Here is a 115,343-nt window from a genome sequence, read left to right on the forward strand (position 1 = left end):
CTCACCGCCTTATTGAGTGTAATTCTTTTGGCTTTGTAATTTACCCTTTTACATAGGCTATTAACAATGAAAAAACAAATAACACTAAGAAAACCAAAAGCAATTTTAAAGGAAAAGAGAAAAAACGATAAAACCCTTTATTTTTGCAATCAATACAACTTATAAGGCTCTCGTTAAGATTTAACCCTAAAACCCTTTAATCTGACTAGCTTTCTTAGAAGCAAAAGTTGATTTTATCGTTGATAAACTTAAGGAATGCTGAAAAGTTTAGGAAGGTTTTTTGCAATGAGGTTTTATTATTGGGGTTGAATATTTACAATATTATTAGGGTTGAATATTATTAGGGTTAAAGCATTGTAGTAGCATTGTAGTAGCTAGGGTGAATTGTAGTAGCTAGGGTGAGTAACTTAGCATTTTGGTTTTTAAGATTTTTATTTTTAAGATTTTTATTTTTTAGTGGTGGGTTGGTGTTAGCTGGTGGTGGATTGTGATCTATATGACTATACGATCTAATGATTGTTTAGTTATCTAGTTACTCTGGTGAGTTTTTGATTTTTGTTAGGTTTTCTTAAAATTCTTTTAACTTGATTAAACTCTCTTAAAACTCTTTTAGCTCTTTAAACTTTCTTAAAGTTCTTAAACCCTTAAAGTCGTTTCAGCTTGGTTAAATTTTCTTAAATCTATCTCTTTTAGCTTGGTTAAGCTTTCTTAAATCTCTTTTAGTTTTGTTGAACTTTATTAAAACTCTTTTAACTTTCTTAAAGTTCTTAGAGTTTCTTTAACTTCTGTTAAACTTTATCAAAATTCTCTTGTTCTAGCTTGTAGTTTGTAGCTTAGTTAATTGGTTAAGCTTTCTTAAATCTCTTTTAGTTTTCTTAAAGTTCTCTTAGCTTGTTTTAGTTTTCTTTAAAGTAAAGTCTCTTAAACCTCTTTTAGTATTTGTTAACTCTCTTAAATCTTTTTTAGCTTTCTTAAATTTAGCTTTCTCAAATTTTATTTAAGGATTATCAATTCTCTAAATCTAAGGATTATCCGTTTTTTAAGAATAACCAACTTTTTAAGGATTATCAATTTTTTTAATTTTTTTAAAGAATTACCCATTCTTTAAAGAACTATCTTGTGGATTTTGGGAATTATCTTGACTTAAAGGATTATCCTGATTTAAATTCTGATTTAAATTTAAAGGGCTATCTTGATTTAGTAGATTATCCAGTGTATCTAAATCATGGCCTATTTCTTTAAGTTCATTTGCAATTTGTGCTAGTTGCTCCTCTACATGGCTTAAATCATCTTTGATTTCTTCAAATTCTTCAAAGAGTTCATCAATGTTTTGGGTGTTATTCTCTGCTTTCATGGAGCATTCTTGTGAAGTGGTGGAAAATATAAAGCCCATCATGGGGACCAGGACTAGCCTCAGGGTGGTGCTGGATAGAAAGAATGGGGGCGTTGTTATAACTCACCCCTTCTATCGTGCCGTCAAATAAATTTTGGTGGGTAAGGGTGGCTATTTTTAAGAGCTGATCGGGTACACAATAATTATGGTTTTGGGCGCTAATTTCAATGCGCCTTGTGGCTAGACTAAGCACAGGGTGGTTACTCCCATGGTGGCCAAATTTAAGTTTGTAGGTGTTATAGCCATGGGCGATGCTAAGAAGTTGGTGTCCTAAACAAATACCCAAAATAGGAATTTTAGCCTCAATTAGATCACTAATTTCATGGATAGCATTTTTTAAGAAAAGTGGATCACCCGGACCATTAGAAATTAAAATCCCTACAATCTCCCCCTTTTTATAAGCCTCTATTAGCGTGCTTGCCTTGCTCTCTGGGGCAAAACACAAAGGTTTTAAACCTACCTGTACAAGACAATTTAAAATATGGCGCTTCACCCCAAAATCTAGCACAGCTACACAGCGCGGGTTATCTTTCTCTTGATACTCTAGGCTTGTAAAGTCAAAATAGCCTTGTGTGTGGGGTTTTGTAGGAAAAAAGGGGGGGATAAGATGTTTTGTGGGGTTTGAAGCCTGCAAAAGTTTTTGTAGCTCTAATTTATCTAAATTATCTGTAGAGACAATAGCCCGCATCGCCCCCTCATCTCTAAGCATTCCTACCAATGCGCGGGTATTAAGCCCACATAGCCCTAAAATCCCTTGTTTTTGTAAAAACGCCCCTAAACTTTGTTTAGCTCTAAAATTAGAATAACAACTAGGATAATTTCGTACCAAAACACCCGCACAAAAGCTATGAGAGGATTGCATGTCCATTCTGTTAATCCCCACAACCCCCACCTCAGGGGCGCTAAACACCACAAACTGCCCGCAATAACTTGGATCGCTAATGATCTCCTCATACCCGCTCATGGCCGTGTTAAACACCACCTCACCCACCACAAGCCCACAAGCCCCAAAACTCTGCGCTTCTAAAAATAACCCGTTTTCAAATAAAAGAGTGGCTATAGAAAACCCTTTTTGCGTAATTCTTCCTCATACATGCGATCAAAGACTAGTTCGTATTCATCGCTACCCACAGGAAGTTTTCGTTTGTAATTTTTGATCTTCTCGCTCACTTCTAATTCTACGCTCTCATAAAGCTTAGCGTAGGTGTCTATGGATTTAAAGATCACATTGCGGATTAAGTTTTCTGAAACAGAAAACATCAGCAAATCCTCTTCTAAAATTTTTTCTAAAATTTTATGTGAAAGAAGATTGCAACGATCTTCCCAGCCTAAAACAAAATCCTCTTTAAGCGCTAATTGTTTTTTAATCATCCAGAAAAGTTGGCGCTCGTCCATGCGCATGAATTCTATTTCATCTAGGTTTTCTTCTAATAAATCCCGCGCTTTATGATCAATGGCAACTTCTTGATCTACATTTTCCTGTACCACAGAAAGCGTAATTTGGGTTAGAGATTCTAAAGTGCCTTTGAGTTCTAAAAGGGTGGATTGGACTAGATCTTGGGCGATTTTATTAACGATGTAGCGGATGTGGTTTGGTTTTAATCTCATCTTTTGCTCCATCTAATCTTTTAAATTGGGCGCTATTTTAACATAATCTAGCAGAAAAATTATTGCTAAAAAATTGCAGAATTGGCGATTAACTTTGACATGTTAGAATTTGCGGATTTTTTTATACCGGAGTTAAATGCAGGCGCGTACCTTTTATTTTCTCTTTTCTCTGGCTATTATCGCTATTATAGCCTTTCCTGTGGGTATTGCAAATTTGATCTTGGGCTTTGTCTACCATGATTCCCCTTGTATTTTATGCTGGGCTGAGCGCCAAAGCATGGTTTATATCGCCCTATCTGGTTTGTTTATTCTGCGCTATGGGCTCAAGCCTAAGTATGTCGCTCTTATGTTACTCATCATTGTAGGGGGGTTGTATCAAAGTTTTTATCATCTAGGTAACCACGCGCTTGAAGATGTAGGACAAGGTTTTGCGCTCACTATTTTTAGGCTACACACCCAGTTTTGGGCTGAATTAGTGTTTTGGCTAGCCGCGCTTGTTTTGGGTTCTTTATTATTCTTTGTACCTAATTTTAACACCCAAGATCACCCCCGCCAACTCACCCGCTCCAATCGCTGGGCTTTTGCTATTTTTAGTGCGCTGGCTGCCTCTAATATGCTCCAAGCCTTTATTTCTACTGGACCTTTTCCCTATCTAGGGCATGGCAATCCGATTCGCTTTTCTTGGAAATTTGCTGAAAATATTTGGAGTACGCAAAGTTGGAATTACATGGGCTTTCCTAGAATGTTTAGCAAACGCATAGTAGACAAACCCATTTTAGCTAACCAAGAATACCCTTTTGATCGCAATTATCACCATGCCCCTATTGTGATCACCAAAGAATTAAGCCTTTTAGAGCAAAGAGTCAGCAAATTATCTTTAAATTCCCCTATTAGCGATCTTAACTTTCTAGCCGCTTCTAAAGACAAACAACAACAAAAACAACCCCCCAATGCACCAACAGATTTACTAGGCGGTTTTGGTATAGAAAAACCCATTTCAGAAGGCTGTGCTCCCGCGCTTAAACCCCCGCCCTATCATTTTTCCCCAGATGTATTTGCAGGTAATAATGCTTTGTTTAAAAATGCCTTTTTAATCACTACCCAAAATGAAGGGTTATACATCGTAGACACAACGCTACAAAAAGTCTTGGCACATCTGATCTTAGATAGACATTACTCTGTAACGGTGGGAAGTCTTGTGGGGGCAAATATGGTGGGTAGCACAATTCGTCTCATGGGTGCTAATAAAAGCAGTGTAGATGTACACTACAATCCCAAAGCCCATAATAACTTCCCTAATTTTCTAGTAGGGGCGCATCATTTTGATGAGATTGGCCGTAGCCGCTTGCGCACTAGCCGCGCCTCTACTCATTATATTTTGAGTGCTAGAAGTGATGGTATCCACACTTATATGCTCACAGTCCCTAATAAGTACTACAAAAAACTAATCTTAGTTAGCATGCTCGATCAAGATTTAGGTTTGAGTTCTGAGAGTGTTGTGCAAACTTCTAAACGCACACCGCTTAAAAATAACCGCACTCTAGGGGAATTTTACATTACAGGGCTTTCTATTTATCAAGGGCGACTCTTTGCGCTAAGCAGGGCCTATAACGCCTTGTTGGTGATTAATCCTTATGATGCCACGATCATAGATGCCTATGGATTGCCCAGTTTAATTAAAAACCCTAGTGCCCTAGCTTTCATGGATAACCAGCTTATTATCACCGGTTACTCCAAACACCACGATATTTTTTACACTTTAGATATTTCTAATCTCTCTTTAGATTTACCCCCCGCAGAAAAACCCACCCTTAAAGCACCCACTTTACAAACGCATGGTTGCTAAGCTTTTCAAAAAGGGCGTAGCGTTGCGCGTCGCTACTCACTACTAAAGAGAGTTTCATGCTGGTGTATTTGCCCTGAGCACTGGTGTTTTTGGTATAAACTTGATACTTAAGATTTTCTAAGAGATGGGGCAATTCCTCTAAAAGGGCTTTTGGCTTATCTGTAATGAGGCTATACTCCCATAGGCAGGGGTAGGTAATAGTTGCTTTATGCGTAGAATCCATGCAATATCTTTAAGAAGGAATCAGGGATAGCCACCGGTCTTTTAGTGGATAAATCAATAAAGCCTAATTTAATTTGCATGCTAAAAAGCAATGTGGGTTCATTTTCTAGCCTTAAAATTTCTTGTTGTAAACTTAGGCGTACCTTTTTAAGCGCGATGGGCTTTGTGATCACTTCTAAAAAATCCCCTAAAAGCGCTGGGGCTATAAAGTCTGCTTGCAAACCTTTAATCACAAACCCATACCGATCACTTTGTGGGGTAGTGTTAGCTTGAAAAAAAACCTCACTTCTAGCCCTCTCGCAGTACTTAAGATAGTTAGCATGGTAGACAAAACCCGTGCTATCTGTATCCTCGTAATAAACTCTTAATTGCATGCGCTCCCCTATAATGTGGGATCAGGCCATGTTTTTTTGACATACTCCCCATAGCTAAAGCTAGGAGATTGACGGGATCATCAAGGCTTGCCCGCTAGGCGGGTCTTACAGTCTCTACTCCAAGAGTTGATGCCCCAACTCTGTCTGCGATTATAGCACAAGACCTTTAGCATGCGCCTTATATCCTCATAGCTGAAGCTTGCGGGCTTTAGCGCGCAGTGGGTAAAGATATGGTAAACCTTAATAATTATCATGCTAAAATGCGTACTTTTTTTATCATTCCACCAAGAAAGGAGATTTAGGTGCATAGCTTTTCGAGATTAGGTTTTGTATTAGCTGCTTTAGGAAGCTCGATAGGCTTAGGGCATATTTGGCGCTTTCCTTACATGGCTGGAACTAGCGGTGGGGGCGGTTTTGTGATCTTATTTTTAATTCTTGCACTCACCGTCGGGCTTACTATGCTTATTGCTGAAATGGTGATTGGGCAAAGTACCCAAAAAGATGTCGCCTCTGCCTTTGATGCACTCGATCCACACCCCACCACAAGGCGCTGGAAATACGCAGGTTTGATGCTCTTTACAGGCCCTATTATCTTAACTTTTTATTCCATTGTTTTAGGTTGGGTGTTTTATTATTTATTTGTCGTGAGTTTTAACTTACCCACAGATGTTAAAACATCAGAACAAATCCTTAATAATCTCTTAGAAGATTCTATTCTTAAACAACTAGCCGGTTTTAGTTTGACTTTATGGCTTACGGCGTGGATTGTTTCTAAGGGAATTAAAGATGGGATTGAAAAACTTAATTTTGTTTTAATGCCCTTGTTGTTCATTATCTTTATTGGTCTATTAATCTATGCTAGCACCCAAAATTCTTTTGGTAAGGCTTTAGATTTCATGTTTGGTATCCGCATGGCAGATATTAACCAAAAAGTTTTTGTCAATGCCTTAGGACAGGTTTTCTTTGCGCTTAGTTTAGGCATTGGGATTAATATCGCCTATGCCTCTTCTACCCACCACAAACAAGACTTACTCCAAAGCGCAATTTGGGTGGTTTTACCCGGTATTTGTATCTCTCTTATTGCCGGTTTAATGATCTTTACCTTTGTCTTTGAATACGGGGCTAACCCCTCACAGGGTCCGGGTCTTATTTTTGTATCCTTACCTGTAGTTTTTTCTAAAATGGGTATGGTAGGGAGTGTGGTTTCTATTCTTTTCTTATCCGCCCTAGCTTTTGCAGGCATCACCTCCACTATTGCTTTATTAGAACCTCCCGTGCGCTATTTAGTGGATAAAAACTATTCGCGCACAAAGGCTACTTGGCTTGTTACACTAGGGATCTTTCTTGTGGGTATCCTTTTGATTTTTTCTCTTAATAAAGCCTACAAACCCCATCTTAGTTTTTTTAATAAAGATCTCTTTGATTTAACAGACTTCTTCTCTACTTCTATTCTCATGCCTTTATGGGGGTTAGTCTCAGTTATCTTTGTAGGCTGGGTGGTGAGTAAAACTAAACTCTATGCGGTGAGTCTGCATTTTTTGAGTAAACGGGTTTTTTTAACATGGGTGTTTCTTTTAAAATATATCGCTCCTTTGGTTATTCTCATTATTTGGGTGGTTAAACTCATCCAAGGTTAGGGGGTAAAGTTTGGGTTTTTCAAGACTCGGATTTATTTTAGCCACTTTGGGTAGCTCAATTGGGCTAGGCCATATTTGGCGTTTTCCTTACATGGCAGGTAGCAATGGTGGGGGGGCTTTTGTTTTGCTCTATCTTGGCTTAACTTTAAGCTTAGGTATTACCATGCTATTAGTGGATATGATCATTGGAAACTTAGGGCGTAAAGATGTTGTATCTTGTTATGAGCACCTTAATACTAAGCATAAGAAAGTCTGGCGCTTTAGCGCTATTTTTCTATGTGCAGGGCCTATTATTCTCTCTTTTTATGCAGTTGTACTAGGCTGGGTATTTTATTATCTTGTTGTAGTTAGTTTTCATTTGCCTAGCTCTTTAAAGGCCTCTAAAGCCTTATTTGTACACCTTAGCACTGTAGATTTATTTTGGCCAATTGTAGGTTTTAGTCTATGGTTGTGGCTCACTGTTTATATCGTATCTAAGGGCATTAAAGAGGGGATTGAACGGTTAAGCTTGTATCTCATGCCTCTTTTATTTTTGGTTTTTATCGGGCTTTTAATTTATGCCATGTCCATGCCAAGTTTCCATCAAGCTCTCCACTATATGTTTATCTTTGATACTAGCAAGATCACCATATCCGTTTTAATTGACGCACTAGGACAAATGTTTTTTTCTTTGAGTTTAGGTGTGGGGACTATTAGCACCTATGCCGCTTTTACTAAATCTGATGAGAATTTATTAGGGAGTTCTTTATGGGTGGTTTTACCCGGTATTGCTATCTCTCTAATTGCTGGTTTGATGATTTTTACCTTTATTTTTAATTTCCACGGTGAACCCTCACAAGGGGTGGGTTTAGTCTTTATTTCTCTACCACTTGTATTTTACCAAATGGGATTAGCCGGCTCTATTATAGCCCTCTTATTCTTTTTAGCCTTAATTTTTGCAGGCATCACCTCTACTGTTTCTATCGTTGAGCCTACTGTTTTATATTTAATGCACCATTTTAAATGGAGTCGCACCCGAGCATGTTGGTTTGTTGGTTTATTAACTTATATTTTAGGTTTATTGGTTATTCTATCTGGTTGTAAAGATTATGCGTCAATGCTTACTTTTGGGGGCAAGAATATTTTTGCTTGGACGGACTTTATCACCTCTAGTGTACTTATGCCTTTGGGTGGGTTATTTTCTGTGATCTTCTTGGGCTATTTCATGGATAAAAAACGCATTTACAAGTCTAGTAAACGCTTTTTGAGTCGCTTAGGTTTTTTAGTGTGGTTTTTTGCGGTGCGCTTTGTCGCACCTGTGGTTGTCTTTTTAATTTTAGTTTTACAATTTAGTAAAAATGCGTAGAATTGTACTAGCATTTGTTTTGCTAGCTACACTCAAAGCAGATTTTCTTAACCCACAAATTAAAAAGGACGATGATCCCATTTCTATCAACTTTTACAAACCTTGGTACTACAATCTTAAAAATAGCTGGGAGGTTGCACCTAAAAAAGCTAAAAAGCGCAATATTCTTATAGAATTTGCTAAAAAATACCTAGATATTATGGAATATAGGGGAACTTATTTTCTACCCCTTTATTATAGCTTTACACCTATTTATCAGTGGTATCACCCGGATATTAATCGCTACCAACCTGTAGATTTTAAATTCCAAATTAGTTTTAAAGTGCCTGTGATTCACCATTTTCTCTACACAAAAGGTACGCTTTATTTAGCCTATACTGAAACTAACTGGTTTCAAATCTATAATAACCCCCAAAGCGCGCCCATGCGCATGGTTAACTACATGCCCGAACTCATTTACATTTACCCGCTTAAAATCCCGCTTTTTAAAAAGAGTTGGGGGAGCTTTAGCGAGTTTTGGATCGGCTGGCAGCATATTTCTAATGGTATTGGGGGTAGGCAGTGTTACCAGCCCTATGCAAATGGCAATGCCTTAGGGGCTTTTCCGGGAAATCCGGTAACAGTGATTAAAGAAGATGGCCAAAGGGTGTATGAGGGGGGCTGTCGCTCTGTAAGTGCGGGGCAGCGCCCGGTATTTCACTTAGTGTGGCAAAAGGGGGGGTTAAAAATCAATGTGGCTTACTGGCCTTATATCCCTTATAACCAATCTAACCCCGATTTGATCGCTTACATGGGTTATGGAAATGCCTTAGTGGATTATCGCAGAGGAAGGCATCATTTTGAACTTAGACTCTATGATATTTTTACAGACTATTGGCGCTATAGGCGTTGGCATGGGGCAATTCGCATAGGCTATACTTTCAGGATTAGCCGCTTTGTAGGGCTTTATTTGCAGTATTTTAACGGCTATGGAGACGGGCTTTATGAGTATAATGTCTTTTCTAATCGCTTTGGGGTGGGTATTCGCCTTAACCCCTAGTTTGTAAATATTGCTTTACATTTTCAATCGTGGCTGTAATGAGTTTTTTAATTGAATCTCCATAACCCCATGCAATATGTGGCGTGAGTAAAAGTTTAGGCTGGATACTTGTATCTAAAAAGGGGTGATTAGCCACCATAGGCTCTTTTTCTAGCACATCTGTAGCGTAGTAGAAGTTTTGCTCTTTAAGCGCCTTAGCCACCTCCTGCTCATTAACAATCCCACCCCGCCCTACATTGATCAAAATAGCCCTTTCTTTAAGAAGTTTAAGCTCTTTGGTGCGGATTAAATTATAGGTTTGGTTATTAAGAGGCGCGTGGATAGAGATCACATCGCTTTCTTGTAATAAAGTTTCTAGGGGTTTTTGCGGGTAAGTATTATCGCTATTGCGCCCACTGGTGGAGGTATAGCTCACATGCGCGCCAAAACTTTGGGCAATGCGCGCTACATTTTTACCAATCGCCCCAAGCCCAATAATTCCCCATTGCCTATTTTCTAAAGAGATTAAATCTTTATTAAAGTGGGTAAAAATCTCGCTTTTGCAATACTCCCCGCTCTTGCAGTAGTGATCGTAATAGGCCATGTTAGAAAGCAGACTCAAAGCTAAAGCAAAGGTGTGCATGGTAACGCTGTGAGTAGAATAGCCGGCGACATTTTTAATTTGTATGCCTAGTTCTTTTGCCACAGCGTGATCGATCATATTTGTACCGGTAGCGGTGATACAGATACATTTAAGTTTGGGAAGGGATTTTAAAGTTTGTCCATCAAGTGGGACTTTATTTAAAATCACAATCTCAGCCTCTTTACAGCGCTCTAGCACTAAATCTTGAGAAGTTCCCGGATAAGAGATAAGCTCTACAAATTCAGCCAAAGCGTCTAACTTATTTTTACGCCCTAGAGAAAGCGCCTCTAGTACAACAGCTACAGGTTTCATTGCTCAAAAATAACCGTGCTAGGATTAATATCATTGCCATAAATAGGTTTAAGCGTGGTGTTATAAGCCTCCTTCATAAAACCACTTTTAGTGAGTTTGTCTATTTCTTGATCAAGCCAATCTAATAAAGCCTTATCGCCCTTTTTCACCGCTGGAGCGATCACATCTTGCTCGCCTAAATTAGGAATGCCTACTTTAAATTCGGGGTTTTGCTTCACCCATGCAAATAAAAGCGTGTTGTCATGGGCTAGGGCTATTCCGCGGTTATTTTTAAGAGCCAAGAAAGTTTCGGTATTTTGATCGTATTTAAGTAGGTGGATAGAAGGGTAATTTCTGGAGAAGTAAAAATCTGCTGTTGTACCTTTGTTGACAATTAAGGGTTGATTTTTACTCTTTAGATCGGCTATGCTTTTAATCACCCCATCTTTAGACACCACGCCTAAGGCCACTTTCATATAAGGTTTAGCAAAATCCACTACCGCCTCTCTTTCTCTAGTCTTAGTAAAATTAGCCATGATCACATCTACTTTATTGGCTTTCAAAAACTCCACCCGAGCGGCTGCCTCAACGGGGATAAATTGGATCTTTTTTGCATCGCCTAATAAGTCTTTAGCTATTTGCTTAGCAATATAGACATCAAAACCTTGATATTGCCCCTTGCTATCTACAAAGCCAAAGGGGGGTTTATCGCTAAAAACCCCCACTTTTAATATTCCCCTCTCTTTGATAGCAGAAAGCCCCTCTTGAGCCTTAGACTTGTGATCAGAACACCCGCTTATAAAAAAGAGCGCTAGCAAAGCGCTTAGACCTCCCAAAACCCTTAAAAACACACGCATACAAAACTCCTTGCTAAAATTGCCCAGTCTAACAGCAAAAAACTAACAAGCGCCTAAAAAATTAAAAATTTCTAAAAATTTTTGTGCCCGCTTGGATTTGGGTGAGGTGAAAAATTCTTGTGGGGGGGCTTGTTCTACTACTTGCCCTTGATCAAAAAATACAATGCGCTCAGCTACTTTTCTAGCAAACTTCATTTCATGGGTTACAATAATCATACTCATTCCCTCACTAGCTAACTCTAAAATCACTTCTAGCACTTCTTTAACCATTTCTGGATCAAGCGAAGCGGTTACTTCATCAAAAAGCATCACCTCTGGCTCCATGCACAACGCGCGCACAATGGCTACTCTTTGCTTTTGTCCCCCGCTAAGCTCTCTTGGATAGGCTTGTTTTTTATGCTCTAATCCTACGCGTTTTAAAAGAGTGATGGCCCTTTCTTCTACTTCCTCTTTAACGCGTTTTTGTACTTTTAAAGGCCCTAGTAAAATATTTTGTAAGACGCTTAAATGGGGAAAAAGTTCATAACTTTGAAAAACCATGCCAATATGTTGGCGGATTTGATTCCAATTTGTCTTAGGCGCGCTGATCTCTTGCCCTTTAAAAAAGATTAAACCTCCCTGTATGGGCTCTAACCCATTTAAACAGCGCAGAAAAGTACTTTTACCACAGCCACTAGGCCCTAAAATCACCACCGCCTCACCCTTCTCTAGTTTAAAATCAATGCCATTAAGCACGACATGATCAACATAGGCTTTTTTGAGTTGTTTGGTTTCTAAGATTGGCATACTAGCCCCTATGGTATTTTTTCTCTAGCCACTTGCTTAAGCAAGAGAGCGGGTAGCAAAGCAAAAAGTACACCCCAAAAATCAAAGCATAGACATAAAAACTCGCATGGGGCATTTTAAAGAGATTAATTTCAATCATTTGTTGGCCTACCTTTAATAAATCTATCGCACCGATTAAAGATACAAGCGAGGTGGTTTTAATCATGCGGGTAAAGAGATTAACACTAGAGGGTAAAAGGGCAAGAAAAGCTTGGGGAAAAAGAATAAAAAAGGTAATTTGCATGGGTTTTAAGCCTAAAGCTTTTGCGCTATAAGTTTGGTGTGGGCTAATAGAGGTAAGCGCGCCTCTGGTTAAATCCATCATTTCAGCTATACCCCACACACTAAAAACCACCACGCTAGCAAGCTCTGCACTAATGTGTAAGTTAAACCATGCAGAAAGCCCAAAATACACCACAAAGAGCCAAACAAGCAGGGGGATAATGCGCACACTCTCTAAATACAAATGGCATAAAAAGCGCACAGATTTAGTACAAAAAGCCATCACAACCCCCATTAAAAGCCCCCCGATAATAGAAATAACAATAGAAAGCAGGGCGATAAATAGCGTGGTTTTAAGCCCCTCTATTAAGCGGGCTAGATTATCCACCCCTAATAAAGACAAGCTCTCTAGCATGTTTGATCTTGATAAGAAGTTTTTACAATTAAGGGCGTGGTTTTCATCTCTTGTATGCTTATAGCATTAAAATCTCTATGGAGGTAAATAAAGCAGTTAATAGAGGCTTTAAGCCTTTGGCTAGTTTCTTGCATGCCTTGTATTTTAGATAAAACACTTTGATAATTAGGGTGTATTTTTATGATGTAGATTTTAAACACAAGTAGGGTTTGATAACCGTTATCTAGCCTAAAATACGCCCCTTTTTTAATCATTTTTTGCAAAACCCCACTTGTCTTTAGCGGGTGGAAAATGCCACCTATTCTCGCTTTTGTGGTACAACGCCCACATAAATTCGTATCTAGCGCAGGGAGTGCTAAAAGTTACACCTTTGGCAAATTGATGCGATTTGACTTGTAGGGAAGCTTTTTGGACGCTCAAACTCTGTAAAATCTCTACTATAAGGGCACAGAGTGAGAACCAAACTATCCTTACGGGCAACATCAGCCAAGCAAGCCTAAATCTTTTTAGCATTTGGGTACTTTACAAGACTTATCTAAGTAGATCACAAAATCCTCTTTAAGCCAAGAGAAATATAACCCTTAAGCCAAAGGATAAACGCGTTCTTATGATTTAAGATATTTAAAAGGGCTATGATCACAGCATAACCCCCTAAAAGACTCTTTGTTAAAGGATTTTGTAACAAGAGAATAAATAACCAACGCAGAATTTTTACAAGTTCAAAGAGCAAGCAAAACCCCTACCATGTTTTTTTCTTATAGAATTGCTCAAGGGCTCTAAAAAGTAGGCTCAAAGGCAATAAAACCACCAAATAAGTTAAAACTAACAAAATAAGCGCTTCTGTGGTTTTATAATAAATGCCAATCAGATCCTTAGCCACAAACATCACATCTGCTAGAGCAATGGCGCTTACAACAGAGGTTTCTTTTAATAGAAAAATAACATTAGCGCCTAAAGAGGGTAAAGAGATAGCTAGACTTTGGGGGAGTAAAACATAATAAAGGCTTTGTAAGCGATTTAATCCCAAACTTAAAGCCGCCTCTATCTGCACTTTAGGCAGGGCTTTTAAACCGAGTAAAAAACTCTCTGCCATGTAAGCCCCCCCTAAAAAAGAAAGCCCGATAATCGCACATTGCATAGCGCTTAAAGAAAAACTCATTTCTTTCAAGCCGTAGTATAAAAAGAAAAGCTGGATAAGAAGGGGGGTGTTTCTAGCAATTTGTACATACACCCGCGCACAGGGCGCAAAAAAGGGTGTTTTAAAAAATAGAAAAAGTGCTATCAAAAAACCTAGCAAAGTTGCGCCTAAAATCCCAAAAAAAGCGATAAAGAGGCTAATTTTTAAACCCTGCGCAAAAGCAGGAATTGCATGCAACATAAAAGGCCAATCAAGCTCCAAGCTATACCCTTTGCCCCTTTAAAATTTCAGGAGCATATAGGGTTGTGCTTAAAATAAGCTTATAAACTAAAAGACTCCATGAGATGAAAATTCATGTAGCGATAAATTTCAGATTTGCGCGCCTCTAGTTTGTCGGCTACTAGCTCCAAATATTCGCTAGAGGTGGGGATTTTACCCAGCAGGGCACAGACTGCACCAAGTTCAGCACTGCCTAAATACACCTGCGCGCCTTTGCCCATGCGGTTATCAAAGTTGCGGGTGGAGGTAGAAAACACCACCGCATTATCACGCACCCGTGCCTGATTGCCCATGCACAAACTACAGCCCGGAACTTCCGTACGCGCCCCTGCTGCCCCAAAGATAGCAAAATAACCCTCTTGTGTGAGCTGTTTTTCATCCATTTTAGTAGGAGGCACAATCCAAAGGCGGATAGGCGAAGCCCCCGCACCCTTTACAATTTCCCCAAAGGCTCTAAAATGCCCAATATTAGTCATGCAACTCCCGATAAAGACTTCATCAATTTTATGGGGTCGTTTGGGATTATTAAGCACTTCGCTAAGCGTGGCTACATCGTCTGGATCATTAGGGCAGGCCAAAATGGGTTCTTTAATCTCATTTAAATCAATTTCAATTATAGCGGCGTACTCAGCATCTGCATCCGGTTCAAGTAAAACGGGGTTATTAATCCAGCTTTGCATTTTTTGCGCCCGCCTTCTTAAGGTTTCTTGGTGCTCATAGCCATTGACAATCATTTGCTCAATGAGTTTGATATTAGAGCTTAGATATTCAATAATAGGCTCTTTATTTAAGCGCACAGTACAAGCTGCCGCACTTCTTTCAGCACTCGCATCGCTAAGCTCAAAGGCCTGTTCAATTTTGATATTGCCAAGCCCCTCAATCTCTAAAATCTTGCCATTAAAAATATTCTTCTTGCCCTTTTTCTCTACGGTGAGTAAGCCTTGTTTGATCGCATAGTAGGGAATGGCATTAACTAGGTCTCTAAGCGTAATACCCGGTTGCATTTGCCCTTTAAAGCGCACGAGCACAGATTCAGGCATGTTTAAGGGCATGGTTCCGGTTACGGCTGCAAAAGCCACAAGCCCGCTACCAGCTGGAAAACTAATCCCAAGAGGGAAACGAGTATGGCTATCGCCCCCAGTGCCTAAAGTATCGGGTAAGCCCATGCGATTTAGCCAAGAGTGGATAATCCCGTCTTTGGGTCTGAGCGCTACCCCGCCCCTGCTAGTAAAAAATTGCGGTAAAGTGGCTTGTAAACGCACATCAGAGGGTTTTGGATAGGCCGCAGTGTGGCAAAAAGATTGGAGTACAAAATCTGCCTCAAAATGCAGGCTAGCTAACTCTTTAACTTCATCGCGCGTCATTGCCCCTGTGGTGTCTTGACTGCCCACAGTGCTAGCAAGCGGTTCACAATATGTCCCGGGGCGCACGCCCTCTACCCCGCATGCTTTCCCCACGATTTTTTGGGCTAGGCTGTAGCCTTTATTGCTTTCTTTAGGTTGTTTAGGTTTAGCAAAAACATCAGAGGGGGGGAGGTTTAGAAATTTACGCGCCTTGTTAGTCAAAGAGCGCCCAATAATTAGAGGAATGCGCCCCCCCGCGCGGTATTCATCGGCTAGAGTGGTGGGTTCTAATTTAAAAGAACTAACCACATTGCCTTGTTTGCAAATTTCACCCCTATAAGGGTAGACCTCAATTATATCGCCCTCTTTTAAGTCTTTTACATCTGCTATTATGGGCAAAGCCCCGCTATCCTCGCAAGTAGCAAAGAAAATAGGCGCAATCACGCCTCCGATAACCACACTCCCCGTTCTTTTATTGGGTACATAAGGAATATCCTTCCCAAAATGCCACATGATAGAGTTAGTCGCGCTTTTGCGTGAACTACCTGTACCCACCACATCGCCTACATACACTACCGGTATACCCTTAGATTTGATATTCATCAAGCGTTCTTGGCAATTTTCTATGCGATTTTTTAGCATGGCATTAGCATGCAGGGGAATATCGCTACGGGTAAAAGCATCGCTAGCTGGGCTTAAATCATCAGTATTAGTTTCCCCATCAATTTTAAGCACGCACAGTTCTAGTTTTTCAGGTAAAGCCGGTTTATTTAAAAACCACTCCGCCTCAGCCCAAGATTTTAAAACCTCTTTTGCAAGGGGGTTAGTTTGGCTAAGTTTAGCGATGATCTCAAAAGAGTTATAAACAAGTAAAGTTGATTTAAGAGCATTACAAGCAGCCTTAGCAATTTCTGTATCGCTACTTTGCAAGGCTTCAATTAAAGGCGCAACATTATAACCCCCAAGCATAGTCCCTAAATACTCTACCGCCTCTAGGGGGCTGAAATGTACGCATTCTACTTTTTTACTCACAAGATTGGCTAAAAATTCTGCTTTAACCTTTGCCCCTTCATCTACGCCCGGGCTCACACGATGAATCAACAAATCCTTAGCCTCGCTACACTCTGTTTTATCATTAGAGTATAAAAGAATATTGACCACTCTTTCTACTTGTTCTGCATTTAAAGGCAAGGGGGGGATATGCTCCCTAGCACGCTCTCGCGTGATTTGTTGGTATTCTTGTAAAAAATTCAACATATCAACTCCTTCTAGGTTTATCTGAGTAGTATATAACAACTCGGTTATTTTTTTGCCATGTCTAAAAGATTATTAAAGGTTATGTATGCGCTTTGGAAAAATTGATTATTTAAATTTACTCCCCTTTGATGTTTTTATTAAGGCCTACCCCACACCCTCTTTTTTCAAACAGTTTTTAAACCACAAAAAAACCTACCCGGCTAAACTTAATCGCGATTTTCTCTTTAAACGAATCGACGCGGGCTTTATTTCCTCTATTGCCGGTTTTAATTCTTGGCGCAAAAGACAAGTTACCCCCTGTGGCATTATTGGAGAAAAGCAAGTACTTAGTGTTTTAGTGGTGCTAACTGAGCCTAAAATGGATAGCCAATCAGACACTTCTAACGCTCTTTGCCAAGTTCTTGGGCTTAAGGGTCAGGTTTTAATCGGGGATAAGGCTTTATGCTTTTACTACCAACAAGGAAATAAACCGGATTTTATAGACATGGCCACCTGCTGGTATCAAAAAAGAAGATTGCCCTTTGTATTTGGCCGTTTTTGTTTCCAATCCCATCATTCTTTTTATCAAAACCTAGCCCGCGCCTTTTATGCTAAAAAAGTCAAGATTCCTTTTTATATCTTAGAGCAAAGAGCCCATGCTAGCCAGCTAAAACGCGTACAGATTGTAGAGTACCTTAAGTATATTAAATATCGTTTGCGTGCTAAAGAGGAATTTTCTTTGCGCTGTTTTTACCGTGAATTGCGTCTTAAAAGAATTAAGCCACCCCGTCGTTTTTAAAGCTAGTGTACATCCACTCTGCATACCACCCTAAAAAGCCTAGTAAATAAAACGACCAACGGGCTTCGTTATAGCGCTCTGTTTGGAATAAAATAGGCGCACTCAATAAAAACACTAAAATTCCGGCTATTAGCACTAATAAATTAGCATATTCATACAGCCCAAAATATTCTTTATGCCTAGCAAGTAAAACCAGCAATAACACTAATCCAAGACAAAATAAAATCCAATCAAACCATGCTTGTAAGCTGTGGGTTAAAAAATAAGTTTGTAAACCGCTAGCAAAGAGAGTAACCAAACAGGTATTAAGAGAGGGGGCAAAAAAAGTTAGGGTTTTACTTTTAAGTTTTTTACTTCTGAAATGAAACCAAATCATTCCTAATAGAAAAAACGCAAGATAGAAAAAGAACGCGAATAAAAAAGCAGGGGTGGGGATAGGGGGGATAAAGCATAAATACATGAAGAGTACCCCCCCGATAAATGCCACGATTTGGGGAATGAGTGCGTGGTTTTTATGCCATGCACAAAGTACGAGGTAAACAAGAGATATAAATACACCACAGATATAAAGAAAAGAAATTAGGGGGCGGTAAAAATGCTTATTAAAGATACTAAAGAGTTGTGTAAAATCATTAGCAAAGGTAGAGAGCAATAAAGAAAGACTAGTGATCACAAAGAGGATAAAAAAAATTGAGGAAAACACCACCTTGTAAAAATTGATTTTTTGCATGAGAATCAATAGTTTTTGCTAATAAAGCTTTGTACGCCATCAGCAATTCCTTTTGCTAAAGCCTGTTGGTAGCGTTTATCCTGAATGCGTTTAGATTCTTTAGGATTAGAATTATAGCCAATTTCAATGAGCACAGAGGGCATGAGTGCCCCGGCTAATACCCAAAAAGGACCTTCTCTAACACCCCCATCCACTACATCCTTATAGATGTGGCGTAATCTGTTTAAAATCCCAAATTGGATATCGATGGCTAATTTATTGGAAATAATCAGGCGTTGGGAATTAAGCGAATTTAAAAAGGAGAGTTTAGAAAAGTAATCCATGACTTTTACATCATCTTGGTTTTCTTGCTCAGCCACTTTACGCGCCCTTTCACTGCGAGCTGTAGAGAGAAAATAGGTTTCTACACCTTGAGGATTGGTATTACTGTGCTTGGGGATAGAATTAGCATGGATAGAGATGAAAAGATCGGCGTTTTTATTGTTGGCAAATTCAGTACGCGTCTTTAAATCCACATAGCTATCTTTGTTGCGAGTCATGTAAACTTGATAAGCGCGGTTTTGGAGTTCTTGTTGCAAATATTTAGCCACCGCTAGTACAATACGCTTTTCACAAACACCATTAACACCCACTGCCCCACAATCATGCCCGCCATGCCCGGGATCAATAACGACTTTAAAGCGCTTAGGTTTCTTTAAAGGGGGGTCTTTTAAGGGAGGTTTAGACTGAGCGATTAAAAATTCTTCTAGGAAAACATAGAGATGATTATGGGTTAGTTTGAGACGGTAGGCCATGTTTTTGTGGATATTAATCCACACCTTAACTAGCTTTCCTGAAGTGATTTTAACAGAAGTCTGGTTAGCAAAGCGGTAGTTTCTAGGAGCGAGCATGAGCTTAGCATGGATTTGTAAAAGGGCTTTAAAGCGATTAAGCGCTATTTCTTTAAAAACACTGCGATTAATATCTTGGTTGAAAGTGATGCGCAAATTACTAACACCAAAGGGGACAACCTCTGTAATTTTAAGTACATGGGCATAAAGCCCTAGTTGTAATAATAAGCAGACTAAAAAATAGCGCACCCATTCAATCCAAAATCAGCTCTTGCACGAGTTCATGCACACTGATAATTTTTTCAATTCTATACCCATTAGCCCCCGTAAAATACAGACCCTCTGCGCGATTGCCTTGATGGGCGCGGCCTAATCCATCGGCAATACAGTAGCCCACTTTTCTAGCCTCCTCACCGCGGTTACAAGGACTCACACAATTACTCACACAAGCAATTCTAGGCGCATTACCCTCTTTAATGCGCTCAAGTACACCGGTGTTAATCGCACGGGCTGGATAACCTACGGGGGATTTGATCAGTACAATATCCTCTTTCTTTAAAGAGGGTAGAATCTGTGCATAGACTTTAGCATCGCATTCTTTAGTGCCTAAAAAGCGCGTGGCCATTTGTACCCCGCTTGCGCCCAAAGAAAGCATTTTATTAATGTCTTTGCGATCCCAAATACCCCCAGCGGCAATGATAGGGATATGGCCCCACTCTTTACTAGCCTCTACAATACCGGGTACTAAATTTTCTAACTGGAATTCCTCTTTAAAACAATCCTCGTATTTAAACCCTTGATGCCCCCCACTTAAAGGGCCCTCTACAATCACCGCATCGGGGATCTTTTTATAGCGCGCACTCCAGCGCTTACAAATAATATGCAAAGCTTTAATAGAGGAAATGATAGGCACAAGGGCTACGCTGGGAAAATCTTTTGTAAATTCAGGCATGTTAGTGGGTAGCCCGGCTCCGGTAATAATCACATTAGCCCCCGCTTCACAGGCATCGCGCACCACCCGCCCATATTCATTAATCGCATGCAAGATATTAGCCCCTAGCGGATTAGACCCACAGATTTTACGGGCGTTTTTAAAGATTTCTATCAAAGCTTGTTTGGAGTAAAAATTAAGGGCTTCAAAAGGCTTTTTGGCCACGATTTTTTCTACAAAACGCATGTTTTTATAATAACCCGTGCCTACGGCTGAAATCACGCCTAAAATCCCCTCTTTAGCGGCATTGCCGGCTAGTTCGTCCCAGCTAATTCCAACCCCCATGCCCCCCTGAAAAATAGGGTATTTAAGAATGTGTTTACCGATTTTAAGCGGTTTGAGTGTGGAGATCATGTACATTCTTTAGGCAATGATAGCCCGTATAAATTTTCTCTTGCCCACTTGCACAATATAACTCCCTTTAGAAAATTGGTACTGTTCATCGGTAATGACTGTTTGATTGATGCGCACCCCACCGGCTTTAATATCTCGCCTTGCCTGCGAGGTAGAAGGGCTGAGTCCTGCACTTTTAAGAAGCGTGGCAATCCAAACCCCTTCGCTAAATTGCATCTGCACAAGTTCACTAGGGATTTGTTTATGGCTGATGCGATCAAATTCTGCTTTGGCATCTTGGGCCTGTTTTAAAGAGTGTAAACGGGTTGTGATCTCTAAGGCTAACTCTTCTTTGATAGCTTTTGGGTGTAATTTTTCCTCTTGTACGCCCTGTTTTAAAAGGGCAATTTGTTGGCTTGTTTGGGCGCTTAAAAGCTCATAATAGCGCCACATCAAATCATCGCTAATACTTAGCAGTTTGGCATACATGTTTTTTGGATCTTCACTCACACCAATATAATTACCCAAACTCTTACTCATCTTATGCACCCCATCAAGCCCTTCAAGTAAGGGCATGGTCAACACGCTTTGTTCCTTAGAAAGCCCATAAGATCGCTGTAAAAAGCGCCCCACCAATAAATTAAACTTCTGATCGTTGCCTCCTAATTCAATATCACACTCTAAAGCCACAGAGTCATAACCTTGTAAAAGCGGATATATAAACTCCACTACGCTAATGGGCTTATTCTCTTTATAGCGTTTCTCAAAATCATCGCGCTCAAGCATTCTAGCTACTGAGAATTTAGAAGTCAAGACAAGTAACCCTTCTGCTCCTAGTGGCTTTAACCATGCACTATTAAAACACACATCGGTTAAATCCGGATCTAAAATTTTAAACACCTGTTCTTTATAAGTTTTAGCATTTTCTAACACTTCCTCAAAGCTTAAAATCTTGCGCGTTTCACTCTTGCCACTAGGATCGCCTATAGTGGCGGTAAAATCTCCAATCACAAACTGCACCAGTGCGCCATGCTTTTGTAAAGTGGCTAGTTTATTAAGCAAAACCACATGCCCTAAATGCAAATCCGGAGCGGTGGGATCAAACCCAGCTTTAGCGCTAAAGCGATCCCCTGTTTTATAAAATCTCTCTACTAAGCTTTGTAAATACTCTAAACCAATGCATTCTCCCATGCCCCTTGTGATGTCTGCCATAGCGTGTTTAATTTCCATTTGTATCCTTCACTCCTGATAAGCGTCTTTAAGGCTAGAAAATTCCCCTAGTCTTTCTTGATACTTGCGCATGACAATATCCTTAAACGCCCTCACTTCTTTAGCATTGTATTCAAATAAAATTTCACAATGGGAGGAAAAATTATCCCGATAACCGCGGTAGTGGACTCCTACAATGTGGCAATCGTTTTTGATTAAGAAAGTTAGAAGATGCAATAACGCTTCTTTTGTGTTGCTAACATGGATAATGATTTTATAAATCTCTTTACTTCTCTTGCTCCACTCAATAAAAACCATAGGCAAACCTAGATCAATATCTAGCCCGCCTTGTTTGCATAGTTTATGGTGTACCACGACTTTATGGTCTTTATAATTTGGCATGATAGCAATAATTTCATCTTGGTATTTAGGGTGGCAACAATCATTAAACACCACTTGTTTAACATGCACATGGGGATTTGTATAGATAATGAAGTTTTCTAGTTCACATCTTTTAAGCCCAACGGAAAGCAAAGGCCTATTTAAAATCCGTGTGAAGCGAAATTGCATTAAATTTTTCATCACAAAACCAAAGAGGCGTTGTTCACTTCGTGAATGCTGGGCTATCTGTGGGACTTTGGCTTGAATCTCTTCAACTAACTTTCTCACCCCATCAATGTTTTTCATCGCCTCACTCAAACTACACTCCACCCCATGCTTGGCTAACTTTTCTTCAAAGAGTAGATACTGCTTAGCGCCTATATCAGCCTCAAAAATGGGGGATTCAAAAATGGAATTAAGGATATTAATCATGCTTTTAGAATCAATTTCTTTAATCTGGTTTTTGCGCTGGAGTTTTAGGTGGCTTTTGGCCCTAGATGTGCGTAGCTGGTTAATCCAAGTGAAGCGCGGAATGCTCTTTTTGCCCTTAATAATTTTAACCACATCACCGCTTCTAAGTTCTTGATTAAGTAAGGCCTTTTTATTATTCACAAAAGCTTCTTTAGCCTTATCGCCTAATTCGCTATGAATCATGTAGGCAAAATCTAAAACAATAGCCCCAGCTGGTAAAGTGTAATTATCCCCACTGGGTGAGAATACCGTGATGTCCTCGCGGTATAAATCATTTTGCACTAAATCGTAAAATTCTCTAGGGTTGTCTTTATTATCCTCGCTTTGGTATTTCAGGTTGTGTAGCCACTTAAGACTCTCTGGCTCTGTACCTCCAGCTTTATACTTCCAGTGTGCTGAATTGCCATACTCTGCGCCCATGTGCATATCAAAGGTGCGGATTTGTACTTCATAAATGGAGGATTCATCAAAAATAGTGGTGTGAATAGTTTGATAGCCATTTTCCTTAGGCAGGGCAATGTGATCCTTAAAGCGCGAAACAATAGGCTTAAAACGCAAATGTACAATGCCTAAGATTTTATAGCATTCTAAAGGTGTGCGCACCAAAACACGGACTGCCATTAAATCTAAAATTTCATCTTTATTCACCGCTCCCTTGCGTTGCATTTTTAAAAAGATAGAATAGGGGCGCTTAATGCGGGTGGTGATTTGAAAATCTGTTTCTAAAAACCCGGCTTCAAAAAACATCTTTTCTAGTTTGCTAGCAAATAGATTAAGTTTAATGGAGAGGGCTTGTTTGCTTTGGTTTAAATAAGACTGGATACTTTGGTATTCTTGGGGGTAAATATAATAAAAACTTTTATCCTCTAATTCGTTTTTAATAGAGGACATGCCCAAACGGCTAGCAATGGGGGCATAAACGGCTAAAGTCTCTTTAGAGATACGGATTTGTTTATCCCGATTCAACGCATCAAGGGTTAACATATTGTGTAACCGGTCGCTAATTTTAACTACTAAAGCTCTAGGGTCTTTAATCGCACTCACTAAAATTTTTCTAAAAGTAAGAGCAGAAGTTACTAATCTAGGGTTCTGCGGATCAAAAGCTAGCTCTTCTTTGCGAATTTCTGTAATTTTAGTCAGGGCATCAACTAAATTAGCGACATCTTTTCCAAAGAATTCTACAATTTGTCCAATTTCACATGGCGTATCCTCCACCACATCGTGTAATAAAGAAGCGCAAATCATCGCCTCATCGCCCCCGCAAAAGGCCACAATACAAGCCACACAAATAGGGTGTGTGATATAAGGGCCTCCTCCTTTTCGCATTTGTCCTTGGTGATAGTGAGTGGCTAGATCAAGCGCTTGGGCGATCTTAGGAGTGATAGAGGTTGTGTTTTTTAACACATCAATAGCCTCATTAGGCCCAGAAACTTCCTTAAGCAGTTCTAAAATTTCAAGTAGACCACCATAAGGATGGGTCTTAGTATCTTTCATCAATACGATCTAGACTAATTTTTCCCTCTGCAATTTCAAGAATGGCAATATCCGTTGGTTTGTGGGTTTTAATATCCATCGCCACTAAAGGCCTTGTACCCGCCCCTAGTTGTCTAACCCGAGAAAAGATGAGGTTAGATAAAATATAGCGATCTCCATTGACTCTTTCTAGTGCCTTAGCTACAATTTCTTCTGTTCTCAAATGTGTCCTTTGTAATTAAATTTTTATTTGACCATAGAAAAAACGCCCTTTTGATCCTTGATCACATGCAAAAGATTACCTTGTTTAAACATGTTGCACACGACAATGGGCAGTTGGTTATCTTTGGCTAGAGAAATGGCAGTATCATCCATCACCTCAATATTGCCAATTAATGCCTCGTTATAACCAATCACATCAATTTTTTTAGCGTCTTCAAATTTATTAGGGTCTTTATCATAAATGCCATCTACTTTAGTGGCCTTGACAATTAAATCCGCGCCAATTTCAATAGCTCTAAGCGTAGCAGCAGTATCTGTTGTGAAAAAAGGATTACCTGTTCCAGCAGCAAAGATAACAAGCCGCCCTTTTTCTAAATGCCTAATGGCCTTGCGATAAATATAAGTTTCACACACTTCTTTAATTTCAACTGCACTTTGTACCCGCACATCTAAACCCATATGTTCAAGGGCTTCTTGCATAGCAACAGCATTAATCACTGTGGCTAACATGCCCATATAATCCCCGCTTGTGCGCCGAATAATGCCCCCCTTAGCTGCACTCACCCCCCTAATGATATTGCCCCCTCCAATCACAATCCCCACTTCAATGCCGTGATCGGCTAGCGTTTTAATTTCTTTGGCAATGTAACTTAAAATTTGAATATCAATCCCAAAATGGCTTTCTCCGGCCAAAGCCTCGCCTGAAAACTTAACCAATACACGCTTTTTAGAATGTGTTTTATTCTGCATAAATTCCGCTTTATTTTGTAAATACTCAGGGGCGCTATTGTACAACAAGGATGCTTAAGTTTGAATCAACTCTAAAACAACCTCTCTTATGGCCTGCATAGCCTCTTGTACTTGTTCTATGGTGATGATATAAGCGGGCATAAAATAGACAGTGTTATTAAGAGGCCGTAATAACAAACCCTTTTGTAAAGCCCTTTGAAAGATCGCTAAACTTAGGCGTAAATCTCTGCTATAACCCTCTAATTCAAAGGCAAAAACCATGCCACAAGCGCGCAGATTAACCACACCCTTAAGCCCTGCTAAATACTCTTGCATGATCGCTTGGATTGCTAAACTTAGTTTTTGAATTTTTACAATTACGCCCCCCTGCTCAAAAAGATCAAGGGTAGCATTAGCACACGCACAGGCTAAAGCGTTGCCTGTGTAGCTATGAGAGTGTAGGAAGTTTTGATTATTAGCATAGGGGGCGTAAAACTGCTTATAAATGCTATCTGTGGTTAAAAGCACTGCTAAGGGTAAATACCCCCCAGAAATGCCCTTAGAGAGGCATAAAAAATCCGGTTTAACCCCGCATTGTTCAAAGGCAAACATGCTCCCTGTGCGCCCAAAACCCACCGCAATTTCATCAAAGATCACATAAATACCCCTTTCTTGGCACATACGCGTGGCTTTTTTAACATACTCTGCGCTATAAAAATGCATGCAGCCAGCACACTGGATTAAGGGCTCTAAAATAAAGGCACTAATTTGTTTGTGGTGTTGATCTAAAATACGCTCTAAAGCTTGCAAGGCTCTAGGAATATCCTCTGTATTTTTAGGCACGGGGGTTTGTAAATGCGTGCAAAAAAGCGGACTATAAGTATCCTTATAAAGCCCCACACCCCCTATACTTAACGCCCCTAGAGTTTCGCCATGGTAGCCATTTTGCAAAGAGAGAAATATTTTTCTAACCTCCCCTTTTAAAAGGTGGCTATGATAACTCATTTTCAAGGCCACTTCCACACAAGAAGAGCCATTATCCGTATAAAAACACTTATCAAAGCCACTTAAAGTACAAAGCCGTTTAGAAAGTGTAATAATTGGAGGGTGGGTAAGACCAGCAAGCAATACATGGGCAAAACTCTCTATTTGTTCTTTGAGTTTAGCATTGATATAGGGGTGATTATGCCCAAAGAGATTAACCCACCAGCTACTAATCCCGTCTAAATAGCATCTGTCTTCAAAATCATAAAGATAAACTCCCTCTGCTCGCTTAATAGGCAAAAGAGGGAGGTTTTTATGATCATACATTTGGCTACAAGGATGCCAGATACAAGATAAATCTAAAGCATTCCAATAAGCGTTGTTATAAATATCCATAAGACTTCTTTAAACCACCATTTTATCTAAAAAATTAACAATACAAAGCAAGATTTTAGCTAGTTTAAAATATAATGAGAGCTTATAGAAAATCGCGTACGCTAGAGGATCTAAACCCCCATGATCTCATGGATGCAAAAGCATAAGAAGTATTTAGTTGTTACGATTTGGGTCAGCACGATCGCTTTTGTGGCTGCTGGAATGATTGGCTGGGGGCAGTATAGTTTTTCTATGGCTAATGGGAATGTGGCTAAAGTGGGGCGGGTGTTAATTAGTGAGGAGGAATTAGATAGAGAGCATAGACGGCTTTTAGATATTTATAGCCAATCTATCCCTAATTTTAAAGATTTAAGTGAAAAAGAAGTTAAGGCATTAGGCCTTGAGCACAGCGCGCTTACCCTTTTAATTAACCAAGCTTTGTTAAAAAATCTAGCCCTAGATTTGGGTTTAGGGGTGAGTGGATCTGAGGTGGTAGCAGAGATTCAAAAGAGTACGGCTTTTCAAAATGAGGGGCATTTTGATGAAGCTTTGTATAAAAAAATACTCCAAGAAAACCACTACCGCCCTAGCGCCTTTGAAGAAGGTATTAAAAATGCCCTGCTTTTACAAAAAATTTCTGCTCTTTTTCCACAAGCGATTACCCCTTTAGAAAAAGATGCTTTCTTATGGCCATTGAGATTACAAGATCAAGTACGCATTGAGGTTTTAGAACCTAAAGAGGTGGCGCTTACACAACAAGCCCTTAAGAATTATTATAACCAGCATAAAAACACCTATAAAAAACCCCCTAGCTATACTTTAGCTGCCCTGCACATCACAGATACAGATATAGAGCCTGCTAAAGAGGCGGATTTACAGGCTTATTATGAAAAAAACAAACAGGTTTACACTTTACAGGGTAAAGTACAAGATTTCATGCATGTTAAAACAAAAGTTAACCATGATTATCTCCAAGAAAAGGCAAGAGATTTAGCTTTGCAAAAATATTTAGCGCTTAAAAACAACACTCTTAAACCGGCTACTGAGGTTATCACCAAATTACCCTACCCAGCAGAAATTGCCACTAAAATAGAGACAATGCGCCCGGGGGAAGTACTCAAACCACAAAAGTATAAAGATGGCTGGTTGGTTGTTAAACTTATGGGCAAACAGGCTGATCAGCTTGAAAGTTTTGAAGAAGCCAAAGAAGAGGTACGCATAGCTGTGGTGCAACAAGAACAAAGAAAATGGCTAGAACAAGAGGCATCTAAACAACTTTCTTACTTTAAAGGAGATGATATTGGTTCTTTATCGCTTGATTTTAAAGGCAATATCCACGACTTAGGAGAGCAATCCTCAAAAGAGCTAGTGGGTTATATCTTTAAACACCCTTATAAAGAAGGTTTTGTGATTTTAAAAGGGCCTAAAGCCGTGCTTTATCGTGTTTACTCCCAAGATTTTAAACACCCCATTGCTAGCTCTAAGGATTTTAAACAAATGGTGAGTAATCTTAAAGCCCAAGCCTTTGATGCGATGTTAGTGGCTATGCTCAAACAACGCTATCCAGTGCATATTTATGCCAAGTAGGGGTGCAGTTTGAATCCTATTATTCTTGGTGTGGATATTGGTTCTAGTAAAATTTGTGCCATCATTGCTGAGATCAAAGAGGGAGTACCCCAAGTAATTGGCGTGAGTGTGCATAAATCTGAGGGGGTTAAAAAGGGCAATATTAGCAATATCAGCCAAGCGGGCGAAATTGTCAAAAGAGCCATTGAAGATGCTAAGCGCATGGCCGGGCTAAACTTTGTTGAAAAGGCCATTGTTTCTATCTCTGGGGCGTGTACTCAAAGTGTGAATAGTTCTGGGCTTATTAATGTGCCTAATAATGAAATCACGCTTAAAGAGATCAACCGCGTCTTAGATACAGCTCTACATAGCGCGCATATCCCTACTGGTTATGAGGTAATTCACATCTTGCCTTATCAATTTAAGCTAGATAACCAAGATAATATTGAAGATCCTATGGGCATGAGTGGATCGCGTCTGGAGGTTTCTACCCATATTGTAACCGTGCAACGCAGTAGCCTAGAAAATTTAAGGCGGACAATCCAAATTGCTGGGGTAAAAATTGAAAATGTGGTTTTAAGCGCCTATGCTGCCTCTATTGCCGTGCTTAATGAAGATGATAAAGCCTTAGGTGTGGCATGTATTGATCTAGGCGGAGGGACTTGTAACATGATGGTTTATGGGGGTAGTTCTATGTGTTTTAATAACTACCTTAATGTAGGATCAGAGCACATTAGAGACGATTTAGCCAGTATTTTAGAAGTGCCTTTGGGTGTTGCAGAGTTTATCAAACGGCAGTATGGAAATTTAATCGCAGAAGAGAGCGATCAAGAAATTGAAGTACCCGATATTTCCTCAGAAAATAAGAAAAACCGCCTTTCATTAAAACTAGTGCATGATATTATCCGCGCGCGCGTGGTAGAAACCTTTGATGTGCTTAATCGCCGTTTAAAACAAAGCAACTTACAAGATAGTATCCGTAGAGGAGTGGTGCTAACTGGGGGCATGACGCATGTAGAGGGGATTAGAAATGTCGCGGCGGTGATTTTTGGAAATATCCCTGTGCGCATTGCTAAACCTGTTGAATTAAATGGCTTATTTGAAGAATTAAAAGATCCAACTAGTTCGGTAGCCATTGGTTTAATTTTATATGGGGCGGGCAAGCACACTAATTATGAAAAAGATTCAGAAAAAGTGATTCGTTATAAAGAGAACAAACATACAGAGTTGCCCTCTGCCTTTACCTACACCCAAGAGCGCAATTACATTGAAACGGATTTAACTAATCTAAAGCACACCAACGAGGTAGAGAGTGTAAAGGAGAGAAAAAAAGATATAATGTACCCCCATAAAGAAGTACCTAAAAGAGGGGGATTTTTAGAGCGGATTAAGGAGTGGGGCTCTAAGTTATTTTAAAGGAATAGTTGTGGCGTTAGAGGAAGATATAGGCGTAGAGGAAATTTTTGAAACCAATGGGGCTAAGATTGTCGTAATTGGCGTAGGGGGCGGGGGATCAAATATGATCGCCCACCTGATTGCTACAGGTACTTATAAAGATATTACCCTAGTAGCGGCTAATACAGACGGGCAGGCGCTTAAAGCCTCCTGTGCTAAGAATAAAATCCGCTTGGGTGAAAAGATTACTGGCGGGAGGGGGGCGGGCATGAAGCCTGAGATTGGCAAACAAGCAGCCCAAGAGTGCACAGAAGCCATTAAAGAAATGGTTACGGGTGCAGATCTAGTTTTTATTTCAGCAGGTTTAGGCGGAGGGACTGGCACGGGGGCCGCACCGGTAATTGCCCAAATTGCTAAGGATTCGGGGGCATTAACCGTTTCTGTAGTTACCAAACCCTTTAACTTTGAGGGTAAAAAGCGCGCTAAAATTGCCGAAGAAGGGCTTAAAGAACTTAAAGCTGTAAGCGATTCGATTGTTGTTATTCCTAATGAAAAGTTAGTGGGTTTTATTGATAAAAATGCAGGCATGCAAGATAGTTTTAAAGAAGTTAATAATGTTTTAGCCAAAGCGGTTAATGGCATCTCTAGCATGATTATTAACTATGGTGAAAACGACATCAATGTAGACTTTGCGGATTTAAAAACCGTGATGAATCACCGCGGGTTAGCTTTAATGGGCATAGGTGAGGCTACCGGAGTGAATGCGGCCACTGTGGCGGTAGAAAATGCCATTGCCTCCCCCCTCTTTGATAATGTATCTATCAATGGCGCAATGGGGGTACTGATTAACTTTGAATGCCACCCAGACTACCCGCTATTAGAGATCACTAATTCTGTTTCTATTGTAGAGTCTATGGCAGATGATGATGCAGATATTATTTTTGGTAAGTGTACCTCAGCTAGCATGCCAACCGATCATGTAAAAGTTACGATCGTGGCTACTGGTTTTGAAAAAGCTACAGAAAATAAAGAGGAAAAAGTAGAATCTGCGCCTAGTTTTTCTAAGGGTACTTTAGAGGGTCTGCGTTTAGCCAGTAATGGGGATTATGGAGATGTGGATTTAGATGTCCCTGCTTATTTACGCCACCAAAAAGATTAAAGCCTCTTAGACCAAAAAGCTTTAAAGCTAGCATAGCGCCCCTTTAAAATCGCCTCCCTAGCGCCACGCATTAGTTGTAAATAAAAAAAGAGGTTATGTAAACTAGCCAAACGAAAATAGAGTAACTCTTTAGCCCTAAAAAGGTGGTTTAAATAGGCTTTAGAGTAGTGTTTACAGGTATAGCACTCGCAGTTAAGATCAATGGGGTCTTGGCTCTGCTTATATTGCGCGGCTTTGATAGAAATTTTGCCCTCTGAGCTAAAAAGTGTCCCATTTCTAGCGTTACGCGTAGGCATCACACAATCAAACATATCTATTCCTAGATCAATAGCCTCTAATAAATCTTGTGGCGTACCCACTCCCATTAAATAACGCGGTTTATCAGGGGGTAAAAAGCTTTCTGTATAGCCAATGGTATCATACATTTCTTGTACACTCTCTCCTACAGCTAACCCGCCAATAGCAAAGCCATCAAAATCTAAATTGCACAGTTCTAAAGCGCTTTGTTTGCGTAGCTCTTGATCAACGCCTCCTTGTACAATGGCAAAGATATGCTGATTAGATTTAGCATGCTCTTTATGGTACTTCAGACTTTCTAACGCCCACGCAGTGGTTTTTTGTACGGCAAGTTTTAAGCGATCTATTGGGGCGGGTAAACCCACTAAATCATCTAAAACCATGCAAATATCGCTATTAAGAGCATATTGGATATCTAACACTTTAGAGGGCGTAAAAAGATGGGTACTACCATCAATATGGGATTTAAATACAATTCCTTGATCGTGGGCTTTGGTGTTACTAGCAAGAGAAAAGGCCTGAAACCCCCCGCTATCGGTTAAAAAATTACCTTGAAATTGTGTAAAACCATGTAGCCCCCCTAACTTAGCCACTAAATTAGCCCCCGGTCTTAAATAAAGGTGGTAGGTGTTAGCTAGAATAATAGAAGCGTTAAGATATTGACTTAAATCTAAAGCGTCTAAACTTTTCACGCTAGCTTGCGTGCCTACTGGCATAAAAACAGGGGTTTGCACCACTCCATGGGATAAAAATAAAGTCATCGCGCGGGCTTTGCCATCTATCCGGTCTAGCCTAAAATCCATTTTCAACCTTAGCTTTTTTACATTATAATAACTAAAAACGGAAATTAGGGTTGAAAAAGGTTGCATTAATTGTTGAGGGCGTGGTGGCTAAAAAGTTTATGGAGTTGGTGGTCTCCAAATTTTTTAGCAATAATTTTTATCTAGTGATCACCAAAGACCCTAGCTGTTTGCCAAGTACGCTACCTAGTACCTTTGAGGTACATATCTTTGATCCCACCTCTGCTTACCGTCTTTCCCCTTTTATTGATGCTAATGTAAGCGATATATTCATTCTGCTAGAAAATACCCAAGAACAACAAGCTATCTATGAAATTATCCGGCAAAAAAATAAAGAAGCACGGTTGATTGTTAATCAAGGCTTAGAGGGGGTTAAAGATGAGCGGCTTGTATTAATTGATCACACCCAAATTATTGCTAATAAATTTATTGCCAAAATCCCCAATGTCCCTAGTGTACCGCAAGGTTTTGGGCTTGAGCAGGGGGAGGTTATGGAAATTGGCGTACCATTTGGAAGTGTCTTTGCCTACCGCCATATTGGTTCGTTACACCAAAAAGACTACCGCATTGTAGGGGTATACCGGAAAAATGAATTTTACTTAAGCCACTCTGCTATGGTGATTCAACCAAGAGATCAACTTTTAGCTGTGGGTAATCCGGAAACACTTAATAATGTCTATTTACAAGTAAGAAGTAATGTAGGGCAATTTCCTGCTCCCTTTGGAAGAGATATTTATTTATATATTGACATGCGTTTGCAATCTATGGAGGCTTTAGAGAGAGACATTAACCAAGCGCTAGTTTTACACGATCAACTCAAAAGCGCCATGCTTTATATCCAAGTTTTGCGCCCTACCTACACAGCCTTTATTGAGAAAATCCGTGCCATTGAATCTAAAGATATCCGCATTGTTTTAGACTTTAAGGGCTCTTGTTTTGCAGAAAAACTCCAAGTAGATAGCCAAAAGAAAATTGGCCTAGTGGTGGTTGGCAAAGAAATTTTTGATAAACAGGATAACCGCAAACTTTTATTTGAAATCCTAACACCTGTTTTTAAGACTAGTGTTAAAGGTTTTGAGGGGATTAGCAAAAGCATGGTTGTTTTAAACAAGGACATGGAACAAAACGAGGATATCTCTTCTGTGATGTTTGATGTGTGTGCCCAAATGAATTTAGACATGTTATTATACGACTTCGATCCAGATAAGCGTTACAAAGTAGAGGTTATTGAAAATTACGAACATCTCTCTCACATTTACAATCGGAAAATCAAGGTGATTCGCACACATGTTAAAAACCCCGTGTTATTTCTAAGAAGTTTAGAAACCCCTGTGGTGCAGTTTTTACCCTTTGAATCTTGCATTACAAAAAACCAGTTTTTTTGGATGTTTTCTACTAAAGTAGAACGAATCGTATTTTTAAGTGATATACACCCGCAAATGTTTATCCCGGTGGTGGAGTGATGCGCCTTGATCTTTTAAAATACCCCATTGAGATTGGCACGCTACCCCAGATCACTTATACCGGTAAGGTTTTGGTGGTGAGTGATACGGTGGTTGCGCCCTTATATTTAGAACAAGTTTTAAAGCATATTCAAGCCTCTGAAGTTTTCAAGGTAGTCATTCCTACCGGCGAAGTGTATAAAAAATGGGAAACTTTAGAGACAATTTTAAATGCAGCCTTTGAGGCTAATTTAAGCCGTAAGGATTGTTTAGTGGCTTTGGGTGGGGGAGTGGTGAGTGATATGGTGGGTTTTGCAAGCGCGATTTATAAACGAGGCATTGTTTTTTATAATATCCCAACCACCCTTTTAGCCCAAGTAGATGCTAGCATTGGAGGCAAGACCGGTATTAATAATGCCTATGGCAAAAATTTAATTGGGGCATTTCATTCGCCCAAAGCCGTTTATATTGATCCGCAGTTTTTGCGTACCTTGCCCAAGCGCGCTTTTTATGCCGGTGTGGCTGAGATGATTAAAAAGGCGGTGTGTTTTGATGCCTCTTATTTTAAATGGTTAGAAGAACACCTTGTAGAACAACACCTAGAACAAGCTATCGCGAAAAGTGTAACCATTAAAGCTAAAGTAGTGCTACAAGATGAAAAAGAGCAATCCTTGCGCATGGGGCTTAATTATGGGCATACTTTTGGGCATGCCATTGAAAAAGCGGGGGCTTATGAGGCATTATTGCATGGGGAGGCTGTGGCTATTGGTATGCAAATGGCCAATGCCTTAGCGTGTAAATTAGGGCTTTTAGAGCAAGAAGTACAAACACGCATTCAAAACTTGCTAACGCTTTATCAATTAGATTTAACCTATAAAATTACAAATTTAGAACAATTCTACAAAGATTTACAAATGGATAAAAAAAATGTCAACGGGATTACATTTATTTTACCCACAGGTCTTGGAAATTTCAAGGCTAAACAAGTACCTAAAGATTGCGTTATAGAGGTTTTAGATGCGTGGTGCTAAGTGTTTGGTAATTTTGTTTTGTGCGGGGTTACTCTTAGCATCTGAAAGCCAAGAGTTACAGATGAAACTTAATAAAATTGAGAAAAATTTAGAAAGCCAAGATGGCATCTGGTTACAGAAATTTAAAAATTTTGAAAATTATGGGAAAATCTCTTTAGAGATTCAGCGCATAAAAGAGCGTTTGAAAAATCTTAAAGCAGATACCCTAGAGGCTAGCGCGCTTAATCACAGCCTAAAAACCTTGCAACACCAAGAAAAATTGCTTGAATCTTATAAAACTAACCCTTTTAAAGAATTGGTTGAAAAACCTACTATCACTAATGTCCCTAATATCACTAGCCCTTTAGCTATTGTTACTGGTTTTTCTTTTATTAAAACCATGCGTACTAAGTTAATCACCATGCAACAACACCAAAAAGTCCTCAAGCAGATCATTATTGCGCTTAATCAAAAAATAGAAATTCTAACAAAATTACAAACCATGCAGCCTAAGCAATGGGATGTAGCCATTTATCAAGAACGGGTTAAAAAAATTGAATTTGAAAGCGCCCAAGATTTACTAAAGGCTAGTTTAGAGGCTTACACTAAGGATATGGAGGAAAACACCCAAAATATCAAATCCCAAATTAGAGATCAGGTTTTTAAACTCTTTTATGTTTTATTAATTGCTTGTGCTAGCATTATTCTAGCTTGGATACTCAAACACCTTAGCCACAAATATTTATACAGCGATGAGCGGGCTTACACCGTGAATAAGGCAATTAATTTTATTAATGCCAATGTGGTGGTTCTTATCTTTTTATTTGCCTATTTAGAAAATGTATCTTATCTAGTTACGATGTTAGGTTTTGTAGGTGCTGGGTTTGCTATTGCCATGCGTGATTTATTCATGAGCATGCTAGGGTGGTTTAGTATTATTTTAAAGGGTAGTTTGCATGTAGGCGACCGAATCAAAGTTGCTAAAGATGGAATGGTGTATATAGGAGATGTACTAGATATTTCCATGCTTTATGTTACTTTGTTTGAAGATGTTACCCTAACCACCTATCTTAAAAATAATGGCCGTGCGGGGCGTATTATCTTTATCCCTAATAATTATGTTTTTACCGGTTTAGTTTCTAATTACAGCCACTTAGGTTTAAAGACGGTGTGGGATAGTGTGGATTTTTTCCTAACCTTTGATTCTAACCACCAAAGGGCGATGGATATTGCTTTAAAAATTGCAACAGCCCACTCACAACCCTATAGCGACATCGCCCAAACCCAGTTTAGCAAAATGCGTACTAAATACGCTTTGCGCACCATTGAAGTTGCGCCTAAAGTTTATACCATGACAGAAAAAGATGGCATGCGTTTGTATGTTTCTTATCTAACTAATGCCTATGCGACTTTGTCCTTGCGCTCTAAAATTTCTACTGATATAGTACAAGCCTTTTTAAAAACCCGCGATGTCTTTTTAAGCACCGCTCTTAAAGAAATCCAAGAAAAACAAGAAAGTAGTCTTTAACATGCACAATAATTTTATTCTAGTGGCTTTAAATGCGGAAATGGGAGGCGCTAAACAAGGCAGTAACACAGGTGTAGAGCGCTTAAAAAAAGCATTACTCCAAAAATACCCCCAAATAGAAACAATTACCATTGGGCAAGAGGAATGTACCCTAAATACTTTTTTCAAGTATGCTGAGCATTTTGAGGATTATTATTGTTTTTGTAAATTCTTATTAATCCCGGGTCTACAGGAGGTGTTTAAAAAGCAATGCTTTTCTTTAATTTTAAGTTCAGAACATGCTAATGCCTTTGGTATTATCCAAGCTTTGCGCAGCACGCATCCGCAGAAAAAACTAGGAATCTTATATTTAGATGCCCACGCAGATATCCATACCGCTTATGATAGCCATTCAAAACATATCCATGGCATGCCCCTTGGCATGGTGCTTAACCGTATCCATAGTGGCCCCAATCCTTTAAACCAACAAGAGCAAGAATACTGGCAAAAGCTCTGTGCTTTAGGCATGCAAGATGGCGTGTTAGCTTTTAATCCTAAACACTTAGTCTATTTTGGTGTGCGCAGTACAGAGGCAAGCGAGAGAAGTGTGATTAAAGAGTGTGCGATTCCTCTTTTTAGTGTAGATGCTATCCGTGCGGATATGAAAGGTGTACTAGAGCAAAGCCAAGCCTTATTAAAAGAGGTAGATATACTTTATTTAAGCCTAGATATTGATATTTTAGATGGGAAACTTTTTAGTTCTACAGGTGTACGCGAAAATAATGGATTGCAACCCTCAGAGCTATTAGCGCTTTTAGAAGGGCTTTTACAGACCTTTAAAACGCGTTTAGTAGCTGTAGAGATTACAGAGTATAACCCTGAATTATACACAGGTGAAGGAGAAGATGAAAAGGTGGTTTTAAAATTAGCCCAAAGTGTTTTAAATCATTTCAATAAGGAATTTGCATGACTCGTAGAAAATTTATCCTCACTAGTTGTGGTGTAAGCTTATGCCTTTTAGCGCCATTAGAGGGGAGTATACAGCCTATTAAGGCAATGGGTATTGTAGAAGTGTTTGCAGACGGGGCGCATTTAAGCGCTGTGGTGGTGGCTTATGACAAGCCTCTTTCTAGTGTGATTGCGACTGCTTTTAAAGTGGAGGGGCGCACGATTCAAAAAGTCTATCTGCGCCAAAGCCCTACTAAAGGGGAGGCAAGCGTTAAAGGGAAGTTTGTGATCTTAGAACTCTCTTTAGACGATGCCCAGATTGATTTAAAAGAGGAAGTAGCACTCAAGCAGAAAAAGAGCGCGCCTAAGCAGGTGGATAAACCCCGCTTTAAAGCTGGGGAACCCTCAGGGCATAATCTCATGTTTAAAACCCCCAAAGCCCATGTTGATATTCTTAATTCCCCCTCTCTTGAAATTTCTTCTATTTACTACCCAATAGTAGAGGATTTTATCGCCCAAGATTTTTACGATGAAACCAACCACCAAAACCTCCATTACAATCTTTTTATCCCTAAAGATATTGGCAAAAAACCCCTCCCTCTTGTACTTTTTATCCACGATGCCGGATCCATTAGTACCTTTGTCAAAGCCACACTTTTACAAGGCTTAGGCGCGGTGATCTTTGCCCACCCTAAAGAACAAATCAAGCGGCCATGTTTTGTTTTAGCCCCCCAGTATGATACGGTAATTGTTGATGATGATTCTAAAGCCTCGCCTCTATTAGACACAACTATCCATCTAATCCAAAGTTTGAGCAAAAAATACCCTATTGATCTTAAACGGCTTTATACCACCGGCCAGTCTATGGGGTGCATGGCCTCTATTGCGATGTTGATTAAGTACCCTAATTTCTTTGCAGGGGCTTTTTTGGTAGCAGGACAATGGAAAGCCTCTTTGTGTGCGCCTTTGCTTAAAGATAATCTTTTTATTATGGTTTCAGCTGATGATCCGGGGGCTTATCCGGGGGAAAATGCCATTGTTGCGTTTTTAGAGCAAAAGGGGGCTAAAATTGCTAAAGGTGTGTGGAATGGGGCATGGCAGGCTAAGCAGTTTAAAGAGGCTTATGAGAAACTTAGCGATCAAAAGGCCACTATCCGGTATGTTGTGTTTTCTAAAGGAAGTGTATTATCCCCTACAGATACCAATAAAGGCAGTGCACACCGCAACACATGGAAGATTGCCTATAGCATTGAGCCTATCCGTGAATGGCTATTTGAACAAGTTTTAGCATAGGGAGAATTTTAATGCAAAGCATTGGTTTAGTCAAAGAAAGCATGGATTTAGAATCTAGGGTGGGTTTAATCCCCCAAGATGTGGCTTTCTTGACTCATTATGTCAGTGTGCTAGTAGAAGAAGGGGCGGGGCTGATGAGCGGGTATAGCAATGAAGATTATGCTAAAGCAGGGGCAACTATCGTCTCTCATAAAAAAGCTTGGGAGCAAAGTATTGTAGTCAAATGCAAAGAACCCTTAGAGCATGAATACTCTCTTTTACAAGAAGGGGCTAGTCTCTTTAGCTTTTTAGATTTAGCTTATAATAAAGCTTTAGCCTCCATGTTAGTAGAGAAAAAAATCCTCTCAATTTGTACAGAAACCATTGCTGGGCCTAAAAATAATTACCCAATGCTTTTACCCATGAGTGTTATAGCAGGCCAACTAGCCGCCCATTTGATTCAACATTATTTACTAGGGCTAGAACATTTACCCGGAGTTTTTGGTAAGGGGATTTTATTAGGGGGGCTTGTAGGGCAGATGCGGGCTAAAGTGGTGGTGGTAGGCGGTGGTGTGGTGGGTTTAGAAGCAGCCAAAGCGCTAAGTTTATTAGGGGCTAGAGTAGTGGTACTTGAATTAGATTATGCTAAATTACAAAACCACCCCTACACTTTTGCCCACCATTTAGAGGTTTTAGGAATCAATGAGGAAAATATTGAGCGCGCATTAGAAGGGGCTGTAGGCTTAGTTGGTGCGGTGCTCATCACAAGTACCCGTACCCCCAAAGTTATTTTAAAACGGCATTTACAGAAAATGCAAAAGGGCGGGGTGGTGGTAGATGTGGCTTGTGATTTAGGCGGGTGTGTGGAGAGTATCCACCAAACTAGCCACTCTAATCCTCTCTATCTAGCTGAAGGGTTATTACACTATGGCGTGCCTAACATGCCCGGGGTGGTGGCTAAGAGTAGTTCAATTGCCTATAGCCATGCAAGTTTGCCTTATTTGGTTTATTTCTTAGAACATGGTTTAAAAAAGTTTTTGGAGGCTAAAACTAAAATTGTTGCTAATACAACAGGGGGATTAAGTGCTTATGGTGGGTATCTCACACAAGAAAACATCGCTAAAAGTTTTGATCTGCCCTATAAAAGCATAACAGAAATTTTGGAGGCACTAACTTAAAATTACATGGGCGTACTAGACACGATCTTACTAGTGTTTTTAGTGTGTGTTTTAATAGGCGGAGTGGGTTATTATATTTACATGGTATTAAAAAAATAACCCCTAAATCCAAAAGCGCTAGGCGTTATTTAGAAGCCACATCTAGCACTCTTTGAACGCTATCTATCTTGCTTAAACTTAAATTTAAAACACTATCTTCTAACCCGCCAAGACTATGGGCTACATTGGCATCTAGGCTAATACAATCCCCGGTTTCTAAAGTGTGCTTTTGCCCCTCTACTTCAAACCAAATCCGCCCTTGTAGTACCCGTACTTTAATCGCTCCGGGCGCTTGGTGTTTGCGCATCTCTTCTGCTCTAGGCATACAAATGCGAATTTCTATCCCGCTATCTGTTTCTAAAAGCTTTTCAATGTGTAAACTATCAAATTTAACATCTTGTAAAAAATGTAAAACTTGCATAACTCCCCTTTAGCTTAAGATTTCATTTGAGCCAAATAAACGGGTGGATTGTAAGAGATTTAGTATAATGCTCTTTAAATGACTATGGATATAAAAATGAGTGATTTAAACACTACAAAGGTTAATACCCCAGCCTCTATGCTTGTACATATTTGTTGTTCTGTAGATAGCCACTATTTTTTACAAGAATTAAGAAAGCTTTACCCTAATATCCCTTTAACAGGCTTTTTTTATAACCCTAATATCCACCCCTTTACAGAGTATCAGCTACGACTCCAAGATGTGAAGCGTTCTTGTAAAATGTTAGATATTTCCCTAATAGAGGGCGATTATACTTTAGACTCATGGTTAAAAGCGATTAAGGGGTTAGAACAAGAGAAAGAAAAGGGGGCACGCTGTAGTATCTGTTTTGATGTGCGTTTAGAAACTAGCGCACAAATGGCGCTTATGCTAGGTAAGCAGCATTTTAGTACAACTCTTCTCTCCTCTCCTATGAAAGAACAAGAAGTTTTAAAAACACAAGGGGAGTTGATTGGGAAAAAATATGGTTTGGAGTTTGTTTATTTAAATGTCCGCGCTAAAGGGGGCGTTACTAAACAAAACGCATTAGCAAAACAAGATAAACTGTATCGCCAAAATTACTGCGGGTGTTATTTTGCTCTTAATGATCAAAGGGAGGCGCAAAACAAGCCATGTGTAGAATTAATCAGCTTTTTAGATCGCCAAATCCACCCGGCTAGTATAGATCGCCGCCTAGAACTTTTCAACCAACGCACTATTTTAGAAGAAAAACAACAAAATTATGAACTTTTACAACAAAGTTTGCAAACCTATTTACTTTGTAGGGGTTTAGTTAAAAGCAATGATAAAACACTTGCTAGCCATATTCTAAAACGCTCTATGGAAAAGAAAGTTACTATAAAAGATCTCCAAATTCAAAAGGTTTCTTTAAAACCCACCTTAAGCGAAAAAATATGTAGCCAACAATACCATTTTGATCTAAAACCTCAAGATATAGAATTAGGTTTTAGTCTGAAAGATGAAACTTTATTTTTAGATACAAGGGGTGTTAGTACTCTACTAAGTACGCCACACAAACCCCTTAAAGAGCTTAAACTAAGCTATGAACAAGAACTTTATATCCGCGAAAAACTAGTTGGCACAGAAAGCATCCAGCCCATCATTATTGTAGAAGACCTAAATCTGCTCCAAGCGCCTATTTATGTAGAAATCACAGCAGAGTTTTTCACGCATAAAAACTTTTATCTACTAAAGACCTCTTAATAAACTCTACAAATACTTAATAGCGCTCCCTTTTTCTTTGCGCGCTTTAGTTGTAATGGGCATGTCAGCTTTACCTAAAGCAACTAAGCAAGCAATATTAGGCGGATTTAAATAGACATTAAGGACTTCATGGATTTTTTCAGCCTCAAATCCCCCCATAATACACGAATCCACACCCATTAAAGTAGCCGCTAAAGTCATCTGGCCTACTGCAATATAACACTGTTCTTTCATGAAAGCTTCAATCAAAGCCTGTTCATTGCGTAGGTGATCTTTGAATAAAGTTTGTAGATACTGAACCACTCTTTGGCGGTATTCTTGGGTGTAAAATTGATCCAGATAATCCGCATTGAGCGCGTTAACATGCATATAACCCACTACCACTAAAGCCGCACAGGTTTGTACCACTTTCGTGTTGAAATAGACAAAGGGTGAGATTTGCTCTTTACTTGTACCTTGAAGTACAATAAATTCCCAAGGCTGGGTGTTACAAGAGCTAGGGGCTAGTCTTGCAGCCTCTAAAATTTGCTCTAACACTTCTTGAGAAAGCGAATAATTTGGATCAAATTTTTTACAGGCAAAACGGCGGTGTAAAACGGCGTTAAGTTCATTAGGGCTAAGTTGAAATTGCATTTAACCATCCTTTAATTTTATTTATCCTTAGAGGCTTTAGCTTGCAATAGGGGGGCAGTATAGCACCAAAAAATTAATAAAGTTTAGTCTAACCTATAGGCTTAAAGGGCAAGCATGCTAAAATGGGCATCTTGTAAATGAGAATAAAAGGTTACAATTTGATTAAGCGGGAGATTTTTAATAACTTTTTTAAAACTCTTAAAACACGCTTGGCATGAAAGTTTTACATCTAAATGCTACACGAATTAGTGGCGTAGCACAGGCAACTCTAATGTTACTTTTTTAGGGGCTATAGAAAATGTACATTTAAATACAATTCTTTGTGCGCATGATGTTTTGATTTTACCAAGCCTTAAAGAACCTTGGGGTTTAGTGATAGAGGAGGCGCTTTCAGCAGGCTTGCCTGTTTTAGTGAGTGTGGCGTGTGGGGCACAAGTTTTAGTACAAGAGGGGATCAATGGGTTTTTATTTTGTCCAAAAGATAGCGCGAGATTGCAAGAGCTTTTAAAGAATTTGGGCGCATATTATCCCACCTTGCTAGAAGGGGCGCAGTTGTGGAGTTTAGAGGATAAAAATAAAGCACAGATAGAGGCGTATTTATGAAAATCAGTTTGGTTACAGCGGTCTTAAATAGAGTCAAAACTTTAGAGCACACGATTCAATCTGTTTTAGAGCAAAGCCAAGCGCCTTATGAACATTTAATTATGGACGGGGGGAGTGTGGATGGAACGCTAGAGCTTTTAAAATCTTATCCTCACCTCTTGGTGTATAGTGAGCCCGATTTAGGGCTTTATGATGCGATGAATAAGGGCATTGATCTAGCTAAAGGGGAGATCATTGGGATTATTAATAGCGATGATGTATACGCCCACTCTAAAGTCTTAGAAAAAATAGCACAAGTCTTTAAAGATAACCCACAAGTACAAATGGTTTATGGGGATTTGGTGTATGTAAAGGGTGCTAAGGTGGTGCGCTATTATAAAAGCGGAGCATTTGATCCCAAACTCTTTTTTTATGGGCGCGTGCCCGCACACCCTACACTTTTTGTACGAAAGGAAGTTTATGCGCGCTTTGGGGGATACAAGATAGATTATAAGATAGCCGCTGATTATGAGTTTTTATTGCGTACCTTGCTTAAGGGAAGGGTTACTTGGGCTTATCTGCCTGAGGTACTTATTAAAATGGGAGTGGGGGGGGTGAGTACGCAAGGGTTTAAAAGTTTATGGCTAGCCAACAAGGAAAATTTGCGCGCCTGCAAAGAAAATGGGATCAAGGCTAACTTATTCACTATGCTTTTAAGATACCCCTATAAAATTAAGGGATTATTGCAGGCTAAATTTAGCGTCTGGAATTAGAATCCTTAGCTGCGCTGTAAGAAAATCTAACAATTGTCTTTAGCCTCATAAAATCTCTTATTATGAAGCCCCATTGTATCCTACCCCTCCCCTATCATCATTGTCTGTCTTCTTGTCAGCCTTATTTTCTATGTCAATCTTGCTTTCTAAAAATTTAAAGACGGCTTCTAAATTTTTTTTGGTTTCATCGCTTAGCTTCTTTTTTAAATTGTGAGTGTTTTTAAAGGCACTAGAAACCATGGTTGCTACTTGATTATTTTTGCAACCTGATAGATCAAATTGCTCGCGATCCTCTTTGCTAAAGAGGGACTCTATGGTCTTAAACTCTTTAGAAATATCCTTGAGACTAAAAACAGATATAGATTCCCCTCTAGCAATAGCCTCCTCCTTAACAGACTTAACAGCCTCATCACCTGCCGGATCTCCATCAAATAATAGAATTGGGGTTTTTTTCAAATCCCTTTCTTCAATTAAGTCAAGAAGCTTAGAACTCTTTGTTTTTCTCTCTTCGGAGTCGCCAACCCCACCGATAGGTAAGAAAGCAAAATCGGATTTCGTATCCCTAATTTTTTGGTAGGCACTCAAGATACTATAGTCCATAATCCCCTCCACAAAAATCCATTGACTTTTTCTAAAATCAACATCCAAAAACCCAAGTGCCTCATCAATCTTTTTTAAAGCATCCACCTCTCTAGAAGCTAGGCTAGAAAAATTATTTCGAATCCATGCCCCCTTACTCTTATCATGTTTAACTACCAAGCGTATTGAATCTAAATGTTTGGTGTCTAGCATAAAAGGGGAATGGGTACTCACAATAAAAGTGATGCCATTTTTTTGCCCAAACTCTCTTAGAAAGTTCCGTAACTCCTTTTGGGCTGGGATAGACAAACTATTTTCTGGTTCATCTATAAGCACCAGATCACCTTTTCCAATTTTGCCTTGGTAGAGAAAACTAAAAAAAAGTTCAAAAAATTTCTTAAACCCCGTGCTTTGCCGGTCTAGAAAGGTCATTTCTCCATCCTTGTAAAAATAAAAATGTAGGTTATCCGTGTGTAATTTCACCTTGAAATTATAGAGACCTTCTTGTGCATACATGTTATTAAACTGCTGGGCTACTTCTTGTAATTTCTTGTTGATATTCTCCTCTTGTCTGTCTAAATAATGTCTTTTGTTGGTATCCTTATACTTGCGATAATCCACAAGAAAAAGGTCTAAATCTTTTCCAATGATATTAAAGAGTGCCTTGAAAAAAGTGGATTCTTCTATTTGTTCATAAGAGACTATGCAATCTTGATCACTAATAGGTTTGGTAGATTGGGGTTCTTTTAAAACAATGTTGGGGGGCTTATGATTTTCTAAGACTTCCATTAAATCCTTAGCATCGCCTGCATTTTCTGCTGTTTCATAGGCAATCTTAATATTTTGTAGGGCATCGATTCTTTTTTTAATGTCATCCTCATCTTTCCGCACACAAAAACATCCCAAGATACTTGGCTGATTTTCCTCTAGTTGTTTGCATTTGCATGAAAACACTATCTCATCGGTTGTCTTTAAAAAAATAGCCTTATCTGTTTCATTTTCTCCATAGATCACCTTCATAGGCTTCTCAAACGCTTTTTGGGTGTCTATTTTCTTCTCTTCTAGGATGTCTTTAAAAACCTTTAAGGCCCTCTTATCGATGAAAGATAGTACAAAGGTTTTCTTTGTGAGTTCCCCACAAATCAATTCTAGGTACACACAAGGTTCCACTTCTCCTATATCCATAAAGTCAGCACGATCAGTCTGCTCAAGCCCTTTATTTATTTTATCAATCCCCTGTAATACATTGCTTTTGCCCGCATTATTGGTTCCAATAAGACAAATCAATCCCCCCTGCTTTAAACAGCCAACATCTAACCAAGTTTCTTCACCCACCCCTAAATTCCTAAAGTTTTTAAATCTAATACGACACATATCCATATCTTAAATTCCTTGTTTTTTTTAGTTGTAATAAACTTTTTATTGTAGTCTAAACTCTATTAAATATGGTCTAAACTCTATTAATTTCCTTAAAGATCGCCTTGAACCACAAAGACTCTTGACAAACAAAATCAAAGGTTTATTGCAGGCTAAATTTAGCGTCTGGAATTAGAATCTTTAGCTGCGCTGTAAGAAAATCTAACATAAATGGCTAAGCTAATAAGCAAAGCCGCTACCCCTCCGGTAAGATACACAGCATAGACGATTTTATCCGGCGAGCTAATACTAAATTTAAAGACTAACATTAAAGCCTCAATGGCTAAGGCAATGATGATTGATCCAAGAAAGCGAATCATGGTACGGTGAATCGCGTGGTGGTTATCCCCGCTGTTTTTGCCTAATACCTCTTCCTCAAAAATGGCCTTGACTAAGTCTACTGTGGCTAAGGCTAGGGTGAGAAGCACAATCGGGTGGAAAACTTCCTTGATGTCAAAGTGGCTAAAGTGGATAAAGGCCATGTATAAACTAGAAAGACTTTTGATAAAAAGCAATAGCGCAACAAGGGCTAGAGTGATAGAAATAGCAAAGTACATTATCACGCTACCCTCAGCAAAGGCGCCATAGTGTCTTGAAGAAGAGCTTAGCGCGATAGCTATTTTAATGGGAATATGCATACACACAACATAAAAGAGCTCTTCTTGATCGTTATAAATAGGATAGGCAGCTGTAACGACTAATCCGCGGTTATTACGGGTTGGGTAGGGATTTGTGATAATACAGCGCCGCTCTGTAACTGCCTCATAAAAATACCCTCTCTCTAAAGAATTGCGTGTAAAACTGCTTTTAATATTACCCTCTCTATCAATTAAATTCCCATTTTTATCTAGGATAAAAATATCCTCCTTAATGCGCACCTCTTGTTTGATGCGCTCCATAGAAAGCTGGATATATGTTAAGGTAGGTTCTTTAAGGTAGTTTTTAATATTTTGGACAAATAGATAAGAGACATAGGCATACAGCTCGCTTTTAACTTTAGCGTATTCTGTAATATCTTTAGACAGCATAAATTCCTCGTCTCATTGGATCATAAAAGTCTTAGGGGGTTTAAAGGCACTTTCCATTGTCTGCATGGTTTTAACATATAATTTATTAAGGGCCTGTGTTAGGGCGTTGTTGTAAGTTTGATTAGCATCGCCTCTTTCATTTGGATCGCTATCTAGCGCATTAAATTGTAAAACAGGTTCTTGGATTTTGGTATAAATTTGAATAACACATGAGGGAGATGTGCCATTACAAATTTGTAGTTTTAGCACACTTGTAGCCACTAACATGTGTAAAACTTGTGTGGGGTCTAAATAATCATTATGTGTTTCTTTCAGTACAGCCTGAATTGCTTTAAGATTCTTAGGCACACTATTAAAGCCTAAGGATATGATGCCACTTAGTTTAGCACCTGTGGCTGTATTTGCTAGACTCACTTGATAACCCTTAGCCTCTAATAAATCACCCACCCCCTTTTGCAAGGCAAGGGTATATTTTCTTTGATCGTATTTGGGTACAAAGTGATGTTTAAATGCCACTGCTGGATAACCCAAGACAAGCGGGCCTAAGTTAGCTTTTGTGGGGATTTGTGAGATGGCGTAGTGGAGTTTTAAAGAGGGTAGGGTAAAAACGACATCTTTACAGCCCACCAGAAATAAGATCGCAATTAAAACCCGCCACATCGCCATGCACTCTCCTTAGAAAGGCGCATTATAACATGGTTTTAGCTTGGAGTTGTCCCTCCTCTAAAGTGTAAATATGGGTGGCAATTTCTAAACTAGCAGGATTATGCGAGATAATGATGATTAAACGATCTTTTCTTAAATTATAAATGGTTTCTTTGATCCCCTCTTGTGTGTGTGTATCTAGCGCTGAGGTGGCCTCATCAAAAATAAGCACGCTAGCATTGCGATACAGCGCGCGGGCAATAGCAATTCTTTGGCGTTGCCCCCCGCTTAAATTTGCCCCAAATTCCTCTAAATTAGCCCCTATTCCGCCCAAACTTTGTAAAAAATCCAAAGCCTGCGCTTGTTTAAGACATTCTAATACCCTTTCCTCATTAATGCTTAGCCCATAAGCCACATTTTCAGCCACGCTACCACTAATGATAAACACCCTTTGATTGACAATGCCAATTTGATCGCGCAAACTCTTTTGTTGTAAAGAACTAATTGACATGTTATTGATGATAATTTCCCCGCTAGTGGGTTCATAGAGTCGTAAAATCAAATTGACTAATGAGCTTTTTCCACTCCCGCTTTTGCCAATAATGGCAATGATTTGATCTTGCTCAAAATCTAAATTAATATTTTGTAAAGCAAATTTATTACCATTTTCATAGGCCAAGCACACTTCTTTAAACACGATGCGCCTAATGGGTTCTTGTAAAATTAATGATCCATCTATAATGCCCGGCTCTCTTTCTAAAATTTCATAAATCCTCTCACCGGCAACTAAAGCTTCTTGAAAATTAGAGGCAATTCTTACTAATCGCTTAATAGGAGTGTAGAGCATGAAAAGAGCGGTGATAAAAGAAAAGAAAGCCCCCACGCTAATATGGCCTTTAATCACCTCTAGCCCGCCTAAATAAATCACTAAAGCAATGGCAATAGAGCCTAAAAACTCCATTAGAGGGCTAGAAATTTCTGCGTATTTAATGCTTTTTAAACTCAGATTAAAAAAGGTTTGGTTTTCTTTTTGGAAAGCCTGCAATTCTAAAGTTTCCCCATTAGAAGTTTTCACCACTTCCACACTATGAAAAATTTCTGATAATCTAGCCGTCATGCGCGCATTGGTTTCTTGATTAGCCTTACTGAGTTTTTTAACTTTTTTAATAATTTTACTAAGTGGAAAAGCCGCTAGGGGCATGATGATAAGACCAATGAGAGCCAGTTTAGGGCTTTGATAAATCACTACAGCGACTAAACCTACAACGGTGAGCATTTCGCGCATGCTTTCAGATAAATAATTAGAGAGACTGGCGCGTACTAAAGCAATATCATTAGTGATGCGGGTAATTAGCTCGCCCTTTTTAGTGCGCTCAAAAAAACAGATTTCCATTCTTAAAAGGGTATAGAGCATGTGATCGCGTAATTTTCTCACGATGTCTAACCCGATGTAATTAGTAAAATAAGTCTGGACATAAATCCCCCCACTCTTGCCTAGATATGCCAAAATCACTAAAAAGGGCAAGATAGCAAGCATGCGGGTGTCTTTCTCAATAAAAATTTCATCTAAAGTTGGCTTAACTAGATAGGTCCCCCAAGCTGTACTAAGCGCGACAATAATAGAGGCAATCACCACAAGTATAAAAGCCCGCATATGCCCCTTAAGATAGGGATAAAAACGCTTGAAAAAAATCTGCAAATTCTAGCCTAGTTCATAACCCGCATCTAAAATAGCTTCTTTGATAGCCTCCAAATTTGCAGGATTCTCAAAAGCAACCACCACTTGTTGTTTTTCTAAACTCACATCAATTTTATTAACCCCCTCTAACTCCCCTACAAACTTTTCAATTTTATCCACACAATGTTGGCATGTCATGCCTGTAACTTTTAAACTAATCTCTTGCATGTGATCCTCTAATTTTAAAATGAATACCCCTAAGCCTTTGGGCGTTAAGTACCACGCTGACATTGCTTAAACTCATGGCCAAACTTGCTAGCATAGGATTAAGCATAATGCCTAGTTTATAACCCACCCCGCAGGCTAAAGGAATAGCTACACTATTATAACAAAATGCCCAAAAGAGGTTTTGTTGGATATTAGTGATTGTGTGCATGCTAAGCTTAATTGCGCCTACGATGGATTGAATATCGTTATTAAAACTCACAACATCAGCCACTTCTAAACTTGCATCGCTACCCTTAGCCATCACCACCCCCACATCGCTACGGGCTAAACTAGGCGCATCATTCATGCCATCGCCTACCATCATCACGATTTGACCCCGTGCTTTTAATTCATCTATGGCTTTTAATTTATCCTCTGGTTTGGCCTGTGCTTTGTAGTTTTCTATGCCTAGTTCTGTAGCAAGAGCCTTGACATTTGATAGGGCATCTCCACTTAAAAGCATGGGGGTGATGTTTAAAGCTTTGAGTTGCAAAATGGCCTCTTTTACCTCTGGTTTTAGACGATCAGCTAGTACAAGCACACCTAAAATCTCTGAATCTGTACCAATAAAAACCGGTATCCCTGCTAGGTTCTCAAAGGGATTTTTTGCATTGAAATATTCTAAATTACCCGCCTTATAAACTTGCCCTTTTATTTTGCCACAAATCCCAAAGCCCGGTTTGGCTTGTACATCTCCTACCTCTTGTAAGATCACGCCTTGAGCTTTAGCATAATTTACAATTCCCTGAGCTAGCACATGTTCGCTATGAGACTCCAAACTTGCGCATAAACTTAAAACTTCTTGTAAATCTATGCCTTCTTTAACCCGTACTTCTTGTACTTCCGGTTTGCCTAGAGTAAGCGTACCTGTCTTATCAAAAACCACGCAATTAACCAAACGCGCCTTTTCTAAAGCCTGTGCGTTTTTAAAAAATAACCCTAGTAAACTCGCTTCTTTTTGGGCGACTAAAATAGACATAGGCGTGGCTAGCCCTAAAGCACAAGGACAAGAGATCACCAAGACAGCTACAAACACTTCTAAAGCCTGTTTAAAATCCCCTAAAATAAGCCACACTAAAAAGGCTAAACTTGCAATAACAATCACAACCGGCACAAAAACCCCGGCTACTTTGTCTGCTAAGCGCGCAATTTGGGCTTTAGAACCTTGAGCATTATTAATAAGTTCTAAAATCTTATGCAAAGTGCTATTTTCTTGGGTGTGCGTGGCGCGCATGAAAAATGTGGTAGTGGTGTTAAGTGTGCCTGCAAAGACCTCCATGCCCTCTGTTTTATACACAGGCATACTCTCACCACTTAGCATGGATTCATCAATTTCAGCCTCTCCCTTAGAAAGCACCCCATCTACTGGGATATAACTTCCGGGTAGAATCTGGAGTACATCTCCTTTTTGTAAACTTTCTATAGAAACTTCTACAATTTGATCCCCGTCTAGTTTAAGCGCGCTCTTGCTTTGGTGGCTAATTAAAGTCTGCATGGCTTTTAAGGCCTTATCTTTAGAGCGCTCCTCTATTTGCTTACCTAGCATGACAAAAAATAAAATCACACACACGCCCTCAAAATAATAACCCTCTATGGGCATGTGTAAATAGGCTTTAAAGAGTAAAAATAAACTATAAAGCCACGCGCTAACAGTGCCAAGAGCCACTAGGCTATCCATGTTGGGTTGGCGTGCAAAAAGGGCTTTAAAACCGCTAAAATAAAAATCCCGTCCCATGTGCATGGCAATTAAAGTAAGGCATAGTTGGATTAGGCCATTGTTAAAGGGATTTTGTAAGGCTATAGGTAAGTGGAAGAATCTAGCAAACATGGAAAGAGCTAGCACCCCTAGGCTTAATAGAAAAGTTATAACAAGTTTATACTTAGGCGTGAGAAAAGCAGGATTTAAAAAAGAGGTTTTAGTACTATCTGTAGCGCTAACCGGCTCGTTTTGTGGGTGATAACCTAGTTTTTCAATTTGTTTAAAAATATCCTCTAGGCTAGCTTGAGTCTCATCATAGTTGACCACCGCCTTTTTACTGATCAAATCCACCGCAATACTTTTAATGTACTTTTTGCGCCCTAAAGAGCGTTCAATTCCACTTGAACACGAGCTACAAGTCATGCCCTCAATGTAAAAGCGTTTTGTGATCATTTCTGTGTATACCTGAATATGATTTTAGCCATTAAAAAGATCCAGCGCACAATTCCATAAAGCAAGTAACAAAGCATAGAAACACTGAGCATCTCTAGCGGACGCACAAAAAGAATAAGCAAGAAAAACACCAATACAACAAAGAGTTTTAAATTCCACTTAACTTTTTTAAAGTTAGGGTAGCGGATATTACTCACCATCATCACGCCTAAAAACACGATATAAACAAGCATTAAATACCCATACTGGGTTTTAAATAGATTATATTTAAAATCAAGCAAAATAGCTAACACCACTAGTACCGCCGCTGAAGGAATGGGGATACCAATAAAAGAATAAGGATCGGTGGTTTGGGTGGTTACATTAAAACGGGCTAGGCGAATAGCCCCAAAGATCACAAACAAAGCACAAGCAGCCATGCCCATGCGCCCATAAGTATAGCCTGTATAAAAATAAGAGATAACACTAGGAGCCGCTCCAAAAGCCACCACATCTGCCAAAGAGTCAAATTCTAAGCCAAATTTGCTAGTGGTGTTGGTTAGCCTTGCTACGCGCCCATCTAGTCCGTCTAATACTAAGCACACCACCACTAACCAACACGCGGTTACAAAGCTCCCCTTAGAGGCATAAAAAACCCCCATCATGCCTAAAAAAATACTGCCCGCCGTAAAAAGGTTAGGGAAGAGATATAAAGGCTTGATGGGCATTTGCCTAACTTGCGTGCTCTTCTAAGGGCACTAAACGGCTCTCAAGACTGTTAGCCACCTCGTATTCGCTAATGATTTCGCGCACCCGCTCACCGGTAATAACCTCTTTTTCAAACAATTCACCCACCATTACCTCAATTGCATCTTTATAATCATTCAAGGTTTGCTTAACATGGGCATAGCGCTCTTCTAAGAGGTTTTTAATAAAGCTATCCATTTCTTCGGCCATCTTTTCGCTAAACTCGCGCCCATTGCCAAAGCCCCCGCCTAAAAAGGAATTGCGCTGTTTTTCTAGCACCATTAACCCGCTCACATCGCTCATGCCATAATAACTCACCATGCCCTTGATGATGTCTGTAGCGCGCTCTAAATCATTGCTAGCCCCAGTGGAGATCTCTTGTAAAAAGACATCTTCAGCCGCCCGTCCGCCTAAGAGTACATCAATTTCAGCGATGAGCTCGTGTTTTTGCATCAAATACTTGTTTTCCTCAGGCGTGTTAAGCGTATAGCCAAGAGCTGCCATGCCCCTTGGAATAATAGAGACCTTATTGACCCGCGCTGAGCCCTTAGTCATCTCTGAAATCACCGCATGCCCGCTCTCATGGTAGGCTACAATTTTCTTCTCCTTAGGTGAGATGCGGCGGCTCTTTTTCTCTAACCCGGCAATGCCTCTTTCTACAGCCTCTTTTAAATGTTGCTGTTTGACCTCTTTTTGATTATTGCGACCAGCTAGCAAAGCAGCTTCATTAATAATATTGGCTAAATCTGCTCCGGCTAATCCGGCTGTAAGCTTGGCAATTTCTTGCAAATCCACATCATTGGCTAACTTAACCGGCTTGATGTGTACCTTTAAAATTTCCACCCGCCCGTTAAAATCTGGTTTATCCACCAAAACTTGGCGATCAAAACGCCCGGGTCTTAATAAAGCTGGATCTAAAATTTCGGGGCGATTAGTAGCAGCTAGTACGATCACGGGCGCATTTTCTGAGCCAAAACCATCCATCTCGGCTAAAAGTTGGTTTAAGGTCTGTTCGCGCTCATCATTCCCGCTAATCACCCCTCCAGCCGCGCGGCTCTTGCCAATGGCATCAATCTCATCAATAAAGATGATGCTAGGCGCTTCCTTTTTAGCAATTTCAAAGAGATCGCGCACGCGACTTGCTCCTAGCCCAACAAACATCTCTATAAAGCTACTCCCCCCCATAGAAAAAAAGGGCACACTGGCCTCACCAGCCACTGCTTTAGCAAGTAGGGTTTTACCCGTTCCCGGGGGGCCTACTAACAAAACTCCCTTAGGGATTTTAGCGCCCAAAGACGCGTAACGATCAGGATATTTTAGAAAGTCTACAATCTCCACCACTTCCTCTTTGGCTTCCTCATTGCCTGCCATGTCATTAAAGCGCACCTTAGGTTTTTCGGCATTGATGAGTTTTTTAGAGCTACCCATGCCAAAAATACCCCCGCCCATGTTCTTTTGCATGCGAGATGCCATAAACATCCACAAGCCTAAAATCACCAAAACCGGCAAAAGCCACCCTAAAATATCTGTAAAAAAATTAGATTCGCTAAAACCAGAGTAGTTGATCTTTTGGCTATCTAGGAGTGGCACTAAAGAGAGATCAGGCACGCGCTTAGCAATATAGATAATCTTGTTATTACCCTCTTTGCTAGTGGCTTTAATGAGTGTCTGACCGATACTTACGCTATCCACCTCTTTTTTTTCAATCAATTCCTTCATTTCGTGGTAGCTGATGTTCTTGGTGCTGGTGGATAAAAAGCGATCACCAAAACTCTCATCTGAATTCATCACGCGTACCGCCACAATAGCGATAACGATAAAAACCACAATCAAAACCAAAGGATTTTGTAAAAGTGGTCTTTTAGGATCGCCTGGTCCCCGGCTATTATTTTCCATATGTTTCCTTAAATCAAGCGCTAAGATTTACATAAATGCAAACACACCCATTCATTTTCTTGGATGCGCTCTAAAAGTACAAAAGCAGAGGTATAAACTTTAATTACACGATCTGCATATTCTTCTAAAATACCAGATAAAAAAAGCTCTGTTTTAGCATGGCTAGCTTTTAACACCTGAGTATAAAGTTCAATAATAACACTAGCAACAATATTAATCACAATATAATCATAATATTCTTGGCTTTCTTGCAAAGAACCTAACCATAACTTTTCTAAATGAGCATGGTTGTTCTCAAAATTCTTTTTTGTTTCTTGTAAGGCAAATGAATCAATATCACACGCATGCACTCTAGCGCCTAGTTTAGACAAAGCCAAAGCTAAAATCCCGCTCCCACAACCCACATCTAAGGCTAATTTACCCATTACGCTAAGCTGACTCAAACTTTTTAAAAGCATGCGCGTACTTTCATGATGACCCGTGCCAAAGGCTAAACTTGGATCCAGAATCAAAGTATATAAACCCGGTGGGTTTAGCGGCGCAATCCAGCTAGGCGTGATGTAAAATTTAGCACAAGTGGTGGGTTTAATGCTTTGTTGGTAAATTTTTATCCAATCTTGGTTTTTGTGTATGCTGGTGTGGTGATAAACCCCCACACATGCACCCTGATCATTTAGAGAATGGCAAAACTCTTCAAGATTTTTAAGCAAGGCGCTAGGTTCTTGGCTAGAGTAAATAATGTAGGCTTGGGTGGGGAGAGAATGGGTTTTATCACCAAAATACTGGTAGGGTAAATCGGATAAATTAGTAGCGGAGCTTTCCTCAATGGCCTCTTGTGTGAAATCTAATAAAAAATTAGCAAATAGCTCAGAGTAGCCAGTGGGCAAGACAAGGGTCTTAAAATATAAATCCATCTGCCTTGCCTAATTGTACTCTAATCATTGGTACCCAAAACAACCTCTAATTTTTCCTTAAGAACTTGAGGGGTAAAGGGCTTGACAATGTAATTATTCACCCCTGCTTTTAAAGCGGTGATAACCTCAGCCTTGCCCCCTTCTGTGGTGATCATAATAATAGGCAAGTCTTTAAAACGCCCATCAGAGCGCACCTTTTTAACCAGATCTAGCCCATTCATCTCTGGCATATTCCAATCGGTGATAAGCACCCCAGTAGTGTCATTACTATCTAATTTCCCCCAAGCTTCCACCCCATGCTCAGCCTCCAAAATATCCTCATAACCTAAACGCTGGAGGGTATTCCTGATGATTCTTCGCATTGTGGAGCTATCATCTACAATTAGTATTTTCAATATCTCTCCTTGATTGGCCCTCATGGCTATCAGAAAATCACGCGCCCATTTTAGCATATTTATATGGCCTCTATCTTAAAAGATCACCAAAATTTGATGGGATAATGCTAGCATTAGCACAGCTAAGGAAAAGCATGCGTGTGATAGAAAATTCAATTACTAATGTGTGCGCCCATGAAAGTGTAGTGGTCTATGCCCCTTGTAATTTGTATGGCTGCACTTTAGAAGAGGGCGTGTTTGTGGGGCCTTTTTGTGAAATCCAAAGTGGCGTAGTGGTGGGTGCGCATACTCGTATCCAAAGCCATTCTTTTATTTGCTCGCTTGTGCGTATTGGCACATTTTGTTTTATCGGGCATGGCGTGGTGTTTATTAACGATCTTTTTTCTAATGGGTATCCTAGTGCTAATTCTAGTTTATGGAAAGAAACCAGTATTGGTAATCATGTTAGCATTGGCTCTAATGCTACGATTTTACCCGTACGCATTTGTGCGCATGTAGTAATTGGGGCGGGTAGTGTGGTGAGTAAAGATATTGATAAAAGCGGGATTTATGCGGGCAATCCAGCCCGTTTTTTACGGGATTTACCATGCAAGTTGGATTAGTTGGCTATGGCTATTGGGGGCAAAGAGTGGCGCATAACTTAGGGAGATTTGTACTTAAAAGCGTGTGTGATTTAATACCCCTGCGCCTAGCACAGGCCCAACAAGACTGGGGCCATATCTTGGTGAGTACAAAAATAGAGGATTTATTAAACGATACAGATATTCAAGCTATTTTTATTATCACCCCGCTATCTACCCACTATACTCTTACTAAACAAGCACTTTTAGCCAATAAACATGTATTTGTAGAAAAACCCATGAGTTCTACTTTACAAGAGGCTAAAGAACTTTATATGCTAGCCAAAGAGCGCCATAAAATTTTACACTGCGATCTGACCTTTTTATACACGCCAAGCATTCTTTGGATTCAAAATAACTTGCAACAATTAGGGCAAGTTTTAAGCATTGCCTCTAGGTGGCTCTTAGGGATTTGCCGTAAAGATACCTGTGCGCTTTACGATCTAGCTTGGCATGCTTTAAGCATTTTATCTTTTCTCTATCCCCATGCTTTAAGTATTAGTTCGCATCTTTCTTTACTCAAAGCCCCCCATCCAAATCACCCCACTTTAAGTACAGCTAATTTACATTTCAACATAGTAGAGATCATGGCATCTTTAAACATCTCTTGGCTCTCCCCTTTTAAAGTACGCGACATGCTCTTTATTGGTACGCAAAACACCCTATATTACAATGATAACGCCTCTAAACCTCTGAGTATCACCCCTACAAGTTTAGAATCTAAACAAGTAAAAACCCACTACCCCACACTCCCAGCTTTTAGTGCGCTTTTTAAATGCGTAGAAAGTTTTCACCAAAGTATTTTAAACGCCACCCCCTGTTCTTATCAAAAACGCGTTGTTTTAGATGTTTTGGGGTTTTTAGAGAGATTAACATTAGCGCCTTGAGTCTAGCTAACTAGAATTAAAAAGCTCACTACAAGTACCAGAGTGAGGGCTACGCTTAAAAAGGGGGAGTTATCAGCCCAAAAACTCTAAATTCCCTATTGGGTTTCTGCGACCCTTTGTGCCTGCAACGCATTTTCACAATTTTTATAAAAAGAGGAGGTGATTGTATTAACCCTAGCTCTTGAGGTGAAAGCTTCATGGCAGTGCATAAGGGTGCGCAAGCGTGCTTTTGGGTTTTTAAGGAAGTGATCAACAGAGTGTACAAAGTCAAAATGAAATTCCATAGGGGCTAAACGCTCACCGGGTCTTCCCATACAATTAGAGCTACAGTAACCACTTTGGGCATGCGCTACAGCAAGCCACATAAACAAGCAAAGATAAATTTTTTTCATATCCGACCTTTTTTTTATTCTAACTCCAATTTATGTACCAATAACCAACGAATCAACCCATAAAGAAAGAGTATTTTAAGCCCTTCCCCTGTAAAAAACCACACTGTTTGGTGGGATTGAAAATAAGAGGAATAAGGAAAAGTCTCCCCTGTGGATTGGAATTTTTCTAGCAAAATGGAGGGGAGTTGTAAAAATGATTCTACCCCTATGAATAAAATAAGCCCGGCGAGTTTTTTAAAGCGTTTAAACTTGCCCATATGTAGGAGGGTGAGTACTAATAAGAGTTTAAGGTAGAGCAAAAGATAAAAAAGGCTAAATAGCCCTGCCTCTTTAAACATAAAGGCCCAACTTTCGGGGGAATCTGTCCACGAAAACCGGCAAAATAGTAAAATAAAAACCGCTAAACTTAGAAGTATCCAGATTAAATTAATCGCAATCTTGGCGCATAAAAGCGCATCTATACCAATGGGCAAACTAAAAGTTAAGTATCCTTCAGGACCAAAGAGTTTTTGCTGGGTGGAGCGCATGGTGGCTATAAACAAAAGAACGATAAGAATTAGCCCTCCCATAGGCAAGAAAAAAATCCCAATAGTCAGCCTTTGCTGCCCTAGTATCCAACCTAAGATCAAAAAAAGCAAAGCCCCTATAATGGATAGATAGTTTTCTAAAAAGTCGTGTTTAAAAACCTTGAGCATTGAGTAAATCCTGATAGGCCTGTTTTAAGCTGCCATGTTTTTCTTGCAAAATTTCTACCTTTTCTAAAGCGATAATATGGCCGCTTTGGATAAACATGGCCATGTCTAAGTGGCCTTGCACATCTAAGAGTAAATGGGTGGAGAGTAGGAGCGTGGCTTGTTTGTTACACTGCTGTACAATGAGATTTAAAATTTCTAAGCGCGCTAATAAATCCACCCCACCCAAAGGTTCATCAAAAACAAACACTTGGGCATTGCGAGATAGCGTTAGGATAAGTTGGAGCTTTTCTTGCGTACCTTTTGATAGAGATTTGAGGGGGTGTTTTAAAGGAATTTTAAAGGCTTGCAATAACTCTAAAGCTTTATTTTTATCAAAGTCTTTAAAAAAATCCTGATAAAACCCTATAAGCTGCATGGCATGGGAATTTGGCGGGTACATGCTGTGATCGGGGTTATAGGCGGTGATCTTTTTAGTTTCTATCCCTAGTGCATGGCCACAAACGCGTACATCTCCGATATAGTTTTTAACCAAACCTGTTAGGATTTTAAGCAAAGTGGTTTTACCCGCCCCATTTTGCCCTAATAAACCCACAACTTGACCGGGGGGTAGAGTAAAACTTAGATCGTCTAAAACCTTTTGCGCACCATAAAACTTACTTAAATGATTAACTTCTATCATTAATAAGAAAACTTTGTAAAAAGCACTAAAGAAGAGTTGCCAATATTGCTTTTAACTTTAGAGGAATAAGAATACACATACCCAATACCCGCATCTAAAGCCATTTGTTTAGATTGCCACACTTTATAATTAGTCATGAGCGAATATTCTTGATAGTCCCCAAAAGCCACCATTGCATCCATTCTTACGCGCTTAGTTTTCAAGCCTCCAAATAAATAACCGGTCATAGTGGCGTTAGCAAAATAAATAGCAGGTACCCCAATGGAGTTAATACCCCGTCCATAAAATTTAGTTTTATCATTAAAAGACCAAAAAAAGCCTTTTTGATTAGGAGCTGGTACGGCATAAAAACCCAAGCCAAAATTTAAAATCTTGTATAAAAAAGTTTGATCGATCATAACAAGCCCTGCTTGATCATTATACCTAGTTGCATCGGTATTGCCATGCTGGTAGATGCCATGCACAATGGTATAGGATTGAAAACCCTTAGGTAATTTAGCATGATACTGGAATTTAAACCCCACTTGAATCAGTGCGGTATTTGTCATGGGTAGTTTAGAATCAGCTAGGAAAAAAGGAGAGATTTTAAAACCCTTGTGTTCATAGTCCATTCCAAGAGCAACTACTTCCCCACCCACATACATTTTCTTAGACACCGGATCATAAGAGGCTAGGGCATTAATGCTAGTGGCAATACGAGGGCCTTGTAAATCATTGCCCTGATAGCCATTATAAAGCATAGAGTCCATAAAAATGCCCCAATATTTAAAATCATTGCGGTGGATAAATAAACTAGCCCCTTGAATATTGCCCTGAATCCAATCAAAGTCTACAAAGTTAGTATTAAAACGCCCTAGAGCAAATTTAAGCCGCTTGGTATCGTATCTAACATAGGCATCTGAAATATCTCCCATGCTTAAATAGGGGCGTGTACTGCTTTGCATGTTGACGCTACCTAAAACATTTCCAATACTTAAAATAGGCTGGAATTTTTTATTGCGACTCCACACATTCCAAGCCCCAATAGCGCCAATCCCAAAAGACCACCCATTATTAAAGGAAAAATCCGTTCCTACCCGTGCATCAAAACCCACATAACTATGCGGGGAGTGCTGCACACCCTGATTATAAATCAAACCTAAATACCCAAAGGGTTTAAGCGTGATTTCTGTAGCTAGCAAGGGGATAATCCAAAAAGAAACGCTCAAAATATAACGGCGCAAACAAACCACCCCAGAATATATAAATATATCCCCCATTATATCTAAAAGAGTGGTGAGAGGAGTTGGTTTTTTGAGTTCACATTGCTATAATTGTGCAAAAAACAAGCGAGAAGATGATGCCCTGGTTAATTTTGTTTTTAGCTTTAGTAACATTGCAAGCAGAACCTATGGATACACTCAAACAATGGGTACGCGCCTTTTTAGAAAAGCCTAAAGTAGCCGGCGCTACCTATACAATTTATCCTAAAAATAATCATGATAAAGCTTATCAACAGAGTATTTCTGTGAACAACACAACCTATACTTTTTTATACGCATATGGAGTACAAAAGATCAAACAAAACGAGAAAAAAGCCATGTGTTTGGGAGTGTTACTAGGATCTACTTTATACAAAGGGTTTTGTTTAAAAGGATTTGGGCAGGCCCATATACAGGTTAATCAAGGGGATTTACACCTTGATTTCTTAAAATCTAGCCCGGCTACCCCTACAGCTCCGGCTAAAGAGAGTGGTATATATTTCACCTTTACAAATATCAAGGGCACATTTTATTTAATGCGTTATGCTAAAAAAGAGGTGGGATCAGAGCAAATTATCCCCTATTACAACCCACCAAAAAATAGTACCACCTATTCAATGGAAACAATTAATAACACTCTCTTAGAACAACTTAGTAAAAAAGAAAGTACGCAACAACCCCTCCCAGCCCCAACAACCCCAGTAACACAGAAAGCCCCAGTAACACAAAAACAAGCAACACAAAAAGTCCAAGAAATGCAAGTAGATGGGCAGACATATCACCTTGTTTATACAAGCGATGCCACTATGCAGTGTTTAAAAATTTTGCAATACCAAAGAGTTTTGGGTAATTTTTGCATGCAAGGGGCGGGGAGTGCCCAATTTAACCCCCATGCCCCTTGGCTCACTTTAGAATTTAAAAAAGAGGGTAGCAATAGCCACCACACGAGTCTAACCTTTAAAATAATAGATGGGACTTTTTATTTAGAAAACTACATCAAAAGATTTTTCCAGCTAGACCCCACAACCCATGCTGAAATTTTTCTGCGCTTAGAGCCTATTTACAAACAAAGTAGAGACGATCCAAACTACACCCACCCTATTACCCTTCTTTCTTTAAACCCTAATTTCCAACAAGAATTACAGATTAGATGCCAAGAAAAAGGTTATTGCCAACAATAGCTACCACTCGCGCCGTAAAGCCCCTAGCTTTAGCTATGGGGGATATAAGGCGTTTTTTATGTTATAATTTCGCCATAGAGTTGGGGCATCAACTCTTGGAGTAGAGGCTGTAAGACCCGTCTAGCGGGCAAGCCTTGATGATCCCGTCAATCCCCTAACTTTAATGGGGAGTATGTCAAATTTTCTCCCAGATCGTACCACTGGGTGTATCCATTAAAGAAATGCCTTGTTTGGCTAAATCCTTACGGATTAAATCAGCAAGGGCAAAATCCTTAGCTTCTTTAGCCTTTTGCCGCCTTAAAATCTGGGTTGTGATTTTATCTTTTAGCGCCCTATCAACCCCTAGCTGAAAATAAAGAGTGGGATCTTTACCCCCTAAGCCTAAGAGTTGATCTATAAAAGTGAGGTTTTCTAAAATCTCTTGCGCATACTTCTTTTTGATCGCTTTATTAGGGGCATTATCTAGGTTTTGGTTACTCTCTTGCAAATACTCCTCTAAAATGCTTAACGCCTTAGAAATATTTAGATCATCTTGCATGGCTTGCAAAAGGGCGTGTTGGAAATTTTGATTAGATTTAGCTTTTTCAGAACTAATCTCTAAAGCCCTCTTTTTGAGGCGATAGAGTTTATCTAGGCGCTTTTTTTGGCTATTTAAATCTTCTTCATTAAAGTGCAAAATAGCGCTATAGTGCACCCCTAAAAGATAATTGCGCAACACCTCGCCATCATAAACTTTTAAAGCGTCCTTGATATAAAAACTATTGCCTAAACTCTTGCTCATTTTCTGACCCGAAATATTGACAAACCCATTATGAATCCAAAACTGCGCTAACTCTTGGTTAAAAGCACAGCGGGTTTGGCAAGCTTCATTTTCATGGTGGGGGAAGAAAAGATCAGAGCCTCCCCCATGAATATCAATTTGATAGGGTTTATCTAAATAGGCTAGGGTATTAGCAATCATTGCCGAGCATTCAATATGCCAGCCGGGTCTACCTTTGCCAAAAGCGCTTAAATAGCCCAAATCCCCCTCTCCCTTATAAGTTTTCCAGAGGGCAAAATCTTGGGGGTGGTGTTTTTCTAAGTTATCTTCTATGCGGCTTACATTTTCTGCCTCTAAAGAATGCGCGCTTAACGATCCATAAGCGCTATCTAGCCTTGTGTCTAAATAGATACTACCCTCTTTTGTTTGGTAGGCATACCCCTTTTCTAATAGCCGTTTAATCATGTCCTCTATAGCCTTTAAATATTGGCTAGCCTTAGGTTCGCTAAGAGGGCGAGATACACCTAGAGCCTGCATTTCCTCTAAATAGCTAGTAATAAAGCGGTGGCTTAAATCTGTAATATCTATGCCCTCTTGCAGGGCTTTAGAAATGATCTTATCATCTATGTCGGTGAAATTTTTAACTAGTTTTACACAATACCCACTTAAAGTTAGCATGCGTGCAAGTAAATCAAAGACAATCGCACTTCTAGCATGCCCTAGATGAGAATAGTCATAAACAGTAGGGCCGCAAACATAAATCCTAACATCGGGGGCTTTAATAGGGATAAATAAACGCTTTTGTTTATGGTGGCTATCAAATAGATAAATGGGTGGGTGCATTTAAACCTCTTATGCTAGATTAATAAGTGCCAGATTTTAAAGCTCTCTTGAGCCCATAAAAATAAGGCTAAAATTAAGGCTTCTAAAGCGAGTAGTAGAACTAAATATAAGACATCTCTAAAAATAATCATGCCTAAAAAACGCTTAAAACCAAAGGCTCTAATTTGGAGACCACAGAGTAAAAACCCGGCTAAAGAGCTAGAAAGAGCTAGGGCGCTGGCTTGTAAATAGGGCATTAAAATTAAAGAACAAGTTGTACCAAAAATAAGAGAATAGATCGCAATTTTAGCCGCCTTGAGCTGTTTTTTATGGGCATAAAGCCAGAGACTAAAAATTTTAGCTAGCCCAAAGGGTAACAGTCCAATCAGATATGCCCTAAAGACTGAAGCGCTATGCATGACATCTACAGAGTTAAAATGCCCCCTTTGAAATAGCAAGGATAAAATGGGCTTGGCTAGCATAATTCCGCCTAAAGTGCAGGCTAAAAGCATGTAAGTTAAAAAGGTAAAAGCCTGTTGCATGTGTTGCATGGCTAGGTTGGTATTATTCTCTTTAATGGCTTTAGCAATAGTGGGGAAAAGAGCGGTAGAAATGGCGATAGCAAAAAGTGCAAGGGGTAGTTGAAAAATGCGGTTAGCATAATAAAGATAGGAAATACTACCTGTGGCTAAAAAAGAAGCCAGAAAGGTATCTATAAAGGCTGAAATTTGGCTAGCTGAATTGCCTAGTACACTAGGGATAAATTGTTTAAAAAAATGCGCTCTTTCCTCTTTGATGATCTTTTGTCTATATGTTTGCTTGGGATTAAGGGGTCGTTTAAAAAGGGTATAAACCCCTACACAAAAGAGTTTAAAAAACCCTAGATGATAAAGCGCATAAAAGTGTAAAACAACTTGGGCTATCCCACCGCATAACACCGCATAACTCAAAGCGCGCACAATTTCTAAGGCATGCTGATCTTTATGAAAATACAAAGCAAGGATCATGGCTAGATTTAATAAAACTGTGTGGTAGGCACTTACCCAAAAATGGTTTTTATACTGTAAGAGAGTGCTTAAAAATGTCGCCCAAAACACTAAAAGAAGGTAGTAAAAATTAATGGCCACAATGTCTTTAGCTAGTTCAATGCTATGTGGGCTAAAGCCATAGGCAAGTAGCTTAGTGCAAAAAAAGCGGAAATGATCCACTAATAACACTAAAAACAATAGCAAGAGACTAAAAAAACCCAAAATACCTACAGCAAATGCGCCTTTATAACGGCTTGAGATGAAGGCGGGTAAAAAACTTTGGCCAAAGGCCCCTTCGGCAAAAATACGCCTAAAAAGATTGGGGAATTTAAAGGCTACAAAGAAAATATCGCTATAAAGCCCACTACCCAGTACAGACGCGCTTAATAAATCGCGCACAAACCCGGCTAAACGAGAACATAAAATACCGGAGCTTACAGTAAAAAAAAATCTCTTGAGCAAAAAACCCCTTTATGGCGAGGTATAGAAGTTATGACAACCAAGCTAAATATTATACCCAAGAATGCTACCCCCTAGGTTTGCAAGTTTGTTACTTTAAGCGCTTTTGTATTAGTATCCCTAGCTAAAATTGTTTTTATTAAGGGCGTTTTGTGGTGCATGTAATTTTAAGTGGGGGGAGTGGCAGAAGGCTATGGCCTTTAAGTCGGGAGCATTTCCCTAAGCAATTTTTAAAACTCTATGCAGATAAGAGTCTTTTTGCCTTAACTCTTGCGCGTTTAAAAAATCAAGAAGCGCGTTTTTTAGTGGTGTGTAATGAAGCGCATTATTTCCATAGTTTAGAGGAAATTACGCAGGCTAATTTAGAAAGTCGTACGCATTTCTTACTAGAAAGTGCTAGCAAAAATACCATGAATTCTTTGATGCTAGCGGCTTTGGCTTGTAATTTAGATGAAATCTTAGTGGTGAGTCCAACCGATCATCTTATGGATATAAAGGCCTTTCATGAGGCTTTAAAATTAGCGCTTAAACAGGCACAAGAAAATCAAATTGTATTTTTTGGTGTGGCTAAAGAGCCTAGTAGCCAATATGGATTTATTGAATGCTCAGAAATTAAAGATGGAGTAGCCAAAGTGCTAGGCTTTATTGAAAAACCTAGCCGTTTGCAAATTAATCAATGCATGGCACGCGCACATGGAGATTTTTATATCAATAGCGGGATATTTGTCTTTAAAGCATCTATCTTTTTAAAAGAATGCGCTAAATATGTGCCTAATATGCTAAAAGCATGTGAGAAAGTTTATAACGAGGCCAAACGCTTACCTTTGATCACGAGATGTACTAACATGCAAGATTTACAAGAGGGTAGTGTGGATACGCTGTTATGGCAGAGGTGTACTAATCTGTATGTAGTACCCTTGAGGGCTAATTGGCAAGATGTTGGGCATTTTACTAGTTTGCAAGCTAGCCTCCCACCCTCTGACCAGGGTAATACTTGCCACAATAGCACGCTTTTAGCTAAAAACTCTAGCTCTAATTACATTTATAGTACACCGGATAAATTAGTCTGTTTGCTAGGGCTTACAAACTGCGTGATAGCTGACACAAAGGATGCTTTATTAGTGGCTTCTAAGGATCATTTAGATTCTCTAAAAGATTTAGTAGAAGAGGTGGGAAAGAAAAATGCGGATTTATTAAAAACCTATCCTTTAGAATACCGTCCTTGGGGTAGCTTTGAGGTGCTTTTAGAGCGCTCTTTTTTTAAGGTTAAACTTTTAGAAATTACCCCGCATAAACGCCTAAGCTTACAACGACACAAATACCGCAGCGAACACTGGGTAGTGGTAGAGGGTATAGCTAGTGTAATTATTGATAGCCGTGCTTTTAAGGTTTTGACTAATGAGAGTGTGTTTATTAAACAAGGGCAAATCCATCGCTTAGGCAATGATACAAATAATCCTTTAAAAATCTTAGAAGTACAATGCGGGACTTGTTTAGATGAATCAGATATTGAGCGGCTTGAAGATGATTATAAACGCATTTAAAGGAAGAAAATGCAAAAAATTGCTTTAATCACCGGTATTACCGGACAAGATGGGAGTTATCTAGCGCGCCATCTTTTAGACTTGGGTTATGAAGTACATGGAATTAAACGGCGTAGCTCTTCTTTTAATACGGCTAGAATTGATCCTATTTATGAAGATGTGCACAGCAGCCACACGCATTTTTTCTTACATTATGGGGATTTAACAGACTCTAGTAATATCACAAGTCTACTTGCTAAAATCAGACCTACAGAAATTTATAATCTAGCCGCCCAAAGCCATGTACAAGTTTCCTTTAAGATGCCAGAATATACGGCTAATGTAGATGCTTTAGGTACATTGCGTATCTTAGAGGCCATGCGTTTTTTAGGGCTTAAAGATACCCGCTTTTATCAGGCTAGCACCTCTGAGCTTTATGGAGAGGTTTTAGAAACCCCGCAAAATGAAAACACACCCTTTAACCCAAGAAGCCCCTATGCGGTGGCTAAACTTTATGCCTATTACATCACTAAAAATTACCGCGAAGCTTATGGCTTTTTTGCGGTCAATGGGATTTTATTTAACCATGAAAGCCCTGTACGCGGTGAAACCTTTGTAACCCGCAAGATCACGATGGCCATTTCTCGCATGCTCTTTGGCTTGCAAGATTGTTTGTATCTGGGTAATTTAGATGCCAAGCGCGATTATGGGCATGCTTTAGATTATGTAAAAGCTATGCATTTGATTTTAGGGCATACACAACCGGTAGATTTTGTGGTGGCTAGTGGGCAAACTTTGAGTATTAGAGATTTTACAAAGCGTTGTTTTGAAAAGGTAGGGGTGTTGTTAGAATTTAGAGGGCAAGGGCTAGAGGAACAGGGGGTAGTGGTGGGTTTACAATCTAGTTCTTTAAATGTCCCCACCATGTCTTTATTAAAGGATCAAGTCGTTGTTAGAGTGGATTCGCGTTACTTTCGCCCTACAGAAGTGGATTTACTCTTAGGAGATCCAAGTAAAATTGAAAAAGAGCTAGGCTGGAGGCGTACTTTTAGTGTAGATGATTTGATTACAGACATGCTAAAGGCTGATTTAGCCTTAGCTAAAAAAGAAGCGCTAGTTAAAAACACTAATTAGCAAAGCGCCCGGGTTTTTTCCAAAATCCTTTGCTATAAGCCCAGTAGAAAAAGAACGCTCGGGCAAAGGTTTCTAAACAAATTACCAGAAAAAAGTAGCGTACAGAAAACCCCAACCTCCAAAGCAAAAACATAGGCAAAATACGCAAAATCCATAAACTACAGGTATTGATATAAAGCGATACTTTAGCCATGCCAGCCCCTCTAAATACCCCGTCTAATACAAATAAACAGATAAGAGGTACTTGTGAAATGCCTACAGTAACTAAATACCAAGAAGCCACCTGTACTACAGCTAAATTACTGGTAAAGATAAGCGCTAAAGATTTGGCAAAGACCATCATCACTATGCCTAAAATCCCTAATAAAAACCCCGCTACTTTTAAAATCATGTAGACATATTCTTCTGCTCGTTTGATCTGATTAGCCCCTAAATGTTGCCCCACTAAAACCATGCAAGCAATGGTAAAACCAAGACCGGGCATGTAAGAAAAAGTTTCAATACGCAAGCCCACTTGCATGCCAGCTAAAACATCATTGCCATAACTAGCCACAAATTTAGACACTAAAGCCATAGAAAAGAGGGTTAAAAGTCTTTCAAAACCAGAAGGCCAGCCCACTTGCCAAGCCCGTTTAAAAAGCTCCCAATTAAAATGCAAGCGGAAGCGTAGCGGGCTTTTTTTTAAAGTAATGATCACAAAAAGAAGCCCTAATTCTAAAAAAGCGCTAGACACGCTAGCTAAAGCCGCCCCTTTTATATCTAAGCGCATAAAGCCATAATCTCCAAAGATCAACGCTTGGTTAAGAAAGAGACAAAAAATACTCATAAGGATTTTTAAAATGAAGGGTGTTAGAGTATCTGATAAACTAGCAAGGGCTGCGACCATAGCATTTTTAATAAAAATAGCCGGCATGGCTAAAATAAGAATTTGTAGATAATGGGTGGCTAAAATATTAGCACTTCCCTTAATGCCCATCCACTTTAAAAAGGGGGTGATGCCTAAAAAGCCTATCCAGCCTGCTAAAAAGCAAAGTAAACATGCCCCAATTAAGATACTAGAATAACCAATAGACACCATTTCCATCTCTTTTGCCCCCACTAAACGGCTTAAGGTGGCATTAGTACCAATATAAAAGATAGAATTAAGGGCATAAAAAAGCATCATGTATTGTAACCCCACACCCATAGCCACAATGTGGTTATCAGAGAGCTTACCCATAAAGACTACAGATACGGCTAAAACAAATATCTCTAAAAAATTATTGATTCCAGAGGGTAGGGCGAGTCTTAAAATACGCCTAAATCTCCACCATCGTGCTGCTTTTACAATAACAACGCTCCTACAACCCCAAAAAGAATAAGGGGGATATTATAGACTAGAAAAGTAGGGATACAGGTATCATAAATATGGTTGTGTTGGCCATCTGCATTTAACCCTGTTGTGGGCCCTATGGTGCTATCAGAGGCAGGCGAACCCGCATCGCCTAAAGCTGCGGCTATGCCGATTAGTAAAATCGTTGCCTTTGTATCAAAACCAAGCGCCACACACAAGGGACAATAAAAGGTAGCAATGATAGGCAAAGTTCCAAAGGAAGTTCCAATCCCTAGCGTGATAAATAAACCAATGGCTAGCATCACAATTGCTCCCTCTAGTTTGCTAGAAATAGCGCTATTTGCCAAATGCACTAAATCACTAATGGCATGGGTTTTTTGGAGTACTTCTCCAAAACCGGCTGCAATGAGCATCACAAAGGCCACAAAAGCCATCATTTTTACACCCGTATCAATTACTTCATCCATCTCTTTCCATTTAACCACCCCCCCAACTAACATGACCATAAGCCCGATAAAAGCCCCTAGTGGCAATGACCCGGTAACAATCTGGACGATAAAAGCTAAAACAAGCCCCAAGAGAGCTAAATAGTCTTTACTGCTTAATTTTAAATCACTCTCCGTTGGTAATTCTATGCGCTCTTGATAAATGCGCGGCCTTTTATAGAGTATAACAACGGCTACTATTAAACCAACAACCATAGCTAAACCCGCAATAGACATCACAGCCACCACTTCGTTTAAATGGGTGTGGATTTTATTTTTCTCCAGATTATCTACAATGAGTTGTTGGAAAATTAATCCAAACCCGGCAGGAATAGTCATATAAGGCGCTTCTAACCCAAAGGTGAGTGCACAGGCTACCGCGCGTCTATCTAATTGTAGATGATTCATTAAATGCAATAAGGGCGGGATTAAAATCGGGATAAAGGCGATGTGAACGGGGATTAAATTTTGAGAAAAACAAGAAATAAAGGCAATTAAAAAGCAAAAGACAGAAGCCTTTAGATTCATAAAGCCTATGATCTTATGCAACAAGATTTTAATGAGATTGCCACTTGAGATCATAACCGCTAATGCCCCCAAGAGGACATAACTTAAAGCCGTTTCTAAATTGCCCTGCATGCCATCAATCATAATTTTAATGGTCTGCACCACCCCAAGCCCTCCCATTAACCCCCCTACCAAACTAGCAGCGATAATGGCTAGCAAAATATTTAAACGCGCTAAACTTAGCCCCACCATCACCAACACAGACACCACAGCCGCATTTGTTAGTAGCATAATATTCCTTGTTATCTTTGTATATTTTTATAAGGTGCTTTTAATGAAGTGTAGCGGTCTCTTTTAGAGACCATGTGTGTGGTGGAAACAAAAAAGTAGGTTAAACATCACCCACTCGCTTAAGAATATCTGCGTAGGCATCTATGCGTCGATCCCTAAAAAAAGGCCACATCTGGCGTATTTTAGCACTCTCTTTTAAATCAATACAGGCATAGACAATCGCCTCCTCCTGCCCTGCACTTGCTAATTCTTGCCCAAAAGCCCCATAAATAAAACTAGAACCAAAAAAATATAGCCCTTCTGTGTAAAGGTCTTTTTCTAAACCCACGCGATTAGAAGTGATTACAGGTATCACATTGCTAATACTGTGCCCTCTTTGCACGCTTTGCCAAGCTTGTTTTTGGAGTTGCTTTTCCTCTATGCTCTCACTTGTATCGTTAAACCACCCAATGGCGCTAGGATAAATTAAAACATCTGCCTTTTTTAATGCCATGATTCGTGCCGCCTCCGGATACCATTGATCCCAGCAAATCAGTACCCCTAAATTGCCTACACTACTCATAATAGGCTCAAACCCTTTAGTAGCGTCCCCGGGCGTGAAATAAAATTTTTCATAAAAACGCGGATCGTCTGGAATATGCATTTTGCGCTGTTTGCCTAAAACCCTGCCATCCTTTTCAAATACAATGGCTGTGTTGTGATAAACCCCCTCCATGCGTTTTTCAAATAAAGAACTCACTAGCACCACCCCATAACGCTTAGCTAGATTGGCAAAAAACGCCACATCTTCTGTAAAAAAATCTGCCCATGTAAAATATTGCGGGTCTTCATGCTGGCAAAAATAAGGGTAGGGGTGCAATTCGGGTAACACCACTAGATTAAGTTTAGGGTATTGTGTTTTAGCTTGTTTGAGTAAGTAATCTGTGCGCTCTAAAGTGGCTGTACGCGTGCCTTGATAGCTGTGTTGTAAAATAGCGGCATGGATTTTCTCTATTGCCATGCTCACTCTTCATATTCGCTATCCGCACTCACATAATCATCATCATCATATCCCCCTCCATATTCTGGTTGGCATTGATCTAACATATCCTCTAAACTCTCATCCCATTCTTCTTGATCAAAATCCTCTTGATTTAGATCTTCCATTTAGTACTCCTTTGATAAAATTAAATTATAACAAAATCTTAAAGTTTTGATTATGCTAAATACTTTTACTTTTGCAAGGCTAGAGTTTTTAAATAGCCATTTTCACTTAGCATAACATATAAGCGCCCGAGTACTTCTTTTTTACTCTCAGAATCTAATAAGGCGCTATCCTCAATCTTTTGTTTTAAAATGCGCTCCATTTCCTTAGTGTCATAGTCTAAATCCTCTAGGGCATCTAGGATTGTCTGGGCTTCTAAGATATTAGTAATAGAAAAGCTCTCTGGTGCATTTTGTGCGTGTATGTGCACACAGCACTCTGTAGGGTGGGTGAAAAGATTATGGTGCATGCCTAAGACCTCTTGATAAGCCCCTACTAGAAAGAAACCTAAAAAATAATCCTCTTGGCGGACATTGACATCGTGCAAAAATAGAGGTTTATCCTTATCAAAACTAATTTCTCCATCGCTATCGCATGTAATATCCCATAAACTCGCGCTTCTTGTAGGCTCTTCATCTAGTTTATGCAAAGGCATAACCGGAAAATTATGCCCTAATCCCCAATAATCCGGTAAACTTTGGAAAAAAGAGCAATTAAGCAAGTACCGTTCTTGTACCTGTTCTTGGATACGGATTATATCGTTATGATCTTTGTGGCGCAAAAACCCAATGGCTTTTTTGATAATCAAATGCCCTAAAACCTCAGCGTTGCTTCGATCTTGTAAATCAATATAGCCTAGATCAAAAAGAGTAAAAAGAGACTCCATATGATCTAAACTGTCATGCAAATATTCAATGGCGTTTTTGGTGTTTATGTTATGGTAGAGATCTTCCATCTCGGCTACTAAAGGCGGGTTACTCTCTTTTAAACGCAAAATGCTTTCATCATAATCTTGAGAGAATAATTCTAAAACAGGGGCAACTAGTACGGCATGGCTTGCGCTAATAAAACGACCCGATTCAATAAAAATATTGGGTTCTAATTCCTTTTTATTTTTCACAATCTCTTTAAGCAAGAACACCACATCTCCGGCAAATTCCTCTAAAGTGTAATTGCGCCCACACCGGTGTTTGTGCTGGGAATATTCAATAGCTAGCCCCCCACCAATATTAATACTATTTAAATTAAACGCCCCCATTTTGCGCAATTCTGCATAGATATTACCCGCTTCTTTGAGCGCCTTTTTTAAGGGGGTAATATCGCTAATTTGGCTACCAATGTGGAAATGAATCATGCTAAGTTGCTCTAAAAGGCCATGGGCTTCTAATAAATGCATGGCCTCTAAAAGTTCGGTGCTAGCTAGCCCAAATTTAGCATGAATACCCGTACTCTTAGCCCAAACCCCCACCCCAGAACTGTGCAAGCGCACTCTAATCCCAATTTTAGGGCAAAGTCTCGTGTTTTCACCGGTGGTATTATTTTCAAGCGCGACTTCTAAAATACTTTTAAGTTCGCTAAGCCCTTCAATGGTGAGTGTAATATCAGCCCCCATACTAGCAGCAATAAAACCTAGTTCGATCATTTCCTTATCTTTAAACCCATTAACCGTAATAGGCGCGCCCTCGTGGATATAACTCATAGCTAGAATTAATTCTGCCTTGCTCCCTGCCTCTAATCCATAATGCCCCTCAAAATGCTTAGAAATTTCTACTAAGGGGAGTACAAAATAAGGCATATGATTAACTTTTAAAGGAAAGACCGCTCTAAACGCACCGCTATAATGGTACTGTTCAATGGCGCTAGAAAACATGTTAAAGAGCTTTTTAACCTGTTTTTCAATCAAATGCGGGAAGCGCAGCAACAAAGGGCCTTTAAAGCCTTGTTCGCGCATGTCTAAAACCATTTCCATTAAACTAGGTTTACTCCCCGCATTAACCTTTACCATTCCCTCCTCAATGACAAAATCCTCTTTACCCCAATAACTTAAACCGTAAGTTTGCATGTACGCGCCTTAAATCCAGATGAGGCTAAAGTATAACTAAAAATAACCTCTTTGTGTTAGAATGCCTCCCATGCAAAATAAACCCCCTGCCATGCACCGCCTTTTAAACGCCCCCTCTTTAGCCCCCTATCCTAGACATATTCTTAAATCCCTAGCGACAAATCTATTAGCCAAACACCACCAAGAGCCCTTTACTTTTACCCATTTTAACCAGTGGGTAGAGTTGCTATTAAATCATTATAACGCCCTAATGTCCCCACCGCTTAAACCCATTTATAACGCTACAGGTATCTTACTCTCCACTAATTTAGGGCGGGCGGTATTGGATTTAAAAGCCCTTAAAGAATTATCCCTTTTAAGCGGGTATGTTAATTTAGAAGTTAATTTACACACAGGCAAGCGGGCTAATCGTTGTAGCCAAGTTCAAGAATTGCTTAAAGTGATTTTCCAAAGCCAAGATGCTTTAGTGCTTAATAATAATGCAAGCGCTCTAGTGCTAATTGCTAGCGTTTTTGCCCCTAAAAGTGCAGGGTGCCAAACTTTGCTCTCTTTTGGAGAACTTGTAGAAATTGGGGGGGGATTTAGAGCGCATGAACTCTTAGAAAGCGTTACCCATCTTAAACTAGTGGGTAGCACTAATAAAACTTATTTAGACGATTATAAACGCGCATGGAGTGATTCTAGTACGCTGATTATGCGTATCCACCGGAGTAATTTTTCCATGAGTGGCTTTGTGGCTTCTGTATCTTCTAAGGATTTATTTAAATTAGCACAGGAAAAAAGCGCAATTTTTTATGAAGATTTAGGGAGTATGCAAAGTATAGAGGGGGTACAAAAGGTACTTAAAAATGTACATCTACTTAGTTTTAGTGCGGATAAATTACTAGGAAGTGTACAAGGTGGCATTGTACTAGGCCATCAAGAGTGTATACAAGCTTTGCGCACCCATCCGCTTTATCGCGCCTTTAGAGTGGATAAAACCCAGTTATTTTTACTAGTTAAGAGTTTACAAGGGCTTATTTGTGGCCAGAAAACCCCTACCCAAGAGTTTTTAGAACAAGATAAAGACACTCTACTAAATAAAGCGCTTAAGCTTTTCCATGCTCTAAGCCCTCTTAAATCTCTTAAATGTGTGATCATGCCTACAAAGGCCTTAATAGGTGGAGGGGTGGAGCACCAAGAAATAGAGAGTTTTGGGGTGCAATTAGTCTTAAAATCTTGTAGTGTAGAAAGTTTATACAAAGCGCTTTACTTGCAAGGAATAGCGGGGATATTACACCACAACGGGGTGATCTTAGATGTTTATGCTCTTTTTGATCAAGATATTCCTCATTTAGCTAGAGTGATTGGTGAAACGCTGCTACTTCAAAGTACTTTCTAACTATCTAGTTAACTTAAAAAGCTTTATATTTGCCCACTAGTGCTTAAGCTTGTAAGATCAAGCTAAGCCATGCTAGAGAGTTTTACCCGATTGCGCGCTAAAGCCCGCAAGCTTGCTAAGCAGATTAAAGCGTTTTTATGTTTAACGCCCACCATAGAGTAAGGGCTCAACTCTAAAGAGTACTGGTAGAGCGGCTACCAAGCCTTGATGATCCTAATCAATCCAGTAAGCTTAAGAGCGCGGGGAGTATGTCAAAAAAGTACTTTTTAACTAGAGTATTTGAATAGGCGTTAACTTAAAAGATTTGTATTTGCCAACTAGCGCTAAAACCCGAAAGCTTTAGCTAGGCTAATTGAGCTAGGTTTAACCTAAACCCAGTGGCTAGGTGTATCTAGCATATAGAAAACCTCTAAGTCTTAAATTGGTTAATCTGTGCGTCTAATTCTGAGGTAGAAGTGTTTAGCGAATCGGCTAGATTGCCAACTTCAGTTGTTTCATCTAAGATTTTATGGGTTACATTTTCTACCTGAGTGAGCGAAGAAGCCATAGAGTGAATCGTTTGGCCTGTTTTAGCATAATCAGCGATAAAGGTGTGGGTATTTTGCACCACAGTGCCCACATCAGCACTCATAGCTTTAAAGCGCTCTTGTACTTCTAAACTACCCGTGCTTAACTCCTCAATCTTTTTAGAATTTAGATTCATTTGGTTACTCACATCATTAATTTCTTGTACAATTACCCCAATAGTAGAGTTAATTTCAGCTAAACTTTTTTGGGTGCGTGCGGCTAGATTTCTCACCTCATCAGCCACTACAGCAAAACCTCTTCCGTGTTCACCTGCGCGTGCGGCCTCAATAGCCGCATTAAGGGCTAATAAATTGGTTTGATCGGCAATGTCATTAATGATATGCAAAATACTTTTTACACTATCTGCGTTTTTACTCAGTTGTTCTACTTTGCTAGCCAATTCTTCTTCGGTCTTAGCCGCCCCTAAGATTTGTTCTAACATGGCGCTTAAAGAGGCATTAGACTCCTCAATAGAAGTTTGGGTTTGGGCTAATTTATCGCCCACTTCTTCAGCTGCTTTTATAGAAGTTTGTACAGAGGAAACCAAATCGCTAGATTGCTGGTATAACGCATGGATTGTATCTGCATTGCTTTTAATACGGGTGCTACCACTTGAAATAAATTGCTGTAATTTGTCTGATAAAGACCGGTTACGCGTACTATTATCCTTGATAGATAACATGATTTTTTGGATATGTTCTACAAAAGTGTTTAACCCGATACTCATCCTACTTAGTTCGTCTTTCCCCTTGCCTACACGCAAACGCTTTGTTAAATCTCTATCCCCCTGCCCAAAATTATAAATCTGATCCACTGCCTCTTTAATGCGAGAAATCACAGTCAAATTAATCGCAATGCCAGAAAATACAATCATAAACACCATTGTTCCACTAATCCAGAATACTAAAATCTTTGAACTTTCTAAGACATCTTTTTTAGCCTCTCTCTCCACGCTATCTAAATCTTTTAACATATCGCTGTAGTAAGAGGTAGTAACTAATACCATATTACTCACCGGATCATACTCACTATAGGCCACTTTAGGCTCAGGAACTCCCCCCTCAAATTTAGGCATTTTATAACGGGTAAACCCTCCCCCTTTTTGAGCCGCCTCTAAATACCCGCGCACATAATAAACCCCATCTACACTTTTTAAATCTAGCCCGCTTTTGCCTACAGTATTAGGATTGACCGGATCAAAAAGTACCTTCCCTTCTTTATCTACAGCGACCATATAAATAACCGCGCGATCGTTATTGATAGCCTTAAGATAATCTAAAGAGTAAAGTAGGGCTTGTTCTTTAGAGGGTTGGATACGATAATAGCGGTGAATCCCATGCTCAATGAGTTTTAGCATATAACGCAAAGTTTCCTCTTTCTTTTTAGTCCCATTTTCCTCTGTAGTTTTGATTAAATCTTTGATTAAACCATGTTGTTTGAAATTGGTGAGTAAAACAACAACCACGCCTACCATGATCAAAGAGAGAAAGATATTGAGTAGAATTTTAATACCAACACGCATAGAAGAATCCTAAATCCTAAAAATCATCGCTAAACTGACAAAATAAAGGGCGTGTGGCATTCTTACAAACTAATATTAATATTTGGCTAAAAGCGGTAATGAAAATGTAGCCCATAGCGCGTTTTGCCCCTTTCATTCACAGAAATTTCTGGGTAAAGTTCCCAGTTACGGCGATATTTTGAAGTGAATAAATAAGCAAAACCCCAACCAATCAAACTCCCCACCACCACCTGTAAAACGCTGTGTTCATAAGAGACTACGCGGCTTGCATCGGTTAGAATAGCTAGAGCAATTACAGGTAAAGCCGGTTTCCACCCGTAGCGATAATAAACAAATCCGGCCGCACTCCAAGCCCCGCCTGCATGCCCGCTTGGCATGCCACGCCAACTATTACAGCATGGCCGTTTAGCAAAGGCTACATTTGCCCCTCTATCATGCGCGCTTTGGAAGGCATTTTTAATCCCATAGATCACCCCCTGAGTTACTAAACTGCCTACCGCTAGCTCTCCCATGCCACGATAATCGCGCATGCCTAAACTCACCACCCCTACAAAAATAGGCATTAAGCGCAGCACATCGCCAATATCTTCTAAAACCTTAGCCCCCTCTGAAATCTCAGCTTGTACTAGCCGCGTACACAACAAAAACACCAATCCGATACGGGATATTTTTTTTAGCATGGGTGCTTATTATAGCATTTTGTTAAGGTATAATGCTTTTTAAAAAATAGGCGCGGTTGTGTGGTATATAGTGGTGAGTTTTTTAAGTGGTTTGATAATCGTGCTTATTTCAAAATATAGCTCATTATTTGTAGATAATGCTAATAAACCCCAAGGTTTTCACACCAAGAAAACCCCGCGTGCGGGAGGGCTTGGGATTTTTCTAGCTTTTTTAGGGGTGGGGTTTAAACTCCCTTTATGGGCGCTACTGGGTTTATTTCTTGTGTTTTTAAGTGGGTTTTTAGAGGATTTAAACATGTCTTTAAGCCCTAAAAGGCGTTTATTATTGCAGACTTTAGGGGTGATCTGTGTTATTTATACAGATCACCTAGTAATCACCCACTTTACCCCCTTTTTTAATTTGCCCTTTGTGCTAGCTTTGCCCTTTAGTGTGTTTATGTTAGTGGGTATTTCTAATGCGATGAATATCATTGATGGTTTTAATGGGCTAGCTGGAGGGTTAAGCGCTATTATCTTAGCCATTCTTTACATGATTGAGCCAAATGATGCCCTTTTAGCATTATTACTAGGCGTACTAGGTTTTTTAGTGCTTAATTTTCCTAAAGGTTATATTTTCTTAGGCGATGGAGGGGCGTATTTTTTAGGGCTAATCTGTGGGGTGCATTTGATGGATTTAGCCCTAAGGGGAGTTGTTAGCGTGTGGTTTGGATTAGCCTTAATGATTTATCCAGTAACAGAGGTACTTTTTTCTATTGCTAGGCGCAAATATAAGCGCAAAAAGGCCACTTTACCGGATGCGCTGCACCTACACACCTTAATTTTTAAAGCCCTATCTTTAAAAACCACCCCCCTAAACTCCAACGCTTTAACCGGGCTTGTTGTGGTGGGTTTAAATCTACCTTTCATGTGCATTAGTTTTATTTGTCGCCACCAACCCTATTTACTCTTAAGCCTCATTGGGGTATTTGTATGCGCTTATTTACTCTTTTACCAGTGGCTTTTAAATTACCATAAGGAAAACCCATGCGTTTAGGTTTAAATATTGATCACATCGCCACACTTAGAGAAGCGCGCAAAATCCATGAACCTGATGTACTAGAAGCTATCTTTATTGCTAAAAATGTAGGGGTGGATTTGATCACCTTGCATTTAAGAGAAGATCGACGCCATATCCATGAAGACGATCTAATTAGTATCCTCAAACACGCGCCTATGCCGGTTAATGTAGAATGCGCCATTGATTTAAAAATCACTAAAATTCTTTGTAAATTGCGCCCCTTTAAAGTTACTTTAGTACCTGAAAAGCGCGCTGAAATCACCACAGAAGGGGGGCTTAATTTAGATCACCCCAAATTAGCCCAAACCATTCAAGCGTATTTAGATCAAGAAATAGAAGTGGCGCTTTTTATTGATCCAAGTTTGACAAATTTAAAGCGCGCCTTAGATTTAGGCGTGCGGGTGGTGGAGTTACACACGGGACAATTTAGTAATCTATACAACACTCTTTATTCCAACTTCAAACACCATAAAAACCGCCTTAAAAACTTACCCAGTAGCAATACCGCTTTAAAAAACATGTTAGATCAAAGTTTAAATGCATTAGAACAAAGCGCCTTACAAGGAGAAAAAATGGGTTTAAATATGTGCGCTGGGCATGGTTTGAATTATTTTAATGCTAGTCTTGTGGCGCGTATTAAAAGTTTAAAAGAACTTAATATCGGGCATGCGATCATGGCTAGGGCTATTATTGTGGGGTTAGAGCGCGCCATTAAAGACATGCAAGAGATACTCAAACATGCGCGCTAAAATTGCTATCTCTATTGGCGATGTGCAAGGAATAGGCCCTGAGATCGCGCTTAAAGCACACCACCAGATTAGCCAAATTTGTGATCCGCTTTATTGTGTGCATTTAGAAGTATTAAAACAAGCCAATGTACTGTTAAATCAGCGCTACACTGATACACTTAAAAACATGTCTTGTTTAGAAATAAATGCCCCTATTCCAGCACTTGAGCCCGGAAAAATACAAGCAGAAAGCGGGTTTTATAGTTATGCTAGTTTTCTACATGCGCTTAATTTAGCTGATACTAAAGAGGTTAAAGGGGTTTGTACTCTGCCTATTCATAAAAAAGCATGGCAATTAGCCGGAATTAATGCCCCCGGGCACACCGCGCTTTTAAGGGATCGTTATAAACAAGAGGCGATCATGATGTTAGGTTGTCCTTCTTTATGGGTGGCTCTTTTTAGCGATCACATTCCCTTAGCCCAAGTGAGTACAAGTGTACAAATAAAGCCTTTGGTAGAGTTTCTAATCACTTTAAGCCATGCCCTCCCACAAGCATCTCAAATTGTGGTTTTAGGACTTGATCCACACTGCGGCGATGGGGGCGCTATTGGCACGCAAGATCAAGAAGTACAAGAGGCTATCAAGCAGGCTAATTTGTCTTTAAAAACACCCAAATTTTTAGGGCCTATTAGTGCAGATAGTGCCTTTGCCCCCCATTTTAGAGATAAATACCGCTATTTTGTTGCGCTCTACCATGATGTAGGGCTAGCCCCGCTTAAAGCCCTTTATTTTGAGCAAAGTATTAATGTTTCGCTTAATTTACCTATCAAACGCGCCTCTGTAGATCATGGCTGTGCTTTTGATATTGCTTATCAAAATAAGGCAAGTATTAAAAGCTATCAAAACGCGCTTGAGTGGCTCATTGCTACTTAAGCTATCTTATTTTTACTAAACAAAAAGAAATACAAAGCTCGCTTTTAGAGTGTGATAACCACTCTGCCAATTTGTACGCTATTTTTTATTGCATAATCATAGGCCTGTCTAATCTTAGCAAAGGGAAAAACGCGATCAATTTCAGGGTATAATCTGCCACTGGCTAACCCCTGGCAAATATAAGCCTTAGCACGCTTAAGACTTCCTACATCTGCGCTGATTCTAGACAATCCATAACCGCGTAGAGTAAGGTTTTTGCTAAGAATTTCAGATGTAGGAATGTTCATATCCTCATGGCTTAATGCCGCATAAATAAAGTAGCGTCCGTTTGGAGCCATAGCTCTAAAAATCGCGTACGCGTCTTCTCCACAAAAAGGATCAAACACCATATCTACGCCTTGCCCTTTTGTAATTTCAAGAAGGCGGGCTGTAATGTTATCTTGGGTGGTCAATGCAAAATCCGCCCCTTTTGTTAATAAAATATCCCCTTCAGCATGGGTAGGGCTAAGCGCAATAACAATAGCTCCCTGCATTTTAGCAATCTGTATAGTAGCCAAGCTCACGCTTCTACTTGCTATCCTCAACACAACATATTCGCCTGCTTGTAAGTTGGCCAGCTCAATTAATGTCTTATAAGCTTTAACAAATGCCATCCAGCTAGCTGCTGCTTGTTCAAAAGAAAGATTTTCAGAATATTTAATAACCGCATTGGCAGGTAAATTAGCCACTTCAATATAAGTGTTAGTTAGTAGAAAGTCTGAAATCACACTCACCTTATCGCCCACTTTAACATGGCTAACATGTTCACCCACAGCGCGCACCACACCCGCGCCATCATAACCCAACCTAACAGGAATTGAATTTGTATATTGCTCACTGTAATACCTGATCTCTGCACAATTAAGCCCCCATGCATGGAAGGCAACTTGTACTTCATCTACCTGTGGCGCAGGTATATCAACTCCAACAATCTCTAATACATCAAAACCGCCTGTTTGGTTAAATTGGATTTGTTTGCCCATTTTAAAATCCTTGTTGTTTTGGTTTTAAATAGCAGAAAAGCCCAACTTAATGTAGCAAAAATTGCTAACACATGTGCCAATTTAATAGATTTCTCTAAAATCTTAAAATCCCCTCCCTTACCTTAATGTCCAAGCCCCTAGCACTAATACCACAAGCTTTTTGCACCGCCCTATAAAGTCTCTAACTTGATAGATTAAGGCGCTGTGCTAAAAATAATTTATAGAATAAAGGTCGTCTAGACTGGTTAGCCGTGCAAAATCTTAATGATCCCTCAACTAGCTTTGGGCGCTAAGAGCAATCTAAAGTGTAAGCACCACCTTACCAATTTGTGCGCTATTTTCTATATAGTCATGGGCTTGTCTAATCTTAGCAAAGGGAAAAACACGATCAATTTCAGGGTGCAATCTGCCACTGGCTAACCCCTCATAAACATAGGCCTTTGCGCGCTCAAGTTTTTCAGAGTCTGTGGTGATTTCAAACAATTCATAACCCCGTAGCATAAGATGTTTACCAAGAATAGCAAATACAGGGACAGCTATATCCTCATGGCTTAAGGCGCCATAAATAAAATAGCGCCCATTTAAAGCCATAGCCCTAAAAATTGCCGCCGCATCTTTTCCACCTACCGGGTCAAACACCACGCCCACGCCATGCCTATTTGTAATTTCATTTAAGCAAGCTGTGATCTTATCCTCTTGCGTGGCTAATACAAAATCTGCCCCCTTTGTTAATAAAATATCCCCTTTTGCATGGGTGCGGCTAAGCGCAATAACAGTAGCTCCTTGCATTTTAGCAATCTGTATAGCAGCCAAGCCTACGCTACTACTTGCTGCCCCTAAAACAACATATTCGCCTGCTTGTAAGTTAGCCAGTTCAACAAGGGCTCCATAGCTAGTAACAAAAGCCATCCAACTCGCTGCTGCCTGCTCAAAAGAGAGATTTTCAGGGTGTTTGATGACTGCATGGGCGGGTAGATTGGCCACTTCAGCATAAGTACCATATTGGGTAAACATAAAACTTGGAATTACGCTTACTTTATCACCCACTTTAACATGGCTAACATGTTCGCCCACAGCGCGCACCACACCCGCACCCTCATACCCTAGTTTAGCGGGAAATTGTGGCTCAATTACATATTGCCCACGGCGATACATGATCTCTGCACGGTTTAGCCCCCATGCATGGAAGGCAATTTGTACCTCGCTTGCTTGTGGTGCAGGTACATTAACTTCAATGATCTCTAACACATCAGAATCACCCACTTGGTTAAACTGGATTTGTCTACTCATTTTAAAATCCTTTATTATTTGGTTTTTATTACATAGCAAAAAAAATTAACTTTAGGGTAACAAAAATTAGGGGTGTGTGTATTATTGGTTGAGGAAAACCTAATTAAAAGAACAATGCCAATATATTAATCAATAAGAATCAAAAATAAGTCTACACAACATACCCTATAACGCTGTTTTAAAAACCCTTTCAAAGTTTTACTTACGACTAATACGGATACCACGAAGACTAAGACTAAAAGCGGGCGTTGTAGGTTTTGAGGAGGGAGGTTGTTTTGGGGGAGTGGGCTTTGAGGGGAGAGGTTCGTTTTTAGGGGGAGTGGGTTTTAAGGCAAAAGATTCTTTAGAAGCGATCATTTCTTTAAGAATGCTGTGATTCTTAATCCCTAAAATTTTATCTCGCAAGGTTTGCGCTTCTTGGAGTGAGGCTTTCTCATTGCCATGCGCGCTTTTATTGCGGTTTTCTTGGAAAGTTTTGATGGTTTCAATAAGGGTGGTTCGAATAAGATGAAGGGACTTAGACAAATCTTTAGGCAAATTGTAAATCGCATCTTTTAGTTGTTTTTGGCTTAGAATATGTCTATAACTTCCCAAATTGGGTTTGTTGCTAGGAAGATCACGCAGGCTAAATTCTTTTCCCTGCATATCCCATGTAATCTCCAAAATATCAGGATCCTCTTTAGCCAAAAAATCCACTAATTTTTGCATAAACCTATAGGTTTCCTCCTCAAAGGTTTTAGAGTAGCGCATGGTGATAGTGGAAAAATCATACAGAGGGTCTTGTTTATTAGCTTGGTATTCAAGCTCGGCATAAATAATATTATCTAGGCTATTAATATGGAGTTTATCAGCATAAGCGCCCAAGTTAAGTTCAACTAGATATTTCTTTGTATCCAGAAATTCTGGGCTTTTAAACACATCCTGATAGAACTTGCGATCATCCTCAAGGTAACCCTCAAGGTAACCCTCAAAGTAATTTACCACTCGCGCCGTAAAGCCCCTAGCTTTAGCTATGGGGATATAAGGCGTTTTTTGTGTTATAATGTCCGCCATAGAGTTGGGGCATCAACTCTTGGAGTAGAGGCTGTAAGACCCGTCTAGCGGGCAGGTCTTGATGATCCCAGAATCTCCTAGCTTTAGCTATGGGGAGTATGTCAAAGGCTCTTTCATCTGGATAATTAGCGGGTAAACATAGGGGTTTCCATAAATGGCAAATGTGCGATTGTTGCGAGTGGGGGTGGTGAATCTGGATAGATAGCAATCCCGTATTTTTTCAAAATCATTACGAACAAGCTCCCTTAAATCCGTGATCACAAACCAGCACTCAACTCCTCCTAATTTATCGTTTGTATCGTAGTATTTTGGATAAGTTACGCTGCAAGTCTTCTCTACTCTTTCTACTTTAGCCACAAAAAGATTAGCATAGTCGGTTAAGAAAAGTTGCAAGGGGTTAGAGGGGCTTGTATTCTTGTATATTTCTTGGAGTCTTTCTTGATTGGAATGTTCCATGTCTTTATTTTTAGGATAGATTTTTCCAAAGCCCACCACTTTCTTTTCTTTTAAAATGGCTAGATGTTGTTCGATAGTGTCTTTCCTATAGTAGGGGTTATAGAGGATAAGTAAGTTATCTTTCATTTGCCAAATACTTTAAAAAGATCGAATAGACCTAGTGGCTTTTTTTCCATAGTTTTTTGGCATTGAGGGCATGTAGGGCTCATACTAGCAACATCCATCGCGCTTAAACAATCGCTTTTAAAAGACACCACCCTAGAATACCCGCAAGAACACACATACTTAAAAGACTGAGGCTTGATCATACCAACTCCTCTAAAGGTGGACAATTCTACCTTAACTTTTTAAATCTTACTTATTATTACGCCCCAACGCCTTAATTAAATAAACCCCACCCCTCTAACAAATTCTAGGTAATAACTCCCCCTCTGGCATTTCTAAATAACGCCTAGACCCCCATGCATTTTTTAAAAACACCCGGGGGGTTTGGCTTTGTTTGCACACAGTCCCTATAATGGCGGGGTTTGCTCCGCTCTGTGTTAAAATCTTACATACACTAGGCGCATGTACGCTATCAACACTAAGCACACACACCCCCTCATTAGCCAAGACATAGGGTTCTAACCCTAAAATCTCACACACTCCCCGTACTTCCTCTAATACAGGAATATTAGCCTCCTTAATTTCAATATCTACTAAAGAGGCATGCGCCCATTCATTAAGTACAGCAGCTAATCCACCCCTAGTTGCATCGCGCAAGGCATAAATTGGGTATTGGCTTGCAAAAAGTGGTTTTAAAATGGGGAAAAGTTGTTTACAGTCGCTTTGTAAGGATACGCTTAGCTGGATTTCAGAGCGCAAAGCAAAGAGCAAGGCCCCGTGGCTACCAATAAAATCACTAACAATAATACTTTGCCCCTCTTTAAGATTCTTAGCGCTTAAATTAGGGTAGACAGTGGGGCCTAGTGCGGTGGTGTTAATAAAGATTTTATCCATGCTATTTTTAGGTAAAACCTTTGTATCTAAAGATAAAAGCTTGAGTTCTCCTAATGTTAATTCTATGCGCATAGAAGCTAAAATTTGCTCTAATAGTGCAATTTCAAGCCCCTCTTCTAGCATAAAACCCACACTCAAATAAGTTGGCTTTGAGCCTACCATGCACACATCATTTGCGCTCCCACATACGCTAAGTTTGCCTATATCCCCCCCAGCAAAGATAAGCGGATCAACTACAAAGCTATCTGTACTTACCCCCCATGAACCCTCTGCTTTAAACACCCCACCATCTTCTCCATCGGCGCATAAAAACTCCCCTAAATAAGGTTTAAAGACCTGTTTAATGAGTTCTAAACTCTGCTTACCCCCATTCCCACAACTTAAAGCAACGCGATCTAGCATGAATCTTCCTAGCGATGTTTTTTAAGTTATTGTAATGGTTTTTATTAAAAATTTTAACCCACTGCGCGCTAAAGCCCGCAAGCTTTAGCTATGAGGATATAAGGCGCATGCTAAAGGTTTTGTGTTACAATCGCAAACAGAGTTGGGGCATCAACTCTTGGAGGAGAGGCTGTAGACCGGCCTAGCTATCAAGCCTTTGTGATTCTAAAATCCCCTAGCTCTAGCTATTGGGAGTATGTCAAAAGCTGTATTTGTAGTCAAAATGCTACAATATGGAAATGAAAAAACTTTTTCTCTTAGAAGATGATGTTTTATTGCACCGCACGCTAGAGGAATTTTTAAAGCACACGGGGTTTATGGTTATAGGCGCTTATGATAAAACACCGGCAATGGAAATTTTAAGCCAACAGCATTTTGATCTATTATTACTAGATGTGCAAGTACCTGAGGGCAATAGCTTTCAAATTTTACAGATTCTAAGAGATTTAAACATCACCACTCCGGCAATTTTTATTAGTGTTTGTAGTGATATGCAGACTTTAAGACAGGCTTTCCATGCTGGGGCTAGCGACTATCTTAAAAAGCCCTTTGATTTAGAAGAATTGTATTTGCGTATGGAGCGTTTGCTAACACCCCCTAGAATACAGATTAACCCTAATTGTTTTTATGAAAATGGAGTTTTGCAAAAGGCTAATCAAAATTACTTTTTAACCCCTAAGGAGAAATGCTTGTTAGAACTTTTTCTCAAACATAAAAACCAAGTCTTAGGGCATGAACAGATCATGGCCAATGTATGGCATCATGAAGACGAGGTTGATTCTTCAACTTTGCGTAGCCATATTAAAAATTTGCGTAGACTCTTGGGTAGGGATCATATCCAGAATGTTAAGGGTTTAGGCTATTGTTTGAGGATTTTATGAAACTTAACATGTATGAAAAACAATCTTTAAGGCGTTTTTTTGTGCTGTTGCTAGGTTTTTCCTTTGTACTCATCACTCTTATCGCACTTTTGTTTTTACACAATGCCAAAAGCCTTATCTTAGAAAATACCCAAGTGCGTTTGCAAGCCCAGAGTAATGAAATCACCCAAGATATTATAGAAGCACACATGCACCATTGGGACGAACCTTTTAAGACTTTAGCGCGTAGGTATAGTTATCTGCATTTTGTACTGCTAGATGGAGAGCGCCATGTTCTTTATAACCATAATTTTGGTAACGCTACAAGCCTAGCCTTTTTTGGGCACGCAACTTCTTTTCCTTTGTTTTTAGATCAAAAAGATGCTTTTTATTTGGTGGATAATAAAACTTTTGGACATTTGGGAGTAGATTTAGTGCTAATAGAGGAAAATCACCCCCACCATTTATTTGCATCGCTATACCGGCGCGTGTTGCTAATCTTTTCGGGTGTGTTTATTTGTATGGGGGCGATGTCTTTCTTTCTAGCACGGCTATTTTTAAAACCCTTAGCCGATGAACGATCGCGCATTAGCGCCTTTAGCCAAGACCTTGCCCACGAGTTAAACACCCCCATTGCTGCTTTACTCATTGCTGCTAAAGCCTTATTTAAACAAGAGAATAACCCCAAACTTTTAGGCATTCTAGCCAGTGCCCAGCGCATTTCTCACCTCTACTACCGCCTTGCTTATATCTCAACACAGGATTTAAACCTAGATACCCAGCTTTTAGATTTAAAAACACTAGTAGCCCAGCAAATCGCCTCTTTAGATCAAATGGCTGCCTTTTATCAATTAGAACTCAAAAGTCATTTAGAATCTAAAACCTTTGAGGCGTGCGAGGAGGATATGATTACTCTGGTGAGTAATTTACTCATGAATGCGATTAAATACAACCACCCGCAAGGTTTTATTCAGGTAGTTTTAAATCAAGATTTGAGTGTGTGTAATAGTGGGCAGGCTATCCCAACAGCTAAAATAGAAGCCCTCACAAAACGCTACAGCCGCCTAGATGTGCATAAAAAAGGTTATGGGATTGGTTTGGATTTAGTGCATAAAATTTGTGAGCGCTATGATCTTAGATTAGAAATTAGTAGTAATCCTATTCCCTCTTCGCGCTATTATCAAAATACTTTTAAGGTGTGCTTTCCCCCAAGCCAGATCACACCACCTCACACTTAAATCTTAAAAAATTACTTGCTAAGAAATTTTAAGCAATTACTTTTTTAAATTTTGGATTTGTTCTAAAATCTGGGTGATAGCCTCAAGGCTAACATGCTGCAGTGCCTTAATTTCTAAAATCTCATCATCTTTAGTAGCGATTGTTTGACTTTGGGTGATGCGCTTATATTGGCTACCTAGTGGTGTATTTAAAGAATAATCTAATACTAATTGTGCTTGATACTGCCCATTTTGATCTAAGATAGCAAGGGAGAGAATATCTAATTTGATAGTGGCATAGGGGGTTGTGATGTGGGGAGGGCGCGAGACAAAAAGGCAGTGTTTGGCCGCTTGTAAAAGAAGCATGTTTTTAAGCATGTTTTTAGGTAGATCAATAAATTTTGTATGCTTAGCATAATAAACTTGCCCTTGAGCGTTTTTAAACACAATTTGTTTTGTATCGTATAAATCCGCGCTTTGAATCCCAATAAGGCCTATATCATGGACTTGGGAACAAGTAGGGGTAGTAGATTCTGTGGTATTAAGATCATAATCTTTAACATCTGGCAACATCTGCTTGAGATTAAGATTCAAACAACCTGAAAAAAGTACAGAAAAACAACACACCAACCCGATGTGTTTTTTCATTTTCTATCTCCAAAAATTGTCTTATAAGGGTTGGCATCAAATTTATCAATCAAGCTAGAACCTTTTTGTACAAAATTATCAATGTTTCGTAGACTCAATTCCATTTGCATAATCAAGGGGGTGAGCATGGTTTTAAAATCATATTGTTTATCCTCAACTTTTTTATTGATACTGAGTGCAAGTTGATCGCCATGCTGGGCTAAAGTACGGCCACTTTCAAGAAAACCATCGCCTTTTTTTAGCGTCTTTGTGGCTTGTTCTGCTGTTTGGGTTGCTGTATTTAAAAGGCGATCTAGAGCTAAACGGGTATTATCTAACCCACCTGTAAGCTTTTGGATAGAGGCGATGGTTTTGCTGATATTATCAACATTTTGGGGGCTTAAAATTTGATCGATGCTTTTAATGATGTAGAGGACTTCATTAGAAATATGCCCCGCGCTACTGGTGAGTTTTTCTAAAAAGCTTTGTTCGTAGCGTAGCACTCGCTCACTATCATTTTGGCTATAAAACTCTTTAGAGTTACTTTGTATGAGGCTTAAATATTTTAACCCCACCAAACCTTGAGATTCAACTTTTAATGAAGAATCTTTATGAATGGGCACGCGGCTTTGGATACGCAAATCTAACTTCACCATTCCTAAATGCCCCTTATTAAAAGCCACATGCTTAACAGAACCAATTTGAATCCCTTTATAATTAATGGGTGTATTAGCCCCTATCCCATTTAAATCTTTATCCGTATACATCACATAACCCATGTAGTCTTTATCTTCTAAATTAAAATGCCCTAACCATAAAATAAAGACCACCATACACACCATGCAAGCAAGAAAAATACCGCCAATGAGAGTGTAGTTTACATGCCTTTCCAAAACTTCTCTCCTCGTGTAGAATTAAATAAATTGCCCTCTTCTAAGGGGTGGGTTTTAACATGCTCAATAAAATCCTTAAGTGTACCATCAAAATCAATCAACCCGTCTTTAAGCATGATAAAACGATCCACCGTGTTTTTAACCGAGTCTAGATCGTGGGTGATCATCACCACGGTTAAATGCAACGCTTCTTTAAGCGATAAAAGCAATGCATCAAATGTATCGGCCGAATAAGGGTCTAAACCACTTGTGGGTTCGTCTAAAAATAAAATCTCAGGATTAGTTGCCATAGCGCGGGCTAAGCCCACGCGTTTTTTCATGCCCCCGCTAAGTTCGTAAGGATATAGATAGTACACACTTGGATCTAAGCCCACACGATCTAACCACATTTTAGAAATTTCAAGGATATTTTGCTTGGGATAATAACTATACTCCTCTAGCATCACCCCTACATTTTCTAAAACCGTAAGCGAACTATAAAGCGCTCCAAATTGGAATAACACCCCTATACGCTGTAAAATTTGATCCCTTTGGCGCTCCTTAAGCTTCCAAATATCTGTCCCAAAAACATTAATCACACCCTTAATAGGGCGGTTAAGTAAAATTAAACTGCGCAGTAAGGTACTCTTCCCACTCCCACTTCCCCCCAAAATAGCTAATATCTCCCCTTTAAACACCTCAAAACTCACGCCCCGATGAATTAAGCGCTCCCCATAGGCATTATAGACATTATCCACTACAATAAGTTTTTGAGAGGAAGTGCTATTAGACATCAAGTCTACTAAAGATCACCGAAAAAAGGGCGTCTAAAAAGATGATCCAAAATAAGGAATTGACCACGCTAATAGTGGTGAGTTGCCCAATAGATTCTGTATTGCCCTTAACCTCAAACCCGCGCATACAACCCACTAAAGCAATGGCAAATCCCCAAAAAGGGGCTTTAATGAGTCCGATAAAAAAATGCGATAAGCCGACATTTTCATGCAAGCGCGCAACATAATGGGCAAAGCCTATGCCTAGTTGGTATTTAATCGCAATCATTGCCCCTAAAAGCGCAAAGGCATCGGCTAAAAACACCAATAAGGGCATGGCAATGACTAGGGCTATCACTCTAGGCAAGACTAAAAAAGCAAAAGGGTTAAGCCCCATTGTTTCCATAGCGTCTAATTCCTCTGTGATCTTCATTGCCCCAATTTGGGCGGTAAAACTAGAAGCACTCCGCCCGGCTACTACAAGTGCTAAAATAAAAGGACCCATTTCTCTTAGGGCAAGTTTAGCTGTCATCTCAATACTCATCATAGGAAAACCCAGTTCTTGTAACTGCACTGCTCCCTCTAAGGCAATAGCAAAGCCCACCACAAAGACGGTTAAAATGCTCACGGGTAAAACCTTAAACCCGCTTTCATGGATATGGTGGATTAAAGGCGTCCAGCATACAGATTTGGGGCGTATAAAAGCCAAGCCCACATAATAAATAATCATGCCACAGAAATTAAAAGTATTAAGTAGGGTGTTATAAAAGGAAACAACCCCGCGCCCTAATTTTTCTAAGGGGTTGATAAAAACACGGGAGACATGCTCTTGTTTTAAAATGCTAGGATTAGCCCTAACCCAAGTTTCTACCACTTCTAAGACTCTTGCATTATAAGCGCTAGGGTTGAGAAATTCAGGTTTGCGGCGGCCTAACAAATCATAAAGCAACATTAAAAATACAAAATCTAAACTAGCCACCCCTTTAAAATCAATGGCCTCTATGGGGGGGGCGTCTTTAAGAATGGTTTTTAGGTGAGCTAGAGCTTTAGCAGAAGTTTTAAAATTCCAACTTCCTTGTAAAACAAGGGTGCGCGACTGGATATAGGCAGAACTTACCAAAAAAAACCCCCCTTAGCAAGAGACACTGACATATCCACCGCCGTTTATGTTATGATAGGGATTATACAACATCTATGATAAATAAAACATTGGGTATTTACTTTGCTTTGCAGCTTAAGTTGCTAGCAGTTATTTTGTTTACTCTAAGCTTTTTAGGGGCAAAGAGCAATTCTAACAAACTTCTAAAATCTTTGTCTAAAGAGAGAAACAGGTTTACTAGCTTATATAACAAACAAAAGCATCTTAAAGCTAAAAATGGCGGATTTTTTGGCATGGGACTTGGCACAGTTAGTATTAAAGCAGGTACGAGTAATAGCCCATCACAGAATTTTCCCATTGTCCTTAGTTTTAAAGGCGGGTTTCAAAGCTATTTTAATAACTCTGTAGGGCTTAAGGTTTTTGCTGCGCTAGATTTAGCCACCTCTGAGGCTAATTGGCAGTTTAATAGCCCTAGAACGCATTCTTTTTTTGCAATAGCCTCTGCCGGGCTATCTCTTCCTATTGAATTTAGTCTAACACGCTCTTACCAACATTTTTTAGGCTTTTATGGGGGGGTGGGTGCGGGGTTTATGATTTATATGGATAATGAACAATTTAAAATAGGCAATGAAGTAAAAGCCTTTGGGGTGGTTGCCCAAGCGGGTATCTCTCTGACGCTTTATTCTAAACACCGCATTGAAGCAGGGTTTAAAATCCTGCCTACTGATAAAAGCCTTCCAGATTCTAAGTACTTTAAAACTTCTGAGATGTTTAATATCATGTATCTTTATAAATTCTAAAAGAGATTTTCTAACACCCTGCTTTGAACTAAATACATATACACCCCCGTTCCTCCCACAATGCTTAAAACAAAGATTCGTAAGTATAAATGTAACCCCACTACACTTAATAGCGCTACTAGCTCATTAAGACCATAAGGTGCGCTATTTAAAGGGCTATCTTTTAATCCATAAATAATGAGCATGCTAACAACAGCACTCCCCAAAACCCGCCCCAAATAGAGCAAAATTGGCGCGCTTTTTTTGCCACTAAAGAATATAAAGAGCCAAGATTTCATTATATAAGTTGTAAGACCGGTGATAGCTAAAGCTAAATACAAATACCAATCCATAGTTTTACTCAAATTGGCGTCTAAAGCAAAGAAAAATAAGCCCCATAAGAATCAAACTAGGCAACAAGAAATGTGTCTTACCAAAGAGTAAAAAACAAGCAATGCTAGAGCTCAGACCAATAAGAGCGCTTGCATGGCGCTTTGTACTCTTCCATTGTTCTATGAAAATTACCACAAAAATAGCCACCATGATAAAAGACATGCCCGCCACATTCAAATTAAGAGCACTGCCTAATAATCCCCCAGCAACACACCCAAAAACCCAATACCCATGGTTAAGTAAGGCAATAGCAAACATAAAATCTTGATTATTAGATTTTTGGGGCTTAATCAGATTTAAAAGCATGAAAGTTTCATCGCTTAGGGTATGGGCCATGTAGAATATGCGTTTTTTTTGCATGGAGGCAAAGGGTTCAAGCATGGAAATGGCATAACACATTTGGCGCACATTAACTAGAAGTACGAGTAAAAAAATATTAAGTAAACTAGCCTTAATTTCTATAAGCGCGACTAGCATAAACTGTACAGCCCCTGCATAGATAAATAAACTAACCCCTAAGATAAATAAGAGGCCATGCCCATCTTGTTTGCACAAAACCCCCCAAGTAATTCCCATAAGCATATAGCCCAAACAAATAGGTAAAGTGTGTGGGAAAGCTTCTTGAATGGCAATTATAAAAGCCTTTTTAGACATGTTTGATCCCTCTTAAACGCCAAGCACTCCAGCTTAAAGCCACTAGAGCAATGGCCATTAAAGCGCCTATGTGTTTGATCACTTCATTTAAGCTAGCCCCCATTTGATTAAGCATAACCATACCTGAGAGAGCGTGGGTGGCTGGGATTGCTTGCAAGGGGATTTGTAAAAAAGAGGGCATGAGTTCAGTAGGCCAGATAAAGCCCATCATAAAGATTAAGGGCAAAGAAGAGAGGAGTACTATTTGAGTGGCTTGGACTGGTTTAGAAAGAAAAGTACCTAATAACACCCCACAGCTAGCTGTTGAGAAAATAAAGATCATAGCAAAGATGAGTAGCGCTAAAGGATTAGCATGGGTGTGGATACCATAATAGGTAAAAAGAACCCCTAAATACAACAAGACCAAAAATAAATAAATAAAGCTAAAACAAAAACAACGGACAAGGACAAAGCTCAAAGATTCTAATAAGTTTGGGAAACACTTAGGGGTGGTGGTGGTTAAAATCCCTGTGCCAATTAAAAGGGTTTGGTGCAAAATAAAGAGTAAAACATGGGCTAGGGCATAATTAAGATAGCCTAGAGAGTAGTTATATAAAGGAATTGTTTGTAAGGAAAAGAGTTCATGCTCTTTAGTCTGATTAGTTAAAAAGCGTTCTCTATCAATCTTAATTTTATGGCTAAGGTCTTGGATTGTACTTAAAGTGGCTTGGGCGATTGCACCATAAATTAAAAAATAATTAGCATTGGCATAAAGCTCAACACTAGCCGGTACACCGGTATAAACATGCTTTTCAAAAAACTCGGGGATAAACACAATGCCATAGACTTTTTCTTCTTCTAAAAGCTTTTTAGCCTCTTGTAAAGAACTAGGGAAATAGGCAATACTTATTTCTTGGGGTGCTTCTAATAGTTGGGTGAGTTTATAGGATAAAAAGCTTTGATCTTTATTAACTAAGGCGATTTTTTGGTGGGTTACAATGTCGTTTTTATAGGGGAGAGGATAGAGAAAAGCATAAAATAAAGGCCCGCCTATGATGATAAAAAGCACGGCAAAATTACTAAAAATGGCTCTAAATTCTTGAGCCAATGCCTTTATCATGTCACCCCTTTTTTTTGTAAAATTAACAAACTTAAGGGTAAAAAGAGTAGGAAAAAGAGCATTTGGCTTAAAGAGTTTAAAGCTAAGCCCAAACCTTCTTGATAATGCGCTAGGGCGATGTAGCATTTAACAAAATAACTAATGGGGAGTAAAGAACTCCAAAATTCCCCTAAAGTAGACATGTTAGTTATGGGATAAGTTACCCCTACAAAGGCTAAAGAGGGGGCGGTGTAGGCTGCAATAAAAGAAGCCGTGCGTACTGGATCTTTAATAAGAGCATGCAAAAACATCACCACACTAGAAACCCCTAAAACTAATAAAACCACCGCTAGAAGTAACACCCCCCAATGCGCATTATAAGGTTTAAGATAAGCCACCAATAAAGTACCCCAAAGGCTAAAAATAAGGGTATTAAGCCCTAGAGCGGTTAGAACTTCTCGGATATGTACACAGTGTTGTAAAAAATTAAGCATGCCAAGAGCCACTAGGATTTGCCACATGCAAGGTAAAATAGCGGTGAGTAAGAATTGAGAATAATTATTGTGCTCATTGTAGAGGGGGTGTAAATTAACATGTAAGGGGAAAGCTAAAGCCTTAGCCATAGTTAGATCATGGTGGGTACTTAGATTGCGCGCCACATCTTGTTTTACATCTATCGTAACTAGGGTTTGTAAAAAAGCATTCGCTAGGGTTTTACCCACTAACACATATTCAGCGTTGTAATAAAGAGCTAGAGGGGTTTTAATCCCTAGTTTAACATGGCGCTCTAAGTTATGGGGTAAAACCACGATAGCATAAATCTCTTTAGAAGCAATTGCCGGCTTGGCTTCTTTTAAACTACTATAAAAATATTTGACATTAAGCGCGCTATTAGCATTCAGACTACTAATGATCTCTTGGCTTAAATGGCTTTTATCTAAATCTACTAGCCCCACATTAAGCCGTGTAGGGATTTGCTGGTAAAAAATCCATGCCATTAAAAGCCCTAAAAAAAGCGGCATGGTACAAATTGCCCAATTAAAGCGATCGTTTAAAAACTTAGCCCACATTTTACTCTTGTGGAATATCCACAAGTACACTCATGCCCACCCGTAGATGTTGCATGTCTTTTAAGGGAGTGGCTTCAATATTAAAGCTTTTCATGTCATAGCTTTGGCTAGCATTTGTACTTTTCCAAGTTGCAAAATCCCCCATCACGGCAATATGGGTGATTTTAAATTCTAAGTCCTCTTTTAAAGCCGGTACATAACCCTTAAAAGTAGAGCCTACGGTAAAGCGACTCAGGTATTTTTCAGGTATGCTCAAGCTAAGCCAAGCATTAGAAGTATCCATCACCAAGACTACAGGAAAACCCTTTGGGCTAAGTTCCCCACTATAAAGCAAGACATTACTCACCTCCCCATCAATGGGGCTATAAGCATTCTTATCTTGTAAAAAAGCCTGTACTTCATTGAGTTGTCCTAAAGCTGCTTGTTCTTTTTCTTGAGCGGCAATCTTGGTATCTGAAGATGCCCCCTCTAGGGCTAGTTTATAGTGTTGGTAAGCAGCACTTTTATTAAACGAAGCGCTTTGAAAGGCCGCATAAGCCTCATCGCGCTTTTGTAAACTAGCCACTCCCTTATCATAAAGACTTTGGATGCGTTTATAGGTTTCCTCAGCTAAATCGCTTTGGGCTTTAGCAGCTTGGTAAACATCTTTAGCGCTTTGAATCGTTTGGCTACGAGTACCCCGCAACACTTCATTACTCATAGCCTTAGCCGCCTTATGGCTAGAGCTAGCTTGTAAGAGTTTAGCCTCTGCCTCAGGGCTATTAATGGTAAAGACTAAAGAACCCTTTTTAATAAAGTCCCCCTTTTTGACTAACACGCTTTCTACGCGTCCGGCTAGTTTAGAGCTTACGCTATATTCTCTTGCTTCAATAAAACCTTGTAAGCGCTGTTGTTTGTGGTTATAGGCTTGATAATAGAGTTTAAAAAGCCAAAATAAAATCCCTAGTGCAATAAAACCAGCCAAAATAACAGGTGTTTTAGATGTTTTCATGGCTATCCTTAATAAACAAAGTCATAAAATAAGTCGGTGTGATCGCTTAGTACCATTAAATCTACAAGGGCACTGATATATTTAAAGGCGCTAGTTTTTTGCTCTACTAAAATACCGGCTAAGGAATTGCGCGCATCTACTACTGAGGCATTTGTACCCATACCTTGATTAAAAGCCTCCTCTTGGAGTTTTAAATTTTCCTTTGCTAATGCAATGCTAGAGTCTAAACTTTTATATTCTTTAAGTAGCGCTTGGCATTGTAAATAAGTTTTGTGTACTAAAAGCTCCATATCCTTTTTAGCTTGGCTTTGTAAAGCTGCGGTTTGGAGTTCATCAATTTTAGCCGCCTGATAGTGCATGATGCGCCCAGTAGGGGTTAAAATGGGTAATCTCGCTCCCACGCCCACAAACCATTCAGGAATCATGTTCATAAACATAGAATTATTCTCTTTCATTAGGTAAGCTCCAAAGAAGTTAAAGTGAGGGAGGAATTTAGAAACTTGTAAATTAGTCATTTGATGCGCGCTTTGCTTTTTAATGGCTAGACTTCTAAGAACGGGGTAGGAATTTAGGGTTTCTTGTATAAAAAAACTAAGATTAGGCAGGGCTTTTTTCAAACGGATATTTAAATGGGCTGTGGGGGCAAAATGGGCTTTTGAAACAGGCATGCTTTGGCTAGATAAAATAGTGTTAAAGGCTAAAGTGGCTACCTCTAGCGCGTCTCTAGCCTGCATGGTTTTAATCTTGCTTTTTTCATAGGCCACTGAAGCACTTAGCACCTCTACTTTAGCAATTTGTCCAGCCCTTTGGCGTTTAAGGGCGTTTTGGTAATGTTTTAAATGCCCTTGTTCTACGCCTTTAAGTACATCTAAAACTTCCATGTCTAATACCAAACCATAGTAAATTTTTACCAATTCTTGGAAAGTAGAAAGCCTTTTAAGTCTTGAAACCTCCATAGATTCTTTATGCGCTAGAGAGGCTAATTTACTCATGTAAAAGCGCGCCCCGCCCATGTAGAGTGGATAAATGATACTCAAAGCCCCCATGACAATATTTTGTTTAGAGAATAAAAAAGGCTGGGTAAGAGTATTAACCATGCCCCCCATACCCTGAGCTATAGAAGATAACCCACCAGATAAACTGCTAAGACCCATATGACTTAGTGTACCCGCTAAAGCTGGGTTACTTAAAAAACGCTCCGCCCCTCCGGCTAAGTTTTTGATTTGCCCCTGAGTGTTGGCACTTAAAGGGGAAATTTCAATTTGTTTACCCAAATGGACATAAAAGGCGCTTAAATCAATTTCGGGTAAAAAAGAAAGTTTAGCCGCTGTGCTTAATTTTTTGGCCTTTTTCTCGGCATAATCTTGGGCTTTAATCCCCTCATAATTGGCTAGTACAATCCCCCAAGCCTGTTTAAGAGAGATTAGCGAAGGGTGGTCTGAAAACACTTTTGGAGAGGATTTAATCGTCTCAAGCGTATTAAAATCTGTTGTACCTTTTCCCCCTGAAGGCACTGCTTGTATTAATCCAACTAATAACCCCATACACATAATCCATTTTATCCCTTTCAACCGCATCAAATATCCTTCTTCATAAGCTTAAGTTTTCTAATGCGTGCCTTGTCCATATCCAGTACTTCAAAAATGCATTTTGCATCGCCTACAACATCGCCTACTTCAGGCAAGCGCTCTAGCAAACTAAAAACATACCCCCCCAAAGTTACTTGTTTATAATTCTGATCAAAGCGAAAACCCAAAAGCTCTTCAATATCCTCTAAGTCTACCATGCCATCGCATTCAAAAGTGTGTTCGTCTAATCTTTTAATCCCTTCCTTGCTTAGATCATGTTCTTCATAAATATCCCCCATGATTTCCTCAATAATATCATCCATCGTGAGTAATCCAGAAGTCCCCCCGTATTCATCTACCACAAGGGCGGTATGCCGCTGTTGTTGATTCATTTTAATTAAAATTTGTGAAATGGAGGCACTTTCTGGTACAATTAGCATTTCTTGTACCATAGCGCGCAAATCCGGCTCTTTTTGATCGGCTAGAGAAACAGATAAAATATCTCTGATATGTACCATACCTAAAATATTATCTTTATGTTCCTCACAGCAAGGGTAACGGGTAAAAGGGTATTTAAGGATAGTGCGCATATTCTCCTCATAAGAGTGTTGTACATCTAAACAGACCATGTCATTGCGCGGAGTCATGATCTCTTTAGCGCTAGTGTCTGAAAAATCCACCGCGTTTTTAATGATCTCCTCCTCCACATAATCAATCACTCCCCCGCGTAAGCTTTCGCCTACAATAATCTTAATTTCTTCCTCAGAATGTGCGGTGGTTTGTTCTGGTTCAATGCCAAAGGGTTTTAAAATTAGTTTAGCTAAAAAATCAAAGAGATTAACAATGGGGTAAGAAACTAACCAAAAGGCATGCAAAGGCCTAGCAATCCAAAGTACAACACTTTCTGAGCGCACAATGGCAATAGATTTAGGTACAATTTCGCCTAAAATGACATGTAAAAGCGTGATCAAGCTAAAGGCAATCACCACGCTAAGGCTATGAATTACCCCATGTAAACTTTCAAAGCGTACCCATTTTTGGATAAAAAGGGTAATAAAATGGGCAATGGCTGGTTCGCCTAGCCAACCTAAACCTAAAGAAGAAAGGGTTACACCTAGTTGGGTAGCGCTTAAATAAGTGTTGATTGAAGCATTGATTTTTAAAGCCAAAACGGCGTTTTTATTATTCTGTAAACTCAATTCCTCTAATTTGGAGCGCCTAACTTTTACAATTGCAAATTCTGAAAGAACAAAAAACGCATTAAGCAAAATCAAAAGGAGCGCAAGGGTGAACATCAAAATCGGTTCGTAATCCAATCACTCTCCTTAAAATTTTAGGGTAGATTTAATAACGGTGGCAACTATAAAAACTATAGCCTTTCTACAATTTTAAAAAAATCCACTAAATAATACCCTAAAGCACCTAACAATGCCGAGATAGGCACGGTAACTAGCCATGCCGTGATGATCTTTTTAATCACTGAACGCTTCACTAACTCGCTTTTATAAGCCTTTTTAAGCGATTTGCGCTCTTTTTTACTCAACCCAACCGCATACTCTAGGGTGTTATTTTCTTTTTGCAAGGCTTTAAGATAGGCTAACATCTCTTTTTTTTGTCTGGGATTGGCTTTTTCAAAGCGATTTAAAAAGTTTTTAACAACTGCCTCATCTTCTCCGTGGTGGGCATCTAAGATCATCTGTTTCATCTCAAACAAACGCTTTTGTAAAAACTCGCGTAAAAAACCCACCCCAAAAACCGCCCCAATGGTGATATGTGTAGAGCTTACAGGAAGCCCTAATTTAGAGGCTAATAAAACCGTGATCACCGTTGCCATAGCAATACAAAAGGCCTGCATTTTATCTAACTCCGTGATCTCACTGCCTACGGTTTTAATTAATCTTGGCCCATATAAACTTAAACCTGTAGCAATACCAAGCCCACCAATGAGCATGATCCATGAGGGCGCGTAGGCTTTAGTTGGAATGGCATGGTTGCCCCACTCTTGCAGGCTTTGTACAATGGCGGCTAAAGGGCCTACGGCATTGGCCACATCATTAGCCCCATGAGCAAAACTTAAAAGGGCTGCGCTAAAAATTAAAGGCCAAGTAAAGAGGGTGTGTACACTCTCTCTTGTGTTTTCTAAACTGGGTAATTTTTTCTTCACATAAGCTCTAAAGCCTACATAAGCCACAAAACCCACCCCCATACTTAAGCCTAATTCTTGCCACATTGCTAAAGTCAAATGTAATACCTTAGCTAGCATAAACCAGCTAAAAGATAACCCCATTCCCCCAACAATTGCAGACATGGATTTTAAAGCAGCCGCCTTTTTATCCTCTCTATCGCTTAAGATGTATTTAAAAAGCACCAATAAACCCATAGCAATTCCCCCGCCCATTAAAGGAGAAATGATCCAACTGCCTACAATCCCCCCTAAAAAAGACCAGTTAACAGCCCCTAAGCCTCCAGCTACTAAACCTGCCCCTAAAATCCCGCCCACAATGGAATGTGTGGTAGATACGGGTGCGCCAATGGCTGTAGCTAGGTGTAACCAAATTGCTCCAGAAAGCAAAGCAGAAAACATCATACCTACAAATACCGTAGTACTTTGGATATGAGCCGGATTGATAATTTTACCCTTAATGCTTTGTACCACCTCAGAACCAGCTAGCACCGCCCCTAATACCTCACAAATAGCCGCAATTAAAATAGCCATGCTTAGAGTAATGGCTTGTGAACCCACTAAGGGACCCACATTATTAGCCACATCATTAGCCCCAATATTCATCGCCATGTAACCGCCTACAACGGTGGCTAAAGCTAATAAGGGCATGTGTAAATTAGCATGCCCAAAGAAAAGCGCCATGCCGGCAATAATTACGACAAAGACAATGGCTAAAGTGATCTTGACATTGTCGCGCTGGAGTTTTCTAAAGGCTTTTTGGAATGAAGTAGCGCTTTTGGATTTCATTGCGGGGCTCACTTTAATACAAAATTGTCTAAAAAATGCTTAAATTAGCCCTAGTTGTAGTTACTATCCATTGGCATTTTTAGGGTTATAAGTTATAATAAGACTTCTTAATGGAGGCGTAAAATGGTGTTTAGCGATCAAGAATTACAAAAACCTGTACAAAGAGCTTTAGAAAAAATCCGCCCCATGCTGCTTAGAGACGGGGGCGATGTGGTACTTTTAGGGATTAAAGAGGCTAAGGTTTATGTGAGTTTAGAGGGGGCGTGTAAGGGTTGTTCTAGCAGTGCTAACACCCTTAAATTTGGCATTGAGCGTTGTTTACAAGAAGAAATCCACCCAGATATGCAGGTTGTACATGTCTCTAAAGAACAGTATGCGCGACTCTTTTCTTAAAGGTTACCGGATTTATGACCAATGACCCGAAAAAGCGAACACTAAGTGCACGGGGTTATGAAGCCTTTTTACAAAAGCAGTATTTTAGAGCTATTTTTTTATTTGGGCAGGCGTTGTTTTTAGACTCCACAGATGGCCATGCCAAAATTGGGCTACTTCTTAGCGATATTGCTTTAGATTTTCCAAAAGAAGCCCATAGTTTTTACGAGCTTTATAAAAATTTACTAGATTCCCAACCGCGCCGTTATAAAATCAGTATCCAAAACCAAATTTTAGACCTCATCACTTCCTTTGATGAAAGTCTAAGTAAGATGGCCCAAGCTTTTGGTGAAGAAAACCAGCTTAAAACCGAAAGCTTAGATGGGATTTTATACGCAGATTTTAAGGCCATGTGTGCGGGGAAAAATTTTAAAGAAGTGTTTGAAAATCTCATGTTTAGTACAAAAGTGATCTTTGATAAAAGGGAGGATTTTTACGAGTTTTTAGATAGCTTGGTTGAAAACGCGTTTTATGATATGTCTATTTCCTACATTGAAAACATGCGCGAACTTTTATGGTATGACTCAAGAATTTCTGCCATTTTACAAAAAGCGCTCATGTTAGAAAAACAATCCCCCAAAGTACATAAAAAGTGAAAATCTCTAAAGAAATCCAAATTGAGCGGTGTTTTACATATCTTAGCGATGATACAAGAGAATTAGATCAAGATACCTTACTCGTACAAACCCCCACTAATACGCGATTTGTACAAGAGTATTTAAAAGAGCATGGCGTGCCCTTTATCCATGCTAAAGAGCTTAAAAAATACTTCAATACAGATATTAAACTCATTGGCATTACCGGTACTAATGGAAAAACCACGACGGCTAGTTTGATTTATTCTTTGCTTTTAGATTTGGGTTATTCTTGTGCACTCTTAGGTACGCGGGGGTTTTTCTTCAATGATACTTGCTTAAAACAAAAGGGTTTGACCACACCTAGCCTCTTAGAAGTCTATGCTAACATAGAGCAAGCCATTAAAAGAGGGGCGCATTATTTTGTGATGGAGGTAAGTTCTCATGCCATTAATCAAGAGCGCATTTTAGGATTAGACTTTAGCGCCAAAGTGATTACAAATATCACTAGCGATCATTTAGACTACCATGGCAGTTTAGAGGAATACCGCCGCGTGAAAAATGCATTTTTAAGCGATGAGAGTTTAAAAATCATTAACCGCGATGATGCCTTTGTGCGCTTTAACCCTAAAAATGCCTATGGCTATGCCATTGAACATAAAACCCATTTAAGCGTGAATGCCTATAGTTTGCAGGGTCTGAGTGCGCATATTTGTTTTACTGAAAAACCCGGTTATCATCAAAATTCTGAATTTGAACAGGGTTTATTATACTCGCCTCTTGTGGGGCGGCATAATCTTTATAATCTCTTAGCCGGAATTTTATGTATCAAGCTATTAACTAAAGAATCTCTAAAAACACTTTGTGATTTAATCCCACATTTTTTAGGGGTAAAGGGGCGTATGCAAGTGGTGCATGAGCAGCCTTTAGTGATTATAGATTTTGCCCATACCGCCGATGGGTTTGAACAAATTTTTAATAGCTTTAAGACAAGAAAAATCAAGGCCCTTTTTGGAGCGGGGGGCAATCGCGATAAAAGCAAACGCCCCTTAATGGGAGCCATTGCCTCTAAATACGCTACTAAGGTTTATATCACCTCTGATAACCCACGCCATGAAGAGCCTATGGCAATTATGCAAGATATTTTAGTAGGCATTGCTGTAGAAAAACGCGACAAGGTGATCTTAGAGATTAATCGCTATAAGGCAATTTGTTTGGCTTTGGAGGAACTTAAAAGCGATGAAATTTTACTCATTTTAGGTAAGGGCGATGAAACCGTGCAAATTATTGGCGATAAAGCCATTCCTTTTGATGATACAGAGGTTGTTAAAACTTATTTTAAGGATCGAGGTCTATGAAAGATTGTTACTTGTGGTGTGATTTTATTGAACGCAGTTTTTTAGAAGAAGAGTTTTTAACCCTCATCAAAAAACAACATGTTTTTGGCGCGACTTCTAACCCGGTTTTATTCGCCAAAGCCCTTAGTAAACCCGCCTATAAAGGCGATATTGCTAAACTTAAGAGTACTAAAAGTACGGCTAAAGATATTTATGAAAACTTAGTGATTACAGATATTAAAAGGTGCGCTCAAATTTTACTTCCCTTATGGGAACAAAATAAAGCCACAGGTTATATTAGTTTAGAAATTGATCCTTTTTTAGCTAATCAAGTACAGGCAAGTATTAAAGAAGCCCTTTCTTTATTTAAACAAATCAATATGCCTAATGTAATGATTAAAGTACCGGCTACTCCATCTGGCTTAGAAATAATGGAGTATCTAGCAGGCCACAATATTCCCTTAAATGCGACTTTAATTTTTGAACCTAAACAGGCGCAAGATTGTACCTTAGCGCTTTTAAAAGCAAAAATGGCCGTTGTGAGTATTTTTGTCTCTAGGGTTGATACTCTAGCTAATTCTAAACTTTCTGCTACACAGGCGCATTTAAAAAACCAAGTGGGAATTGCTAATGCCCTAGCTTGCTATGATAAAGTGCGTGCTGTGAGTGATCAAGTCTATCCGCTTTTTGCTAGCACAGGGGTTAAAGATTTAACCCTACCCAAAGACTACTATATCCAAGGGCTTAAACTAGAACATAGCATTAGTACCGCTCCACTAGATGCACTAGATGCGTATTATAATAACCCTAGCTCCCCCTCTATAAGAGAAGAGATCAATTTACAAGATTTAAATTTAGCCTATAAACAACTTTTAGATGAGGGTTTGAATGCCTTTAAAAGTGCCTTTGAAGCATTACTAAAAACACTAGCCTAACATTAATTCTATTAAAGCCATGCGCATAGCAACGCCTAGTTTAACCTGCTGCAAGATTTTACAACGAGGATCGTCTAATAACTTATCCTCAATATCAATATTATGATGCACAGGTCCGGGGTGTAGAATGATAATCTCTTTATCTTGCAACATAGAGGCCTTAAGACAATAATTATACGCATAATCTTGTAAAGAACCGTAGGTTTGTAAAGAGTGGCGCTCAGTTTGGGTACGCAAACACATCACAATATCTACTTCTTTTAAAGCTTCGTATAGATTATGGGTGTGTGCAAAGGATGTTTGTGGGAGAAAATGAGGGGGGGAGACAAGGATAATTTCTAATCCAAAGCGGGGCAATAATTCCATGTTGCTATTGGCCACCCGCGAGTTTTTTATATCGCCTACAATGGCTATTTTTTTACCCTTTAAATTCCCTTCAAAGTGGTTATAAAGGGTGAGTAAATCTAAAAGCGCTTGGGTAGGGTGGGCTAGAGAGCCACTACCGGCGTTAATTAGCGCACATGTGAGGTGTTTAGCAAAAAAGGGGGCTGCACTAGAGTATTGGTGGCGGGTGATGATTAAATCTACTTGCATGGCTTGCAAATTTAAAAGCGTGTCTAATAAAGTTTCGCCCTTTTTAGTAGAACTACCCTGCACATTAAAAACATTAAAATGGGCATTTAAACGGCAACTTGCAGTCTGAAAACTAGCGATCGTACGGGTAGAATGTTCAAAAAAAAGAGCCAAAATAACTTTATTTTTTAAACAAAGCGCGCCTTGTAGGTTTTGATCTAGTAAGGTGTTGGCGCGTTTTAGAAGTGTTAGAATCTGTGCATTGCTTAGATCTTTTGTACTAATAAGGTGTTTTAGCATGGGTTTTGCCTAGAGTTAAAAATGCTAAAATTATAGCATGCGGGTTTTATTTATTTTATTACTGCTTTTTCTTACGGGTTGTACCAATCGCATGGATACAGCCTACATGCCCGGCTTTTTAGCTGAAAAACGCACCCAAGCCACTAGAAAAGGTGAGATTATCAAAGATCTACGCCCTGTAGTGAGCGTGTTTGCAACCCATTTAAACGAAGTAGACCCTGTATCTTATCACCAACGCGAATTTTTCTTCATTGAAATATTTGCCCAAGATTCTAGTGTTTATGAAAATGATGTGATGACTTATAAACTCTATGGTCTGAATAATAGTAGCTACACACCCATATGGATACGGCCAATTAGCAAAGATGAATTTGACTCGATATTTTACACCACCAACAAATACGCCAAAGCTTATTTAGTGGCTTTCCCTAAATTAGATCGCCTCTCTCAAGAGGAAGCCAAATTAGAAATGGATTTAGAAGGCTTAGGGACAATTACTTTTAATTTTGCCTACAGCGTACCCTCACTCAAATTTTAGCCATTGACATACTCTCCATAGCGTTAAGCTTGCGGGATTGAGAGGATCATCAAGGCTTGCCCGCTAGACGGGTCTTATAGCCTCTACTCTAAGAGTTTGAGCCCTTACTCTATGGCGAACATTATAACACAAAAAAAACGCCTTAATCCGCTTAGCAAGCTTGCGGGCTTTACGGCGCAATTTGGTAACAAAGATTAATTTTGTTATAATGATTTCATTCCCCCGTGTAAATTCCAAAGGATAAAAGTGGAGAAAATATTAGATATTGTAGAATTGATTGCCTATGAAAAAGGTTTGAGTTTAGAGACGATTAAAGATGTTGTGAAAAATAGTATCTTGAAAGTTGCGCGGAGTTGTTTAGACACAGAGGCTAATTTTGTCATTGATGATTCAAATAAAGATCTAGCCCTTTTACATGTTGTTGAGGTGTGTGCCGATGGCGATCCTAAATTAGAACAAGACCCTAAAAATACACTCTCTTTAAAAGAAGCCCATAAAAGCGACCCCTCTTTAAAACCTAATGATTTGTTGCACTATGAGATCAGTTTAAAAGACATGAAACGGGGTGCAGTCAATACGCTTTTTAAAGACTTAGAATACAATATCCAAAAAAGTTTAGAAGATCAGTACTTTCAGAAGTATAAAAGCATGCTTAATACCATTGTTACAGGGGTTGTTTTAGATATTGATGCTAACCAAAATACTTATATTGAAATTGATGGATTACAAGCAATCTTAGCTTTAAAAAATCGCATTAAAGGGGAAAGCTTTAAAGTGGGCAATAGTGTACGGGCTATTTTAAAAAATGTACGCTTTAGTAAACAAGGTTTAGTGTTAGAACTTTCAAGAACAACCCCTAAATTCTTAGAAGCTCTTTTGCGTTTAGAAGTACCTGAAATTGCTGATGAAGAAATTGAAGTCATGGGCATTGCTAGAATTCCGGGCGATAGGGCTAAATTAGCCTTGCGTTCGCATAATAGCCAGATCGATCCAATCGGGGCTACTGTGGGGGTTAAGGGTGTGCGTATCAATGCAATTAGTAAAGAATTGTGTAATGAAAGTATTGACTGTGTGCATTATAATGATATTCCAGAGATTTATATTGCAAATACCCTTTCACCTGCTCAGACAATTCGCATTAAATTAAGTGAAGAACAAGGAGAGAAAAGAGCACTTGTTACCCTTTATGGCGATCAAAAAAGTAAGGCCATTGGCAAAAACGGGGTCAATGTACGCCTAGCTTGCATGCTCACTGGTTATAATATTGACTTTGAAGTACTTGAATCTAAAGAAAACATGCAAAAAGATCAAAAGGTAGGCTTAAGCATGCTTGAATCTCTTTTTGCTAAACCTCCCAAAGATGCCCCTAACTAAAGTAACATAGGCGCTAGTAAAAAGCTAGAAGCTACAGAGAAAGTAACCATGAGTACACCCGGGAAAAAGAAAGGGTGGTTAAAGATATAAGCGCCAATTTTAGTACTCCCCGTATCATCCATTTGTACAGCCCCTAATAAAGTCGGATAAGTAGGCAAGACAAACAGCGCTGAAGTTGCCGCAAAAGAAGCCACCACCATATAAACCCCGTGGTGGTTTTCTGGTGTAAGGCCTAGAGCTAAAATCACGCTAGGGATTAAAGCTTTAGTTGTGGCTGCCTGAGAGTAAAGCAGCGTGCTAGTGAAAAACAAACCTACGGCCAACAAAAAAGGATAGTGGCCAAGCAAAGAGGAAGCCAAAACTTTAATAGGTGCAATATAACCCTTAACAAAGGTATCCCCTAGCCATGCTACCCCTAGTACGCATACGCATGCACTCAAGCCCGCTTTAAAGGTGCTGGTTTGTACTAAGTCGTTACATTTGAGTTTGCAAAAAAGAGCGATACAGGTAGCAATGGCAAGCATGAAGCTTACAATAGCCGCATCGCGTGGCAACACAACCGGGTTAATCCACCCAACATTTTTAGAGATAGCCGTAGCGTATAGTACGACGGCTAAAATCCCTATCAGAAAAATATAAACTGAAAGTTTAGCACTCTTGGGTAGTGCTTTGGCTTGTTTAGTGGTGGTTTGTACTTGTGCTTGTGCATTAAGTGCATTGGGTAGAAAGGTGCTAACTATAAATGCGGTGAGCATGCAGGCTAAAAGCGTTGTTAAAATACAGATCACTAAAAGAATGGGATAGGATACCCCTAGAGGTTCTAAAAACGCACTCATCGTAATTACCGCCGCAGAAACAGGGCTAGCTGTAATGGCGATTTGACTAGCCACCACCGCTAAAGATAAGGGTCTGCAGGGGCGGATATTTTGCCCCTTAGCAACTTCTACAATAACGGGTAGTACAGAAAAAGAGGTATGCCCTGTGCCGGCTAAGATAGTGAGGGTATAGGTAACTAAAGGGGCTAAATAATTGATAAATTTAGGATTGGAGCGCAAAACTTTTTCTGCAATTTGTACTAAATAATCTAACCCCCCAGCTAATTGCATGCATGAAATTGCCCCAATGACTGACATGATAATTAAAATCACATCCCAAGGAATAACTCCGGGGTGCATGCCAAGACCTAGTGTAAGTAACACTACACCAAGCCCCCCTGCAAACCCAATCCCCATGCCCCCTAAGCGCACACCTAAATAAATCGCCCCTAAAAGCACCACTAACTCTAAAATAAAATGCCAACTATCCATGTAAAACTCCCACTATTTTAATAACCTTTAACAGAAATCCCACTTATCTTTAGCGGGTGGAATGAATGCCACCTATTCTTACTTTTGTTGTACAATACCCGCATACATTCGTATCTAGCGCAGTGTAAAATCCCTACTATAGGGAGTGAGAACCAAACCCTCCCCAACACAGATAGCAAGCTTAAATGTTTAGCCACTTCACATCGCCTCCCAATCTTGAGATTGGAGAAATACCTCCCGCCAAGTTTCAGGATAGTTTTGCATTAGACCCTGTAAATGTTTGGCTAAGCCTGCATTGGAATTAAAAATATGTAAATAAGGGCCTAGAGATTGTAAATTAACATCAATAATACTAGAACTACCATCGCCCATGTTTTTAACTAGAATTTGGTGGGCATGTGTGGGGGTGTTTTCTAAAAAGTGTTGTTCCATATGGCTAAGTTTGATTCCAAAATCACGGCTAAGAGCTGTACTATCAATGTGCTTTTGTGGATAAAAGATCAAAGTACCCATGTTTTTAATAAAACTGGCCGCATCTTGGATAGAGTTTAATTGGTTTGTATCTTGTAAGGCTAAAACCACCACGCCATTAGCCTTTCTAGCTTGGGTGATTAGAGTATTGATATGTGTGTTTAAAATAGGGTTTTGCGCATAACTCTTAAATTCATCTATAAAGAGCAAAAAGCCGCGGTTGTACTCTAGGGCTTGGTGTAAAATCTTATAAAAGATATAGTAGGCCAAGAGCCCTAAATCTTTAGGGTTAGTACTAATAGCGTCCATATTGATAGTTGTAATGGGTGTTTTAAATTCTAGGCTATCTTCTAAGGCGTTAAAAAGAGGGTTATACAAATAGGGATCTAGGTTTAAAGCCTGAGTGTGGATAAATGCGTCTTTAAAGTCTTGTAATGAAAAACTTTGAGGGGGCAGTGTCGCGTATAAAGTTTTAAGGGTGTTAGAAATAGCGTTACTAGCTTGAATGTCTAGCTGGTTTTGTGGTTTTAGGGGGATATTTAGCATAGCCGCATAAAAAGAGTGTAAAAAATCCATGTTTTCTTTGGAGTTTTTAAGAGAGAGGGGGTTGATTTTAAAATGCGCGCCGGAGTTATAAGTACCGCCAAAATAGTGGGTGTAGGAAAACAACCCATAGGCGCGATCTAAGGCTAGGATATTGAGACGATCGTATTTAAGCGCGCTCATCATTAAAAAACTCATCAAAGTTGTTTTACCTGTCCCTGTAGCGCCAATAATCATGGTATGCCCATTAGCTCTATGCAAACTGTGTTGTGCTGTATTGTGCGGGACTTCTTGGTTATGGAAATTAAAAAGATAGGGCGAGTGATCGAGGTTTTTAAACACACTAAGGGGCATGTTCCCCCAAGAGTTTGATTTAAAACCACGATTTGGCTTTTCAAAGACAAGCAGACAAGCTAGGGCCTGAGAACTTTGGCAACGCAAACGAGGGTTTAAATGCAAACGCCCGGGAAAGAAGGAAAAATAAGCGGGTCTAAGCCCTAAAGTTTCTACCACGCCTACTAAATGCCCATTAGATAAAAGGCTTAAAACTTCTTGGGTTTCTTGGTTGAGTGTTTCTAAATGGGAATGTCTAAGAATGAGATTACAGGCAATTTTTTGTAAACAAAGCTGTTTTGCTTGGATGCGCTCATAGTATTCTTGTAACTCTTGCTTGACTAGTGAGCTAATGGTCAAACGGATCTTTTCTTGGATAAAGGACAGGGCTTTTTGCGTCTCTAAAGGTTCTATAGAAAAAATAATGTCTAATTCTTTTTCTTGGTGTAATAGGTTTGCAAAGACTAAAGAGCTTAGGGTTTTACTAGCATAGGCCTTAATCCCTAAAATGCGGTTATAAATATGTGATTTATTGTATTCTTGAATGTAGTAGTCTCTTTTAAAATGTAGATTAGTTGCGATATAGCTATCCTCTAAAAAACCTAAAGTGGGTTTAAGAGGCATAAAAAAGCCGTTGATAAATTCTGCGTAAAAATTTAAAGCCTGCGTGGCGGTGAGGGGTTTTGGTTTAAAAGGCTGGAGTGCGTGGGTTATTTTAGACATGCAATCAGAGAGTAATTTAGCTTGGTGTTCATATAGCTGTGTGGAGGCGGTAGTGGTGATCTCTAGCTTTTTTTGTTCTAAAAAATCTTTAAAAGGGCTTTTGGCGGTTTCAAAAATAAGAGTGTAGGTGTTTTCATAAATGGTTTTGTTCTCAAATTGATTAAGGATAGCTTGGGCATAAGCGTTATTCAAATGGTGGTTATGCTTGAGCTGTAATTTACGGCGTTTAGTGTGGATACGCAAGATAACCCCTTGCAACTGATCTAAAGCATTTTGCTTACTTTGAAAATACCCTTGTAGCTCCTCTTTGGCCATTGCATTTGCACTCAAGCCCTCAATTTGTAGCATTCCTACTAACTGTTCGCTTTTAGTGAGTAAAAAGCGCGCATCATATAGACCTAGAATATTATTTTCCTCAGCTATGCAATGTACTTTTGGCAAAGCACCTACTAATAAATCTAGGGTTTTATTGTATAAAAAATCCCACAGCACATGGAACATTAGACCCTTTCAAAAATCTAATTATAGCGGCGTGTGGTAAATAAGATTGACATACTCCCCGCGCTCAAAGCTAGGGAATTCTGGAATCATCAAGGTTTGCCCGCTAGACGGGTCTTACAGCCTCTACTCCAAGAGTTGATGCCCCAACTCTATGGCGGACATTATAACACAAAAAACGCCTTAATCCGCTTAGCTAAAGCTAGGGGCTTTACGGCGCAATTGGTAAGAATTGCTCCCGGAAGGGAGCTAGTAAACTACGCGTAAAAGTTAGAAGGTAAAGACATAATTCACATACCAAGCATAGCGCCTCATCATAGTAACACCATGAGGAAACTTCTGAGGAACCATAGGGAATTTAATACCTGCTTGGATAGCGGAGCGATCGCCAATACGGATACGGCCACCTACATTAAAGAGGAATTGAAAACCGGTGTGGGTATAGCCGTTAAAATCCCAAGTATTACCCGCAAGCTGGATACCACTCACCAGACCCATAGAAAAAGGACTTGTAGCGATGAAGTTAACAATCATGTCAGCAGCACCGCCATAAGTGTACATATCCCATTTGTCATTAGAATTAGCGCCCATTCGGGGGGAATTTTGGTAATCAAAGAAGCCATAAATTTGGCCACCAAACCATTTATTGACAAACCCAACGCCACCAATTTGTGCCCCTAAACCATAAAGGTGCATACCAGAGGTAAGAGGAGTTCTATATGCATCCCCTCCTGCTCTACCTTGTTGGTAACCTAGACCTAAGAAAAACCCATTTTTTTCATCTGCTTGGGCTACAGACATGGCACCAACAGCTACCAAACTAGAAAGGGTTAAGCTCTTAAAAGTGCGCTTGAAACTCATAAAAAACTCCTTAATTTTAAGATAGAAACACATAAGCTAATAGTGTTCCAGATTCTGCTTAAAAAAGCATGGATCAGATCGTCCATGCTGGGCGGACATGGCAAATACATAGTAAACAAAAAGGTTTTTGCTTTTTTGTGTACTTGTACTTTTTAAAGATTTTTCTACCTTTGGATTCTCTTTTTAATCCTCTTATGTGTGGCTAAAACGCTTTTAGTGGGTGGGTTGGTGTTTTTTTATAGATCCTCTTTGTTTGAGTGCTAATAAAAGTCATGTTTTTCTTTGATTTGTATCAAAAAATCGTAGTGCTTTAAAACTTTATTGACATCTGGCATATACTCTAAAATTAACCCAACAGCTAGAGACTTACCCCCACCATAGCGCAAGGGGCTTTTAGTGTAACGTTTGTACCGTAGCTTTTGTAAATAAAGACTTTTTAAAAACACGCCCTTTTGCATGGATTAAAAGTACACCCCTCCACCTAAAGCATGAATGCACAATGCGCCCACAAGACTAGTCAGCACAACCTACACCTCAGCACAACCTACACCTTCAAAAGCAAGAGCCTATTCACAAGGAACATACAACCCCAGCGGTGTTTTTGAATGGATTTTAACAAGCTCTAATATGCCCTAATTTAGTGCAACTACCCTTAACTATCTCTAAAAAACTTGACTCCTTATCCAAGGGCACTTCCACTAGTATAGCTTGTCTAAAATTTTGTAGGGATTCTATTGGTATATCTAGTACAAAATCTCTTTGAGAAAGCTGTGCGATTTGAGTCAGGGTGAATAAAAGATCGTCTTTAATCTCTTGCAAACTTGTAATTAAAGAATGCTCTAAAAGTTGGTATAAAATATCCCATAAATGTTTTTCTTGGATCAGATCAATAGGTTCTAGTTGTTTTGACAAACTCCCCTCTAAATATTGCCCCTGTGTCTTTAAAAGATAGAGCAAACCATCTTGTTGCCATAGTTTAGGTACGGCTTTAAATTGGCACAAACCTACAGCGACTAAAACTAAAGTAGGCGGGATTTTAAAAACCTTGTTATCTTTATGGGTTTCATTATTTAGCGATACATTGCCACTCACCACAGGCACTTTTAAAACCTCTTGGCTTTCTATGAGCCCGCCTAACATTTCCTCTAAAACCCATGCGCCCTCATTTTCTACACCGGCTAAATTAATCCCATCACTCACACCCAAAATTCTAGCCCCGCCTAATACCAAATCACGGCAGGCACGCACAAAAACGCGTTTGCTATCCTCTCTAGGGTTTTGAATGCTTAGGGGGGTGGAGCTTGCTAGACTTATAAGAAGGTGGTTGTTAATCTCAGGAATGTATATTTGTTTAGTCTCTAAGCTTTGTTTGGAGTTTAATAGGTTTTGTGAATGGGGGGTTTGTAAGGGGGCTTTAGCATTAAGAGGTTTTAAAGGGGGGTTAGCTAGTAAAAAGAGGGGCAAAGAGGCACAAATCTTACCTTGAAAAGTGGCGATAAAATCTTGTTGCGGGATAATCTGCCCTACTATAGCCCCTTTAAGCCCGTATTTAGCGCTAATTTCTAAAGCCCTGTGTGCCTCTGTTGGCATGAGAGATAAAAGCATGCGTTCTTGAGTCTCGTTTAATAAAAGCGCTAAAGGCTCTAAAGATTCTTCAAAGGGTACATTATCTAGCTCTAAGCTCACCCCACAACCCCCTTTAAAGGCTAATTCTGCGCTAGCAGTGGCTAGCCCTCCAGCCCCTAAATCCTGCGCGCCAACAATAGGCAAAGTGTGATAAATTTGCAAACACGCCTCTATGAGTTTAGCTTGCAATTTGCCCTCACCCTTAGGTACATTTGAATTTGTATTGGCTTCTAAGGCTTGGCTACTCATGCGCGCTCCATCTAGCCCCTCAGATTTGCTAGGTTTGCCGATGAGCACTAACAAAGCCCCCTCTTTAGCTTTTGCATGCACTAAGTATCTTTTTTCAACCACCCCCAAAGCAAAGGCATTCACTAATACATTGTGTTCAAAATCTTGAGAAAGACCCGTATCAGCGCCCAAATCTTGAATGTGGGTTTCTTTGGCATAATTTTGTATGCCCTCTAGGGCTTCTTTTAAATTAGAACAACCATTAGCCCCAAAACGCAAGAAAGACAAACCCGCCACAGGTCTAGCCCCCATGCTTAAAACATCGCGCTCAATTCCACCCAAACCCGTAGCCGCGCCCTCTTTTGGATTTAAAAAGCTAGGGTGGTTATGCGATTCAACTTTAAATATAGCTGCAAACCCCCCGCCAATTTCTACCACCCCCGCATTTTCTACAAAACCTCCCAACTTTTTTAATAAGGCTTTACTGGAGCGATAAGAACAATGTTCGCTCCATAGTGTGGCAAAAAGGGCTTCTTCTAGCTCATTAGGCGCGCGTTTTAAAGTTTGTGTGATAACACTCAGATCAGATTCACTTAGTGAACTTGCGCTCATAATCACCCTTATCTGTAACAATCTTAAGTTCAATGAGTTCTGTAGGCTTACATTTGAGGCGGTAGACAATTTTTTGAGAATATTTAAGGCGGTGGTTAAAGAGGGGTTCTTTTTTGAATTTTTCTTTTAAATCATCGCCTACTTTGCGGACAATGTTACAAGAATTGCCTCTATTGGGGATCACCTTTTTAATCACCACATCTTCATTATTAAGCGAAATAATGGTTAAAATCGTGCGATCTAGCACAGTGCCAATCACTTTTCCACCCCGGGGTTTATAAGTGATTTTAAATTGCAAATCAGCAGCCCCTAAACTAGCACATAAAAGCGCGCTTAAAAAGAGAGTTTTAAACATGATCTTCCTTTTCTTGGATTTCTTTTTGTAATTCAGCCTCTATAGCTGTTTCAAACACGGGAGTATAATCCTCTGCGGGTAAATTCTCTTTTAAATCAGATAAGATAGCTAAGTAATTTTCCTTAGGCAAATCGCCCCGACTTAGCATGTATTTTAGATAAAGCCAATAGGTGTTGAGTACATCGCTTTGGCAATAACTATCAATGCGTTTTAAATCACAAGGTTCTTGGTAGTAAAACTTATAGACTTGATCCCCACTTAAATCATATTTACCCGGCAAGCCACACATGGCACAGATTCCATCAAGCTTAAATTTAATCCCACTAAAATGCCCTAAACTATCTAGTAAATCTACATGGAATGTTTCGCAGTAGCGGTAGCGGTAATTTTTATACTTATCTTTCTTTTCTTGTTCATAAAAAGAGGGCACGCTGAGGTTAAAAGCTAAAGCCTTGAGTAATAAAAGAGGCATGTCAAACTGGCGGCCATTAAAGGTTACTAGCTTAGGTTTGTCTTTATTAAAAAAGCTAAAAAAATCAGCTACCAAAGTTTTTTCATCATTACAGCCCTTACCAAAATTACCCACTTTTCCAAAATTACCCCGTTCATCAGCAATTACGCTAGCAATAGAGACGATTTTATGCAAATGCAGGGGCAAAAAGGTGCTTTTATAGTGCTCTTCATGCCATGCAAAAACATTTTGACAAATTTCTATAGGATCTTGTGTGTCTTTGCACAGATCCGGATAGTGTTGTTTAACCAGTGCTAGATTAGGCACGGTTTCAATATCTAGTACGCATAAACGCATCACCGCCCTTTTAAGTTAGCTTGTATTAGAATGGGCATTTTAAAATTTTTGAGCTTAAGGACTTGCATGGTTGTTACGCGTTTTGCCCCCTCCCCTACTGGGCATTTACACATCGGCGGATTAAGAACGGCTTTGTTTAACTACCTTTATGCTAAGAGTTGTGGCGGGAAGTTTTATTTACGCATTGAGGATACGGATTTAGATCGCAATGTAAAAGAGGCAACAGAGGCGATTTTAAAAGCCTTTGAGTGGGTGGGGCTTAAAGCTGATGGGGAGATTCTTTATCAATCTAAACGCTTAGAAATTTATCAGCGCTACATTAAACAATTACTAGATGAGGGCAAGGCTTATTATTGTTACATGCAAAAAGAAGAGTTAGAGGCTTTAAGAGAGGAGCAAAAAGCTAGAGGGGAGACTCCTAGATATGATCGGCGTTACCGCGATTTTAAGGGTACACCCCCTGCAAATAAAAAACCTGTTGTGCGCATTAAAGCCCCCTTAGAGGGTGAAATTATCTTTCATGATGGGATTAAAGGGGAGATGCGTATACAAGCAAAAGAATTAGATGACTTTGTAATTGCAAGGTCTAATGGAGTGCCGACTTATAATTTTGTAGTTACTGTTGATGATGCGCTAATGGGAATAAGCGCTGTAATTCGTGGAGACGATCACCTCAGTAACACCCCTAAACAAATTTTGATCTATCAGGCGTTAGGTTTTACACTCCCAGATTTTTACCATGTGCCCATGATTTTAAACGAGCAAGGGCATAAGATGAGTAAGCGCGATGGGGCGATGGGGGTGATGGATTATAAAAAATTAGGCTATCTTAAAGAGGCGTTATTAAATTTTTTAGTGCGGCTTGGCTGGAGTTATGAAGATCAAGAAATTTTTAGCATGCAAGAGATGTTAGAGTGTTTCAAGCCAGAGGATTTAAACAGCGCGCCAAGTTGTTTTAGTTTGCATAAATTAGATTGGCTTAATGCCCACTATCTTAAAGAAACCCCTAGCGCTAAACTTAACACTTTGCTAGAGGATTTTAGTTTGCCCCCAATTTTTAAGGATTTAAGTACGCCCCAAAAAGACACTTTATTAAACGAATTAAAATTAAGATGCCACACCCTTAAAGAAATGGTAACTAAAATAGCCCAAGTACTTATTCCCCCTACTAACTACGCATTAGATAAACTCAAAAACTTAGATCAAGCCTGCGCTGTACTCACAAAGCTTCATTCTGAATTTAGCCCCGCTATATTTGCTAGCCTAGAAACACTTGATTCATTCTTACACCACTTTATGCAAGAGAACAACCTCAAGCCCGGGGCTGTAATGTTGCCTATACGCATCGCGCTTTTAGGAGAGCCCGGAGGCATTGGGGTTAAAGAGACACTTTTTATTTTAGGATTAAAGGAAAGCCAAAGCCGCATAGCGGCCTTTTCAAACAACCTTTAGTGGTTGTGGCTTCTGACAAAATCTACGAGTTGGCGGGTATCAATACCGATTGTAACGAATTGTTGGAAGGTGGTATACCATGGACCGCCATGTCCATTCAAGCTATGGGCATTGCCCCCACCAAAGAAGTTAAAGAAGCAGTCAACCCGAGCGCTTAACCATTTGTTTTTGTAAACATAAAAGAGCGCGATTCGCTCAAAGTTAGGCGCATGGTACCATGGCAAGCCAGTATAGAGCGCACGGCCATAAGTACCATAAAACGCCATTTGAGGTTTATCAGAGAAGTAGTATTTTTCATAAAGACCAAAGCCTTTATACTGCGCCACAAAGTCAAATTGCCCACCAAAGCTGTTATACCATTGGCTAGGGCCACAATTTACGCCCCGTCGCACGCAGTAGTGCTCTTGTTCACTCATCGTACCAAAGGAGAAAGAAATTTGATCCATATAAGGCATGAGTCGTTTGAGGCTGGTTTTGATATAGCCATAGTAGTAGATACGATCTAACACTGTGGGGTTAGAGTACACACCGGGTACACCCCCATCTGGTTTTCCTTGTGCATAAGGATAACCACCGGGCCAAAGTGGGGTATCACCAATGGTGGCTGGATCGTCATTACCTCCCCAAGGATAAACACTGCCCATGCTATAGTGGCCGGTGTTGTGGAAAGCCACAACGCGCCCGCCAAAGCTAAGATAGCCTTTTAAGAAAGACCACTCACTCGCTCCAAAATAAAGCATTTGGTTTAAGTTATAGTGGTTGGCGGCGTATTCTTTGGTACCGGGTTTGCCAACATTATTCCAGTTACGGCCTCCATACCAGTCAAGAATAAATTCCGCCCAACCATTCCACCAACGGTTAGGGTTATAAGCCGGTTTAAACTGAAACATCGCTCCTCGTGCGGTTGGATCTTTAAACCAGAAGAGCTTTTTAAAGGCTGCAAGAGGGTAAGAGGCGATAGAATAAGTTCTTGGGATAATCCCGATATAAGCCCTAAAATTCTTACCTACATAGCTATAGTGAGCGACTAGACCCC

Annotated in this window: 108 protein-coding genes and 1 pseudogene (1 of these 109 running past the window's edge); 36 read left to right on the forward strand and 73 right to left on the reverse strand. The window is 39.6% G+C overall.

Annotated elements, in window-relative coordinates:
• Positions 1-1,093 precede the first annotated feature (1,093 nt).
• The 3 genes from G6Q00_RS00005 to G6Q00_RS00015 are packed head-to-tail and all read right to left on the reverse strand — an operon-like array spanning position 1,094 to position 3,001.
• Positions 1,094-1,354, reverse strand: a complete 261-nt coding sequence (locus G6Q00_RS00005; protein WP_163531475.1) for a hypothetical protein — start codon at positions 1,352-1,354, stop codon at positions 1,094-1,096.
• Positions 1,338-2,453, reverse strand: a complete 1,116-nt coding sequence (gene carA, locus G6Q00_RS00010; RefSeq protein ID WP_163531570.1) for a glutamine-hydrolyzing carbamoyl-phosphate synthase small subunit — start codon at positions 2,451-2,453, stop codon at positions 1,338-1,340. The genes G6Q00_RS00005 and carA overlap by 17 nt, the downstream gene beginning before the upstream one ends.
• Positions 2,450-3,001 carry a DUF507 family protein gene (locus G6Q00_RS00015; RefSeq protein WP_163498517.1) on the reverse strand — a complete coding sequence of 184 codons (552 nt, stop codon included), beginning with the start codon at positions 2,999-3,001 and terminating at the stop codon, positions 2,450-2,452. The genes carA and G6Q00_RS00015 overlap by 4 nt, the downstream gene beginning before the upstream one ends.
• 136 nt (positions 3,002-3,137) lie before the next feature.
• Here G6Q00_RS00015 and G6Q00_RS00020 point away from each other — a divergent pair, with 136 nt between their 5' ends.
• Positions 3,138-4,847 (forward strand): disulfide bond formation protein B, encoded by a 1,710-nt coding sequence (locus G6Q00_RS00020; RefSeq protein WP_163531476.1) that lies wholly within the window; start codon positions 3,138-3,140, stop codon positions 4,845-4,847.
• On the opposite strand, the gene G6Q00_RS00025 is transcribed toward G6Q00_RS00020, so the two are convergent.
• A complete protein-coding gene (locus tag G6Q00_RS00025) occupies positions 4,813-5,070 on the reverse strand; it encodes an HP0495 family protein (RefSeq protein ID WP_163498515.1) in 258 nt (85 codons plus the stop codon). The genes G6Q00_RS00020 and G6Q00_RS00025 overlap by 35 nt on opposite strands.
• A complete protein-coding gene (locus G6Q00_RS00030) occupies positions 5,054-5,443 on the reverse strand; it encodes a YbgC/FadM family acyl-CoA thioesterase (protein WP_205426408.1) in 390 nt (129 codons plus the stop codon). Before G6Q00_RS00030 ends, G6Q00_RS00025 begins: the two co-directional genes overlap by 17 nt.
• Before the next feature lie 302 nt (positions 5,444-5,745).
• On the opposite strand from G6Q00_RS00030, the gene G6Q00_RS00035 reads away from it, so the two are divergent.
• The 3 genes from G6Q00_RS00035 to G6Q00_RS00045 are packed head-to-tail and all read left to right on the forward strand — an operon-like array spanning position 5,746 to position 9,464.
• The gene (locus tag G6Q00_RS00035; RefSeq protein ID WP_163531477.1) at positions 5,746-7,080 is read left to right on the forward strand and encodes a sodium-dependent transporter; all 1,335 of its coding nucleotides are present in this window, start codon (positions 5,746-5,748) and stop codon (positions 7,078-7,080) included.
• A 10-nt stretch (positions 7,081-7,090) separates the two neighbouring features.
• Complete coding sequence (locus G6Q00_RS00040) at positions 7,091-8,425, forward strand: sodium-dependent transporter (RefSeq protein ID WP_163531478.1); 1,335 nt, start codon at positions 7,091-7,093, stop codon at positions 8,423-8,425.
• Entirely contained in the window at positions 8,418-9,464 is a 1,047-nt protein-coding gene (locus G6Q00_RS00045; protein ID WP_163498512.1) for a phospholipase A, read from the forward strand. The genes G6Q00_RS00040 and G6Q00_RS00045 overlap by 8 nt, the downstream gene beginning before the upstream one ends.
• Here G6Q00_RS00045 and G6Q00_RS00050 read toward each other — a convergent pair.
• From G6Q00_RS00050 to acnB, 7 genes are all read right to left on the reverse strand, one after another.
• Positions 9,454-10,398 carry a D-2-hydroxyacid dehydrogenase gene (locus G6Q00_RS00050; protein WP_163531479.1) on the reverse strand — a complete coding sequence of 315 codons (945 nt, stop codon included), beginning with the start codon at positions 10,396-10,398 and terminating at the stop codon, positions 9,454-9,456. The two genes, G6Q00_RS00045 and G6Q00_RS00050, sit on opposite strands and share 11 nt — an antisense overlap.
• Positions 10,395-11,234 (reverse strand): cysteine ABC transporter substrate-binding protein, encoded by an 840-nt coding sequence (locus tag G6Q00_RS00055; protein WP_163531480.1) that lies wholly within the window; start codon positions 11,232-11,234, stop codon positions 10,395-10,397. Before G6Q00_RS00055 ends, G6Q00_RS00050 begins: the two co-directional genes overlap by 4 nt.
• Positions 11,235-11,276: 42 nt before the next feature.
• Entirely contained in the window at positions 11,277-12,020 is a 744-nt protein-coding gene (locus G6Q00_RS00060; protein WP_163498509.1) for an amino acid ABC transporter ATP-binding protein, read from the reverse strand.
• A 1-nt stretch (position 12,021) separates the two neighbouring features.
• Positions 12,022-12,696 carry an amino acid ABC transporter permease gene (locus G6Q00_RS00065; protein WP_163531481.1) on the reverse strand — a complete coding sequence of 225 codons (675 nt, stop codon included), beginning with the start codon at positions 12,694-12,696 and terminating at the stop codon, positions 12,022-12,024.
• A complete protein-coding gene (locus G6Q00_RS00070; RefSeq protein ID WP_163531482.1) occupies positions 12,690-12,959 on the reverse strand; it encodes a hypothetical protein in 270 nt (89 codons plus the stop codon). The genes G6Q00_RS00065 and G6Q00_RS00070 overlap by 7 nt, the downstream gene beginning before the upstream one ends.
• Positions 12,960-13,435: 476 nt before the next feature.
• On the reverse strand, positions 13,436-14,095 hold the full coding sequence (locus G6Q00_RS00075) for an amino acid ABC transporter permease (RefSeq protein ID WP_163531483.1): 660 nt from the start codon (positions 14,093-14,095) through the stop codon (positions 13,436-13,438).
• Positions 14,096-14,154: 59 nt separating this feature from the next.
• Positions 14,155-16,713, reverse strand: coding sequence for a bifunctional aconitate hydratase 2/2-methylisocitrate dehydratase (gene acnB, locus G6Q00_RS00080; protein WP_163531484.1), 2,559 nt, complete (start codon positions 16,711-16,713; stop codon positions 14,155-14,157).
• 85 nt (positions 16,714-16,798) lie between these two features.
• Between acnB and G6Q00_RS00085 the strand changes: the two genes are divergently transcribed.
• On the forward strand, positions 16,799-17,491 hold the full coding sequence (locus tag G6Q00_RS00085; RefSeq protein ID WP_163531485.1) for an MqnA/MqnD/SBP family protein: 693 nt from the start codon (positions 16,799-16,801) through the stop codon (positions 17,489-17,491).
• On the opposite strand, the gene G6Q00_RS00090 is transcribed toward G6Q00_RS00085, so the two are convergent.
• The 8 genes from G6Q00_RS00090 to G6Q00_RS00125 are packed head-to-tail and all read right to left on the reverse strand — an operon-like array spanning position 17,469 to position 26,240.
• Entirely contained in the window at positions 17,469-18,194 is a 726-nt protein-coding gene (locus tag G6Q00_RS00090) for a hypothetical protein (RefSeq protein WP_163531486.1), read from the reverse strand. The two genes, G6Q00_RS00085 and G6Q00_RS00090, sit on opposite strands and share 23 nt — an antisense overlap.
• Before the next feature lie 32 nt (positions 18,195-18,226).
• A complete protein-coding gene (locus tag G6Q00_RS00095) occupies positions 18,227-19,300 on the reverse strand; it encodes an N-acetylmuramoyl-L-alanine amidase family protein (RefSeq protein ID WP_240330889.1) in 1,074 nt (357 codons plus the stop codon).
• 4 nt (positions 19,301-19,304) lie between these two features.
• The gene (locus tag G6Q00_RS00100; protein ID WP_163531487.1) at positions 19,305-20,396 is read right to left on the reverse strand and encodes a nitronate monooxygenase; all 1,092 of its coding nucleotides are present in this window, start codon (positions 20,394-20,396) and stop codon (positions 19,305-19,307) included.
• Positions 20,397-20,405: 9 nt separating this feature from the next.
• A complete protein-coding gene (tyrS, locus tag G6Q00_RS00105; RefSeq protein WP_205426409.1) occupies positions 20,406-21,605 on the reverse strand; it encodes a tyrosine--tRNA ligase in 1,200 nt (399 codons plus the stop codon).
• A gap of 9 nt (positions 21,606-21,614) precedes the next feature.
• On the reverse strand, positions 21,615-23,930 hold the full coding sequence (locus G6Q00_RS00110) for a RelA/SpoT family protein (RefSeq protein WP_205426410.1): 2,316 nt from the start codon (positions 23,928-23,930) through the stop codon (positions 21,615-21,617).
• On the reverse strand, positions 23,917-24,132 hold the full coding sequence (locus tag G6Q00_RS00115) for a DNA-directed RNA polymerase subunit omega (protein ID WP_006564029.1): 216 nt from the start codon (positions 24,130-24,132) through the stop codon (positions 23,917-23,919). The genes G6Q00_RS00110 and G6Q00_RS00115 overlap by 14 nt, the downstream gene beginning before the upstream one ends.
• Positions 24,133-24,155: 23 nt before the next feature.
• Positions 24,156-24,881, reverse strand: a complete 726-nt coding sequence (gene pyrH / locus G6Q00_RS00120) for a UMP kinase (RefSeq protein WP_163498502.1) — start codon at positions 24,879-24,881, stop codon at positions 24,156-24,158.
• 54 nt (positions 24,882-24,935) lie between these two features.
• On the reverse strand, positions 24,936-26,240 hold the full coding sequence (locus G6Q00_RS00125; protein WP_163531488.1) for an adenosylmethionine--8-amino-7-oxononanoate transaminase: 1,305 nt from the start codon (positions 26,238-26,240) through the stop codon (positions 24,936-24,938).
• Between the two features lie 120 nt (positions 26,241-26,360).
• Here G6Q00_RS00125 and G6Q00_RS00130 point away from each other — a divergent pair, with 120 nt between their 5' ends.
• Genes G6Q00_RS00130 through ftsZ form a run of 3 tightly spaced genes read left to right on the forward strand, consistent with a single transcriptional unit; the run spans position 26,361 to position 30,339 of the window.
• Positions 26,361-27,806, forward strand: coding sequence for a peptidylprolyl isomerase (locus G6Q00_RS00130; RefSeq protein ID WP_163531489.1), 1,446 nt, complete (start codon positions 26,361-26,363; stop codon positions 27,804-27,806).
• A gap of 9 nt (positions 27,807-27,815) precedes the next feature.
• Complete coding sequence (ftsA, locus tag G6Q00_RS00135; protein WP_163531490.1) at positions 27,816-29,201, forward strand: cell division protein FtsA; 1,386 nt, start codon at positions 27,816-27,818, stop codon at positions 29,199-29,201.
• A 4-nt stretch (positions 29,202-29,205) separates the two neighbouring features.
• Positions 29,206-30,339 (forward strand): cell division protein FtsZ, encoded by a 1,134-nt coding sequence (gene ftsZ / locus G6Q00_RS00140; protein WP_163531575.1) that lies wholly within the window; start codon positions 29,206-29,208, stop codon positions 30,337-30,339.
• Here ftsZ and tgt read toward each other — a convergent pair.
• A complete protein-coding gene (gene tgt, locus G6Q00_RS00145) occupies positions 30,336-31,439 on the reverse strand; it encodes a tRNA guanosine(34) transglycosylase Tgt (RefSeq protein ID WP_163531491.1) in 1,104 nt (367 codons plus the stop codon). The two genes, ftsZ and tgt, sit on opposite strands and share 4 nt — an antisense overlap.
• Positions 31,440-31,489: 50 nt before the next feature.
• Here tgt and G6Q00_RS00150 point away from each other — a divergent pair, with 50 nt between their 5' ends.
• From G6Q00_RS00150 to G6Q00_RS00175, 6 genes are read left to right on the forward strand one after another with little or no spacing between them, the layout of a single operon-like run.
• Complete coding sequence (locus G6Q00_RS00150; RefSeq protein ID WP_163531492.1) at positions 31,490-32,899, forward strand: COG3400 family protein; 1,410 nt, start codon at positions 31,490-31,492, stop codon at positions 32,897-32,899.
• Positions 32,899-33,909, forward strand: coding sequence for a 3-dehydroquinate synthase (gene aroB / locus G6Q00_RS00155; protein WP_163531493.1), 1,011 nt, complete (start codon positions 32,899-32,901; stop codon positions 33,907-33,909). The genes G6Q00_RS00150 and aroB overlap by 1 nt, the downstream gene beginning before the upstream one ends.
• Positions 33,896-35,416 (forward strand): mechanosensitive ion channel family protein, encoded by a 1,521-nt coding sequence (locus G6Q00_RS00160; protein ID WP_163531494.1) that lies wholly within the window; start codon positions 33,896-33,898, stop codon positions 35,414-35,416. Before aroB ends, G6Q00_RS00160 begins: the two co-directional genes overlap by 14 nt.
• A gap of 1 nt (position 35,417) precedes the next feature.
• Entirely contained in the window at positions 35,418-36,365 is a 948-nt protein-coding gene (gene rocF, locus G6Q00_RS00165; RefSeq protein ID WP_205426411.1) for an arginase, read from the forward strand.
• Positions 36,362-37,636, forward strand: a complete 1,275-nt coding sequence (locus G6Q00_RS00170; RefSeq protein ID WP_240330890.1) for a hypothetical protein — start codon at positions 36,362-36,364, stop codon at positions 37,634-37,636. Before rocF ends, G6Q00_RS00170 begins: the two co-directional genes overlap by 4 nt.
• An 11-nt stretch (positions 37,637-37,647) precedes the next feature.
• A complete protein-coding gene (locus tag G6Q00_RS00175; protein WP_205426412.1) occupies positions 37,648-38,793 on the forward strand; it encodes an alanine dehydrogenase in 1,146 nt (381 codons plus the stop codon).
• A gap of 124 nt (positions 38,794-38,917) precedes the next feature.
• Here the strand turns inward: G6Q00_RS00175 and G6Q00_RS00180 are convergent, their stop codons facing one another.
• Entirely contained in the window at positions 38,918-39,253 is a 336-nt protein-coding gene (locus tag G6Q00_RS00180) for a cupin domain-containing protein (RefSeq protein WP_163531495.1), read from the reverse strand.
• A gap of 96 nt (positions 39,254-39,349) precedes the next feature.
• Between G6Q00_RS00180 and G6Q00_RS00185 the strand changes: the two genes are divergently transcribed.
• Complete coding sequence (locus tag G6Q00_RS00185; protein ID WP_163531496.1) at positions 39,350-40,537, forward strand: epoxyqueuosine reductase QueH; 1,188 nt, start codon at positions 39,350-39,352, stop codon at positions 40,535-40,537.
• Between the two features lie 6 nt (positions 40,538-40,543).
• Here G6Q00_RS00185 and G6Q00_RS00190 read toward each other — a convergent pair whose 3' ends face one another.
• Positions 40,544-41,170, reverse strand: coding sequence for an NAD(P)H-dependent oxidoreductase (locus G6Q00_RS00190; RefSeq protein ID WP_163531497.1), 627 nt, complete (start codon positions 41,168-41,170; stop codon positions 40,544-40,546).
• A 276-nt stretch (positions 41,171-41,446) separates the two neighbouring features.
• Here G6Q00_RS00190 and G6Q00_RS00195 point away from each other — a divergent pair.
• Together G6Q00_RS00195 and G6Q00_RS00200 are read left to right on the forward strand one after the other, a co-directional pair.
• Positions 41,447-41,773: pseudogene (locus tag G6Q00_RS00195) on the forward strand (glycosyltransferase); the annotation flags it as partial.
• Positions 41,770-42,525: a glycosyltransferase family 2 protein gene (locus G6Q00_RS00200; protein ID WP_163531498.1), complete on the forward strand. Its 756-nt coding sequence runs from the start codon at positions 41,770-41,772 to the stop codon at positions 42,523-42,525. The pseudogene G6Q00_RS00195 and the gene G6Q00_RS00200, both read left to right, overlap by 4 nt.
• A gap of 60 nt (positions 42,526-42,585) precedes the next feature.
• Here G6Q00_RS00200 and G6Q00_RS00205 read toward each other — a convergent pair whose 3' ends face one another.
• From G6Q00_RS00205 to G6Q00_RS00250, 10 genes are all read right to left on the reverse strand, one after another.
• A complete protein-coding gene (locus tag G6Q00_RS00205; RefSeq protein ID WP_163531499.1) occupies positions 42,586-44,478 on the reverse strand; it encodes an AAA family ATPase in 1,893 nt (630 codons plus the stop codon).
• Positions 44,479-44,639: 161 nt separating this feature from the next.
• Positions 44,640-45,548: a PDC sensor domain-containing protein gene (locus G6Q00_RS00210; protein WP_163498490.1), complete on the reverse strand. Its 909-nt coding sequence runs from the start codon at positions 45,546-45,548 to the stop codon at positions 44,640-44,642.
• A 12-nt stretch (positions 45,549-45,560) separates the two neighbouring features.
• Positions 45,561-46,214, reverse strand: a complete 654-nt coding sequence (locus G6Q00_RS00215; protein WP_163531500.1) for a hypothetical protein — start codon at positions 46,212-46,214, stop codon at positions 45,561-45,563.
• A gap of 22 nt (positions 46,215-46,236) precedes the next feature.
• Entirely contained in the window at positions 46,237-47,892 is a 1,656-nt protein-coding gene (locus G6Q00_RS00220; protein ID WP_163531501.1) for an ABC transporter ATP-binding protein, read from the reverse strand.
• Between the two features lie 3 nt (positions 47,893-47,895).
• Positions 47,896-48,099: a copper-binding metallochaperone CopP gene (copP, locus tag G6Q00_RS00225; protein WP_034375952.1), complete on the reverse strand. Its 204-nt coding sequence runs from the start codon at positions 48,097-48,099 to the stop codon at positions 47,896-47,898.
• Positions 48,086-50,287, reverse strand: coding sequence for a heavy metal translocating P-type ATPase (locus tag G6Q00_RS00230; protein WP_275896755.1), 2,202 nt, complete (start codon positions 50,285-50,287; stop codon positions 48,086-48,088). Before G6Q00_RS00230 ends, copP begins: the two co-directional genes overlap by 14 nt.
• Positions 50,287-50,997 (reverse strand): CDP-diacylglycerol--serine O-phosphatidyltransferase, encoded by a 711-nt coding sequence (gene pssA / locus G6Q00_RS00235; protein WP_163498485.1) that lies wholly within the window; start codon positions 50,995-50,997, stop codon positions 50,287-50,289. Before pssA ends, G6Q00_RS00230 begins: the two co-directional genes overlap by 1 nt.
• Before the next feature lie 4 nt (positions 50,998-51,001).
• Positions 51,002-52,912 (reverse strand): ATP-dependent zinc metalloprotease FtsH, encoded by a 1,911-nt coding sequence (gene ftsH, locus G6Q00_RS00240; RefSeq protein ID WP_163498484.1) that lies wholly within the window; start codon positions 52,910-52,912, stop codon positions 51,002-51,004.
• Positions 52,913-52,932: 20 nt separating this feature from the next.
• Complete coding sequence (gene prmA, locus G6Q00_RS00245; RefSeq protein ID WP_163531503.1) at positions 52,933-53,826, reverse strand: 50S ribosomal protein L11 methyltransferase; 894 nt, start codon at positions 53,824-53,826, stop codon at positions 52,933-52,935.
• 20 nt (positions 53,827-53,846) lie between these two features.
• Positions 53,847-54,221 (reverse strand): chemotaxis response regulator CheY, encoded by a 375-nt coding sequence (locus tag G6Q00_RS00250; RefSeq protein WP_034375411.1) that lies wholly within the window; start codon positions 54,219-54,221, stop codon positions 53,847-53,849.
• A 134-nt stretch (positions 54,222-54,355) separates the two neighbouring features.
• On the opposite strand from G6Q00_RS00250, the gene G6Q00_RS00255 reads away from it, so the two are divergent.
• Positions 54,356-54,823: an acyltransferase gene (locus G6Q00_RS00255; protein WP_163531504.1), complete on the forward strand. Its 468-nt coding sequence runs from the start codon at positions 54,356-54,358 to the stop codon at positions 54,821-54,823.
• The gene (locus G6Q00_RS00260) at positions 54,808-55,728 is read left to right on the forward strand and encodes a Gfo/Idh/MocA family protein (RefSeq protein WP_163531505.1); all 921 of its coding nucleotides are present in this window, start codon (positions 54,808-54,810) and stop codon (positions 55,726-55,728) included. The genes G6Q00_RS00255 and G6Q00_RS00260 overlap by 16 nt, the downstream gene beginning before the upstream one ends.
• Positions 55,729-55,823: 95 nt before the next feature.
• Here the strand turns inward: G6Q00_RS00260 and G6Q00_RS00265 are convergent, their stop codons facing one another.
• Genes G6Q00_RS00265 through G6Q00_RS00280 form a run of 4 tightly spaced genes read right to left on the reverse strand, consistent with a single transcriptional unit; the run spans position 55,824 to position 58,717 of the window.
• Positions 55,824-56,120, reverse strand: a complete 297-nt coding sequence (locus G6Q00_RS00265) for a hypothetical protein (RefSeq protein WP_163531506.1) — start codon at positions 56,118-56,120, stop codon at positions 55,824-55,826.
• Positions 56,121-56,134: 14 nt separating this feature from the next.
• Positions 56,135-56,815, reverse strand: coding sequence for a hypothetical protein (locus G6Q00_RS00270; protein ID WP_163531507.1), 681 nt, complete (start codon positions 56,813-56,815; stop codon positions 56,135-56,137).
• Entirely contained in the window at positions 56,799-57,494 is a 696-nt protein-coding gene (locus G6Q00_RS00275) for an ATP-binding cassette domain-containing protein (protein WP_163531508.1), read from the reverse strand. Before G6Q00_RS00275 ends, G6Q00_RS00270 begins: the two co-directional genes overlap by 17 nt.
• Positions 57,494-58,717 carry an outer membrane family protein gene (locus G6Q00_RS00280; RefSeq protein WP_240330891.1) on the reverse strand — a complete coding sequence of 408 codons (1,224 nt, stop codon included), beginning with the start codon at positions 58,715-58,717 and terminating at the stop codon, positions 57,494-57,496. Before G6Q00_RS00280 ends, G6Q00_RS00275 begins: the two co-directional genes overlap by 1 nt.
• Before the next feature lie 116 nt (positions 58,718-58,833).
• Here G6Q00_RS00280 and G6Q00_RS00285 point away from each other — a divergent pair, with 116 nt between their 5' ends.
• Entirely contained in the window at positions 58,834-59,916 is a 1,083-nt protein-coding gene (locus G6Q00_RS00285) for a hypothetical protein (RefSeq protein WP_163531509.1), read from the forward strand.
• Between the two features lie 175 nt (positions 59,917-60,091).
• Here G6Q00_RS00285 and cysS read toward each other — a convergent pair whose 3' ends face one another.
• Together cysS and murJ are read right to left on the reverse strand one after the other, a co-directional pair.
• The gene (gene cysS / locus G6Q00_RS00290) at positions 60,092-61,507 is read right to left on the reverse strand and encodes a cysteine--tRNA ligase (protein WP_205426423.1); all 1,416 of its coding nucleotides are present in this window, start codon (positions 61,505-61,507) and stop codon (positions 60,092-60,094) included.
• Positions 61,508-61,533: 26 nt separating this feature from the next.
• Positions 61,534-62,988 (reverse strand): murein biosynthesis integral membrane protein MurJ, encoded by a 1,455-nt coding sequence (gene murJ / locus G6Q00_RS00295; RefSeq protein ID WP_163531510.1) that lies wholly within the window; start codon positions 62,986-62,988, stop codon positions 61,534-61,536.
• Positions 62,989-63,137: 149 nt separating this feature from the next.
• On the opposite strand from murJ, the gene G6Q00_RS00300 reads away from it, so the two are divergent.
• Positions 63,138-64,529, forward strand: coding sequence for a mannose-1-phosphate guanylyltransferase/mannose-6-phosphate isomerase (locus tag G6Q00_RS00300; protein ID WP_163531511.1), 1,392 nt, complete (start codon positions 63,138-63,140; stop codon positions 64,527-64,529).
• Positions 64,530-64,538: 9 nt separating this feature from the next.
• Positions 64,539-65,642 carry a GDP-mannose 4,6-dehydratase gene (gene gmd / locus G6Q00_RS00305; protein ID WP_163531512.1) on the forward strand — a complete coding sequence of 368 codons (1,104 nt, stop codon included), beginning with the start codon at positions 64,539-64,541 and terminating at the stop codon, positions 65,640-65,642.
• On the opposite strand, the gene G6Q00_RS00310 is transcribed toward gmd, so the two are convergent.
• The 5 genes from G6Q00_RS00310 to speA form a co-directional block, all read right to left on the reverse strand.
• The gene (locus G6Q00_RS00310) at positions 65,635-66,972 is read right to left on the reverse strand and encodes an MATE family efflux transporter (protein ID WP_163531580.1); all 1,338 of its coding nucleotides are present in this window, start codon (positions 66,970-66,972) and stop codon (positions 65,635-65,637) included. The two genes, gmd and G6Q00_RS00310, sit on opposite strands and share 8 nt — an antisense overlap.
• A complete protein-coding gene (locus G6Q00_RS00315; RefSeq protein ID WP_430750775.1) occupies positions 66,966-68,273 on the reverse strand; it encodes a Na+/H+ antiporter family protein in 1,308 nt (435 codons plus the stop codon). The genes G6Q00_RS00310 and G6Q00_RS00315 overlap by 7 nt, the downstream gene beginning before the upstream one ends.
• An 85-nt stretch (positions 68,274-68,358) precedes the next feature.
• A complete protein-coding gene (locus G6Q00_RS00320) occupies positions 68,359-69,258 on the reverse strand; it encodes a carbon-nitrogen hydrolase (RefSeq protein WP_163531514.1) in 900 nt (299 codons plus the stop codon).
• Between the two features lie 2 nt (positions 69,259-69,260).
• Positions 69,261-69,404 (reverse strand): hypothetical protein, encoded by a 144-nt coding sequence (locus G6Q00_RS08405; protein ID WP_205426413.1) that lies wholly within the window; start codon positions 69,402-69,404, stop codon positions 69,261-69,263.
• Positions 69,405-69,469: 65 nt separating this feature from the next.
• The gene (gene speA / locus G6Q00_RS00325) at positions 69,470-71,344 is read right to left on the reverse strand and encodes an arginine decarboxylase (protein ID WP_163531515.1); all 1,875 of its coding nucleotides are present in this window, start codon (positions 71,342-71,344) and stop codon (positions 69,470-69,472) included.
• 70 nt (positions 71,345-71,414) lie between these two features.
• Between speA and selA the strand changes: the two genes are divergently transcribed.
• Positions 71,415-72,725, forward strand: a complete 1,311-nt coding sequence (gene selA / locus G6Q00_RS00330) for an L-seryl-tRNA(Sec) selenium transferase (protein WP_163531516.1) — start codon at positions 71,415-71,417, stop codon at positions 72,723-72,725.
• Positions 72,726-73,134: 409 nt separating this feature from the next.
• Here selA and G6Q00_RS00335 read toward each other — a convergent pair whose 3' ends face one another.
• On the reverse strand, positions 73,135-74,814 hold the full coding sequence (locus G6Q00_RS00335) for a methyl-accepting chemotaxis protein (RefSeq protein WP_163531517.1): 1,680 nt from the start codon (positions 74,812-74,814) through the stop codon (positions 73,135-73,137).
• An 86-nt stretch (positions 74,815-74,900) separates the two neighbouring features.
• On the reverse strand, positions 74,901-75,494 hold the full coding sequence (locus tag G6Q00_RS00340) for a phosphatase PAP2 family protein (protein WP_205426414.1): 594 nt from the start codon (positions 75,492-75,494) through the stop codon (positions 74,901-74,903).
• A gap of 58 nt (positions 75,495-75,552) precedes the next feature.
• Here G6Q00_RS00340 and G6Q00_RS00345 point away from each other — a divergent pair, with 58 nt between their 5' ends.
• Genes G6Q00_RS00345 through pdxA form a run of 3 tightly spaced genes read left to right on the forward strand, consistent with a single transcriptional unit; the run spans position 75,553 to position 78,213 of the window.
• On the forward strand, positions 75,553-76,527 hold the full coding sequence (locus G6Q00_RS00345) for a glycosyltransferase family 4 protein (RefSeq protein ID WP_240330892.1): 975 nt from the start codon (positions 75,553-75,555) through the stop codon (positions 76,525-76,527).
• Positions 76,518-77,300 carry a pyridoxine 5'-phosphate synthase gene (locus G6Q00_RS00350; RefSeq protein WP_163531518.1) on the forward strand — a complete coding sequence of 261 codons (783 nt, stop codon included), beginning with the start codon at positions 76,518-76,520 and terminating at the stop codon, positions 77,298-77,300. Before G6Q00_RS00345 ends, G6Q00_RS00350 begins: the two co-directional genes overlap by 10 nt.
• The gene (gene pdxA, locus G6Q00_RS00355) at positions 77,290-78,213 is read left to right on the forward strand and encodes a 4-hydroxythreonine-4-phosphate dehydrogenase (RefSeq protein ID WP_163531519.1); all 924 of its coding nucleotides are present in this window, start codon (positions 77,290-77,292) and stop codon (positions 78,211-78,213) included. The genes G6Q00_RS00350 and pdxA overlap by 11 nt, the downstream gene beginning before the upstream one ends.
• Before the next feature lie 44 nt (positions 78,214-78,257).
• On the opposite strand, the gene G6Q00_RS00360 is transcribed toward pdxA, so the two are convergent.
• The 6 genes from G6Q00_RS00360 to hypE all read right to left on the reverse strand — a co-directional run bounded on the left by G6Q00_RS00360 (position 78,258) and on the right by hypE (position 83,435).
• Positions 78,258-79,235, reverse strand: coding sequence for a zinc-dependent alcohol dehydrogenase family protein (locus tag G6Q00_RS00360; protein ID WP_163531520.1), 978 nt, complete (start codon positions 79,233-79,235; stop codon positions 78,258-78,260).
• Between the two features lie 300 nt (positions 79,236-79,535).
• Entirely contained in the window at positions 79,536-80,525 is a 990-nt protein-coding gene (locus G6Q00_RS00365) for a zinc-dependent alcohol dehydrogenase family protein (RefSeq protein WP_163531521.1), read from the reverse strand.
• A 198-nt stretch (positions 80,526-80,723) separates the two neighbouring features.
• On the reverse strand, positions 80,724-81,443 hold the full coding sequence (locus G6Q00_RS00370; protein WP_163531522.1) for a hypothetical protein: 720 nt from the start codon (positions 81,441-81,443) through the stop codon (positions 80,724-80,726).
• 222 nt (positions 81,444-81,665) lie between these two features.
• A complete protein-coding gene (locus tag G6Q00_RS00375; protein ID WP_163531523.1) occupies positions 81,666-82,160 on the reverse strand; it encodes a hypothetical protein in 495 nt (164 codons plus the stop codon).
• The gene (locus G6Q00_RS00380) at positions 82,157-82,342 is read right to left on the reverse strand and encodes a hypothetical protein (protein ID WP_163531524.1); all 186 of its coding nucleotides are present in this window, start codon (positions 82,340-82,342) and stop codon (positions 82,157-82,159) included. The genes G6Q00_RS00375 and G6Q00_RS00380 overlap by 4 nt, the downstream gene beginning before the upstream one ends.
• A 94-nt stretch (positions 82,343-82,436) precedes the next feature.
• The gene (gene hypE, locus G6Q00_RS00385) at positions 82,437-83,435 is read right to left on the reverse strand and encodes a hydrogenase expression/formation protein HypE (RefSeq protein WP_163531525.1); all 999 of its coding nucleotides are present in this window, start codon (positions 83,433-83,435) and stop codon (positions 82,437-82,439) included.
• Between the two features lie 272 nt (positions 83,436-83,707).
• Between hypE and crdR the strand changes: the two genes are divergently transcribed.
• Both crdR and G6Q00_RS00395 read left to right on the forward strand, forming a co-directional pair.
• Positions 83,708-84,355 (forward strand): copper response regulator transcription factor CrdR, encoded by a 648-nt coding sequence (gene crdR / locus G6Q00_RS00390; RefSeq protein ID WP_163531526.1) that lies wholly within the window; start codon positions 83,708-83,710, stop codon positions 84,353-84,355.
• Positions 84,352-85,572: a sensor histidine kinase gene (locus G6Q00_RS00395; protein ID WP_205426415.1), complete on the forward strand. Its 1,221-nt coding sequence runs from the start codon at positions 84,352-84,354 to the stop codon at positions 85,570-85,572. Before crdR ends, G6Q00_RS00395 begins: the two co-directional genes overlap by 4 nt.
• A 36-nt stretch (positions 85,573-85,608) precedes the next feature.
• Here G6Q00_RS00395 and G6Q00_RS00400 read toward each other — a convergent pair whose 3' ends face one another.
• Genes G6Q00_RS00400 through G6Q00_RS00415 form a run of 4 tightly spaced genes read right to left on the reverse strand, consistent with a single transcriptional unit; the run spans position 85,609 to position 88,943 of the window.
• A complete protein-coding gene (locus tag G6Q00_RS00400) occupies positions 85,609-86,199 on the reverse strand; it encodes a hypothetical protein (protein WP_163498457.1) in 591 nt (196 codons plus the stop codon).
• Positions 86,196-87,071: an MlaD family protein gene (locus G6Q00_RS00405; RefSeq protein WP_163531528.1), complete on the reverse strand. Its 876-nt coding sequence runs from the start codon at positions 87,069-87,071 to the stop codon at positions 86,196-86,198. The genes G6Q00_RS00400 and G6Q00_RS00405 overlap by 4 nt, the downstream gene beginning before the upstream one ends.
• A complete protein-coding gene (locus G6Q00_RS00410) occupies positions 87,056-87,844 on the reverse strand; it encodes an ABC transporter ATP-binding protein (protein WP_163498455.1) in 789 nt (262 codons plus the stop codon). The genes G6Q00_RS00405 and G6Q00_RS00410 overlap by 16 nt, the downstream gene beginning before the upstream one ends.
• Positions 87,837-88,943, reverse strand: coding sequence for an MlaE family lipid ABC transporter permease subunit (locus G6Q00_RS00415; RefSeq protein WP_163531529.1), 1,107 nt, complete (start codon positions 88,941-88,943; stop codon positions 87,837-87,839). Before G6Q00_RS00415 ends, G6Q00_RS00410 begins: the two co-directional genes overlap by 8 nt.
• A 272-nt stretch (positions 88,944-89,215) precedes the next feature.
• Between G6Q00_RS00415 and G6Q00_RS00420 the strand changes: the two genes are divergently transcribed.
• Positions 89,216-89,722, forward strand: coding sequence for an outer membrane beta-barrel protein (locus G6Q00_RS00420; RefSeq protein WP_240330893.1), 507 nt, complete (start codon positions 89,216-89,218; stop codon positions 89,720-89,722).
• On the opposite strand, the gene G6Q00_RS00425 is transcribed toward G6Q00_RS00420, so the two are convergent.
• The 8 genes from G6Q00_RS00425 to G6Q00_RS00460 all read right to left on the reverse strand — a co-directional run bounded on the left by G6Q00_RS00425 (position 89,719) and on the right by G6Q00_RS00460 (position 98,426).
• On the reverse strand, positions 89,719-90,066 hold the full coding sequence (locus G6Q00_RS00425; RefSeq protein ID WP_240330894.1) for a branched-chain amino acid transporter permease: 348 nt from the start codon (positions 90,064-90,066) through the stop codon (positions 89,719-89,721). The genes G6Q00_RS00420 and G6Q00_RS00425 overlap by 4 nt on opposite strands.
• Entirely contained in the window at positions 90,059-90,748 is a 690-nt protein-coding gene (locus tag G6Q00_RS00430; protein WP_163531531.1) for an AzlC family ABC transporter permease, read from the reverse strand. Before G6Q00_RS00430 ends, G6Q00_RS00425 begins: the two co-directional genes overlap by 8 nt.
• A complete protein-coding gene (locus tag G6Q00_RS00435; protein ID WP_163531532.1) occupies positions 90,741-91,847 on the reverse strand; it encodes an ABC transporter permease in 1,107 nt (368 codons plus the stop codon). The genes G6Q00_RS00430 and G6Q00_RS00435 overlap by 8 nt, the downstream gene beginning before the upstream one ends.
• Positions 91,844-92,896, reverse strand: coding sequence for an ABC transporter permease (locus G6Q00_RS00440; RefSeq protein WP_240330895.1), 1,053 nt, complete (start codon positions 92,894-92,896; stop codon positions 91,844-91,846). The genes G6Q00_RS00435 and G6Q00_RS00440 overlap by 4 nt, the downstream gene beginning before the upstream one ends.
• Position 92,897: 1 nt before the next feature.
• Positions 92,898-93,887, reverse strand: coding sequence for an HlyD family secretion protein (locus G6Q00_RS00445; protein WP_205426416.1), 990 nt, complete (start codon positions 93,885-93,887; stop codon positions 92,898-92,900).
• A gap of 8 nt (positions 93,888-93,895) precedes the next feature.
• Entirely contained in the window at positions 93,896-95,431 is a 1,536-nt protein-coding gene (locus tag G6Q00_RS00450) for a TolC family protein (protein WP_240330896.1), read from the reverse strand.
• 32 nt (positions 95,432-95,463) lie between these two features.
• Entirely contained in the window at positions 95,464-96,750 is a 1,287-nt protein-coding gene (locus tag G6Q00_RS00455) for a hemolysin family protein (RefSeq protein WP_205426426.1), read from the reverse strand.
• Between the two features lie 74 nt (positions 96,751-96,824).
• Positions 96,825-98,426: an inorganic phosphate transporter gene (locus tag G6Q00_RS00460; RefSeq protein WP_205426417.1), complete on the reverse strand. Its 1,602-nt coding sequence runs from the start codon at positions 98,424-98,426 to the stop codon at positions 96,825-96,827.
• Positions 98,427-98,549: 123 nt separating this feature from the next.
• On the opposite strand from G6Q00_RS00460, the gene G6Q00_RS00465 reads away from it, so the two are divergent.
• Genes G6Q00_RS00465 through tal form a run of 4 tightly spaced genes read left to right on the forward strand, consistent with a single transcriptional unit; the run spans position 98,550 to position 101,705 of the window.
• Complete coding sequence (locus G6Q00_RS00465) at positions 98,550-98,819, forward strand: NifU family protein (protein WP_163531533.1); 270 nt, start codon at positions 98,550-98,552, stop codon at positions 98,817-98,819.
• Between the two features lie 14 nt (positions 98,820-98,833).
• Complete coding sequence (locus tag G6Q00_RS00470; RefSeq protein ID WP_163498447.1) at positions 98,834-99,454, forward strand: histidine kinase; 621 nt, start codon at positions 98,834-98,836, stop codon at positions 99,452-99,454.
• Positions 99,451-100,791, forward strand: a complete 1,341-nt coding sequence (locus G6Q00_RS00475; protein ID WP_163531534.1) for a UDP-N-acetylmuramoyl-L-alanyl-D-glutamate--2,6-diaminopimelate ligase — start codon at positions 99,451-99,453, stop codon at positions 100,789-100,791. Before G6Q00_RS00470 ends, G6Q00_RS00475 begins: the two co-directional genes overlap by 4 nt.
• The gene (gene tal / locus G6Q00_RS00480) at positions 100,788-101,705 is read left to right on the forward strand and encodes a transaldolase (protein ID WP_163531535.1); all 918 of its coding nucleotides are present in this window, start codon (positions 100,788-100,790) and stop codon (positions 101,703-101,705) included. The genes G6Q00_RS00475 and tal overlap by 4 nt, the downstream gene beginning before the upstream one ends.
• Here the strand turns inward: tal and G6Q00_RS00485 are convergent.
• Positions 101,697-102,578 (reverse strand): aspartate carbamoyltransferase catalytic subunit, encoded by an 882-nt coding sequence (locus G6Q00_RS00485; RefSeq protein WP_163531536.1) that lies wholly within the window; start codon positions 102,576-102,578, stop codon positions 101,697-101,699. The two genes, tal and G6Q00_RS00485, sit on opposite strands and share 9 nt — an antisense overlap.
• A 37-nt stretch (positions 102,579-102,615) precedes the next feature.
• Here G6Q00_RS00485 and G6Q00_RS00490 point away from each other — a divergent pair, with 37 nt between their 5' ends.
• Positions 102,616-103,116, forward strand: a complete 501-nt coding sequence (locus tag G6Q00_RS00490) for a hypothetical protein (protein WP_163531537.1) — start codon at positions 102,616-102,618, stop codon at positions 103,114-103,116.
• Between the two features lie 246 nt (positions 103,117-103,362).
• The gene (gene nusA, locus G6Q00_RS00495) at positions 103,363-104,490 is read left to right on the forward strand and encodes a transcription termination factor NusA (protein WP_205426418.1); all 1,128 of its coding nucleotides are present in this window, start codon (positions 103,363-103,365) and stop codon (positions 104,488-104,490) included.
• Here the strand turns inward: nusA and G6Q00_RS00500 are convergent.
• From G6Q00_RS00500 to G6Q00_RS00530, 7 genes are all read right to left on the reverse strand, one after another.
• Entirely contained in the window at positions 104,487-105,797 is a 1,311-nt protein-coding gene (locus G6Q00_RS00500; protein WP_163531538.1) for an anaerobic C4-dicarboxylate transporter, read from the reverse strand. The two genes, nusA and G6Q00_RS00500, sit on opposite strands and share 4 nt — an antisense overlap.
• 198 nt (positions 105,798-105,995) lie before the next feature.
• Entirely contained in the window at positions 105,996-108,368 is a 2,373-nt protein-coding gene (locus G6Q00_RS00505; RefSeq protein ID WP_163531539.1) for an FtsK/SpoIIIE domain-containing protein, read from the reverse strand.
• A gap of 267 nt (positions 108,369-108,635) precedes the next feature.
• Positions 108,636-109,166, reverse strand: coding sequence for an outer membrane protein (locus G6Q00_RS00510; protein ID WP_240330904.1), 531 nt, complete (start codon positions 109,164-109,166; stop codon positions 108,636-108,638).
• A 320-nt stretch (positions 109,167-109,486) separates the two neighbouring features.
• A complete protein-coding gene (locus G6Q00_RS00515; protein WP_240330897.1) occupies positions 109,487-109,684 on the reverse strand; it encodes a hypothetical protein in 198 nt (65 codons plus the stop codon).
• Between the two features lie 154 nt (positions 109,685-109,838).
• The gene (locus G6Q00_RS00520) at positions 109,839-111,692 is read right to left on the reverse strand and encodes an AIR synthase related protein (RefSeq protein WP_163531541.1); all 1,854 of its coding nucleotides are present in this window, start codon (positions 111,690-111,692) and stop codon (positions 109,839-109,841) included.
• Positions 111,670-112,047: a hypothetical protein gene (locus tag G6Q00_RS00525; protein WP_163498438.1), complete on the reverse strand. Its 378-nt coding sequence runs from the start codon at positions 112,045-112,047 to the stop codon at positions 111,670-111,672. The genes G6Q00_RS00520 and G6Q00_RS00525 overlap by 23 nt, the downstream gene beginning before the upstream one ends.
• Positions 112,040-112,855 (reverse strand): 3'-5' exonuclease, encoded by an 816-nt coding sequence (locus G6Q00_RS00530; RefSeq protein ID WP_163531542.1) that lies wholly within the window; start codon positions 112,853-112,855, stop codon positions 112,040-112,042. The genes G6Q00_RS00525 and G6Q00_RS00530 overlap by 8 nt, the downstream gene beginning before the upstream one ends.
• A gap of 66 nt (positions 112,856-112,921) precedes the next feature.
• On the opposite strand from G6Q00_RS00530, the gene gltX reads away from it, so the two are divergent.
• A complete protein-coding gene (gene gltX / locus G6Q00_RS00535; RefSeq protein ID WP_163531543.1) occupies positions 112,922-114,307 on the forward strand; it encodes a glutamate--tRNA ligase in 1,386 nt (461 codons plus the stop codon).
• Here gltX and G6Q00_RS00540 read toward each other — a convergent pair.
• Positions 114,304-115,343, reverse strand: the 3' portion of a protein-coding gene (locus tag G6Q00_RS00540; RefSeq protein ID WP_163531588.1) for a hypothetical protein. Its footprint extends 268 nt past the window's final position; only the last 1,040 of its 1,308 coding nucleotides appear in the window; its start codon lies beyond the right edge, outside the window — the gene reads right to left on this strand; its stop codon occupies positions 114,304-114,306. The genes gltX and G6Q00_RS00540 overlap by 4 nt on opposite strands.

The sequence above is a fragment of the Helicobacter suis genome (assembly GCF_902196125.1).
Lineage (GTDB): Bacteria > Campylobacterota > Campylobacteria > Campylobacterales > Helicobacteraceae > Helicobacter > Helicobacter suis_B.

Coding starts and splice junctions, on each gene's coding strand:
- G6Q00_RS00005 (WP_163531475.1), bottom strand. CDS start 1,354: ATGAAAGCAGAGAATAACACCCAAAACATTGATGAACTCTTTGAAGAA.
- G6Q00_RS00015 (WP_163498517.1), bottom strand. CDS start 3,001: ATGAGATTAAAACCAAACCACATCCGCTACATCGTTAATAAAATCGCC.
- G6Q00_RS00020 (WP_163531476.1), top strand. CDS start 3,138: ATGCAGGCGCGTACCTTTTATTTTCTCTTTTCTCTGGCTATTATCGCT.
- G6Q00_RS00025 (WP_163498515.1), bottom strand. CDS start 5,070: ATGGATTCTACGCATAAAGCAACTATTACCTACCCCTGCCTATGGGAG.
- G6Q00_RS00030 (WP_205426408.1), bottom strand. CDS start 5,443: ATGCAATTAAGAGTTTATTACGAGGATACAGATAGCACGGGTTTTGTC.
- G6Q00_RS00045 (WP_163498512.1), top strand. CDS start 8,418: ATGCGTAGAATTGTACTAGCATTTGTTTTGCTAGCTACACTCAAAGCA.
- G6Q00_RS00050 (WP_163531479.1), bottom strand. CDS start 10,398: ATGAAACCTGTAGCTGTTGTACTAGAGGCGCTTTCTCTAGGGCGTAAA.
- G6Q00_RS00055 (WP_163531480.1), bottom strand. CDS start 11,234: ATGCGTGTGTTTTTAAGGGTTTTGGGAGGTCTAAGCGCTTTGCTAGCG.
- G6Q00_RS00060 (WP_163498509.1), bottom strand. CDS start 12,020: ATGCCAATCTTAGAAACCAAACAACTCAAAAAAGCCTATGTTGATCAT.
- G6Q00_RS00065 (WP_163531481.1), bottom strand. CDS start 12,696: ATGCTAGAGAGCTTGTCTTTATTAGGGGTGGATAATCTAGCCCGCTTA.
- acnB (WP_163531484.1), bottom strand. CDS start 16,713: ATGTTGAATTTTTTACAAGAATACCAACAAATCACGCGAGAGCGTGCT.
- G6Q00_RS00085 (WP_163531485.1), top strand. CDS start 16,799: ATGCGCTTTGGAAAAATTGATTATTTAAATTTACTCCCCTTTGATGTT.
- G6Q00_RS00100 (WP_163531487.1), bottom strand. CDS start 20,396: ATGATCTCCACACTCAAACCGCTTAAAATCGGTAAACACATTCTTAAA.
- tyrS (WP_205426409.1), bottom strand. CDS start 21,605: ATGGAAATTAAACACGCTATGGCAGACATCACAAGGGGCATGGGAGAA.
- G6Q00_RS00110 (WP_205426410.1), bottom strand. CDS start 23,930: ATGAAAGATACTAAGACCCATCCTTATGGTGGTCTACTTGAAATTTTA.
- pyrH (WP_163498502.1), bottom strand. CDS start 24,881: ATGCAGAATAAAACACATTCTAAAAAGCGTGTATTGGTTAAGTTTTCA.
- G6Q00_RS00125 (WP_163531488.1), bottom strand. CDS start 26,240: ATGGATATTTATAACAACGCTTATTGGAATGCTTTAGATTTATCTTGT.
- G6Q00_RS00130 (WP_163531489.1), top strand. CDS start 26,361: ATGATCTCATGGATGCAAAAGCATAAGAAGTATTTAGTTGTTACGATT.
- tgt (WP_163531491.1), bottom strand. CDS start 31,439: ATGGATTTTAGGCTAGACCGGATAGATGGCAAAGCCCGCGCGATGACT.
- aroB (WP_163531493.1), top strand. CDS start 32,899: ATGCGCCTTGATCTTTTAAAATACCCCATTGAGATTGGCACGCTACCC.
- G6Q00_RS00160 (WP_163531494.1), top strand. CDS start 33,896: ATGCGTGGTGCTAAGTGTTTGGTAATTTTGTTTTGTGCGGGGTTACTC.
- rocF (WP_205426411.1), top strand. CDS start 35,418: ATGCACAATAATTTTATTCTAGTGGCTTTAAATGCGGAAATGGGAGGC.
- G6Q00_RS00170 (WP_240330890.1), top strand. CDS start 36,362: ATGACTCGTAGAAAATTTATCCTCACTAGTTGTGGTGTAAGCTTATGC.
- G6Q00_RS00175 (WP_205426412.1), top strand. CDS start 37,648: ATGCAAAGCATTGGTTTAGTCAAAGAAAGCATGGATTTAGAATCTAGG.
- G6Q00_RS00180 (WP_163531495.1), bottom strand. CDS start 39,253: ATGCAAGTTTTACATTTTTTACAAGATGTTAAATTTGATAGTTTACAC.
- G6Q00_RS00185 (WP_163531496.1), top strand. CDS start 39,350: ATGAGTGATTTAAACACTACAAAGGTTAATACCCCAGCCTCTATGCTT.
- G6Q00_RS00190 (WP_163531497.1), bottom strand. CDS start 41,170: ATGCAATTTCAACTTAGCCCTAATGAACTTAACGCCGTTTTACACCGC.
- G6Q00_RS00200 (WP_163531498.1), top strand. CDS start 41,770: ATGAAAATCAGTTTGGTTACAGCGGTCTTAAATAGAGTCAAAACTTTA.
- G6Q00_RS00205 (WP_163531499.1), bottom strand. CDS start 44,478: ATGTGTCGTATTAGATTTAAAAACTTTAGGAATTTAGGGGTGGGTGAA.
- G6Q00_RS00210 (WP_163498490.1), bottom strand. CDS start 45,548: ATGCTGTCTAAAGATATTACAGAATACGCTAAAGTTAAAAGCGAGCTG.
- G6Q00_RS00215 (WP_163531500.1), bottom strand. CDS start 46,214: ATGGCGATGTGGCGGGTTTTAATTGCGATCTTATTTCTGGTGGGCTGT.
- copP (WP_034375952.1), bottom strand. CDS start 48,099: ATGCAAGAGATTAGTTTAAAAGTTACAGGCATGACATGCCAACATTGT.
- pssA (WP_163498485.1), bottom strand. CDS start 50,997: ATGCCCATCAAGCCTTTATATCTCTTCCCTAACCTTTTTACGGCGGGC.
- ftsH (WP_163498484.1), bottom strand. CDS start 52,912: ATGGAAAATAATAGCCGGGGACCAGGCGATCCTAAAAGACCACTTTTA.
- prmA (WP_163531503.1), bottom strand. CDS start 53,826: ATGGATTTATATTTTAAGACCCTTGTCTTGCCCACTGGCTACTCTGAG.
- G6Q00_RS00255 (WP_163531504.1), top strand. CDS start 54,356: ATGCGTGTGATAGAAAATTCAATTACTAATGTGTGCGCCCATGAAAGT.
- G6Q00_RS00260 (WP_163531505.1), top strand. CDS start 54,808: ATGCAAGTTGGATTAGTTGGCTATGGCTATTGGGGGCAAAGAGTGGCG.
- G6Q00_RS00265 (WP_163531506.1), bottom strand. CDS start 56,120: ATGAAAAAAATTTATCTTTGCTTGTTTATGTGGCTTGCTGTAGCGCAT.
- G6Q00_RS00270 (WP_163531507.1), bottom strand. CDS start 56,815: ATGCTCAAGGTTTTTAAACACGACTTTTTAGAAAACTATCTATCCATT.
- G6Q00_RS00275 (WP_163531508.1), bottom strand. CDS start 57,494: ATGATAGAAGTTAATCATTTAAGTAAGTTTTATGGTGCGCAAAAGGTT.
- G6Q00_RS00285 (WP_163531509.1), top strand. CDS start 58,834: ATGCCCTGGTTAATTTTGTTTTTAGCTTTAGTAACATTGCAAGCAGAA.
- gmd (WP_163531512.1), top strand. CDS start 64,539: ATGCAAAAAATTGCTTTAATCACCGGTATTACCGGACAAGATGGGAGT.
- G6Q00_RS00320 (WP_163531514.1), bottom strand. CDS start 69,258: ATGGCAATAGAGAAAATCCATGCCGCTATTTTACAACACAGCTATCAA.
- G6Q00_RS08405 (WP_205426413.1), bottom strand. CDS start 69,404: ATGGAAGATCTAAATCAAGAGGATTTTGATCAAGAAGAATGGGATGAG.
- speA (WP_163531515.1), bottom strand. CDS start 71,344: ATGCAAACTTACGGTTTAAGTTATTGGGGTAAAGAGGATTTTGTCATT.
- selA (WP_163531516.1), top strand. CDS start 71,415: ATGCAAAATAAACCCCCTGCCATGCACCGCCTTTTAAACGCCCCCTCT.
- G6Q00_RS00335 (WP_163531517.1), bottom strand. CDS start 74,814: ATGCGTGTTGGTATTAAAATTCTACTCAATATCTTTCTCTCTTTGATC.
- G6Q00_RS00340 (WP_205426414.1), bottom strand. CDS start 75,494: ATGCTAAAAAAAATATCCCGTATCGGATTGGTGTTTTTGTTGTGTACG.
- G6Q00_RS00350 (WP_163531518.1), top strand. CDS start 76,518: ATGCGTTTAGGTTTAAATATTGATCACATCGCCACACTTAGAGAAGCG.
- pdxA (WP_163531519.1), top strand. CDS start 77,290: ATGCGCGCTAAAATTGCTATCTCTATTGGCGATGTGCAAGGAATAGGC.
- G6Q00_RS00360 (WP_163531520.1), bottom strand. CDS start 79,235: ATGGGCAAACAAATCCAATTTAACCAAACAGGCGGTTTTGATGTATTA.
- G6Q00_RS00365 (WP_163531521.1), bottom strand. CDS start 80,525: ATGAGTAGACAAATCCAGTTTAACCAAGTGGGTGATTCTGATGTGTTA.
- G6Q00_RS00375 (WP_163531523.1), bottom strand. CDS start 82,160: ATGAAAGATAACTTACTTATCCTCTATAACCCCTACTATAGGAAAGAC.
- G6Q00_RS00380 (WP_163531524.1), bottom strand. CDS start 82,342: ATGATCAAGCCTCAGTCTTTTAAGTATGTGTGTTCTTGCGGGTATTCT.
- hypE (WP_163531525.1), bottom strand. CDS start 83,435: ATGCTAGATCGCGTTGCTTTAAGTTGTGGGAATGGGGGTAAGCAGAGT.
- crdR (WP_163531526.1), top strand. CDS start 83,708: ATGGAAATGAAAAAACTTTTTCTCTTAGAAGATGATGTTTTATTGCAC.
- G6Q00_RS00395 (WP_205426415.1), top strand. CDS start 84,352: ATGAAACTTAACATGTATGAAAAACAATCTTTAAGGCGTTTTTTTGTG.
- G6Q00_RS00400 (WP_163498457.1), bottom strand. CDS start 86,199: ATGAAAAAACACATCGGGTTGGTGTGTTGTTTTTCTGTACTTTTTTCA.
- G6Q00_RS00410 (WP_163498455.1), bottom strand. CDS start 87,844: ATGTCTAATAGCACTTCCTCTCAAAAACTTATTGTAGTGGATAATGTC.
- G6Q00_RS00420 (WP_240330893.1), top strand. CDS start 89,216: ATGGGACTTGGCACAGTTAGTATTAAAGCAGGTACGAGTAATAGCCCA.
- G6Q00_RS00430 (WP_163531531.1), bottom strand. CDS start 90,748: ATGTCTAAAAAGGCTTTTATAATTGCCATTCAAGAAGCTTTCCCACAC.
- G6Q00_RS00435 (WP_163531532.1), bottom strand. CDS start 91,847: ATGATAAAGGCATTGGCTCAAGAATTTAGAGCCATTTTTAGTAATTTT.
- G6Q00_RS00440 (WP_240330895.1), bottom strand. CDS start 92,896: ATGTGGGCTAAGTTTTTAAACGATCGCTTTAATTGGGCAATTTGTACC.
- G6Q00_RS00445 (WP_205426416.1), bottom strand. CDS start 93,887: ATGAAAACATCTAAAACACCTGTTATTTTGGCTGGTTTTATTGCACTA.
- G6Q00_RS00450 (WP_240330896.1), bottom strand. CDS start 95,431: ATGGGGTTATTAGTTGGATTAATACAAGCAGTGCCTTCAGGGGGAAAA.
- G6Q00_RS00455 (WP_205426426.1), bottom strand. CDS start 96,750: ATGTTCACCCTTGCGCTCCTTTTGATTTTGCTTAATGCGTTTTTTGTT.
- G6Q00_RS00460 (WP_205426417.1), bottom strand. CDS start 98,426: ATGAAATCCAAAAGCGCTACTTCATTCCAAAAAGCCTTTAGAAAACTC.
- G6Q00_RS00465 (WP_163531533.1), top strand. CDS start 98,550: ATGGTGTTTAGCGATCAAGAATTACAAAAACCTGTACAAAGAGCTTTA.
- G6Q00_RS00470 (WP_163498447.1), top strand. CDS start 98,834: ATGACCAATGACCCGAAAAAGCGAACACTAAGTGCACGGGGTTATGAA.
- tal (WP_163531535.1), top strand. CDS start 100,788: ATGAAAGATTGTTACTTGTGGTGTGATTTTATTGAACGCAGTTTTTTA.
- G6Q00_RS00485 (WP_163531536.1), bottom strand. CDS start 102,578: ATGCTAAAACACCTTATTAGTACAAAAGATCTAAGCAATGCACAGATT.
- G6Q00_RS00490 (WP_163531537.1), top strand. CDS start 102,616: ATGCGGGTTTTATTTATTTTATTACTGCTTTTTCTTACGGGTTGTACC.
- G6Q00_RS00500 (WP_163531538.1), bottom strand. CDS start 105,797: ATGGATAGTTGGCATTTTATTTTAGAGTTAGTGGTGCTTTTAGGGGCG.
- G6Q00_RS00505 (WP_163531539.1), bottom strand. CDS start 108,368: ATGTTCCATGTGCTGTGGGATTTTTTATACAATAAAACCCTAGATTTA.
- G6Q00_RS00510 (WP_240330904.1), bottom strand. CDS start 109,166: ATGTCTGTAGCCCAAGCAGATGAAAAAAATGGGTTTTTCTTAGGTCTA.
- G6Q00_RS00515 (WP_240330897.1), bottom strand. CDS start 109,684: ATGCAAAAGGGCGTGTTTTTAAAAAGTCTTTATTTACAAAAGCTACGG.
- G6Q00_RS00520 (WP_163531541.1), bottom strand. CDS start 111,692: ATGAGCGCAAGTTCACTAAGTGAATCTGATCTGAGTGTTATCACACAA.
- G6Q00_RS00525 (WP_163498438.1), bottom strand. CDS start 112,047: ATGTTTAAAACTCTCTTTTTAAGCGCGCTTTTATGTGCTAGTTTAGGG.
- G6Q00_RS00530 (WP_163531542.1), bottom strand. CDS start 112,855: ATGCGTTTATGCGTACTAGATATTGAAACCGTGCCTAATCTAGCACTG.
- gltX (WP_163531543.1), top strand. CDS start 112,922: ATGGTTGTTACGCGTTTTGCCCCCTCCCCTACTGGGCATTTACACATC.